This is a genomic window from Streptomyces sp. BHT-5-2 (genome assembly GCF_019774615.1).
Classification (GTDB): domain Bacteria; phylum Actinomycetota; class Actinomycetes; order Streptomycetales; family Streptomycetaceae; genus Streptomyces.
On sequence record NZ_CP081497.1, the window covers coordinates 2,575,483 to 2,690,336 of the forward strand.

93 protein-coding genes and 4 pseudogenes (2 of these 97 only partly in view) are annotated in these 114,854 nt (G+C 69.9%); 47 read left to right on the forward strand and 50 right to left on the reverse strand.

Annotation, left to right across the window (positions count from 1 at the left end; genetic code table 11):
* The 3 genes in view from K2224_RS39105 to K2224_RS39115 are tightly spaced (at most 54 nt apart) and all read right to left on the reverse strand, a layout consistent with a single transcriptional unit that may run on beyond the window.
* Positions 1-185: the beginning of a thioesterase II family protein gene (locus K2224_RS39105; protein ID WP_221911828.1), read on the reverse strand. The gene continues 523 nt to the left of window position 1, outside the view; the window shows 185 of its 708 coding nt (coding positions 1-185); it begins with the start codon at positions 183-185; the stop codon falls past the left edge of the window.
* 54 nt (positions 186-239) lie between these two features.
* Positions 240-3,365 carry an amino acid adenylation domain-containing protein gene (locus tag K2224_RS39110; protein ID WP_221911829.1) on the reverse strand — a complete coding sequence of 1,042 codons (3,126 nt, stop codon included), beginning with the start codon at positions 3,363-3,365 and terminating at the stop codon, positions 240-242.
* Positions 3,362-5,251, reverse strand: a complete 1,890-nt coding sequence (locus K2224_RS39115; protein ID WP_260693832.1) for an amino acid adenylation domain-containing protein — start codon at positions 5,249-5,251, stop codon at positions 3,362-3,364. Before K2224_RS39115 ends, K2224_RS39110 begins: the two co-directional genes overlap by 4 nt.
* Positions 5,252-5,653: 402 nt before the next feature.
* Here K2224_RS39115 and K2224_RS39120 point away from each other — a divergent pair, with 402 nt between their 5' ends.
* From K2224_RS39120 to K2224_RS39190, 15 genes are all read left to right on the forward strand, one after another.
* Entirely contained in the window at positions 5,654-5,899 is a 246-nt protein-coding gene (locus K2224_RS39120) for a phosphopantetheine-binding protein (protein WP_221911831.1), read from the forward strand.
* Between the two features lie 7 nt (positions 5,900-5,906).
* Positions 5,907-9,086, forward strand: a complete 3,180-nt coding sequence (locus K2224_RS39125; protein ID WP_260693833.1) for an amino acid adenylation domain-containing protein — start codon at positions 5,907-5,909, stop codon at positions 9,084-9,086.
* Positions 9,083-12,118 (forward strand): type I polyketide synthase, encoded by a 3,036-nt coding sequence (locus tag K2224_RS39130; RefSeq protein ID WP_221911833.1) that lies wholly within the window; start codon positions 9,083-9,085, stop codon positions 12,116-12,118. Before K2224_RS39125 ends, K2224_RS39130 begins: the two co-directional genes overlap by 4 nt.
* A complete protein-coding gene (locus K2224_RS39135; RefSeq protein WP_221911834.1) occupies positions 12,115-13,281 on the forward strand; it encodes a MupA/Atu3671 family FMN-dependent luciferase-like monooxygenase in 1,167 nt (388 codons plus the stop codon). Before K2224_RS39130 ends, K2224_RS39135 begins: the two co-directional genes overlap by 4 nt.
* On the forward strand, positions 13,278-16,346 hold the full coding sequence (locus K2224_RS39140) for a condensation domain-containing protein (protein ID WP_221911835.1): 3,069 nt from the start codon (positions 13,278-13,280) through the stop codon (positions 16,344-16,346). The genes K2224_RS39135 and K2224_RS39140 overlap by 4 nt, the downstream gene beginning before the upstream one ends.
* Entirely contained in the window at positions 16,343-17,620 is a 1,278-nt protein-coding gene (locus K2224_RS39145; protein ID WP_221911836.1) for an MFS transporter, read from the forward strand. Before K2224_RS39140 ends, K2224_RS39145 begins: the two co-directional genes overlap by 4 nt.
* Positions 17,613-18,464, forward strand: coding sequence for an SDR family oxidoreductase (locus K2224_RS39150; RefSeq protein ID WP_221911837.1), 852 nt, complete (start codon positions 17,613-17,615; stop codon positions 18,462-18,464). Before K2224_RS39145 ends, K2224_RS39150 begins: the two co-directional genes overlap by 8 nt.
* A complete protein-coding gene (locus tag K2224_RS39155; RefSeq protein WP_221911838.1) occupies positions 18,464-19,717 on the forward strand; it encodes a condensation domain-containing protein in 1,254 nt (417 codons plus the stop codon). The genes K2224_RS39150 and K2224_RS39155 overlap by 1 nt, the downstream gene beginning before the upstream one ends.
* Before the next feature lie 37 nt (positions 19,718-19,754).
* Positions 19,755-20,444 carry a thioesterase II family protein gene (locus K2224_RS39160; protein ID WP_221911839.1) on the forward strand — a complete coding sequence of 230 codons (690 nt, stop codon included), beginning with the start codon at positions 19,755-19,757 and terminating at the stop codon, positions 20,442-20,444.
* A 32-nt stretch (positions 20,445-20,476) separates the two neighbouring features.
* Complete coding sequence (glyA, locus tag K2224_RS39165; RefSeq protein WP_221911840.1) at positions 20,477-21,868, forward strand: serine hydroxymethyltransferase; 1,392 nt, start codon at positions 20,477-20,479, stop codon at positions 21,866-21,868.
* Positions 21,865-24,258, forward strand: coding sequence for an amino acid adenylation domain-containing protein (locus K2224_RS39170; RefSeq protein ID WP_221911841.1), 2,394 nt, complete (start codon positions 21,865-21,867; stop codon positions 24,256-24,258). Before glyA ends, K2224_RS39170 begins: the two co-directional genes overlap by 4 nt.
* A gap of 49 nt (positions 24,259-24,307) precedes the next feature.
* Entirely contained in the window at positions 24,308-25,345 is a 1,038-nt protein-coding gene (locus K2224_RS39175) for a ketoacyl-ACP synthase III family protein (RefSeq protein WP_221911842.1), read from the forward strand.
* Between the two features lie 45 nt (positions 25,346-25,390).
* Positions 25,391-26,917, forward strand: coding sequence for an amino acid adenylation domain-containing protein (locus K2224_RS39180; RefSeq protein WP_221911843.1), 1,527 nt, complete (start codon positions 25,391-25,393; stop codon positions 26,915-26,917).
* A gap of 74 nt (positions 26,918-26,991) precedes the next feature.
* Positions 26,992-28,749, forward strand: a complete 1,758-nt coding sequence (locus K2224_RS39185; protein ID WP_399021195.1) for a 2-isopropylmalate synthase — start codon at positions 26,992-26,994, stop codon at positions 28,747-28,749.
* A complete protein-coding gene (locus tag K2224_RS39190; RefSeq protein WP_260693937.1) occupies positions 28,671-29,348 on the forward strand; it encodes a hypothetical protein in 678 nt (225 codons plus the stop codon). The genes K2224_RS39185 and K2224_RS39190 overlap by 79 nt, the downstream gene beginning before the upstream one ends.
* Here the strand turns inward: K2224_RS39190 and K2224_RS39195 are convergent.
* The 5 genes and pseudogenes from K2224_RS39195 to thrC form a co-directional block, all read right to left on the reverse strand.
* Positions 29,278-30,044, reverse strand: a pseudogene (locus K2224_RS39195) (transposase). The gene K2224_RS39190 and the pseudogene K2224_RS39195 overlap by 71 nt on opposite strands.
* 41 nt (positions 30,045-30,085) lie before the next feature.
* The gene (locus K2224_RS39200) at positions 30,086-30,340 is read right to left on the reverse strand and encodes a MafI family immunity protein (RefSeq protein ID WP_221911845.1); all 255 of its coding nucleotides are present in this window, start codon (positions 30,338-30,340) and stop codon (positions 30,086-30,088) included.
* A gap of 100 nt (positions 30,341-30,440) precedes the next feature.
* Entirely contained in the window at positions 30,441-31,616 is a 1,176-nt protein-coding gene (locus K2224_RS39205; protein ID WP_399021198.1) for an agmatine/peptidylarginine deiminase, read from the reverse strand.
* Positions 31,617-31,757: 141 nt separating this feature from the next.
* Positions 31,758-32,339 carry a TetR/AcrR family transcriptional regulator gene (locus K2224_RS39210; protein ID WP_221911847.1) on the reverse strand — a complete coding sequence of 194 codons (582 nt, stop codon included), beginning with the start codon at positions 32,337-32,339 and terminating at the stop codon, positions 31,758-31,760.
* A gap of 212 nt (positions 32,340-32,551) precedes the next feature.
* Positions 32,552-33,634, reverse strand: a complete 1,083-nt coding sequence (gene thrC, locus K2224_RS39215) for a threonine synthase (protein WP_260693837.1) — start codon at positions 33,632-33,634, stop codon at positions 32,552-32,554.
* 64 nt (positions 33,635-33,698) lie between these two features.
* Between thrC and K2224_RS39220 the strand changes: the two genes are divergently transcribed.
* The 3 genes and pseudogenes from K2224_RS39220 to K2224_RS39230 all read left to right on the forward strand — a co-directional run bounded on the left by K2224_RS39220 (position 33,699) and on the right by K2224_RS39230 (position 35,582).
* Positions 33,699-34,520 (forward strand): MurR/RpiR family transcriptional regulator, encoded by an 822-nt coding sequence (locus K2224_RS39220; protein ID WP_221911849.1) that lies wholly within the window; start codon positions 33,699-33,701, stop codon positions 34,518-34,520.
* Between the two features lie 135 nt (positions 34,521-34,655).
* Positions 34,656-34,905: pseudogene (locus K2224_RS39225) on the forward strand (protein kinase); the annotation flags it as partial.
* Between the two features lie 251 nt (positions 34,906-35,156).
* Positions 35,157-35,582: a PPOX class F420-dependent oxidoreductase gene (locus K2224_RS39230; protein ID WP_221911850.1), complete on the forward strand. Its 426-nt coding sequence runs from the start codon at positions 35,157-35,159 to the stop codon at positions 35,580-35,582.
* A gap of 146 nt (positions 35,583-35,728) precedes the next feature.
* On the opposite strand, the gene K2224_RS41550 is transcribed toward K2224_RS39230, so the two are convergent.
* Entirely contained in the window at positions 35,729-36,766 is a 1,038-nt protein-coding gene (locus K2224_RS41550; protein WP_221911851.1) for a polysaccharide deacetylase family protein, read from the reverse strand.
* Between the two features lie 191 nt (positions 36,767-36,957).
* Between K2224_RS41550 and K2224_RS39240 the strand changes: the two genes are divergently transcribed.
* From K2224_RS39240 to K2224_RS39250, 3 genes and pseudogenes are all read left to right on the forward strand, one after another.
* Positions 36,958-38,565, forward strand: coding sequence for a putative glycoside hydrolase (locus tag K2224_RS39240; protein WP_260693840.1), 1,608 nt, complete (start codon positions 36,958-36,960; stop codon positions 38,563-38,565).
* Positions 38,566-38,725: 160 nt separating this feature from the next.
* A pseudogene (locus K2224_RS39245) lies at positions 38,726-38,884 on the forward strand (NmrA family transcriptional regulator); the annotation flags it as partial.
* Between the two features lie 619 nt (positions 38,885-39,503).
* Positions 39,504-40,490 (forward strand): AraC family transcriptional regulator, encoded by a 987-nt coding sequence (locus tag K2224_RS39250; RefSeq protein ID WP_221911852.1) that lies wholly within the window; start codon positions 39,504-39,506, stop codon positions 40,488-40,490.
* Positions 40,491-40,709: 219 nt separating this feature from the next.
* On the opposite strand, the gene K2224_RS39255 is transcribed toward K2224_RS39250, so the two are convergent.
* The 7 genes from K2224_RS39255 to K2224_RS39285 form a co-directional block, all read right to left on the reverse strand.
* Positions 40,710-41,057, reverse strand: coding sequence for a peptidase inhibitor family I36 protein (locus tag K2224_RS39255; protein WP_221911853.1), 348 nt, complete (start codon positions 41,055-41,057; stop codon positions 40,710-40,712).
* Between the two features lie 231 nt (positions 41,058-41,288).
* A complete protein-coding gene (locus tag K2224_RS39260; protein ID WP_221911854.1) occupies positions 41,289-41,480 on the reverse strand; it encodes a hypothetical protein in 192 nt (63 codons plus the stop codon).
* Between the two features lie 400 nt (positions 41,481-41,880).
* Positions 41,881-42,747 carry a GNAT family N-acetyltransferase gene (locus tag K2224_RS39265; protein WP_221911855.1) on the reverse strand — a complete coding sequence of 289 codons (867 nt, stop codon included), beginning with the start codon at positions 42,745-42,747 and terminating at the stop codon, positions 41,881-41,883.
* A 249-nt stretch (positions 42,748-42,996) separates the two neighbouring features.
* Positions 42,997-43,551 carry a hypothetical protein gene (locus tag K2224_RS39270; RefSeq protein WP_221911856.1) on the reverse strand — a complete coding sequence of 185 codons (555 nt, stop codon included), beginning with the start codon at positions 43,549-43,551 and terminating at the stop codon, positions 42,997-42,999.
* A gap of 610 nt (positions 43,552-44,161) precedes the next feature.
* Positions 44,162-44,734, reverse strand: coding sequence for a hypothetical protein (locus K2224_RS39275; RefSeq protein WP_221912271.1), 573 nt, complete (start codon positions 44,732-44,734; stop codon positions 44,162-44,164).
* Between the two features lie 144 nt (positions 44,735-44,878).
* Complete coding sequence (locus tag K2224_RS39280; RefSeq protein WP_221911857.1) at positions 44,879-46,444, reverse strand: AMP-binding protein; 1,566 nt, start codon at positions 46,442-46,444, stop codon at positions 44,879-44,881.
* A gap of 238 nt (positions 46,445-46,682) precedes the next feature.
* Entirely contained in the window at positions 46,683-47,372 is a 690-nt protein-coding gene (locus tag K2224_RS39285) for a DUF6333 family protein (protein WP_221911858.1), read from the reverse strand.
* Between the two features lie 178 nt (positions 47,373-47,550).
* On the opposite strand from K2224_RS39285, the gene K2224_RS39290 reads away from it, so the two are divergent.
* Positions 47,551-49,863: a hypothetical protein gene (locus tag K2224_RS39290; RefSeq protein ID WP_260693841.1), complete on the forward strand. Its 2,313-nt coding sequence runs from the start codon at positions 47,551-47,553 to the stop codon at positions 49,861-49,863.
* 189 nt (positions 49,864-50,052) lie between these two features.
* On the opposite strand, the gene K2224_RS39295 is transcribed toward K2224_RS39290, so the two are convergent.
* Positions 50,053-51,780, reverse strand: coding sequence for an AAA family ATPase (locus K2224_RS39295; RefSeq protein WP_221911859.1), 1,728 nt, complete (start codon positions 51,778-51,780; stop codon positions 50,053-50,055).
* 242 nt (positions 51,781-52,022) lie between these two features.
* Here K2224_RS39295 and K2224_RS39300 point away from each other — a divergent pair, with 242 nt between their 5' ends.
* Together K2224_RS39300 and K2224_RS39305 are read left to right on the forward strand one after the other, a co-directional pair.
* Positions 52,023-53,324: a hypothetical protein gene (locus K2224_RS39300; RefSeq protein WP_260693843.1), complete on the forward strand. Its 1,302-nt coding sequence runs from the start codon at positions 52,023-52,025 to the stop codon at positions 53,322-53,324.
* On the forward strand, positions 53,305-53,763 hold the full coding sequence (locus tag K2224_RS39305; protein ID WP_221911860.1) for a hypothetical protein: 459 nt from the start codon (positions 53,305-53,307) through the stop codon (positions 53,761-53,763). The genes K2224_RS39300 and K2224_RS39305 overlap by 20 nt, the downstream gene beginning before the upstream one ends.
* On the opposite strand, the gene K2224_RS39310 is transcribed toward K2224_RS39305, so the two are convergent.
* Positions 53,734-56,187, reverse strand: coding sequence for a tetratricopeptide repeat protein (locus tag K2224_RS39310; protein WP_260693844.1), 2,454 nt, complete (start codon positions 56,185-56,187; stop codon positions 53,734-53,736). The genes K2224_RS39305 and K2224_RS39310 overlap by 30 nt on opposite strands.
* Positions 56,188-56,411: 224 nt before the next feature.
* Here K2224_RS39310 and K2224_RS39315 point away from each other — a divergent pair, with 224 nt between their 5' ends.
* Positions 56,412-59,471, forward strand: a complete 3,060-nt coding sequence (locus K2224_RS39315) for a BTAD domain-containing putative transcriptional regulator (RefSeq protein WP_221911861.1) — start codon at positions 56,412-56,414, stop codon at positions 59,469-59,471.
* A gap of 527 nt (positions 59,472-59,998) precedes the next feature.
* Here the strand turns inward: K2224_RS39315 and K2224_RS39320 are convergent.
* From K2224_RS39320 to K2224_RS39340, 5 genes are all read right to left on the reverse strand, one after another.
* Positions 59,999-60,889, reverse strand: coding sequence for a tetratricopeptide repeat protein (locus K2224_RS39320; RefSeq protein ID WP_260693846.1), 891 nt, complete (start codon positions 60,887-60,889; stop codon positions 59,999-60,001).
* A gap of 583 nt (positions 60,890-61,472) precedes the next feature.
* The gene (locus K2224_RS39325; protein WP_221911862.1) at positions 61,473-62,900 is read right to left on the reverse strand and encodes an amino acid permease; all 1,428 of its coding nucleotides are present in this window, start codon (positions 62,898-62,900) and stop codon (positions 61,473-61,475) included.
* Positions 62,901-62,951: 51 nt separating this feature from the next.
* Positions 62,952-64,469 (reverse strand): MFS transporter, encoded by a 1,518-nt coding sequence (locus tag K2224_RS39330; RefSeq protein WP_221911863.1) that lies wholly within the window; start codon positions 64,467-64,469, stop codon positions 62,952-62,954.
* A 57-nt stretch (positions 64,470-64,526) separates the two neighbouring features.
* Positions 64,527-65,087 carry a flavin reductase family protein gene (locus K2224_RS39335; RefSeq protein WP_260693847.1) on the reverse strand — a complete coding sequence of 187 codons (561 nt, stop codon included), beginning with the start codon at positions 65,085-65,087 and terminating at the stop codon, positions 64,527-64,529.
* A 130-nt stretch (positions 65,088-65,217) separates the two neighbouring features.
* A complete protein-coding gene (locus K2224_RS39340) occupies positions 65,218-66,438 on the reverse strand; it encodes an acyl-CoA dehydrogenase family protein (RefSeq protein ID WP_260693849.1) in 1,221 nt (406 codons plus the stop codon).
* Positions 66,439-66,795: 357 nt separating this feature from the next.
* Here K2224_RS39340 and K2224_RS39345 point away from each other — a divergent pair, with 357 nt between their 5' ends.
* Positions 66,796-68,244: an aminotransferase class V-fold PLP-dependent enzyme gene (locus K2224_RS39345; RefSeq protein WP_221911864.1), complete on the forward strand. Its 1,449-nt coding sequence runs from the start codon at positions 66,796-66,798 to the stop codon at positions 68,242-68,244.
* Between the two features lie 24 nt (positions 68,245-68,268).
* Here K2224_RS39345 and K2224_RS39350 read toward each other — a convergent pair whose 3' ends face one another.
* Both K2224_RS39350 and K2224_RS39355 read right to left on the reverse strand, forming a co-directional pair.
* A complete protein-coding gene (locus K2224_RS39350; protein WP_221912283.1) occupies positions 68,269-68,946 on the reverse strand; it encodes a response regulator transcription factor in 678 nt (225 codons plus the stop codon).
* Between the two features lie 236 nt (positions 68,947-69,182).
* Positions 69,183-69,761 carry a TetR/AcrR family transcriptional regulator gene (locus tag K2224_RS39355; protein ID WP_221911865.1) on the reverse strand — a complete coding sequence of 193 codons (579 nt, stop codon included), beginning with the start codon at positions 69,759-69,761 and terminating at the stop codon, positions 69,183-69,185.
* A 220-nt stretch (positions 69,762-69,981) separates the two neighbouring features.
* On the opposite strand from K2224_RS39355, the gene K2224_RS39360 reads away from it, so the two are divergent.
* Positions 69,982-71,265, forward strand: a complete 1,284-nt coding sequence (locus tag K2224_RS39360) for an MFS transporter (protein WP_221911866.1) — start codon at positions 69,982-69,984, stop codon at positions 71,263-71,265.
* A 126-nt stretch (positions 71,266-71,391) separates the two neighbouring features.
* Here K2224_RS39360 and K2224_RS39365 read toward each other — a convergent pair whose 3' ends face one another.
* Positions 71,392-72,618 carry a cytochrome P450 gene (locus tag K2224_RS39365; RefSeq protein WP_221911867.1) on the reverse strand — a complete coding sequence of 409 codons (1,227 nt, stop codon included), beginning with the start codon at positions 72,616-72,618 and terminating at the stop codon, positions 71,392-71,394.
* Between the two features lie 129 nt (positions 72,619-72,747).
* Positions 72,748-73,359, reverse strand: coding sequence for a GNAT family N-acetyltransferase (locus K2224_RS39370; RefSeq protein WP_260693850.1), 612 nt, complete (start codon positions 73,357-73,359; stop codon positions 72,748-72,750).
* A 113-nt stretch (positions 73,360-73,472) separates the two neighbouring features.
* On the opposite strand from K2224_RS39370, the gene K2224_RS39375 reads away from it, so the two are divergent.
* Entirely contained in the window at positions 73,473-74,420 is a 948-nt protein-coding gene (locus K2224_RS39375) for an ornithine cyclodeaminase family protein (protein ID WP_221911869.1), read from the forward strand.
* Between the two features lie 27 nt (positions 74,421-74,447).
* Here K2224_RS39375 and K2224_RS39380 read toward each other — a convergent pair whose 3' ends face one another.
* The gene (locus K2224_RS39380; protein ID WP_221911870.1) at positions 74,448-75,323 is read right to left on the reverse strand and encodes a LysR family transcriptional regulator; all 876 of its coding nucleotides are present in this window, start codon (positions 75,321-75,323) and stop codon (positions 74,448-74,450) included.
* Positions 75,324-75,394: 71 nt separating this feature from the next.
* Between K2224_RS39380 and K2224_RS39385 the strand changes: the two genes are divergently transcribed.
* From K2224_RS39385 to K2224_RS39395, 3 genes and pseudogenes are all read left to right on the forward strand, one after another.
* Positions 75,395-76,279, forward strand: a complete 885-nt coding sequence (locus K2224_RS39385; protein ID WP_260693851.1) for a 4-hydroxy-tetrahydrodipicolinate synthase — start codon at positions 75,395-75,397, stop codon at positions 76,277-76,279.
* Between the two features lie 109 nt (positions 76,280-76,388).
* Positions 76,389-76,991 carry a DJ-1/PfpI family protein gene (locus K2224_RS39390; protein WP_221912285.1) on the forward strand — a complete coding sequence of 201 codons (603 nt, stop codon included), beginning with the start codon at positions 76,389-76,391 and terminating at the stop codon, positions 76,989-76,991.
* Between the two features lie 181 nt (positions 76,992-77,172).
* Positions 77,173-77,523, forward strand: a pseudogene (locus tag K2224_RS39395) (IS5/IS1182 family transposase); the annotation flags it as partial.
* Here K2224_RS39395 and K2224_RS39400 read toward each other — a convergent pair.
* Both K2224_RS39400 and K2224_RS39405 read right to left on the reverse strand, forming a co-directional pair.
* Positions 77,462-78,250: an alpha/beta fold hydrolase gene (locus K2224_RS39400; protein WP_221911872.1), complete on the reverse strand. Its 789-nt coding sequence runs from the start codon at positions 78,248-78,250 to the stop codon at positions 77,462-77,464. The pseudogene K2224_RS39395 and the gene K2224_RS39400 overlap by 62 nt on opposite strands.
* Positions 78,251-78,293: 43 nt before the next feature.
* Entirely contained in the window at positions 78,294-78,767 is a 474-nt protein-coding gene (locus tag K2224_RS39405) for a GbsR/MarR family transcriptional regulator (protein WP_221911873.1), read from the reverse strand.
* Positions 78,768-78,977: 210 nt separating this feature from the next.
* Here K2224_RS39405 and K2224_RS39410 point away from each other — a divergent pair, with 210 nt between their 5' ends.
* Positions 78,978-80,258, forward strand: a complete 1,281-nt coding sequence (locus K2224_RS39410) for a YncE family protein (protein WP_221911874.1) — start codon at positions 78,978-78,980, stop codon at positions 80,256-80,258.
* Positions 80,259-80,355: 97 nt separating this feature from the next.
* Here K2224_RS39410 and K2224_RS39415 read toward each other — a convergent pair whose 3' ends face one another.
* On the reverse strand, positions 80,356-82,122 hold the full coding sequence (locus K2224_RS39415; RefSeq protein ID WP_221911875.1) for a serine/threonine-protein kinase: 1,767 nt from the start codon (positions 82,120-82,122) through the stop codon (positions 80,356-80,358).
* A 263-nt stretch (positions 82,123-82,385) separates the two neighbouring features.
* Positions 82,386-82,751 (reverse strand): hypothetical protein, encoded by a 366-nt coding sequence (locus K2224_RS39420; RefSeq protein WP_221911876.1) that lies wholly within the window; start codon positions 82,749-82,751, stop codon positions 82,386-82,388.
* Positions 82,752-83,374: 623 nt separating this feature from the next.
* Here K2224_RS39420 and K2224_RS39425 point away from each other — a divergent pair.
* Positions 83,375-83,878, forward strand: coding sequence for a hypothetical protein (locus K2224_RS39425; RefSeq protein ID WP_221911877.1), 504 nt, complete (start codon positions 83,375-83,377; stop codon positions 83,876-83,878).
* Positions 83,879-83,963: 85 nt separating this feature from the next.
* Here K2224_RS39425 and K2224_RS39430 read toward each other — a convergent pair whose 3' ends face one another.
* The 8 genes from K2224_RS39430 to K2224_RS39465 form a co-directional block, all read right to left on the reverse strand.
* A complete protein-coding gene (locus K2224_RS39430; protein WP_399021211.1) occupies positions 83,964-84,164 on the reverse strand; it encodes a hypothetical protein in 201 nt (66 codons plus the stop codon).
* 133 nt (positions 84,165-84,297) lie between these two features.
* A complete protein-coding gene (locus tag K2224_RS39435) occupies positions 84,298-84,675 on the reverse strand; it encodes a nuclear transport factor 2 family protein (protein ID WP_221911878.1) in 378 nt (125 codons plus the stop codon).
* A gap of 512 nt (positions 84,676-85,187) precedes the next feature.
* Positions 85,188-85,697 (reverse strand): RICIN domain-containing protein, encoded by a 510-nt coding sequence (locus tag K2224_RS39440; protein WP_221911879.1) that lies wholly within the window; start codon positions 85,695-85,697, stop codon positions 85,188-85,190.
* A 373-nt stretch (positions 85,698-86,070) separates the two neighbouring features.
* Entirely contained in the window at positions 86,071-87,231 is a 1,161-nt protein-coding gene (locus K2224_RS39445) for an MFS transporter (protein WP_260693853.1), read from the reverse strand.
* A gap of 26 nt (positions 87,232-87,257) precedes the next feature.
* On the reverse strand, positions 87,258-88,775 hold the full coding sequence (locus K2224_RS39450; RefSeq protein WP_221911880.1) for an FAD-dependent monooxygenase: 1,518 nt from the start codon (positions 88,773-88,775) through the stop codon (positions 87,258-87,260).
* Between the two features lie 290 nt (positions 88,776-89,065).
* A complete protein-coding gene (locus tag K2224_RS39455; RefSeq protein WP_221909414.1) occupies positions 89,066-90,268 on the reverse strand; it encodes an IS110 family transposase in 1,203 nt (400 codons plus the stop codon).
* A gap of 292 nt (positions 90,269-90,560) precedes the next feature.
* Positions 90,561-91,514 carry a LysR family transcriptional regulator gene (locus K2224_RS39460; RefSeq protein WP_221911881.1) on the reverse strand — a complete coding sequence of 318 codons (954 nt, stop codon included), beginning with the start codon at positions 91,512-91,514 and terminating at the stop codon, positions 90,561-90,563.
* 92 nt (positions 91,515-91,606) lie between these two features.
* Complete coding sequence (locus K2224_RS39465) at positions 91,607-92,107, reverse strand: cupin domain-containing protein (protein WP_221911882.1); 501 nt, start codon at positions 92,105-92,107, stop codon at positions 91,607-91,609.
* 200 nt (positions 92,108-92,307) lie between these two features.
* Between K2224_RS39465 and K2224_RS39470 the strand changes: the two genes are divergently transcribed.
* The gene (locus K2224_RS39470) at positions 92,308-92,856 is read left to right on the forward strand and encodes a hypothetical protein (RefSeq protein ID WP_260693854.1); all 549 of its coding nucleotides are present in this window, start codon (positions 92,308-92,310) and stop codon (positions 92,854-92,856) included.
* A 138-nt stretch (positions 92,857-92,994) separates the two neighbouring features.
* On the opposite strand, the gene K2224_RS39475 is transcribed toward K2224_RS39470, so the two are convergent.
* Positions 92,995-93,306, reverse strand: coding sequence for a YciI family protein (locus K2224_RS39475; RefSeq protein WP_221911884.1), 312 nt, complete (start codon positions 93,304-93,306; stop codon positions 92,995-92,997).
* A gap of 168 nt (positions 93,307-93,474) precedes the next feature.
* Positions 93,475-93,936, reverse strand: a complete 462-nt coding sequence (locus tag K2224_RS39480) for a hypothetical protein (protein WP_221911885.1) — start codon at positions 93,934-93,936, stop codon at positions 93,475-93,477.
* Positions 93,937-94,114: 178 nt separating this feature from the next.
* Here K2224_RS39480 and K2224_RS39485 point away from each other — a divergent pair, with 178 nt between their 5' ends.
* The 6 genes from K2224_RS39485 to K2224_RS39510 all read left to right on the forward strand — a co-directional run bounded on the left by K2224_RS39485 (position 94,115) and on the right by K2224_RS39510 (position 100,096).
* Complete coding sequence (locus K2224_RS39485) at positions 94,115-95,362, forward strand: sensor histidine kinase (RefSeq protein ID WP_221911886.1); 1,248 nt, start codon at positions 94,115-94,117, stop codon at positions 95,360-95,362.
* Complete coding sequence (locus tag K2224_RS39490; protein ID WP_221912288.1) at positions 95,359-96,003, forward strand: response regulator transcription factor; 645 nt, start codon at positions 95,359-95,361, stop codon at positions 96,001-96,003. Before K2224_RS39485 ends, K2224_RS39490 begins: the two co-directional genes overlap by 4 nt.
* 217 nt (positions 96,004-96,220) lie before the next feature.
* The gene (locus K2224_RS39495) at positions 96,221-96,943 is read left to right on the forward strand and encodes a restriction endonuclease (RefSeq protein WP_221911887.1); all 723 of its coding nucleotides are present in this window, start codon (positions 96,221-96,223) and stop codon (positions 96,941-96,943) included.
* A 44-nt stretch (positions 96,944-96,987) separates the two neighbouring features.
* A complete protein-coding gene (locus K2224_RS39500; RefSeq protein WP_260693856.1) occupies positions 96,988-97,587 on the forward strand; it encodes a cupin domain-containing protein in 600 nt (199 codons plus the stop codon).
* A 221-nt stretch (positions 97,588-97,808) separates the two neighbouring features.
* Positions 97,809-98,750, forward strand: a complete 942-nt coding sequence (locus K2224_RS39505) for a DMT family transporter (protein ID WP_221911889.1) — start codon at positions 97,809-97,811, stop codon at positions 98,748-98,750.
* Complete coding sequence (locus tag K2224_RS39510) at positions 98,747-100,096, forward strand: MFS transporter (protein ID WP_221911890.1); 1,350 nt, start codon at positions 98,747-98,749, stop codon at positions 100,094-100,096. Before K2224_RS39505 ends, K2224_RS39510 begins: the two co-directional genes overlap by 4 nt.
* Here K2224_RS39510 and K2224_RS39515 read toward each other — a convergent pair.
* From K2224_RS39515 to K2224_RS39525, 3 genes are all read right to left on the reverse strand, one after another.
* Positions 100,053-100,907, reverse strand: coding sequence for a trans-aconitate 2-methyltransferase (locus tag K2224_RS39515; protein ID WP_221911891.1), 855 nt, complete (start codon positions 100,905-100,907; stop codon positions 100,053-100,055). The genes K2224_RS39510 and K2224_RS39515 overlap by 44 nt on opposite strands.
* Positions 100,908-101,043: 136 nt before the next feature.
* Complete coding sequence (locus K2224_RS39520; protein ID WP_221911892.1) at positions 101,044-101,715, reverse strand: SDR family NAD(P)-dependent oxidoreductase; 672 nt, start codon at positions 101,713-101,715, stop codon at positions 101,044-101,046.
* A 224-nt stretch (positions 101,716-101,939) separates the two neighbouring features.
* Positions 101,940-103,343, reverse strand: coding sequence for an MFS transporter (locus tag K2224_RS39525; protein ID WP_221911893.1), 1,404 nt, complete (start codon positions 103,341-103,343; stop codon positions 101,940-101,942).
* 189 nt (positions 103,344-103,532) lie between these two features.
* On the opposite strand from K2224_RS39525, the gene K2224_RS39530 reads away from it, so the two are divergent.
* Positions 103,533-104,957 (forward strand): amino acid permease, encoded by a 1,425-nt coding sequence (locus K2224_RS39530; protein WP_221911894.1) that lies wholly within the window; start codon positions 103,533-103,535, stop codon positions 104,955-104,957.
* A 118-nt stretch (positions 104,958-105,075) separates the two neighbouring features.
* Here the strand turns inward: K2224_RS39530 and argG are convergent, their stop codons facing one another.
* The 3 genes from argG to K2224_RS39545 form a co-directional block, all read right to left on the reverse strand.
* Positions 105,076-106,521: an argininosuccinate synthase gene (gene argG, locus K2224_RS39535; protein ID WP_221911895.1), complete on the reverse strand. Its 1,446-nt coding sequence runs from the start codon at positions 106,519-106,521 to the stop codon at positions 105,076-105,078.
* Between the two features lie 92 nt (positions 106,522-106,613).
* Entirely contained in the window at positions 106,614-107,162 is a 549-nt protein-coding gene (locus K2224_RS39540) for an HAD domain-containing protein (RefSeq protein WP_221911896.1), read from the reverse strand.
* A gap of 201 nt (positions 107,163-107,363) precedes the next feature.
* Positions 107,364-107,597, reverse strand: coding sequence for a hypothetical protein (locus tag K2224_RS39545; RefSeq protein ID WP_221911897.1), 234 nt, complete (start codon positions 107,595-107,597; stop codon positions 107,364-107,366).
* Positions 107,598-108,294: 697 nt separating this feature from the next.
* Here K2224_RS39545 and K2224_RS39550 point away from each other — a divergent pair.
* From K2224_RS39550 to K2224_RS39570, 5 genes are all read left to right on the forward strand, one after another.
* Complete coding sequence (locus K2224_RS39550) at positions 108,295-108,567, forward strand: hypothetical protein (RefSeq protein ID WP_221911898.1); 273 nt, start codon at positions 108,295-108,297, stop codon at positions 108,565-108,567.
* Between the two features lie 299 nt (positions 108,568-108,866).
* On the forward strand, positions 108,867-109,373 hold the full coding sequence (locus tag K2224_RS39555) for a hypothetical protein (RefSeq protein WP_221911899.1): 507 nt from the start codon (positions 108,867-108,869) through the stop codon (positions 109,371-109,373).
* Positions 109,374-109,669: 296 nt separating this feature from the next.
* A complete protein-coding gene (locus K2224_RS39560; RefSeq protein WP_018537858.1) occupies positions 109,670-109,948 on the forward strand; it encodes a hypothetical protein in 279 nt (92 codons plus the stop codon).
* Positions 109,949-110,616: 668 nt separating this feature from the next.
* Complete coding sequence (locus tag K2224_RS39565) at positions 110,617-111,438, forward strand: hypothetical protein (protein ID WP_221911900.1); 822 nt, start codon at positions 110,617-110,619, stop codon at positions 111,436-111,438.
* Positions 111,439-111,908: 470 nt separating this feature from the next.
* Positions 111,909-112,187, forward strand: coding sequence for a hypothetical protein (locus tag K2224_RS39570; RefSeq protein ID WP_221911901.1), 279 nt, complete (start codon positions 111,909-111,911; stop codon positions 112,185-112,187).
* Positions 112,188-113,049: 862 nt separating this feature from the next.
* Here K2224_RS39570 and K2224_RS39575 read toward each other — a convergent pair.
* Positions 113,050-113,319, reverse strand: coding sequence for a hypothetical protein (locus tag K2224_RS39575; RefSeq protein WP_221912290.1), 270 nt, complete (start codon positions 113,317-113,319; stop codon positions 113,050-113,052).
* Between the two features lie 320 nt (positions 113,320-113,639).
* Positions 113,640-113,876, reverse strand: coding sequence for a hypothetical protein (locus K2224_RS39580; protein ID WP_221911902.1), 237 nt, complete (start codon positions 113,874-113,876; stop codon positions 113,640-113,642).
* 678 nt (positions 113,877-114,554) lie between these two features.
* Between K2224_RS39580 and K2224_RS41840 the strand changes: the two genes are divergently transcribed.
* A protein-coding gene (locus K2224_RS41840; RefSeq protein ID WP_398197352.1) for a hypothetical protein crosses the window boundary here: on the forward strand, positions 114,555-114,854 show its 5' portion. The gene runs 297 nt beyond the window's last position; only the first 300 of its 597 coding nucleotides appear in the window; the start codon lies at positions 114,555-114,557; the stop codon falls past the right edge of the window.

A 114,854-nucleotide genomic window follows, 5' to 3' on the forward strand; every position in this document is an offset into this window, starting at 1 on the left:
ATGCGCTCGGCTGTGCCTGCCGCGGCCTCGGCGAGTGACGTGTAGGGGTCCTCGATGAACAGCTCCTCGCGGCCCGGCAGCTGGACGGGCACGATCTCGAACGACTCGGCCTCATGGTCGCGCCAGGGGCGGAACACGCTGGCTCCCGCACCGGCGAACGGCAAGCACAACAGCGGGAGTTTCATGGGATTCCTTCTTGGGGTGAGGTGGGCGGTGCGGGAGCGGCGTCGGGGGTGCTGCTAGCGGGTGGGGCGCTTCCAGCGGGCGAGGGCCTGTGCTCGGGCGGCGCCGCGTCCGGGCTGCGGTTCGTCGCTGGGGGAGCGCGGTTGTGTGTCGCCGCTCAGGGATGCCAGATGCGCCGCGAGGCTCCGCACCGTCGTGTGCTGGAACAAGTCGACCACCTGTAGCGTGGGGTGCTGGGTACGCAGGGCGGCCAGGACGCGGAGCAGGCCCAGGGAGTTGCCACCCAGTTCGAAGAACGTCGCGTCCAGGTCGGTGACCGGCTTGGCAAGGACCTCGCTCCAGGCGTTCAGGATCGGGTCCGCCGGGCCGCCGACCGGGGTCGCGGCCGGAGCCCGGCCCGGCCGTGCGGCGGCTTGTGCGGTGGTCCAGGAGGTGACCGTCGCTCGGTCCAGCTTGCCGTTGGGGAGTTGGGGGAGCGCCGGTACCAGGAGCCAGGAGCTGGGGACCATGGCCTCGGTGAGCCACGTCGCGGCGTGAGCACGCAGGTTGGCCGAGAGGCGGGGGGCTACTGGTTCCGGAAGGGTGCCCGCGAGAGGTATGCCTTCCGTCGGGGCGATGAATGCCGCGACCGCCGTGCCGTCGGGGACCACCGCCACCGCCGCGTCGCGCACCTCGGGGTGGCTGCGCAGTGCCGACTCGATCTCCTCCAGCTCAATGCGCTGGCCTCGGACCTTGACCTGGGTGTCGCCCCGGCTGACGAAGCGGAGGCCGTGGTCTGCCTCGAATACCGCCATATCCCCGGTGTCGTAGGCGAGTTCCTCGCCGGCGTCGGGCAGCGGACAGAAGCGGTCAGCGGTGAGAGTCGGCTGTTGCCAGTAGCCCTGGCCCACGCCCGCCCCGGAGACCATCAGGCGTCCGGGGACGCCCACCGGGAGCCGGCGGCCGTGCGCGTCCACGACGTGGCAGCGCTCGCCGAGGAGCGGGCGGCCGATGTGCACGGGGACGTCGGTGCCCTCCGGTATCCGCCAGACCGTCGACCAGACCGTGGTCTCTGTCGGGCCGTAGCAGTTGATGACCGGGCCCGGGACCAGGGCCGTCAACTCTCGTGCCAGGTCCGCGGGGAGTGGTTCGCCGCCGACCAGCAGGGCTCCCAGGCGGGTCAGAAGGCGGCGGCCGTCTGGGTCGGTGGCCAGGATGCGGGCGACCGTCGGGGTGCACTGGTAGAGGGCGCCGTCCGGGACCGGTGCGTCCGTGACCGCGCGGTGGCTCGTCAGCAGGACGGAGCGGCCCCGTGCCAGCGGCCAGTGCAGCTCCAGGGCGCTGATGTCGAAGGACAGGCTGGTGCCCGCGACCGTGAACGGGGGCGGGCCGCCGCCGAGTTCACGGTCGAAGGCGGCGAAGAGCGCGGACAGGTTCTCGTGGCGGATGACGACGCCCTTGGGGCGGCCCGTGGAGCCTGAGGTGTAGATGAGGTACGCGGGGTCCGCCGGGCGGACGTCCGGCCAGGCCGCGGGCGGTGTCGTCTCGGTCGTCGCGTCCGGGTGGAGGTTCGGCACCCCGGGGACCAGGGGTTCCGGGGCGACCGAGGCCGCCAGTGCCGCGTCCTCGGCCATGTAGCGCAGGCGGTCCGGGGGGTATTCGGGGTCGAGCGGGACGTACGCCGCGCCCGTCTTCCACACCGCGAGCAGCGTCACCACCAGGTCCGGGGTCCTGGGGAGGCACACGCCCACGCGGTCGCCGGGAGAGACCCCGGCCTCGATCAGGGCGGTCGCCAGCGCCGTTGCCCGTTCGCTCAGTTCGGCGTACGTGATGCTCTCGGTGCCCGTGGTGACGGCGACCGCTGACGGCGTACGTCGTACGTGCTCCTCGATGGGTGCATGCACCGGCGCCGTGGCGAGGGGCGCGGGGCCGCCGTCCAGCGCGCTGAGACCGGCCACTTCCTCGGGGGAGAGGAGCGACAGCTCCGACAGCGGGAGAACGGAGCCGTCGGCCAGCGCTTCGAGGGCGGCGAGCAGGTGCTGTGCGAGGCGCTGGGCCGCCTGCGGGGTCAGTGCAGCGTGACGGTGTCCGATCTCCAGACGCATGGCGCCGTCGAGCGAGTGATGGAGCGTCAGGGCCACGTCGTACTCGGCCTCGACCGGCGCGGACTGGGTGAGCTGCCAGCTCAGCCCGTCCAGGGCCAAGGGCGCGGACTCGGTGGTCTGGGCGCAGAGGATCTGCGTGAGCGGCTTGCGGCCAGGGCAGCGCCGTACCCCGACCGTGTCGAGGATGTCCTCGATCGGAAGCGCCGCGTGGTCCACGGCGTCGAACAGCGCGTCCATGGTGCGGTCGAGCACCTCGTCGCTGTCCGCCCCGTCGAGCCTGAGGCGCACCGGCACGGTGTTCTGCAGGCAGCCGATCACATCCTGGTCCGTGGCGCTCCGGCCGCTCGCCACCGTGGCGATCACCAGATCGTCGCGGCTGGTGTACCAGCAGGTCACCATCGCTGCCGCCGCGAGGAGTTGGGCGAAGGGGGTAGCGCCGCGCTCACGGGTGAGCGCGGCCATCCGGGTGGCGAGTTCCGGACTGATCTCGGTGGTCACTACGCCGGATGCCGTGCTGTCAGGGGTGCTTGAGAGAGGTAGAGCGGTGTCCTGAGGGCAGTCCGCCAACGCGCGCGACCAGAATTCGCGCAGTTGGGCGGTGTGTTCGGGGTCGGGTGCGACCGTGGGCGGCGCGAGGGCCAGGGACGGTGCCCCCTTCTCGTACGCGAGAGAGAGCTGGTTGAGCAGGACCGCGGTCGAGTCGTCGTCGAAGATCGCGTGATGCGTGCCGATCAGGCAGTGCGTACGCTCGGGGCCGACCAGCAGGCGGACACGGCAGAGCGGTCCCGCATCGTGGGCGAAGGGTGCGCCGGTGTCCGTGATCAGCGCGGGCAGTTGGGTCTCGGCGCCGTCCGACTCCAGGACTTGGACGTCCACGGCCGATGCCGGGTGGGTGCGTTGCGTCAGGCCGTCCGGTGCCATGTGCAGGGACGTACGTAGCGCCGGTTGCGCCTCAAGGAGAGCGTGCACCGCCTCGGTCAGGCGAAGGGCGGAGACCCGGCCCTCGATGACGAGGTGGTTGCGGACCGTGGCTCTGCCATCCCGCTGGTCGAGCACGAAGAACCGCAGCTGTCCTGGGCTTGCCGGTCGGTCTGTCACGAGGGCTCCTTGACGCCTCTCCGGCCCGCCCGAACGAGTTCGGCGAGGGCGGGGAGCGAAGAGTTGCGGTAGATGTCACGCAGCTGTACCGAGGTGAACCCGGCCTCGTGCAGCGCGTTGCGCAGCCGGGACGCGAGCAGGGAATTGCCGCCGATTTCGAAGAAGTTGTCGTGGGGGCGCACGGGGACGTGCAGGAGGGCTTCCCAGATCGAGATCAGGTGGGCCTCGATGGGGTCCGTGTCGGTGGGGCTGTTTGCGGGTGTGTGCTCGTGCGTCGGGTCCGGGAGGCCGGTCGGGTCGAGCTTGCCGTTCGGGGTGAGGGGCAGCTCGGGTATGGCGGTGACGGTGCCGGGGACGAGGTGGGCGGGGAGCCTGTCCGCCGCGCGTCGTTTGATCCGGCCGGGGTCGCCGTCGGGGGTGGTGACGACATAGGCGTCCAGGCGGGCCGATGCCGTGCCCGCGCCACGGACCAGGACGACGGCGGCCAGTACGTCCGCGTCTTCGAGGAGGGTGGTGCGGATTTCGCCGGGTTCGATGCGGTGGCCGCGGATTTTGACCTGGTCGTCCAGGCGGCCGAGGTGTTCGAGGTGGCCGTCGGGGGTGTAGCGGCCGAGGTCGCCGCTGCGGTACAGGCGTGCGCCGGGGGTGTGGGTGAGGTGGTCGGGGAGGAAGCGTTGGGCGGTCAGTTCGGGGCGGTTGCCGTAGCCTTGGGCCACTCCGGCGCCGCCGATGTAGATTTCGCCGGCCACGCCGGGTGGGACGGGTTGGGCGTGCTCGTCGAGGATGTGGAGCTGCCAGCCCGGCAGGGGGCGTCCCACGGAACGCGTACCGGTCAGCGCGTCGGCGCGGGTGAGGGTGTGCCAGGTGCAGTGCACCGTGGTCTCGGTGATTCCGTACATGTTCACCGCACGGCAGCTGGTCTCGGGGTAGTGGTCGAGCCAGGGCAGCAGCATCTTCGAGTCCAGCGGCTCTCCGCCGAAGATCAGCAGTCGCACCGCCAGGTTGGCCTGCTGGAAGTTCTCCGCGCGGATCAGCTGGGAGAACGCCGAGGGGGTCTGGCTCAGCACGGTCACTTTTTCGCGGGCCAGAGTTGCGTGTAACTCCTCCGGGTCCCGTGCCGCCCAGTGGTCGACGACTACCAGACGCCCGCCGGTGAGCAGGCAGCCCCAGATCTCCCACACCGAGAAGTCGAACGCGAACGAATGGAAGAACGACCACACATCGCTGGTACCGAGCTGGAACTCGGCCTTGGTCGCAGCCAGCAACGCCATCACATTTCGGTGCGCCACCAGCACACCCTTGGGACGTCCCGTCGAACCCGAGGTGTGAATCACATACGCCAACGCATCCGCATCCACCGCCGGCAGCACCCGGCCCGCGTCCTGAGGTTGAGCGGACACCTCCACAGTCCGTACCCGCTCTTGGACCGCCGGTGGGAGAGCATCCCCCACCACGACCCGCACGCCGGTGTCCTCGACCACGAACGCCAGCCGCTCAGCGGGATAGCCCGCATCCAACGGCACATACACCGCCCCGGCCTTCAACACCCCCAGCAAGCCGACGATCAACGCGGCACCCCGCGGCAGACACACACCCACCCGGTCACCGACCTCAACCCCGGCCTCGACCAACACACACGCCAACGCCGACGACTCAGCATCCAGCTCGGCATACGTGAGAGACCTTCGACCATCCGTGACAGCGGTTTCCGTCGGGGCCCGCCGCGCCTGCGCGGTGAAGGCCCCCGGAATGCTCGTCCGGGGCGCGGTCAGTGGTCCTCCGTGCCCCAGAGAAGGGCCTTTCCCGTACGTCGCCTTTTGTTCCGGGGCGGTGGTGGGATCGCCGTCAGCGGCCTGAAATGGCCCAGCTAAGGCTTCACTAGTCATGAGTCAACAGCCCCCGGGTTGAAATTTTCTATCGGCCCACTTCGGCGTTCGCCCGATGGGGAACCTATATCGAAGCGTGACGCAAAAGGAAGAGCCGCCGTGCGCCTTGTGTGCGGGCGTTACGTATGCCCGAATATGGCCGTTTGGCAACGTTGGTGCAAGTGTCGCGAGTTGAGCTTAACTTCTTGCGAGGGGGATCGCGGCGGTCATCCTTTGGCTTGGGAAAATATTGCTTGACACCTCGGCTTCCGCCGTATCAGGATCATGAAAACGTCTGGCTCGGGCAAATGTTCTGGCTCGGCTTCTTGCTTGCCTTTCGGCTTGATCGAAGACTCCATGACGCCATGTATTGCGCATTCCATAGACGGATTCTGGTATTCCCCGTGACGGAGGAGCAAGCGGATGAGGCCCGTTGTGCCGGATGAGTTAGTCCAGGACGTGAAGGCCCTTTGGCTCGAAGTTCTCGGTGAGGGAGCGGACCTCGACTGCGGCTTTCTGGAGAACGGCGGGGACTCGTTCCGCGCCGTTCTGTTCACCGCCCGGGTCTTCGAGGTGACCGGCCAGGAGATCGACTATCTGGACGTGCTCGAGACGACCGGAGTCGAGGCGCTCTGCGCACTCGTTGTCGCCTCCACGCCCGGGCGTTGAGGCGACGATGTCCTCCGATGTGACCGCAACTCCGCGCCGTGGCACTTCAGTTCAGACAGTCCAGACGGTTTCGCTGCCTCGTCAGGCACTCAGGGGCAGCGAGGACCTCGGCCCGCTGACTCCGAGCCAGTCCGATCTCTATGTGGCGGACCGGGCCGCGGACGACCCCACGACCTATCACGTGGCCCTCGTCTACCGAGTCGAGGGCGCCCTCGACGACACGGAGCTGCGGGCGCGGTTCGAGCGGCTGCTTGCCGCGCACCCGATGCTGGCGGCGTGCGTGGTCGAGGGCAGCGAGGGGTGGTTCTTCGCTCCGGCGGAACGAGCTCCCGCCCTGCACGTCTCGTCCGTTCCGATCGACCCCGAAAGCCCGCTGGCCGCCCGGCGCGTGCGTCAGGAGTGCCGACGCCCCATGGACCCGGCGCGTGGACCGCTGCTGCGCGTCGTGCTGCTGCGCTACCCGGGCCACCGCGCCGATCTCGTCGTCGTGGCCCACCATTTGGTCGTCGACGAACCGTCGGCCGAGCTGATGGCCCGCTGGCTGCTCGCGGGTGACGAGGCGGAGCCCGCGCAGACGTTCGCCGCCTGGGGAACCGCCACAGCGGTCACGCCGGACCGGACCGAGCGCGCGGCCGCCCTGCGGGACGAGCTCGCGGCTGCCGATCTCACTCCCGCGCTCGACTGGGCCGCACCCACCGAGGAGGAAGTGGGCGGCGCCATATGCGGGTTGAGGCTGCACGAGGCGCTGTGGGAGCAGGTGCGGAAGCTGTCCGCCGAGCTCCGGATCACGCCGTACTCCTTCGTCGTCGCCGCCGCAGGGCTGGTCTTCGGCCGCAATGCCCGAGCCGCTCGCCCGGTCCTCGGCGCGACGGTCTCGCGCAGGACGCCACGGCATGCGGCGACGGTCGGGTACTTCAACTCCACCGTGCCGGTCCCACTCGGCCTCGACGCACAGCCCACCGTCGCCGACTTCCTGCGCCAGGCCCACGCCCGGTCCATGCGGGCCTACCGTGACGCGGATCTGCCGCTGTCCACGGTTCTGCCGAAGGGCGCCGGCGAAGGGCCCCGGCTCGTCGTGGTGCCCACCGCACCACTTCCCGAGATCACGGCCGGGGGTGCGCGATGCACGCCGCACACCGACCTCGACCTCGGGACGGCGCAGTTCCCGCTCGCCCTCTATCTGCGCCAGGAGGCCGAGGGGCTGCACGGTCTGCTGCGGTACCAGCGTGGCAGGATCTCCGCGAGCGCGGCCGAGCAGTTCTGCCGCCAAGTGGAGACCGTGGTCGCCGCGTTCGTGGCAGACCCGGACGCGGCACCGTGGGAGGTCGTCACGGTGCCGCGGCCTTCGGGAGCCGGTCAGGGGCTGACGACCGCACCTGTCGTGCAGGACCTCTCCATTCCGGAACTCTTCGCGCGGCAGGTCGCCCGCGATGCCGGACGGGTTGCCGTCACGGGTGGTCGAAGGTCTCTCACGTATGCCGAGCTGGATGCTGAGTCGTCGGCGTTGGCGTGTGTGTTGGTCGAGGCCGGGGTTGAGGTCGGTGACCGGGTGGGTGTGTGTCTGCCGCGGGGTGCCGCGTTGATCGTCGGCTTGCTGGGGGTGTTGAAGGCCGGGGCGGTGTATGTGCCGTTGGATGCGGGCTATCCCGCTGAGCGGCTGGCGTTCGTGGTCGAGGACACCGGCGTGCGGGTCGTGGTGGGGGATGCTCTCCCACCGGCGGTCCAGGAGCGGGTACGGACTGTGGAGGTGTCCGCTCAACCTCAGGACGCGGGCCGGGTGCTGCCGGCGGTGGATGCGGATGCGTTGGCGTATGTGATTCACACCTCGGGTTCGACGGGACGTCCCAAGGGTGTGCTGGTGGCGCACCGAAATGTGATGGCGTTGCTGGCTGCGACCAAGGCCGAGTTCCAGCTCGGTACCAGCGATGTGTGGTCGTTCTTCCATTCGTTCGCGTTCGACTTCTCGGTGTGGGAGATCTGGGGCTGCCTGCTCACCGGCGGGCGTCTGGTAGTCGTCGACCACTGGGCGGCACGGGACCCGGAGGAGTTACACGCAACTCTGGCCCGCGAAAAAGTGACCGTGCTGAGCCAGACCCCCTCGGCGTTCTCCCAGCTGATCCGCGCGGAGAACTTCCAGCAGGCCAACCTGGCGGTACGACTGCTGATCTTCGGCGGAGAGCCACTGGACTCGAAGATGCTGCTGCCCTGGCTCGACCACTACCCCGAGACCAGCTGCCGTGCGGTGAACATGTACGGAATCACCGAGACCACGGTGCACTGCACCTGGCACACCCTCACCCGCGCCGACGCGCTGACCGGTACGCGTTCCGTGGGACGCCCCCTGCCGGGCTGGCAGCTCCACATCCTCGACGAGCACGCCCAACCCGTCCCACCCGGCGTGGCCGGCGAAATCTACATCGGCGGCGCCGGAGTGGCCCAGGGCTACGGCAACCGCCCCGAACTGACCGCCCAACGCTTCCTCCCCGACCACCTCACCCACACCCCCGGCGCACGCCTGTACCGCAGCGGCGACCTCGGCCGCTACACCCCCGACGGCCACCTCGAACACCTCGGCCGCCTGGACGACCAGGTCAAAATCCGCGGCCACCGCATCGAACCCGGCGAAATCCGCACCACCCTCCTCGAAGACGCGCGCGTCAGCGCGGCGGCCGCGCTCGTCCGGACGCCGGACGGGCCCGCCACCGCGCGGGTCGATGCGTACGTAGTCGTCGCGGATCCCGAGGAACTCCCGGACATCCGGCGGGTGTTGGTCCAGCGACTGCCCGCGTATCTGGTCCCGGCGACCCTCACCGCCGTGCCCGAGCTGCCCCTCACCCCGAACGGCAAGCTCGATGCCGTCCGGCTTCCGGATCCCGTCATACCGTCCCCTGCCGATGCATCCCCCGCCCCGGAACCCGGAGGCGAAGACACCTGCCCGGTCGCCCTCACCGCCATCTGGCAGCAGGTCATCGGTGTCCCCGTCGGTCCCGACGACAACTTCTTCGACCTCGGCGGAAACTCCCTGCTGGCCGTCCAGCTCAACGCGGCGCTCCGCAAGAGCGGCTTCCCCGAAGTGCGGCTGCGGGACATCTTCCGTCACTCCACCCCGCGCCGCCTGGCGGTGGCCATCGAGTCCCGTGGCGGCGCGGTCGAGAACGCAAGCAAGCTTGGAGGAAAATCGGCATGACCGACGTGGACAACACGGTGGCGGTCGTGGGCCTTGCCCTGCGGGTGCCAGGTGCCGCGGACCCGGAGACCTTCTGGTCGGGCCTCGCCGACGGCCGGGTCAGCCTGCCCGCGGCGCGGTCCGCGGGGGAGACCGGCGGCCCCCTCCAGGCGGGGCAGATCGACCGGTTCGCCGAGTTCGACGCGGAGCTGTTCGGCATGTCCCGGGCCCAGGCCGCGGTGACGGACCCGCAGCACCGGGTCCTCACCGAGCTGGTGTGGCAGGCGCTCGAGGACGCCGGGATCGACCCCGGGGCCGGCACCGACCGGGTGGGTGTGTTCGCCGGGTGCGGCCCGGACGCGTATCTGCACGCGAACGTGCTCGGGGACGAGCAGCTGGTGCGGGTGCAGGGGCAGGAGCAGATCCAGCTCGGCAACTCCCGTGACTTCCTCGCCACCGCTGTCTCCTACCGGCTCGGCCTGACCGGGCCGAGCATGACCGTGCAGACCGCCTGCTCGACGTCGCTGGTCGCGGTGCACCAGGCCGTGCGGAGCCTGCTCACCTACGAGTGCGACATCGCGGTGGCGGGCGGCGTCACGATCCACCCGGTGGAGCAGCCGACATACGAGTTCACCGAGGGCGGCATCGTCTCCCCGGACGGCCGCTGCCGCGCCTTCACCGAGGGAAGCCTGGGCACCGTGCCGGCGAGCGGTGCCGGAGTCGTGGTGCTGCGCCGTGCGGCCGACCTCGATGAGCACGGTGCGAGCGGTGTCCGCGCGCACATCGTCGGCAGCGCGGTCAACAACGACGGCGCCGACCGCATGAGTCTGGTGTCACCAAGTCCCCGTGGCCAGGCGGACGTTATCCGCGAGGCCCTCGAATCGGCGGGACTCTCGGCCGCCGACGTGGGCTACATCGAGACTCACGGCACCGGCACCGTCCTCGGCGACCAGATCGAACTCGCCGCCCTCGCCGAGGTGTACGGCACCGAGTACGGACAAGCCCCGTGCGCGCTCGGCGCGGTGAAGCCGAACATCGGCCACTGCGACACGGCGGCCGGTGTGGTCGGCCTCATCAAGACGGTGCTCGCGGTGCGGGAGCGCACCGTGCCGCCGACCCCGGCGCAGCCGGGCGACGGCCCCGACGTGGCGCTCGGCTCGCCCCGCTTCTTCATCCCGCGCAAGGCCGAGCCCTGGGGCGACGAGCTTCCCCAGTACGCGGCGGTGAGCTCCTTCGGCCTTGGCGGTACGAACGCCCACGTCATCGTGGCACCCGCGCGCACACCGCAGCCGGAGGAGCCGTCTGTTGTACGGAACCCCGGCACCGCCGTCCTCTCCGCCGCGACCGACAACGCGCTGCGGGACAAGGCCCGTTCACTCGCCCACTGGCTCCAGGGCCCGGGCACGGACACCCCGCTCGCCGACATCCTCGGGACCCTGAAGCACAACCGGCGCCCCCTCGACCGGCGCTGGGCGGCCGCCCTGCCCGCCGACGAGACCGCGGCCCGCGAGCGACTGCGCGACGAACTGACCACGCTCGCTGAAGGGGGCGGCCGGACCCAGGGCGCCGTCGCCCAGCCGACCGTGGCCGCCCTGTTGCCGGGCCAAGGCGTGTCCCTGGCCGGAGTCGGAACCTCGTACGCGGCCGTGGACGACGCATTCCGCGCGGACGTCGGCACACTGACCGCGGAGGTGGCCGCCGCCGGTGGCCCCGATCTGAGCACCTTCGGGGAGTGGGCCGCCGACGACCCGCGCTTGACGGACACCGCCGTCGTCCAGCCCGCGCTGTTCGTTCTGGGCACGGCGGCGCTGCGGCTCCTGGAGCGCCGCGGCATCAGGCCCGGGCTCCTTCTCGGGCACAGCGTCGGCGAGTTGACGGCCGCGGCCCACGCCGGAGTCCTCACCGCCGGCGAGGCCGCCGCCGCCGTCGTCGAGCGCGGCAGGCTGATGGCGGGCGCCCCACAGGGCGCGATGACGGCCGTGCGCGCGGACGAGAGCACTGCTCTCGGACTCGCCGACGGCCTTCCGGTGGACGTGTGTGGACTCAACGCGCCCGACAACACCGTCCTCGGCGGCGCTCCCGACGCGGTGAGCGAGCTGGAGCACCGGTGCCGCGACCGGGGTATCGCCGTGACCCGCCTCGCCACCAGCCGGGCATTCCACTCCCGGACGATGACGGAGGCGGCGGATGAATTCGCCCGGTTCCTGGGACAGTTCACGCTGCGTACACCGTCGCAGGACCTGACCATCCTCTCCAACCTCACCGGCGCGCCCCTGACCGCCGAGCAGGCCACCGACCCCGGCTACTGGGCGCGGCAACTGCGCTCCACCGTGCGCCTCGACGACGCGCTGCGGAGCCTCCTGAACGCCAGACCCGATGTCGTGCTCGGCCTCCACCGAGGCAAGACCATGACCAACCTCGCCCGGCAGGAAGCGCGGCGCCAGGGCAACTCCCCGCTGATCACCGACCTCTTCGGGGTCAAGGAGGCCGAGGAGGGCGCGGAGCCGCTCGCCGTCCAGGACGCCCTCGCCCAACTGTGGACGGCCGGATGCCCGCTGGACCTCGGCATCCCGCACCCCGGCCGGACGGTCCGGCTGCCCCCCTACCCCTTCGCCGACACCAGGCACTGGGTGGACGCGGTCCGCACGCCCGAGCGCCGGACGTCCGCAGGCAACGTACAGACCGCGGGCAACGTACAAGAAGGGGTCATCGAGCCCCAGCCGCAGGCTGAGGGGGAGCCCGAGGCAGCCACGGAGGACGGCACCGTCGCCGTCATCGCCTCCCTCTGGCAGAGCGCCTTCGGTGGCGACCCGCTCCGTCCCGAGGACAACTTCTTCTCCCTGGGCGGCACTTCGCTCCAGGCGGCCCAGCTCATCACGGTCGTCAACAACGAACTGCTCCTGAACATGCGCCTCCAGGACCTGTACGAGAACTCGTCCCTCGGTGACTTCGCGGCGCGCGCCGACGCCCTGGTCGCCGAGCGCGACGACGACGAACTGCTGCGGCTGCTCGACGAGATCGAGAACGGCGGCGGCCTGGAGGGAGAGTCATGACCGAGCTGTCCCAGCGGCTGCAGGCGCTCACGCCCGAACAGCGCAAGCGCCTGAGCGAGAACCTGCGCCGCCGTGACGCGCGCGCGGTGGCCCCGGCGGCCGAGGCCACGGCCGGTCCTGCCCTGCTCCCGGACCGGCAGAGCCTCTACTTCTTCGCCAGCGCCGACGCCCACGAGGCCCGCGACTACTACCCGCTCGTGCTCGAGGCCGCCGCCCTCGCGGACCGGGCCGGACTGCACGCGATCTGGCTCCCGGAACGGCACTTCGTGGACTTCGGCGGCTTCTCGCCGAACCCCGCGGTCCTCGGCGCCGCCGTGGCCGCGACGACCACCCGCCTGGGCATCCGGGCGGGCAGCGTCGCCGCGCCGCTCCAGCACCCGGCCCGGATCAGCGAGGACTGGGCCCTGGTGGACAACCTGTCGGGCGGGCGGGTCGGCATCTCCTTCGCCAGCGGCTGGCACCCGGACGACTTCGTCCTCGCCCGCGAGGACTTCGCCGACCGGCGCGAGGTGACCGCGCGCACGATGGAGCAGGTCCGCGCCCACTGGCGCGGCGAGGCCGTGTGCTACCCCACCACGGCGGGCGGCGAGGCCGAGGTGCGCATCCAACCGCGGCCGGTACAGGTCGAGTTGCCGGTCTGGCTCACCGCCGCGGGCAACCCGGCGACCTTCGAATCCGCGGGCCGTGCGGGCTACGGCATCATGACTGCCCTCCTTGGCCAGACGCTCAAGGGGCTGCGCGAGAACATCGCCCGCTACCGCGCCGCCTGGCGCGAGGCGGGCCACGCGGGCGACGGCGACGTGGTCGTCATGGTCCACGCGCACGTCAGCGACCGCCCGGACCTCGAAGAGTTCCTGCGGCCCGCGATGCACTCCTACCTCCGGTCCTTCCGCAGCCAGACCACGGCCGCCGACCAGGACGAGGAGGTCCTCCTGGAGAGCGCCTACCTCGACTTCCTGCACGGGCCCTCGCTCCTTGGCACACCGGCCAAGGCCCGGGCCGTCCTCGCCGAACTGCGCGAGGCGGGCGCCGACGAGGTCGGCCATCTCATCGACTTCGGCCTGCCCGCCGCCGATGTCGTGGCAGCCCTGCCCCAGTTGCTCGCCCTCTCCGACTCCAAGGACCAGGACGGCGCCGAAGCCCCGCAAGGAGCGCGCATATGACCCGCGACCGCTCGGCCGCCGCCCGCTTGGCCGGCCTCGACCCCGCCCAGCGCGCCGCCCTCGCCGCCCGCCTCGCCGCCGCCCGGTCGGGCCCGCCGCTGCGCACCAGGCCAGGACCACGCGACCGCTTCCCGCTCGGCATGGATCAGGAGCGCCTCTGGATCCTCGACCAGTTGGACCCCGGCACCACCACCTACACCCTCGGCTTCGGCCTCCGCTTCCACGGCGCCTTCGACCTGGATGTCTTCACCCGGGCCGCACACGCCGTGGCCCGCCGCCACGAGCTGCTGCGCTCCGGCGTCGAGACCGAGGACGGAAAACCCTACCTCAAGGTCCACGAGGACCGGGGCGCCGACGTCACCTTCACCGACGTGTCCGAAGGACCCGCCGACCACGAGCACGTCGAGGAGCGCCGGGCCGCGTTCGTCGCCGAGCAGGTGAGCCGTCCCTTCGACCTGCGCGACGACCCCGTGCTCAGGCTCGCGGTCGGTCGGGTCGCGGACGGCGACCACCAAGTGGTCCAGACGATGCCCCACTCGTTCACCGACCAGTGGTCCTATGTCCGCCTCAACCACGAGCTGATCGAGCACTACCGCGCCTACCTCGAAGGCGCCGACCCTGAAGTCCCGGACCTCCCGGTCCAGTTCGGCGACTATGCCCAGTGGCAGCGCGACTACTTCGCCAGCCCGAAGGGTGCGGAGCACCGCGCCTTCTGGCGTACGTATCTCGACGGTGCCCCCACGCGGCTTCCGCTGCCCTACGACGCCACGCCCGACACCTCTGACCACGCGGGCGAGCAGTACAACTTCATCCTGAACGAGGACGTGGCCGCCGCCTTCACCGCCCGTGCCGGCGAGGCGCGCACCACCATGGCCACCGCGATGACCGCCGCGTACGTCGCGCTCCTGCACGAGGAGACCGGCGCCCGCGACATCGTCGTCGGTGTGCCGAGCGTCACCAGGGGCGAGGACGCCGTCCAGGACCTCATCGGCTTCCTGCTCACCAATGTGCCGATCCGCGTGCGCCTACCGGAGAACCCCACGCCCGCCCAGACACTCGCCGCCACGGTCGAGGGCTCTATGGCGGTCGCCGACCACCGCGAGGTGCCGTTCGGCGAGATCGTCGAGGCGGTCGCGCCGAACCGCGCGGTGACTCAGTACCCACTCCTGCAGACGATGCTGGTCCAGCTCAACCTCGGCGACTCGGTCCTGTTCAAGGTGCCCGGCGCCGACGTCTACGCCAACGCCGTGCCCGAGGGCATCTCCTCGATGGACATGACCGTGGCGTGGTGGCAGGTCAACGGCCTCATGTACGGGCGCATCGAGTACCGCACCGCTCTCTTCCTGCCGTCCACCATCGAGCGCATGGCGCGCCGCCTGCTCCAGCTCGTGGAGCTCTTCGCGACGTCGCCCGACACGCCGCTGCGCACCCGGTCTGTGCCTCCGGTCCCGCCCGTGGCGTCGGTCCTGTCCGCGCCCGCCGAGCACGGCAGCGCGCCCGTGGAGGGACTCGACCGCGTCGAGCGGGCCTGGTGCGAGGCCCTCGGTGTGTCCGAAGCCGGCCCCGGGGATGTGTTCTTCGAGGTGGGCGGGACCTCCCTGCTCGCCGTGCGCCTGACGCACCTGCTCAAGGCCGAGGGGTTCACGCTCACGCTCCGGGACGTCTTCAGCAACCCCACGCTCGGCGCGCTCGCCCAGGTGCTGCTCACCCGGGACCGCCGAGTTGCGGGAGAGGACGGCGCGTTGCCGCTCGGCCCGCTCGGTCCCGAGCAGCAGCTCTTGTACCAGGCCGGGCTCGACCGGGTCGAGTCCTTCGCGCACACCTTCGTCCTGAAGGCCGAGGAGCCTTTGGACGCCGCCCGGTTGGAAGCCGCCGTAAAGGCGGTGGTCGCCGCCCACCCCGGACTGTCCACGGAGTTCCGCACGAGCCCCGAGGGGCGCCGTGCCCGCGTCGGCAGCCGCTGGTCGTGGAGCACCGAGGCCCCGGGGAGCGAGCCCCGTCAGGTCGCGGCCGCCCAGCGCGCGGCGTTCGACGCGGAGAGCGGGGCGCTCTTCGCCGTCAGCCTGATCCCGGGCGCAAGCACCCTGGACCAGGGCGTCGAGAGCGCTCCGGACCAGGTCGTCATCAGCGCCAACCACCTGGTGATCGACGGCATGTCCTGGGGCATCGTCGTCGCCGACCTGGCCCGCGCCTACCGCGGCCGGGCCCTCATCGCCGAACCGGCCGGAGCGCTGGAGTACGCCGCCGCGCTGCACGCCGTCGACCCCGCCGCGCAGGCCGACTTCTGGATCGGACACCTCGCCGCCGTCCGCCCCATGGACTGGGGCACGCCCGAAGCAGCCGAAGGAGTACGGCAGTTCGAGGTCACCGTGCCGCTCGCCGGACGGCACGGATCGCTCCAGGCTGAGGCGTTCACCGCCGTCGCCCGGGCCCTGCGGCCGCACACCGAAGAGGTCGTGGTCTCCACGATCGGACTCGGCCGTGAGCCGCTGACCGCGCTGCGGACCTGGGACCCCACCCGCGCCGTCGGCTACTACTCCTGCCCCTACCCCCTGCACCTGCCGCTCACCGGCGGCACAGCCCAGGACGACCTCGCGGCTGTCGACACCGCTCTGCGCCACATCCCCGACGGCGGCAAGGTCTACGGCCTGCTGCGCACCTCCGCCGACACCGAACTCCGGGCCCGCTTCGAGGGGCTGCCCACGCCGCGCGTCGTCGTCAACTACCTCGGCGCCCTCGCCGATCCGGCCGACGGGAGCGAAGGACTGTTCACCGGCGGAGGCGAGTTCGCCGCCGACGCGTACGAGCAGGCGGGACGCGACGTGGACCTGGACGTGGCCTTCGGGATCCGGGGAGGCGAGGCGGTCTTCCGCTGGCTCTTCGACCCGGCCCGCGTCGCCGAGACCACCGTCCGCGAGGCCGCGGCCCGCGCCGCCGCCGACCTCACGACGCTCCTTGAGGCACACGGCGACCCCGACGACGTACCCGGCATCACCGGGGTGTCGGAGGAGCGGATGAATCAACTCTTCGCCGAACTCAGCGACGTACGCCTGGAGCAGCCGTGAACGACACGCCCACCGAGTCCCGGCGGCGCGGCCCGCTCTCCGTCCTGCTGATCGCGCAGTACCTGTCCGCCTTCGGCAACGCGGTCACCATCGTGACCGTCCCGCTCTACGTCCTCGGGGCCACCGGCAGCTCGATCGCCACCGGCCTCGCCGGATTCGCCAACGCCCTGCCGCTGATCTTCGCGGGCGCGATCGGCGGGGTCTTCATCGACCGGATCGGCGGACGGCGCATGAGCGTCCTGTCCGACCTGTTCGCCGGAGTCCTCATCGGCCTCGTGCCGCTGCTCGACCAGACCACCGGCCTTCCGCTGCCCCTCCTCATGGCGCTGCTCTTCGGACGGACCGTTGTCGCCACACCCGCGCAGGCGGCCCGTCTGAGCCTGATCAAACCGCTCGCCGAGACGGCCGGCGTCCGCCTGGAGAGTGCCAACTCCTGGTTCCAGGCGGCCCCGCGCCTCGGCCTGGTGGTCGGCGCGCCGCTCGCCGGGCTCCTCGTCGCGGTGTCGGGTTCGGTCGCCGGCATGTACGTCGACTCGGCGACGTTCCTGATCGCCTCGGCCCTCGTGGGCTTCGCCGTACCACGCGGCCGTCCGGCCGCCTCGTCGGGCGAGAAGCTCGGATTCGTACGCCAGCTGACCGAGGGCATGGCCGTCGTCAGGACGATCCCGGTGATCGGCGCGATGACCGCTTTCGTCTTCGTCACCAACTTCCTCGACGACGCCTTCACCCCGCTGATGCTGCCGGTGTACGCCAAGGAGATCCTCGGTAACGGCGAATACCTGGGCTGGCTCCTTGCCGCCTCCGGGGTCGGGGCCATCGCGGGCACCTTCCTCTACCCGCCGCTCAGCCGCCGCTTCCTGACCAGCCGCCGCTACACGCTGCTCGGCTGCTTCGCGGTCATCGCCGCGCTCCGGCTGCTGATGGTGGCGCACCCGGGTCTGTTCCTCATGGTCGCCCTCACCTTCGCCAGCGGCCTCGCGGCAGGCCCCCTCAATCCGGTCCTGAGCACCGTGATGCTGGAGCGCGTGCCCGAGGAGCTGCGGGGCCGGGTCTTCGGACTCTCCGGTGCCGTCGCGATGGCGGCAGCCCCCCTCGGCATCCTCTGCGCCGGATGGGCTGTCGACGGCGCGGGCCTGACCTGGGCGCTCGCCTGCTTCGGCACGGCGTACTTCGTACTGATCCTCGTGTCCCTGCGCAGTCGCGCCCTGCGCGACATGGACGCGGCACCCGCAGCAGAGGCCGGGGAGAAGGAGAAGGAGTCCGCCCATGGCTAGGACCGACGTGAACAGGGCGGGACGGCTCGAAGGCAAGGTCGCCGTCATCACCGGCGCGGGGCGTGGCGTCGGCCGCAGCTGTGCCACCGCCTTCGCCGCCGAGGGTGCCGACCTGGTCCTGGTGGACGTTCCCGCCGACATCCCCGAGGTGCCTTATCCGCTGGCCGGCGAGAGCCAGCTGCACCACACGGCCGAGGAGTGCCGCAAGCACGGCGTCGAGGTCCTCACCGTCCCCGCCGACGTGCGGGATCTGGACGCGCTGACGGTCGTGCGGGAGCGGGCCGTCGGCCGCTTCGGGCAGGTCGACGCGCTCGTCAACAACGCGGGCGTGGTGGCCCCTTCGGGCCGTCCCGTGCACGAGACCAGCGAGGAGGAGTGGCAGCTGCTCCTCGACATCGACCTCAGCGGGGCCTGGCGGATGACGAAGCTGTTCGCGCCGCTCCTGACCGAGCGCCGTGCGGGATCCATCGTGAACATCGCGTCCACCGCCGGGCTCGTCGGCTACCGGAACTTCGCGGGGTACGTCGCCGCCAAGCACGGCCTCATCGGCCTCACCAGGGCCTCCGCGCTGGACTACGCGCCCTTCAAGGTCCGTGTGAACGCCGTGTGCCCCGGCAACATCCGCGACGATCCGGCCGCTGAGGGGCGCATGCTCTCCGAGGTCGCCCGCGCCCTGGACGTCCCGCTCGTCGGGCACGAGGCGCTCTTCACCGAACAGCAGCCCATGAACACCCTGGTGGACCCCGCCGACGTGGCCGAGGCCGCGCTCTGGCTCTCCTGCGACGCCACGCGCCACGTCACGGGCTCCACCGTGACCGTTGACGCGGGATACACGGTGCGCTGATGGCCAACTCCCATGTTTCGCACGTCGCTTCGGCCTCCGAGAGGCAGTTCTGGTTCGGCGAGCAGGTCGCCCGCGGGGCGGCCGCGAACATCGCCCTGGGGCAGATCCGCATCGAGGGCACCCTCGATCTGCCGGCTCTCACGCGGGCGCTGGATGCCGTCGTGCGCGGACACGAGGCGCTGCACACGGCGTTCGTGCTCGAAGGGAAGCAGCTCGTACGCAAGGTCGTTGAGCCGGTGCCCGCGCGGACGCCCGTGCCGCTCGCGGAGGGCACCGGCTTCGACGCCGTCGCGGCGCGGCTGGACGAGACCGGCTTCGATCTCGCCGCCGGTGTCCTGCACTGGGCCGCCGTGGCGCCGGACGCGGACGGCGCGATGCTCTACATCGCGGTGCACCACATCGCCTTCGACGGCCTCTCCCACGAAATCCTCACCGCCGACCTTGCCCACGCCTATGGGCAGTCCCTGACGGGTGCCGCCCCCGAGCTGCCGCCAAGGCCCCGTGCGGCCGTCACCCCCCTGGGCGCCGCCCAGCGCGAGGAGCTCGCCGCGCACTGGCGTACCGCCCTCGCAGGTGTCGCCGATCTGCCTTGCGAGGGCGCCGGGTTGAGCCAGCGCGACCTGGCGCGGTCCCCTCTCGTCGAGCACCGCACCACGTGTGCGGCGGGGCGGGCGGGGGAGTTGCGGAAGCGGGCGCGTGAGGGCGCCAAGACGCCGTACGCGTTGTTGCTGACCGCCTACGGGCGTGCCCTCGCCGACCTCACCGGAGCCGCCGCCGACTTCTGCGTCGGCACCCCGATCGCCACCCGGGGCCCGAACCAGGAGCACGAGGTGGGCTGCCTGCTCAACACCGTGCCCATCCGCATGCGTGACCTCGGCGAACCCGAAGCGGCCGACCAGGTCTGGAACTCCGTCGTCGACGCGGTGCTCCACCTGGACCTGCCCTGCGACCAGATCGTGGCGGAGTGCCGGACCGGGCGGAGCCGCCGGATGCCGCTGTTCCAGGCGCTGTTCGCCCACCAGAGCTGGACGCGGACCGTCCACCAGGCCGGGAGTGCCCGGCTGTGGACGGTGCCGGTCCGGCCGGTGGGCGCGCAAGCGGAGGTGCAGATGCAGGTGTGCGAGGTCGACGGGGACGCCTTCGACATCCTCGTCCAGGCCCCCGTGGGCGGCCCGTGGGACGGCCGACTCCCCGATCTCATCGCCGCGTTCGACAGCCACCTCGAGCGGCTCGCCAGCGCGCCCACGCACTGAGCGCGCTCACGTACTGAAGGAACCAGGAACCACGCGAATGACCAAGCTGATCTGTCTGCCGTACGCGGGTGCGGGCGCCGGCGTCTACCGGCCCTGGCGCGCTATGTCCACACCCCGGCTGGAGGCCGTGCCGATCCAGCTTCCGGGCCGGGAGGAGGAGTACGGCGCACCGTTCTACGCGACGATCGCCGAGGCCGCCGAGGACATCGCCGGACGCATCCGCGCGGCCGTCGGCACCGAGCCGTACTCCCTCTTCGGGCACAGCTTCGGCTCGATCCTCGCCTACGAGACCACCCAGCAACTGATCGGGCACGGCGGCCCGCTGCCCGAACAGATCGTCGTCAGCGGCTCGGTCAGCCCACGCCACCGCGAGCGCCGACTCATCTCGGCGGACGACGACGAGCAGGCCGTCGCCGACCTGCGCGACATGGTGGGCCAGGACATCGAGTCGCTCAACCACCCTGATCTGCGCGCCCTGTTGCTGCCCGTGCTGCGCGCCGACGTCAAACTCCTGAGCGACTACGAGCCCGCCGCAGGCCGGGCCCCGCTGCCCATCCCGCTCACCGCGATCCGCGGCGACGCCGACGTGATGGTCCCGGTGCCGGAGTGGCGGGACTGGTCGGCGTTCACCTCGGCCGCCTTCCGGGAGCTGCAGATGCCCGGCGGCCACATGTACCTCGCCGACGACTGGGGGCTGGTGTGGAAGACCATCGAGGAGTTGCTGTGACGCCGACGGTTTCCGGGCGGGACCAAGAGGCCATGGATTCCGGACGTGCCCAGGAGCCCGGCCAGACACAGCTGTTGAGGCACGGCGCGGACCTCCTGAGCCGCACTGACCCCGCCCTCGCCGCCCTCCTGGACGCGGAGGTCGGCCACCAGGCGGGTACCCTCGCCATGGTCGCCTCGGCCAGCGCCGCCGACCCCTCTGTCCTCGCCGCGGGCGGCGCCGCCCTGTCGAACGTGACGGCGGAGGGATACCCGGGCGCCCGCTACCACCCCGGCGCGGTGCACTTCGACGGGGTCGAGCGGCTCGCGGTGGAGCGTGCCAAGGCGGCGTTCCTTGCGCAGTACGCCAACGTCCAGCCGCACTCGTGCTCCTCGGCCAACTTCAGCGTGCTCTCCAGTCTGATCCCCGTGGGCGGCGTGCTGCTCGGCCTCGACCTGGACGCGGGTGGACACCTCACGCACGGCTCGCCCGCCTCGGTGACGGGACGTCACTTTCGGTCCGTTCACTACGGCTTGGACGCGCACGGGCTCATCGACTACGCGTCCGTGGCGGAACTCGCCCGCGCACACCGCCCCGCCGTCATCGTCGCGGGCGCCAGTGCCTACCCGAGGACCATCGACTTCGTACGCTTTCGGGAGATCGCGGAGTCGGTCGGGGCGTATCTGCTCGCCGACATCTCCCACATCGCGGGCCTGGTCGTCACCGGCGAGCACCCGAGCCCCATCGACGTCGCCCACATCACCACCACCAGCACCTACAAGCAGCTCGGCGGCCCGCGCGGCGGCCTGATCCTCATCGGCCGCGAGCACCGCACGCTCGCCCCCGACGGCCGCACCACCCTGGCCCGGCTCATGCAGCAGGCGGTCTTCCCGCGCTCCCAGGGCACCCCGAACCCGGCCGCGATCGCCGCCAAGGCGCGCGCCCTCGACCTGGTCACCAAGCCGGAGTTCAAGGAGACCACCCGGCGGATCGTCGAGAACGCCCAGGTCCTCGCCGCCGCCTTCACTGCCGCGGGCCACCGCGTCCTGACCGGCGGCACCGACAACCACATGGTGCTCCTCGACGTCCTGCACCGGGGCCTGACCGGCGTGGTCGCCGAACGAGCCCTGGAGGAGTGCGGCATCCTCGCCAACCGCAACCGCATCCCCGGCGACACCAAGCCGCCCCTGGTCGCGGGCGGACTGCGCCTGGGCACCAACCTCCTCGCCCAGCGCGGCATGGGCCCGGCCGAGATGGCCGACTGCGCCCGCCTCCTCGACACCGTCCTCGGCGCCACGACGTCGCTCGACGACACCACGTACGCACTCGCCCCCCAGGTCCGCGAAGACGTACGCGGCGAAGTGGCCCGGCTGTGCGCCCGCTTCCCGCTGCCCTTCGGTACCGCTGCGCCCTTCCCCGCCGACGAGACAGGAGCAAGGCCTTGAACCGGACCACGAACGGGGACGCGAGCCAGGACGGCGTGCCCGGTCCCCTGCTCCTGCCAACCGACCGCCCGCGCCGCCGCACCGACCCTGTCCTCACGGCGGTTGAGCGACTGCCACTCTCGGACTCCGGCGCGCTCGATGCCTTCGCGGCCGCCTCGGGGGTTGCGGACGATGTCGTGCTCCTCGCCTGCTTCGCGGCGCTCGGCCACCGCTACACGGGACAGACGTCCTTCACGGTGTCCGTCGCGCCCGGGCGATCGGTGAGTGTCGCCGTCGAGGCGGTGGACTCCCTGTCCACTCTGACGAAGGCGAGTGGCGCTGCTGCTGAGGGAGCCTCACCAGTCGCCTTCGGTACCGAAGCCGGCGACAGCGGGTCTCATGAACTGCTGCTCCGTGTCCATCGTGACTCCGACCGCCTCGACGCGGAACTCCACTACGACGAAGGGCTCTTCGACGCGGAGACGGCCCGGCACCTCCTCGGCCACTACGCCACCCTTCTGGACGCCGCACTCGCCGACCCCTCCCGCGAAGTGAGCACGCTCCCGCTGCTCACCGACGCGGAGCAGACGAAGATCCTCGTCGACTGGAACGCCACCGGCGCCGACCTCTCGTACGACACCTGTCTGCACCACCGCTTCGAAGAGCGCGCCGCCCTGACCCCCGAGTCGACCGCGCTCCTCCACGGCACCGAACACTGGACCTTCGCCCGCGTCGACGCGCTGGCCAACAAACTCGCCCACCACCTCCGCGACGTAGGTGTCGGCCCGGACACTCGCGTCGGGCTCTGCCTCGACCGTTCCGCCGACCTGCTGGTCTCCCTGCTCGCCGTCCTCAAGGCCGGTGGCGCCTACGTCCCGCTCGACCCCGACTACCCCGCCCAGCGGCTCGCGACCATGGTGGACGGCGCCGGATGCGTGGCGATGGTCAGCCGCGGCGACCTGAGCGCCAACCTCGGCGCCGCGGGGGAGACGCCGCTGGTGCTCCTCGACCGGGACGAGCCGCTCATCGCCGACCGCCCCACCCGGCGCCCCGACGTCGCCGTGACCCCCGACGACCTCTGCTACGTCATCTTCACCTCCGGCTCCACCGGCCGCCCCAAGCCCATCGCGCTGCGCCACCGCGGGGTCCTCAACAACCTCGCCGATCTCAACACCCGCTTCGGTGTGGGCGCGGGCGACAAGATCCTCGCGCTGTCGTCACCCAGCTTCGACATGTCCGTGTACGAGATGGTGGGGATGACCCTCGCGGGCGGCACCGTCGTCCTTCCCGACCGGGGGCGGATCAAGGACCCGGCGCACTGGGCCGGACTCCTCACCGAGCACGGCGTCACGGTGTGGAACTCCGCTCCCGCGCTGCTCGACCTCCTGGTCTCCCAGGCGGAGCAGGCCGGTTCGGCCTTTCCGGCGCTGCGGCTCGCGATGCTCGGCGGCGACTGGATCCCGGTGACCCTGCCGGACCGTGTCCGCCGCATCGCCCCCGACCTCCGCTTCATCGCCCTCGGCGGGGCCACCGAGTCCTCGATCCACTCGACGATCTACGAGGTCACCCGCACCGACCCGGCCTGGGCGAGCATCCCCTACGGGCGCCCGATGGCCAATCAGCGCACCTACATCCTCGACCCCGCGGGCCAGCCCGTACCCGTCGGCGTACCCGGCGATCTGCACCTCGCCGGAATCGGCCTGGCCCAGGGCTACTTGAACCAGCCCGAGCGCACCGCCGAGCGCTTCCTCACCTGGTCCCACGGCCCGGTGACCGGCGAACGCCTCTACCGCACCGGTGACTTGGCCCGCTACCGCGCCGACGGGCAGATTGAGCTGCTCGGCCGCATGGACTTCCAGGTGAAGGTCAACGGACTGCGCATCGAGCTCGGCGAGGTCGAGTCGCTGCTGCGGGACCACCCCGAGGTCAAGGATGCGGTGGTCGCCGCGCACCCCGACGCCGTGGGGGACCGGCAGCTGGTCGGCTACGTCGTACTGCACGACCCCGCCGCACAGGACGCCTCGGCGCTCCGCGACCACCTGGCCGAGGCCCTGCCCGCGTACATGGTCCCCGCCACGATGATGGTCCTCGACGCCCTGCCGCTGAGCGCCAACGGAAAGCTGGACCGCAAGGCCCTGCCCGCACCGGGCCCCGGCGCGGAGGATGCCGACGGCGACGCCCCGCGCGGCCACTGGGAGCAGCGGATCGCCGACGTGTGGCAGGAGGCGCTCGGCATCGAACGCGTGGGCCGCGACGCCGACTTCTTCACCCTCGGCGGCGACTCGATGAAGGCGGTCCGCAGCATCGCGAAGATCGGTGCCCCGCTGAGGTGGGCCGACCTCTACCGCCATCCCGTACTCAAGGACCTCGCCGCCCACATGGAGCGGCTCACCGCAGAGACCGTGAAGTAGGCCCGGGCCTCGCGGCCGTACCAGGTATGTGAAAGGGGGCCGCAAGGCCATGCGCTGGAACGAGATGTACATCGCCGGAACCGGCTCCTGCTTCCCGCAGCGCGACTACTGCGCCCAGGCCGTGGCCGAAGGCCGGTACGACGCCGATGAACACGAGAAGAACGGCTACCGGTCCATCAGCATCGCGGGCGAGATGTCCGCCGCAGATCTGGCCGTGTCCGCTGCCCGCCCGGCCCTGGCCCGCTCCGGGCACGCCGGCGACGACATCGGCCTCGTCCTGCACGCGAGCCTGCACCACCAGGGGCAGGACCACTGGACCGCGGCCTCCTACATCCAGGAGCGGACCGCCGGCGGCCGGGCCCCCGCCCTGGAGATCAAGCAGGGCTCGAACGGCGGCCTGGCCGGGCTCGTCCTCGCCCTCTCCTACCTGTCCGCCCACCAAGGGCAGGGCGCCGCGCTCGTCACCACCGCCGACAAGTTCTGCCCGCCGGTCTACGACCGCTACAACAGCGACAAGTGGATGGTGCTCGGCGACGGCGGATCGGCCGCCGTCCTCTCCCGGCGCGGCGGCTTCGCCCGCGTGCTCGCCACTGCGATGGACTCCGATCCGGGCTTGGAGGAGATGTACCGGGGCGACGGCTTCAGCGACGCTCCCTTCGCGAGCGGCCTGCCGCTCGACCTGCGCGAGCGCAAGCGCGGGTACATGGACCGCGTCGGCCTGCCGGAGGTCGCCCTGCGCTGCACGGCGGGACTGCAGAACGTGGTCAAGGAAGCCCTTGGCGACGCGGGCACGGACATCGACGGCATCGCCCGGTTCGTCTTCCCCAACGTCGGCAAATCCTTGGTCCAGTGGGACTACCTGGACACCTTCGGCATCGACGAGGACCGCACCACCTGGGCGTGGGGGAGCGGCATCGGGCACGCGGGCGCGGGCGACCAGTTCGGCGGCCTGAACCACCTCGCCGAAAATGGCGCGCTCGCCCCCGGCGACCGGGTCGTCCTCGCGGGCAGCGGCATCGGCTTCAGCTGGGCCTGCGCCGTCCTGGAGATCGTCGAGGCGCCCGAGTGGGAGCCGAGCGACGCGTAACTACCGCTGCCCCAGCCCTACTTGAACCCTTTAAGGAAGCACGAGATGACCACTCTCTACGAGCTGTTCGCGGACAGTGCGGCCCACCACCCCGACCGCACGGCCCTTGAGGTCCAGGGTGACCGGCTCACCTACGCCGAGCTGGAAGGGGCCGCCGCCCGCCTCGCCGCCCGCATGACCGAGGAGCTCGGGAACGTCCCGGCCCGGGTCGGCATCCTGGCCGCCCGCAGCCTGCCCACGTACGTCGCCTATCTGGCCGCCCTGCGCCTCGGCGCGACCGCCGTCCCGATGAACCCGACCTTCCCGGCCGCCCGGAACCTGGAGATCGCCACCTCGGCCGACGTCGACCTGATCGTCCTGGATCGCGCGGGCACCAAGCAGCGCGACCAACTGGCGACGGAACACCGGGCGTTGCTGATGCCGCTCACCGCCGAAGCCCTGCTGGGAGCGGACGGGCCGGGCGCCGAGCCGATCGCCGCCCCGGCGGATTCCGTCGCGTACATCCTGCACACCTCCGGCTCCACCGGGCATCCGCGCGGCGTGCCCATCCGGCACCGTAATGTCGTCCCCCTCATCAACTGGATGATCAAGGGTTACGGCTTCGGCCCCGAGGACCGTACCTCGCAGAATGTCGAACTCACCTTTGACGTGGCGGTCTACGAGCTCTTCGTGACCTGGGGCTGCGGCGCCGCCCTTGTGGTGCCGCGCGTCGACGACGTCGTACGGGCCTCCGCCTTCGTCAACGACAAGCAGATCACGCACTGGTTCTGCGTGCCCTCGGTCGGCGACATCGCGGCCCGCGTGGGCGCGCTCGCCCCCGGCTCGATGCCCTCGCTGCGCCTGCTTGTGTTTGGCGGCGAGCGCCTCATCGCCGCGCAGGCCGAACAGTGGGCGGCGGCCGCGCCCCACGCCGAACTCCACAACCTCTACGGCCCCACTGAAGTGTCGATCATCTGCACCGGCCAGCGCCTCGGCGAGCGGGGCGAGCTGCGCGGCCCCGGCTCCAACGGCACGATGCCCATCGGCCAGGTCCTGCCGCACCTGGAGTACGTACTCCTCTCCGAGGACGGCCACCCCGCCGACCCCGGTGAACTGTGCGTGCGCGGCAACCAGCGCTTCGACGGCTATCTCGACCCCGCGGGCGACGCGGGCCGCTTCCTGACCTGGGAGCCGGGGACAACAGCCCGCGTCCACACGGGAGATGAGCCCGTCACCGCACGCCACTGGTACCGCACCGGCGACCGCGTCCGAACCGAGGACGGCTCCCTCGTCTTCCTCGGCCGCGTCGACGACCAGGTCAAGGTGCGCGGCCACCGCATCGAGGTCGGCGAGATCGAGGCCGCCCTCACCCGCCACCCGCACATCCGCGAGGCCGTGGCCGTGGCTCGTGAGAGCGACCTGGGCGGCACGCTCGTCGCCTTCTACACCGGAACCGAGATCCCGGCGGCGGAGCTGACCGCCTTCCTGCGGGAGCAGTTCCCCGTCTACATGATCCCCGGCCGTTTCGTCCACCAAGCGGCCTTCCCGCTCAACGCGAACGGAAAGGTCGACCGCAAGGCGCTCGCGGACTGAGCGGGTCCCTCACGGGGCGAGCGGAACCCTCGCCGGGTGAGCGCAAGAACAGCCGGAAGACCTTTGAGGAAGGAATGTCCATGTCGTCGCAGGAACAGCACTGGTGGAACCCGCAGCGCGCCTCCGCGATGCCCGTCGCCCGCTACCGTCGCACCGAACCGCGCCTCGCCGTGGACCCCGCCGACCGCCAGTGGCCGGCCCGCACCATCGACCGCGCGCCGCTGTGGTCGTCCGTGGACCTGCGCGACGGCAACCAGGCGCTCGCCCACCCCATGGGCATGCGACGCAAGAACGCCATGTTCGACCTCCTCGTCCGCATGGGCTTCAAGGACATCGAGGTCGGCTACCCTTCCGCCAGTCAGGCCGACTTCGACTTCGTACGCCACCTGGTCACCGCAGACCGCATCCCCGACGACGTCACGATCTCCGTCTTCACCCCGGCACGGCCTGAACTCATCGACCGCACCTTCGAGGCGATCCGGGGCGCAGAGCGGGCCATGGTGCACCTGTGCAACGCGACGGCGCCCGTCTGGCGCGACGTGGTCTTCCAGATGTCCCCGGCGGAGATACGGAGCCTGTCCACCACGGCGGCCGAACACGTCCTGCGAAGAGCCGACGAGGCGGCGGGCTCCCGTCTCCGCTTCGAGTACTCCCCGGAGGCTTTCAACCTCACCGAAGCAGACTTCGTCCTCGATGTCTGCAACGAGGTCACGGCGATCTGGGCCGCGAGCCCCGACCGCCCGGTGACGGTCAATCTACCGACGACGGTGGAGGCCGACTCACCCAACGTCTTCGCGGACCAGGTCGAGTGGATGCACCGCCACCTGGACAACCGCGAGAACCTGATCCTCTCCGTCCACCCGCACAACGACCGCGGCACGGGCGTCGCCTCTGCCGAACTCGCCCTCCTCGCAGGGGCGGACCGCATCGAGGGCACGCTCTTCGGCAACGGCGAGCGCACGGGAAACGTGTGCCTGGTGACCCTGGCGCTCAACCTCTTCAGCAGAGGGATCGACCCGCAACTGGACCTCGGCGACATCGACGCCATCCGCGAGACGGTCGAGGACTGTAACCAGCTCCCCGTACACCACCGCCACCCCTACGGAGGCGGCCTCGTCTACACGGCCTTCTCCGGCACCCACCAAGACGCCATCAAGAAGGGTCTCGCGGCACTCGACGAGCGCGCCCGGGAGTGCGGCACGGCGACGGCGGACATCCCCTGGAACGTCCCCTACCTCCCCATCGATCCCAAGGACGTGGGCCGCTCCTACGAGTCGGTCATCCGCGTCAACAGCCAGTCGGGCAAGGGCGGAGTCTCGTACGTCATCGAGGCCCACTACGGCCTGAGCCTCCCGCGCCCGCTCCAGGTCGAGCTGGCCAAACTGGTGCAGGGCGTCGCCGACCAGGGCGACGGCGAAGAGCACCTGGAGGAGACCGAGCTCGGCGCGGAGCAACTCTGGGAGATCTTCCGCGACGCGTATCTGTCCCGCCAAACCCCCTTGGCTCTCAAGGAGTTCACGCTGTCGGACGAAGGCGCGGACGCCGTCCGTGTCGAGGCGCTCCTGCTCCATGAGGACGGAACGGAACTCCGCTGCAAGGGAGGCGGCCCGGACGCAGGAGCCGCCTTCGCGGCCGCGCTCACCTCCGCAGGCCACGAGGTGCGGCTCCGGACGAGCCACGCCCATCCGGTGGCGGGCAACGCGGGCACAGGGGTGGCCTCGTACGCCGAAGTGACCACGTCCGGAGGGGAGGTCTGGGGGGTGGGCCTGGAGGAGTCCGCGACGGCGGCGACCTTGAAGGCCGTACTGTCGGCGGTCAACCGCTCGCTGTAGATCTCGGGCCGGGCGAGTCGTGGGCGTACGACGGCGAAGGCAACTGCACTTCCCATACCGACGCAATGGGTGAAGTAACGCACTACGAGTACACGCACTTCGACGAGATGTCGGCGTGGACCGGTCCTGATGGAGCGCGCTACGAGTTCAGTTACGACACCAGCCTCCAGCTGATCAAGGTCACCAATCCACGGGGCCTGGAGTGGACCTACGAGTACGACCCGGCTGGCCGCCTGATTTCCGAGACCGACTTCGACCACCGGACCCTCACCTACACCTACGACGCCGCGGGGCAACTCGTCAGCCGCATCAACGCGCTCGGCCGGACCGTCAGTTTCCCTCATGACGTCCTGGACCTGGTCGCTGAAAAGTTCGCCGGAGACGTACGGACCGCATTCACTTACGACCCAGTGGGCCGTCTTCTCCAGGCTGCCAATTCGGACGCGACCCTCACTCTCAAGCGGGACCAGCTCGGCCGCGTACTCTCCGAAACGCTTCGGGCACGGTCGGCCGTCGTGCGCCGCTCGTCTATCCGGCGAGGGCGGGGTCGTGCATCGGAGCGATGCCGAGCATGGCGTGGTGAACGCCATCGTCTTTGAGCCGGCAGTCTCGGAGGATCTTCCAAGTCTTCATCCGCGCGAAGACGTGCTCGACGCGGGCGCGGACCTGTTTGTGGGCTTGTTGTTTGCTTCCTTCCAGTCCGGAAGGTCTTCGCCCTTGCGTCGGCGGTGGGGCATGACGAGCCCGGTCCCGGGATAGCCGCCGTCGGCCATCGTCATGGTCTTACCGACGGCGGCTTTGGCACCGGATTCCTCCCATGCCTTGCAGTCGTTGCGATTCCCGGCGCCAGGCCGGCCCACCACGGCCACCAGGCGGGTGTCGGCATCGATGACGACCTGGTGGTTGGTCGAGTACCGGTAGTTCTTGGACTGCTCTGCCACCGTGTGGTCCCGGGTCGGAACGAGGGCGCCGTCCACAATGAGGACTGTGCCTTTTGCGAACCGCTTGCGGGGCTGGAACGCGAGCATAGGTCCGAGGTGGTCGATGATGCGGTCCGCCGCTGACTTGGACACTCCGAAGAGCGGGGCGAGCTGGCGCAGCGTCAAGTTCGTTCGCCAGTAGGCCGCGACCAGCAGGGCCCGGTCCTCCAGTGGAAGGCTCCACGGACGGCCCCTGCGGACCGTATCCGCACCCTCGCGCCGCAGCACGGTCACCAGCCGGCCGAACAGGCGAGGGCTCAGACCAGTGAACGGGGCTATCCAAGACGGCTCCGACCCCGTGATCACACCTGCCACGGAAAAGATCATCCCTCTACAACACCGCCGAGGGGTAAGTGTCAGTCGATCAGCAGCTCGTCAAGGCGTTGGACGGACCTCGGGGTGTCCATCTCGTCCGCCATTGCCACCAGTCGAGCGTGGTACTGCCGAGTGATGGGCAGGTCGTCCTCATAGATCCACGAGCACATGGTGTCGAAAGCCAAAGCCTCCTCACCGTGCGAGAGCAGGTGGCGAACGTCCGTGATGACAGCCTCCGTGGTGAGCGGCGACTCCTCCAGGAGTGCCACCACACGTGCTCGATGCGACAGGCTCACGAGCGGTCCTCCATGGCAGAACTCAACGGACCGATGACAACCGACATCCTCGCCTCCAGCCAGGGAGATGTCGACTCACCCACCCTTAACGGGACAACGCCTAGGGGATGGGCTGGTGCATGGTGGAGCAGTGAATTCCACCGCCGCCGGCCATGAGGCGGTCGACATCCAACTGGACGACCTCGCGGCCGGGAAATGCGTCGGCCAGCGTCCGGCGGGCCGCGGCGTCCGCCTTCGCGTCGCCGAACTGCGCGGTGATGACTGCGCCGTTGACGAGATGGAAGTTGAGGTACGAGTCCACGAACGCCGAACTGCGCGAGCGTACGGTGTCCGGTCCGTCCAGGCGGATCACCTGGAGGCGGCGCCCCTTCGCGTCGGTCGCGGCGGACAGGATGGCGTACTGCTGGCGTGCGTCCTTGGCCCAGACGTCGTTCCGGTCGCCCGGGGGGATCTGCACCATGACGACGCCGGGGCGGATGAAGCGCGAGGTGACGTCGATGTGGTTGTCGGTGATGTCCCGGCCACGTACTCCGGGAACCCAGATCATCTTCTCGGCGCCGTATGCCGCCAGGACGGCCCTTTCGACCTCGTCCCGGCTCATCCCGCGATTACGGTTGTCGTTCACCAGGCTGCTCTCGGTGGCCAGCACCGTGCCGTCGCCGTCGGTCTCGATGGCTCCGCCTTCTCCGACGAATTCGGCCTCGCCGAACACGATTCCGTTGAACTCGGCGACGGAGCAGGCCACTTCGGCATCGTCGCGATGTGTCTGCTTGCGGCCCCACCCGTTGAAGTTGAGGCCGATGGCATCGAGGTTGCCGCGGCCGTCGCGCCGGAAGACGGCGCAGGTGTCGCGCATCCAGAGGTCGTCCGTGGGGATCGAGTCGATGACGGTGACGCCAGGGCCGCAGGCGGCCGTCGCGGCCTCGGCGGCGGTTTCGTCCGGCGCGCACATGATCACGGGTTCGTAGGTTGCGACGGTGCGGGCCACGAGGGCGATGTCCTGCTGGACGCCTGCCAGGCGGCGGCCCCAGATGGATCTTCGCGACGGCCACGACATCCAGGTCCGGGTATGGGGAACGTCGTCGGCCGGCACGCGCCAGTCGACGCCTCCCGCGTCATCGGGCGGAGCGCCTTGCGCGGGACGCGGTCCGCGGAGGGCATCGAGCAGCCGCTGTCCTACGGGGCGGTCGTTCATGGGGGCTCCACATCGAATCCGTGATCGCGGGCGACCGTCGACCGCCGGGTCCCGGTCGGACCGTGGCGCGAGGCGGGGCATAGCGCGTCGGTGGTCCGGGCATGCCAGAGACCCGGCTTCACCATGCTTCCCACTCTGACACTGACTGAATTTTCAGTCAAACTCTTCGATGCAGGAAAGTTCCTCCCGGTCAGCCGACGCCCGGGAGTGGAGGGGCGGCGTCTACCTGCGCCCCAGCCGCTCCAGCTCCGCCTCGACGGCGTCCAGTACCAGCTCGCGGGCGTGCTCCAGCGGCAGGATGCCGCTGAGCCAGCGCATGCTGAGTCCCTCCACCAGGCCCGTCAGTCGCTCGGCGGCGATCGTCAGGCCGGAGGCGGTGGCCATGGGGCGTATCCGGCCGAGCAGTTCGGCGATCTCCTGGACCCAGATCAGCGTGGCCTTGGCCAGGTCCTCCCGCAGATGGGGTTCGAAGATGGCGCTGGCGCGTAGTTCCCCCCACGCCGTGCTGTTCTCCCGGACGGCCGCGTCGTCCTGGAGTTCCAGCAGCAGGGTCTGCTCCAGTTCCTGGCGGGGTTCCAGGGGGGCGGCGTCCGGGTCGCGATCGGTGGTGTAGCTCGCGGCGCGGTCGTTGATGAACTCCAAGGTCCGGCGCAGGATGCCGGCCCGGTCCTTGAAGTGGTAGTAGATGAGCGCGGTGGACACGCCGGCCTCCGTGGCCAGTTCGTCGACCCGCAGTCCACGGACCCCGCGGCGGGCGATGACCCGCGCGGCCGCCTCCAGGATCGCTGTTTTTCGGTCACTCACGGTTACCTACCTTAGCTCCCCTCCTCCGGACCCCCTTCCTGGGATCCCCTTCCCGGCTTTGTTCACGGGTTTGGGCAGCGAATGTTCAGCACTTGGGACAGCGCCGCCGCGGCCGACGGAAACGAACAGGAACGGAGGTGCGCCCGTTGGTTCAGCCCGGGGTCGATCATGCTGGGGAGGAGCTCGTGATGTAACGGCTGCCGGAGTCGGGGTCAGCTGCCACGGCGTGCCGGAGCCGCAAGTGCGAGCGCGCGGGCGACCTCGCGGGCGGATGAACTGGTCTCGAGCGGGGTGTAGCCGTCGCGCAGTGCGGCGTCCTGGTCCTTGAGGCCGTTGCCGGTGAGGGTGACGACGATTGTCTGGCCTGGGGCGAGCAGGCCGTGCTCGTACCGGTCGAGGAGCCCGGCGACGCCGGCCGCCGATGCCGGTTCCACGAACACGCCGTCATGGCGGGCCAGCAGCCGATACGCCTCGAAGATCTGCTCGTCGGTGACGGCCGCTATCAGGCCGTCGGACTCGTCGCGGGCGTCGACGGCTCCCTGCCAGGTGGCCGGGTTGCCGACGCGGATCGCGCTGGCCGCAGTCTGCGGCTCGGCGACGGGGGCCCCATGCACGAGCGGCGCCGCTCCGGCGGCCTGGAAGCCCCACATGCGCGGCAGTCGGCTGGTGCGTCCCTCGGCGTGGTAAGTGCGGTATCCACGCCAGGTCGCGGTGATGTTCCCGCCATTGCCGACCGGCAGGCAGTGGATGTCGGGAGCGGTTCCGAGCGCGTCGACAATCTCGTAGGCGACGGTCTGCTGGCCGGACAGGCGCAGTTCGTTGCCGACACTGTTGACGAGCGCGACCGGGTGGTGGTCGGCGAGGTCGCGGGCGATGCGCAGGCAGTCGTCGAAGGTGCCGGCCACCTCGACGATCCGTGCGCCGTACCGGACCGCCTGGCCGAGCTTGCCCAGCGCGACGCGTCCGGCGGGGACCAGGACGGCCGAGGCGATGGCCGCCCGCGCGGCGTAGGCGGCGGCCGAGGCGCTGGTGTTCCCGGTGGAGGCGCAGATGACGAGTTCGGCGCCCTCTTCCGCGGCCTTGCTGATCGCTACGGTCATCCCGCGGTCCTTGAAGGAACCCGTGGGGTTGGCGCCCTCGACCTTGAGCCGGACGTCGCAGCCGGTGAGGTTCGACAGGTGGCGGGAGCGCAACAGTGGGGTGTTGCCCTCGTTGAGGGAGACGGACGGGGTGCGATCGGTGACCGGCAGCCAGCGCCGGTACTCACTGTCGATCAGTCCTTGCCAGGTTTCCATGACCGAGAACGTAACACTTGTTTCATCGTCGGCGTCAAGGCGTCTCTCGTGTAACATCTGTGACATGGATTCCGTGCTGTCCCGCCTCGAAGCGGCCTACCCGAAACTCCCCCGGGGCGAGCGCGCGGTCGCCCGGGTCATCCTGGACGACTATCCGTTCGCCGCACTGGAATCACTGCGCACACTCGCAGACCGGGCCGGAGTGAGCCCACCGACCGCATCCCGGCTCGTCGACCGGCTCGGCTTCGATTCCTTCACCGAGTTCCAAACCAGCGTCCGCACCGGCGCGCAGGACCAGTCACGGCTGCGCGAATTCGCAGCCCAGGCTCCTGATCCGGGGAGCGCCGCACGCGAGTTGCAGGACGGCCTGTCGAGTGCACTGACAGCCTTGAACACACCCCTGCTGGACTCGGCAGCCGAAACCCTCGTAGCGGCCCGATCGGTATGGGCGCTGGGCGGGCCGTTGAGCGAACTGGCCGCCGACTACCTGGTCCGGCAGTTGGGCGCGCTGCGGCCAGGGGTCCGGCTCGTCCCGGGGCCTGCGCACGAACAAGCCAGATCGCTTCTCGATATGACATCCCAGGACCTCGTGGTCGCCTACGACTTCCGGCGGTACTCGGCCCGGACAGCCGCTTTCGCCCGGGCGGCACGCGGACGGGGCGCACGCCTGCTGCTCGTCACGGACGCCTGGAAGTCGCCACTGGCCGACGACGCCCAGACCCTGATCCCCCTGCCCCGCGAAGCCGCCGGACCGATCGCCCCCCTGACCCACCAGATCGCCGTGACCGAACTGCTCCTCGTCGCAACCGCATCCCGCCTCAACGCGGCACCACGCCTCGCCGAACTGGACTCTCTCACCGCTTCACTACAACCAGACGAGCCGTAACAGCGCCCTGGTCGATCGACTTTCCGGGCACCCCCCGTAGGCGCGCCGGGGCAGCCGTCACCTGCACGAGCCGCCTGCACGCCGCGCCGCCCTCGATCACCTCTGAGGGCACTGCACCGCCGGACTTGGGCAACCATCCACGGCGCGGGGGTGGTCCACCGCGACCTCAAGCCGGCCAATGTGCTGGTCGCCGCCGACGGCCCCCGAATGATCGACTTCGGCATCGCGCGCCGCCTACGCCGTCGCCCTCACCGGCACCGGCACCGGCCTGCGGATCGGCACGCCCGCCTTCATGGCCCCCGAGCAGGCCCTGGGACAGCTCGCCACACCCGTCACCGACGTCTTCGCGCTCGGCGCGCTGGCCGCGTACGCCGCGAGCGGCACGACCGGCACCCCTTCTGCGTCCGCAGTGCCGACGGCCGGGACTTCGCGATCGTGCGACTGGTCCAAACCGACCCCGGAGGCGGTTCGGTGACCGTTTCCCTCGGCCATTACCGCAACGAATCCTGAGGGGCCCGGCAACGCCCCCCCACTCCGAGCTGCGGCAACGCTCGACCGGGCGTGTCCCACCGGTCGCCGATAGGTTGGGGAGCCGGGGGATCCTGCCGATGAGCTCTCAGGAGAAGGGATCAACCCATGACCGATCTGCCGCCCGAACTGCGTGATCTGATCGCCTCCGGCCCCATGGCCCACCTGAGCACCATCAATGCCGACGGGAGCCCGCAGGTCACCGTCATCTGGATCGGTCTGGACGGCGGTGACCTCGTCAGCGGCCACATGTCGCGTCATGTGAAGCTGCGCAACATCGAGCGGGACCCGCGGGTGGTGCTCTCCTTCGACGCCCCGCGAAAGTCCGGCGTCTTCCTGAACCCCTACGCCGTGTTGCGGGCGAGGGCCACCGTCCAGCCGAGCGACGCCGCATGGGATCTGCTCAACCGCCTGGCGAAGACCTACCTCGCTCCCGACGCCGAGTTCCCGGGGGAGAAGAAGCCCGGCTACATCGTGCGCTACTCCGTCGAACGCATCGGTGGCGTCGGCCCGTGGGCACCGGCCGCACACTGAGTCGCGAGGACTGACAGAGCGGGCACCGGACCGCACGCGAGAGGCTGCCGACGCCGACGCCGATGTCGCCGGGTGGGGGCAGGCGGGGACGGACCAGACGGGGGCGGACGGGGCCGGAGGTACGGCTCCCGTCCGAGGCTCCCCGTTCAGTACGGCCGGGCTTCCTGCCGGTGGGCCGGGGAGAGGAGGCCCGCCTCGGCCCTGGGGAAGCTGATCTTCTTCGGGTCGCCGTCCGAGGTGTACCGCTTGACCGTCCCGTCGCGAAGCTTGTCCAGCCAGGCCGTCGAGGCGAACTGGGCCTCCGGTCCGGTCGCCGCCTGGGAGCGGATCCGTGGAATGGCCCCGGGGGCGAAGGCGGCCGAGAAGGGGGAGGGGGCGGGGTTGGCTCCCACCAGGTAGACGCCCTGGTGCTGGTAGCGCACACCGCCCGCGGCCCCCTTCAGCACCAGTTCCCGGGAGCGGGACATCGAACCGTTGGGAAGCGCCATCGACACCACCGACAAGCCGGGCACGGCTTGGGTGATCGCCCTCTGGTTGTCGGCGATGGCCTTCTGGGCGGCGGCGTCGTCCACCGTCCCCAGCGGGGTGTGCCGCAGGGTGTGGTTGCCGACCTCGAATCGGTGCTTGACGAGCCAGTCCAACGACTTGCGGCCGCCCTGCTCGCGGAACGGGTCGGCGTTGACGAAGAAGGTCGCCACGGGGCGGAACCCGGGGTGCTTCCGGGCGACGTCCAGCAGGATGCCCACCGCGGTGTCGGACGCGGGCCGGCCGTCCGCGCCCAGGCGGAACTGGCTGGCGGTCGAGTCGTCGAAGGTCAGCACCACGGGGTGGGTACCGGCGGGAATGTCGATCTTCCCGCTGCTGAACTCCCGTGCGGTGACCGGTACGTACCTCTCCCGTGCCAGCCGTTCCAACTCGGCGCGGAAGTCCTGCGGTGTGCGGTCGTACACACTCCGGGGCTCGGCCACCAGCTGGTGGTACATCAGCACCGGGACCGCACCCAGCTCATCGGCCCCCACGGTCGCCGGGTCGGCAACGGCTGCCTGTCCGCCGGCCCCGTGCGTCCTTCCCGACGGGCCGTTCCGGTCCCGGTCCGGCGGGGATTGGGCTGCCGAGCAGGCGGCGAGCAGCAGGACCGCCGACGCGACGATGACCGCGCCGCCGCTTCGATGGGATGGACGCATGGTGCCTCCGGAGGTGGACGAGGTGCCTCCCGTCACCTCCAAGCCTCGGGCAACGGCGTGACCCACACCCCGGCGCGATAGGCCGAATGCATGACTACCCGCTCGAAACCTCTTGGGCGGACGGCGTGGCGGCTATGTCATGACGCAAGGAATTCTCTTCCGAGAACGACAGCGAGAACGACGGAGTGGACATGAGCGGAAATCGGCCCCTGAGCGGAAAACAACCCCGAATACGATTCGCCGTCATCACCATTTCCCTGGTGGTCCCGGCCTGCACGGCACTCGGGGCCTTCGCGATACAGTCGTTCTCCCGTCAGCTGCGGGTCGAAGGACTCGGCAGCGGGGGAGTGTTGGGCCGGACCGACGTCGGCAAACCGCGCCTTGCCATCACAGCCAAGGAACGGGCCGACCTGGCCGAACTGGAGGTGCGGCTCGACGGGAAGCCGGTGCACACCCACCGGGCCGGCGACCGCCTCATAGTCGACGCCCCCACACTCGCCGAGGGCAGGCACGAACTGACGGCCACGTCCCACAGTGGCCTGCCCCTCCTGCACGACATCTCCCGGACGTTCACCGTGGACACCACCGCCCCGACGCTGCGGCTGTCCCCCATCCGTTCCGCCAGGCCCGGCGCACCGGTGACGGTACGCGGCCGGGTCGAGGACGCCGGGCAGGTGAAGGTCTCCATAGCCGGTGCGCCCGTGCCCGTCGGCGAGGACGGTACCTTCTCCCGGCGGCTCGAACGGCCCCCCGCCCGTATCGAGGTGGCAGCCACGGACGCCGGCGGCAACGTCACCCGCACGCACGTGAACGCGGGCGCACCGTATCCCCTCACCCGGGCCGCGCACCTGACCGCCATCGGCTGGGCCTCGTCCGCGGTCCGCGAGCCGGTCCTCCAACTCGTCAAAGACCGGAAGCTCAACGCCGTCGAGCTCGACATCAAGGACGAGAACGGCGAGGTCGGCTACGACTCCGCCGTGCCGCTGGCCCGCGAGATCGGCGCCGTGAAGAACCGCTACGACGCACGCAAGGTGATCGACACCCTGCACGGCATGGGAGCCCGCGTCGTCGGCCGCATCGTCGCCTTCCGCGACCCCATTCTGGCCCAGGCGTCCCACAGCCAGGGCAAGGACCACCGACTGGTCCAGGCACCCGACGGCAGCCCTTACAACGGCGGCCACTACGGCAAGCTCGCCTTCACCAACTTCGCCGACCCCGAGGTCCGCCAGTACAACATCGCCCTGGCCACCGAAGCGGCCAAGCTGGGCTTCGACGACATCCTGTACGACTACGTGCGCCGCCCCGACGGGAAGCTCTCCACAATGCGCTTCCCCGGCCTGGGCAATCAGACTCCGGAGAAGTCCATCGCCCAGTTCGTCGCCGACACCCGCCGCCGCGTCCGGCCCGAAGGCGCATACCTCGGGGCCTCGGTCTTCGGCATCGCCGCCACCCGGCCCACCGAAATCGCCCAGGACATCCCCGCCATAGCCCAACAAGCCGACTACATCGCCCCCATGGTCTACCCCTCACACTGGGCCGCCGGCGAGTACCGCGTCGCCAGCCCCAACTCCAGCCCGTACGACATCGTCAACCGGTCGCTGGCCGACTTCGCCAAGCAGGTCAAGGGCACCGGAGCCACCATCGTCCCCTGGCTCCAGGACTTCTCCCTGGGCGTCCACTACGGCCCCGACGAAGTCGCCGCCCAGATCAGAGCGGCGGCCGGGGACGGCATGAACTCCTTCCTGCTCTGGAACGCCGGAGCCTCGTACCAAGGGGCGGCTCTGGTCACCCTGCGGTGACAAGAACCCGGATGCCCAGCAGGGTCATGCCCAGGGCAGAGCCGAACCGAGCTCACCAGCGGGCGGACGGTCCCTGGCCGGCCACTTCGCCGGATTCGCCTTCGTGGCCGGCCACCACCGCACTGTTCCGGGCTGCGCGGCGGTAGCCGTTGGGTGATGCGACCGGCACACCGGCGGGGCGTACGAGCTCACCGGGCCGGAGGTGATCACGCCGCGTCAGCAGACGGAGACGATCGCCGCCGCGCTCGGCGGCCGCGCCCCGCGCCCCTTCGGCGACTGGGGCGCCCGCAACATCGCCGCATTCCGCCCGGCCCCGTGAATCCGTGTGGTTCCAGGAGGGAAACCGGTGGCGATGTCGCGTAACAGTCCCTCCTCGGATTCCCATGGGGCACCACCAAGCACCACGCACCACGGTGCGGGAGCTGCGGTGCGCTTGCGAGGGTTGAGCGGGCCCTGCGGCGTGCGGGGCCCGATAGTGACCAAATTCGGTCACTGGCCTGTCGGTTCGATGTCGTGTCGTGCTCGCCCTCTGAGGAGCCACAACCGGATCGACGCGAGGGCCGCCGTGCCGTGGGAGGCGTACGGTCCCTCGTTTCCCGAATGAGGCTCGGACAAGGTCCTGGCCAGCGTGGTGAAGGGGCGGAGGAACAGGCGCCCACCGGCCGGCGTCGAGCGCTTTGTGGAGACTCCTGCTCGGCCCCGGGGCCACCGGCTGGTCAGGCCCATCCGTCCTCACGGACTACCGCGTCTCCGGCCAACTCCTCATCGCCACACCGGAATTCATCCATCACGACGGCACCGTCCCGGCGACAACGGCACCCCTTCCGTGCCGATCGCTCTGCGACAAGCGCACATTCAGCAGCTGTCAATAGGCGTTCGGCAGTGTTGGCGGTGGCTTCACGGATCAGCAGCGGTGGTGTGCACGGGAGGAAGTTCGGATGGATACACCGGGGAAGGGACGGCGTGACTCCGACGGGGCGGAGGAAACCGTTGCCTTCTGGGTACCGAGCATCGCGGATACGGAGATGCGGGAGGCGTTCGTACGGGAGTCGCTCGTTGACGAGATCGTCCTCGCCCGGCCTCACCCCCTCTTGCGTTCCTGCGTTCTGGGGTACGCGGGAGGCCGTGGCAGCAACACCCCTCTCTCCGCCCTTCAGCGCGTTCCTCCCGAGACCGCGGTCATGGTGGCGATCTCGTTCAGGACCGCCGCGCGCCGGCTCGTCACCCCGGCCGGCACCCAGCTGGCTCTTCCGACAGTGGCCGTGGTGGGGCTCCACGACCGCCTGCAGATGATCCAGCAACCCGGTGGTCCACAGGAGGGGCTCATGATCGCGCTGACCCCACCCGGCGCCTACAGCTTGCTCGGTGTGCCGATGCACGAGCTCGCCAACACCTCCACACACCTGACCGACCTGGCCGGTCAGCGGATCCTTCACCTCGTTGAGCAACTCATCGACGCCCCCTCGTGGAGTACGCGCTTCAAACTGCTCGACCACCAGTTGCTGTCCTGGCTACAGGCCGGCCGCAGGGCCGATGCCGCAGTGGTCGAGAGCTGGCGGCGCCTGCACGGCTCGCACGGGACCCTTCCGGTCGGGGAACTCGCCGCTGGCCTGGGGTGCAGCAGGCGCTACCTGGAGAAGAAGTTCCGCGAACAGGTGGGTCTGTCGCCAAAGACGGCGGCAAGGGTCCTGCGCTTCCAGCGCGCCGCGTACCTGCTCACGCGGACGGAGCTGCCCTCATGCTGCGCGATCGCGCACAGGTGCGGGTATGCCGACCACTCCCACCTCGACCGCGACTTCCGTGATCTGGCGGGCTGCACCCCCACACAGCTGCGCCGGTCGCTGCCCATGACCCTTGAGCGGCAGGCGCCTCGGGGCGTGGCCGCGGCCGGGCCGTTGGACCTGCCCTGCGGTGAACGCGGGTGATGGCCTGAGCACCACGAGTCGGGCGGTGGCCGATGGGCGGGGCCGGGCCCGGATGGTGTGCGGATGCCGTTCCATGTCCCGGCCGATGTACGTCCACGTACGTCCACGGGTGGGCGCGCCTGGCAGCAGACGCGGACGCGGCGGCACTTGGGTCGTGTGCCGCCGCGCCCAGGGACCCTCCGCTTCGGGGTGCGGAGGGAGCCCCTGCTGTACGGGTTCTCAGCAGTGGTCGTCGATGGCGTCCATCGTGGCGCCGAAGCCGCGGTCGTAGTTGTCCGCGTAGTCGCCCGCGGCGACCGGGCGGCACTCCTTGGTCCCGTTGTTGTAGTTGATGAACGCGGCGTTGCGGTTGGCGCGGAACGAGTACACGTGGTCATGGAAGTTGGCCGGTAGGTCCTGATACCCACCGGTCCACGTGTGAATGTCGCCACCGCCGTTCGTTCCCGTCCACAGGCACACGGTGTTGTCCCCGCATCCGGGCACCGCCTGCGCCGGCGCCATGCCGGCCACCCCGGCAAAGGCAGCAACACCCGCCACGAGCAGAGCACGCGTCTTGTTCAACAACATGAAGCCGATTCCTCCCGTTCCCACCCTCCGGGCGACTCCTCTCCTTCACCGGAGGCGTCCCCAACAGGTGCTTTCACGTGCTTTCACGGTAGGAAGAACTGCGGGAGCCGGGATTGGAAAAATGCGAACGCCCCATCGGCATTGGAAGATGGCCAGGCCCGTGTGTGCGAGGTCGATTCGCGAGGTCGTGCACGCCACCCGGATTCCTTCGACGATCGTCGCGAGCGCACGTCAGGCACCATCGGCGATATCGACGCCTGATTCGCGAGCGGTAACTGCAACGACCAGGCGTTCGACAAGCCGGCCGACTTCGTAGACGGCCGGGACAAGAAGTTCGTCGGCCAACCGCTGGAAACCGCCGCCCCCGGCATCCTCAACGAAATCGTCCGGCCCGACATCACCCAGACCCTCTACCAGATCCATGCGCTCGCCCCGAACGCGAAGATCGCCTTCATGGGCCACCCACCCCTGATCTCCCACCCCGGATCCTGTCTCAGGCTCAGCGTCCTGGACCTTCCGATCGTCGGCCTGACCTCAGAGTCGACGAACGAGCGCCGCAACCGCCATACGCAATGCCGCCAGACGCCTCTTAGGGTTCCTCTCCGTCCTCCTCGTCCTCGGTCTGACTGCCTGCTGTTCCCAAAACCGCGCCACCAGCCCCAAGAGGTAGGCAGACTCGCGGGAAGCGCACCGGCCGAAGAGTCCCGGAAAAAAGCCGGCCAGGGGCGCACGGTGAACTTGCCGTCACCTCACTTGTGCAGCCGGCTTGGTCAACTTTCCGCGCAGCGGCTCCAGCTTGCCCTGCATCCCGGTGTCCCCGGCGTCAGGCCGTCCGGATCCGGTCCCGCACCTCCGGCCGCACCCCGAACCCGGCCGCCTTGTACGTGGCGACGCCGCCGACATTGGAACTCGGCGTGCACACACGTACGCTCGACGAGCCCATTTCCCGCAGCGCGGCCGCCCCGGCCACAGTGATCGCCCGGCCGTAGCCGCGACCACGATGGTCCTCGTGGACGCCCATCGGCTCGACTAGCCCCGGCTTCCCCGGGCCGGCCGACCACACTGTCACCACCGCCGCCGCGCTGCCCTGGTCGTCATAGGCGGCCAGGCAGCGGGCGTCGGTGTAGAACGGTCCCGCCGACAGCGCGTGCAAGTACTCGCGCGTAGGCCGCGAGGTGTTGAACGCCGACCGCAGGACGTCTGCGAAGTCCTGTGCCTGCTCCGGGCCGATCGACTTGATCCGCACTCCGGGGTCCTCCACCGGCTCGGTGAGGTCACGGAAGAGCGGCGTCCACGGCTCATCGACGCCCCAGCCCTCCTTGCTCAGCAGGTCGTGGAGCAGCAGGCCCAGCGGGGCCTCGATGGACACCGTTCCTTCCGGCAGGACGCCACGCTCAGGCAGCGAGAAGTCCTCGACGAGCCGCCGCGCCAAGTCCTCATCCTGGAAAGCGTCCGGAGCGACCGTCATCCGCACCAGCGTCGGCGAGTCGAGCATCCCGACCGCGAGAATCCGCCCGTCCCGACTCCAGACCCGGACCACCGCGGCCGTCTCGGCTGTTCCGAACCGGTAGTTCCAGCCGATGTCCCCGGAATGCAACTGCATCGGGGCTTCGTTGTACTGCCACTCCCGCAGCGCGGCCATGGCCTCGCGTACGCCGTCGACAGTCGGCGTACCCAGCACAATCGTCATAGCCGGGATCAGACACTCCATCCCGGAGGTCCGCAACCGATTAACCGGGCCGGCCGCTGCCCCCGCAGCGGCCCGACCAAGAGCTTCTGCTCCCGCAATAGCCCAGCCAGCTTCGGTGACCCCGTTCCGCGCGGCGCGCGGTGATCCGCTTTCGCCAGGCGTCATGGCCGCTGGCCGGACCTCTCTGTGAAGTCCGGCCAGCGGCCAGGTATTTCGACTGCGGATCGAGCGGGATTCCGCTGGCTTGTCCTACGAGGCCGTCAGGGACTCGGTTCGGACCGTGTAGTTGAGGTGGGGCTGCGGTGCCGTCTGCTGTTGCTGCTGCTGTTGTCCCCCGCCTTGGTTACCTTCCTTGTTCTCCGAGCATCCGCACTGCTGGGCGTCGCTGCTCTTTTCTTCGTTGACCGGTCTGGCCTCCGGGGCTCTGGTCTCCGGGGCTCTGGTCTCCGGGCCTCTGGCTTCTGACCCTCGGTGCTCCGAGCCTCCGCCCCTGTCTTCTTCGCCGCCGCCCTTGCTTTCCTTGGGGAAGTCGGCGGTGTTGTTGCAGCCCATGGACGAGCCCATGGTGGTGTTCTGCGCACCCGCGGAGCCCTCGCCGTTGAGCAGGTTTCCGCCCAGACCGTTCGCGATCCCGACTTCGCCGAGGACGTCGACGTTCATGTCGTGCGACCTGCACTGGCTGCCCTGCTTGATGTCGAGGCCGGTGCCGCCCTTCTCGCCGTGGGCGTAGGAGGTGCCGGCGCCGAGGAAGCCGAAGCTGCCGAGGACGACGGCCACGACGGCAGTCTTCTGAAGCTTGCGCATTTCCTTCTCCGGTGGTCGATGGATGCAATCCGGGATATAGCGACTTCTTACAGTCACAAGAGGCTAATACGAGATATGCCGTAGATGTTCGGCGGCGCGCCGAGCTCGAGTGCGACGCGAACGGGTGGCTGTATCAAGGCAGTCGTAGAGCCCCCGCCCTAACGGTCCAATATGGGGTTAAGTGTTGATCATTTGAAATGGCCTCTATGTGGTTGCGAGTTTGATCCTCGCCCACGAAGCCGTCGCGGCAACGGGAGTCCCGCGGCAGGCGATTCGCCGACGGGCTTCACGAGCGAAGATCCGCCGGTTCTCTGGTAAGAACCGGCTCACCAGAAACGGGCGCACGAGTGCACGACCACGTACGCGCAGGCCCGCTCCCCGAAATCCCGCTGCCCGAGGGGCTGCGGATCGTCCATGTCTGCCGCGCCCACGAGGTACACGGGCGTGTGGCCGATGCGGTCGGGCAGCACGCCGAAGAGCGGGGTGAGGGCCCCGGTCGCGAGCGGATTGTCGAGTGCTGTGCCACGCTGCGGCCAAGAGGACCAGGGGCCACGGCGCTTGGGGGCGCCGTGCTCGGTTGTACGGATGGCTGGTGTCAGGTCGTACGGGTTCAGGCGTCGGAGGGGACGGATTCGAGGCGAATGCTCTGGCCGATGCCGAAACGGTGGGCGAAGCCGTAGAAGAGGTCGAAGGCGGCATGGTCTTGGAGGGCGAAGCCTGTGGAGTCGAAGGCGGTCCGGGAGAAGCGGAGGGGTTCGGCGAATGGCAGGTCGGAGGCGAGGTCGAGGGTGCTCGGGTCGATGTCCTCCGGGGCGAGTTGCTGGCATTCCCCTTCCCGCATTGCCTGTTCCACGTGGTCGGGGCAGACGAACGCGTCCTTGAGCACGGCGGACGGGTTCTCCGCCTGGCCGGGGAGATCGGCGCCGATGGCGTGGATGTGCGCGTGCGCCTTCAGTCGCGCTCCGTTCAGGACCGGGCCCTTGCCGACGTCTACGGAGGTCGCGGTGCAGATGACGTCCGCCCGGGATTCGACGTCGTCCGGCGCGGCGACCCGGACGTCGAGCCCCCGGAACTCCAGGCACTTGGGGAGGGAGTGGCTGTGCTCTCGGTGACGTCCTCGCGAACGGTCGCGAAGTCGCCGTGGAATTCGCGGACTTCCTCGAACTGAACGAGGATCGGCAATCCGCCCGACGGGAGACCGACTTCCTCGCCCCGCTGATCTGAGTAGGACATGGCGTCATTGGCGTCGCCGACGACCGCCGTCTCTCATCCCCTCGTGAGGAGCGGGGCACGCCCGCTCCTCACGAGCGACCCACCGCAGCTACCGTCAGGCGCCGAGCATGGCCCGCAGGCGCTGCTTGTCGGGCTTGCCGACGGGGGTGAGCGGGATGTCCGGGACGATGTGCACGGCGGCCGGGGCGCTCAGCGCGCCCTTGCGCTCGGTGACGAAGTCCCTGAGTGCGCCGTGCTCGGGGCGGTGCCCGGCCGCCGGGACGACCGCGATGTGCACTTCCTCGGTGGCGTCCGCGCCCCGTGCGCCGAACACCGCGCAGTGGGCGATCGCCGGGTGGGTGAGCAGCAGGTCCTCCAACTCGTGGGTGTAGACGTGGCCACCCACGACGATGATCATGTCCTTGAGGCGGTCGACGATGTAGAGGTAGCCGTCCTCGTCGAGATAGCCCACGTCACCGGTGTGCACCCAGCCGTCGCGCACGACTTCCGCCGTGAGGTCGGGGCGTCGCCAGTATCCGCTCATGGTCTGTCCGGAGCGCACCCGTACCTCTCCGACCTGCCCGGTGGGCACGGGGCTGCCGTCCTGGGCGTCGTGGATGGCGATGTCGACACCGGGGATCGCCCGTCCGACCGAGGGCTGTCCGTTCTCGGGCAGGTCCTGGTGTTCCTCCGGCCCGAAGACGGTGACGGCGCCCGCTTCGGACTGCCCGTATCCGCCGTACAGGACCGCGCCGAAGACCTCGTGGGCCCGGCGCAGACGCGACGCGGAGGCGGCGCAGCCGCCGTAGCTGATGCGGCGGACGCTGCTCAGGTCGGTGGCGGCCAGGGCGGGGTGGTCCAGCAGCCGGTAGATCAGCGGTGGCAGCAGCCACAGGTGCGTGATCCGCTCCCGCTCCACGGCCGCGAGGACCTCGCCCGGCTCGAACTCCCGCTGCAGCACGATCGATCCGCCCGCCAGCAGGGTGGCGTCGACGATGTTGCCCGCGACGTGGGCCAGGGGAGTGCAGACCAGGAAGCGCGGCGGCGCGCCGGAGCCGAAGGAACCGAAGGCGAGCATGTCCTGGTAGGGACCGTGCGCCATCCGTACGCCCTTGGGCACGCCGGTGGTCCCCCCTGTATGCCGGATGCACCAGTCGTCCTCGGGGCGGGCGGCCCCTGGCACGGGGTCGGCCGGGTGCCGCGCGGCGCTCGCGAGCAGGTCCTCGCCCAGCGGGCTGGGCCCGAAGGCGTACACCCGTGGCGGGCGGGCCAGGCTCAGCAGCCGCTCGGCGGCCTCCGGCGAGTCAGGCTCGACGACCAGCAGGTCGGTGTCGACGCTGCGGGCGATCTTGGCCAGGACGTCGGGTGCCATGCCCTGGTAGAGGGAGACCACCCGGGCGCCCAGCAGGTTGGCGGCGTAGCGGGCGGCCAGCGCCTCGGGGCGGTTACCGGAGAAGAGCGAGACGGTGCTGCCGCGCCCGATGCCCTGGGCGGCCAGCTCCCGGGCGAAGCGGTACACGGTGTCGCGGAACTCGGCCGCGGTCACCTGCCGGCCGTCGGCGGCGGTGATCACCGGCTGGGAGGGATGGCCGGACAGAACGTCGGCTATGGCCTCGACGTAGCAGCGGAAGGCGGTACCAGAAGTCGAAAACACCGGAGATGCAGGGAAATTGGGGTGCATAGAGTCTCTCTCCCTACTTTGTAGGCGATTGCTACTGAACGGGAACGCTACCTTCCGGTAACCGCAGACAAGCGAAGCGCGGGTGAACAGCAGGTGAGCACCGGGGCCGGCGCGCAACCGCAGCTCCAGCTGGTTGCGGCCCGGCTCCTTGCCTGGTCCACCGGGAGCGGGACAAGGGCGCCGGCGCGGCCCGGCTTCGTTGAGTGGGGCCGTCGGGCATCTGCCGTACCCGGTCCGTTCAGTCCTGGTGCCAGACCTCTTCCATGCCGTCCTGGGTGTCCTCGGAGCGGGTGACCTTGAAGACGGACACCATCAGGGCCTCGCCTGCCAGGGGGATGTGGAGGCCGCACGAGATGAGGTCGAGGTAGTCGCCCCAGATGAAGCCGTCGGGGTTGTCGTAGTCGAGGGCTTCGGTTCCAGGGCCGTACGGGTCGATGTCGCAGGCCCGAAGGGCGTGGATGAGGTCGCCGGTGACGTCCATCGCGTCCCAGCCGTCCGCAGAGACGCGGGGGGCACCGGGGACGTGGATCAGGTACTTGGCGTAGGTCTGGGAGAAGTCCATCTCGCATGCGGCGGCGATGCGGGCGTCAGGGTGGGCCTGGAGCTGTGCTTCGAAGGCGTTGTCGAGGTTGTAGGTGGTGGTGCCGTTCTCGCCGAAGGCGGGGTCGGTGATCTGGACTGCGTTGCCCCAGCAGCCGATGGTGACGGTGTCGACGTCATCGAGGCTTCTGGGCGAGCCGACATCCCGGCGTGCGATGGGGTGGAGTTCTTCAACTACGTCGGCGACTGTGGGGAGTTCGCGGACGATGCGGCGCGCACGTTCGAGGTCGTGGGCGGGGGCGTTGCGGATGGAGTGCCGGTCGTAGCGGGGTGGGGCTGGGGGGTGGATTCGGGTGATCTGAGTGAGGCTGTGAGGCAGCGGGCGCATAGCGGTTGAGCTTACGGCTTGGGCGCCGTCCGGCTGGGCGATGAGGGCGACACACCGTCAAATTCCTTATATGGATGAAGAGTTGGCCAGCTAGTGTGAGCACGTTGGCGGTGTCATGTCAGGGGGGCACACACCGCTCGCTGTCTGTCCCAGCAGCCCCCATGGATGGGGACGAAGCTTGAAATCCATACATTTGCGCGTCAGGGCGCGTCTGGCTTCGGCCGCGGCAGTCGCCGCGGCGGGCCTCCTGCTGGCCGGCCTTCCCGGTCTGCACAGCGACGCCCACGCGGCCGGGAAACCGCTGGATCCGGGCATGCCGTGCAAGGACTATTACGGCCTTGCCGATGTGCAGGCCGTCACCCAGCTGCCGGAATTCGACGCCTCGCGGGCGAAGGCTCAGTGGGACACCTACGAGTACGAGAACCCGGGTAAGCAGTGGGACGGGCTCCAGGCCCCGTCCGAGGCGGACGTCGCGAGGCTGGAGGATCTGCCGACGCAGCCGCCGAAGAGCAAGCCGATCGACCGGATCTGGTGGACATGGCTGCGCGCAAAGGAGAAGAACCCGAACGCCTGGGGCGACTTCGACACCTGGCGTGACGTCCGGCTGATCCGGAACGCCGGCAACGACCCGCGCGGCAAAGCCTTCGAGAAGAAGGTGATCAAGGACCACGGTCTGACGGGGCCGGAGTGGATCTGCCAGAAGGAGGTGGAGTTCACCGACCCGGACACCGGAAAGACCTATCGCCGGCAACTCGACGCCTACAACACCAAGACCAAGCAGATCCTGGAGATCAAGTCCAACGGGAGTCCCGACCCGAAGCAGATCCCCAAGGACATCGCCTGGTCGAAGGACCCGAAGTGGTCCGACTCGAAGATGAAGTACATCTACGCCGAGCCGCAGGACAAGTCGGCGCGTGACCTGAAGGACGAACTGCGCAAGAACGCGGGCGCCGACCGGGTCACCGAATACAACTACCGCTCCGACAAGGTGGAGAAGGCGCCGAGCGGCGGCGTCAGGAGCAAGTCGACGCTGTTGCAGCCCCCGGGGCAGGAGGGTGTCTCCCGAGGCGGGGCCACGGACTCGATCCGCGAGTCCCGACCGAGCCCGAAGAGCATGGCGGACTTCCTGAACCGGAAGAACGCCGCCGACCCCAGCAGGCTGTCGCCGAGGGGGACGGGCGGGGTCGACTTCACCACCCTCGAACTGCGGTATGTGGGCAAGCCGGTCAAGGGCAAGGGTCTGGACTACGGGTTCTCCGCGAAGGAAGACCCCACCGAGCACTCCGGCTGGGGCGGCAAGGCGAAGTCGCAGCTCATCTCGGATGCGTTCTTCACCTGGCTCGCGCTGACGCCGGAGAAGTTCTGGGTGAACCTGAACCCGGACCAGCCGGACCGCGTCATGGATGACAAGTTCGCGTCCACCGACGCGGGCCGCGTGCTCCTCGAAGCCGACCTTCAGATGAAGCACGACTTCTTCAAGACGATGGACCCCGAGACCGATCTCGGTAAGCGGTTCTGGGCGGCGCTGCCCAGGGAGAACGGCCGACCGTGCTTCGGCGGGATCCGGAACTGGATCGAGCCCAAGCCCGCGGTGGTCCGCGAGCAGGACGGCGGGATCTACATCCTGGACGCCCCGCTGCGGCTGAAGTCCACCCCGCAGGACTTCGCCACCCAGCCCGGCGGCGAAGCGATATGCCACCCCAGCAAGGCCGAACGGCAGCAGGCCCAGGCGGTCATCGACCAGATGATCGTCCCCACGGTGGAGAAGACCATCAACACGGCCCCGCAGTACGCGGACCTGCGCCGCGTCTACACCGCCCGCGTGGCCGCGGAGTGGATCCGCCTCCAGGACGCCAAGACACCCACCGACTACCACAAGCTCATCAACAGCAACGACGTGAAGGCGTGGCCGCTGCGTGCGCCCAACCAGAACTGGAACAAGGACGAGCTGTTCCAGCGGTACCGGAAGATCTTCCTCGATGGCGAGTTCCGGTACAACGTGGACACGGCCCGGGGCGTGACGGTCTACATCGTCGGCGGCGTCGACTTCTCCAAGTCTCCCAAACACGACATGGCCAAGGGCCGGTTCCAGGCTGAACACCGCTACCTTCCCCGGCAGACGCAGACGTCGGTCAAGACGATGACGGACAACACCGACGCCGACGGCGCCCTCCTGCTCGGCGGCAACACCGACGCCACGGACACCAGCGGCGGCGACAAGCCGGGCCCGACGCCGACACCGACGCCAACCACACCGGGCAAACCGTCGCACGACCCGACCACCCCGGCACCGTCCACACCGCCGTCCACCCCGCCTACCACCACCGGCGGTAGCAGCGGCGGACAGAACCCGAAGGACCCCGGCGGAGACCTCGCCCACACCGGATTCGACACCCCCATCGGGCTGATCACAGGTATCGCCGCCGCGCTCACCGCTGCCGGTGGCGGCCTCGTCTGGTGGATGCGACGCCGCAAAACCGTCAAGAGCTGACCACCCCTGAACCACGGTGGCCCTGTCCGCCCAACGGCGGGTACAGGGCCGCCGTGCGCAGCGACACGGGCAGGACCAGGGGCGCCTATCGGAGCGCAGGAGCAGTCCACCGATTTTTCCCCTCCCCCCGAGCGTGCGTACACCCCTGCCAGGCATCGTCGCCCGGCAGGGCGTCGTCATGGGACGACGTCAGGTAGCGGTCACACCGTCGCAGAGCTCCTGGTACGCCTGGGAGACGTCGGCGACCCGTACGGTGGTGATCTCTTCGCGGGTGAGTGTGCCGGCGCCTCCGTGGAGTTCGTACAGGCGCAGGTCGCGATGTGCGGTGGCCTTGCGGCACAGTTCGCGGGCGAAGCGGCCGTTGCCGAGCTGGTCGACGAGCTCGTCGTCCACGGCGCGCCCGCAGCAGGCTTCGAGGACGGTGGCCGCGTCCTCGTCCAGGACGTCGCCCTGGGCTTCCAGGAGGTTCTGGGCGATCTGTACGAGCTCGTCGGCGGAGTAGGACGGGAAGTCCACGCGTGTGGTGAACCTGGACGCCAGACCGGGGTTGGTCGCGAGGAGTTCGGTGATCTCGTGCGGGTAGCCGGCCAGGACGACGACGAGGCGGTCGCGGTCGTCCTCGGCCCGCTTGAGCAGGACCTGGAGCGCTTCGTCGCCGAAAGCGTCGCCGCCGGAGTAGCCGCTGTTGGACAGCGCGTACGCCTCGTCGATGAACAGGACGCCGTCGAGTGCCGAGTCGATGACCTTGGTGGTCTTGATGGCCGTCTCGCCGAGATGCTGACCCACCAGGTCGACCCGTTGCGCTTCGACGACCTGGCCCTGTTCGAGCAGCCCGAGCCCGGCGAACACTTTGCCGATCACGCGGGCGACGGTCGTCTTTCCGGTCCCCGGTGGGCCGGCGAACACGAAGTGCTGCGGGGCGGAGTTCGCGGGGAGTCCCTGTTCCCTGCGTACGGCGGCCATGCGCAACTGTGCGACGAGGGTACGCAGTTGGCGCTTGATGGCTTCGAGGCCCACCATGCCGTCCAGCAGCTTCATCGCTTCGGTCAGGAGGAGCTCTCGACTCTGGGAGTCGTCGGAGTCGGCGTCGGATGACGCAACGTCGACGGCGGGGTCTGCCGGAGGCGGGGTCTGCTGCGCTGGTGTTGCATGGGCCTGGACGGTGACGGTGACGGCCTGGGCGCGGGTGGCGACGTCCGCGAGGTTGGGGAAGCAGCGGAAGGCGTACTGGAAGTGCCGCAGGGCCTCTTCCTGTTGCCCGAGCCCGTCGTGTGCAAGGCCCCGCACATAGGCGACCTCGCCGTCGAACCGGCTTTCCCGCTCCAGAGCCCGGGGGAGTGGCGCGAGGACGTTGAGCGCCTCGTGGAACACGTGCTGTTCGACGAGGGCGCGGGCCACGTACAGCTGGGACTCGTCACGGAAGAACGCGTCGGTGATGTTCCGTGAGAAGTGCAGGACAAGGGACCAGTCCTGCTTCAGGAAGGCGTAGCGGGTGCACGCGAATCGCGTCTCGTCGCAGTCCAGGTACGCCTCTCCCAGCGACTGCCAGGCCGCGTCCAACCGACCTTCGTCGAGGAGTTTCGACACGATGGCGAGCCAGAGGTCACGCGCGGTCTCAAGTCGGAAAGAGACATAAACCCCAAGGTCGAAACGCGACTTGAGCGGCATGCCGTACTTGCTGCGCAAGGCGCCGAACGAGCCGTGGTGGCGCGACATCTCGTCGACGGCCTCCGCCTGACGACGCCCCGTGGCGTGCAGACCCAGCCAGGCATCGGCGGCCGAGGGGTCGTACTGGATGGCCTGTTCGAAACGGCTGGCGGCCCAGTCCACCTGGCCCTGCCGCAGGAACCCGACCCCCTCCGCCCAGGCACGCTCACACCGTTTGGCGGAGTACCACGGCGTGGACGCTCCCGGCATCCCTTCCCCTCTCCCCTGGGCAGCAGCAGCCGACGGTTTTTTCCGGAGCGCGATTATTCCACGGCGGTTCACCACTCGTGGCGCCCCGGCGGGTGCCGGCCGCCACCCCCCCTTCGGCACGGGAAGCCCGAACGGGTAGTCCGACGTGCACTGCAAGGATTCGTCCAGCCCCCGGCAAGCCTTCCGTCGCGCATGGCGGGCATGTCCCCGGCGGACCACCCGAACGTGACGACTGGGGGAACATGTCTACCGTCATCGGGCCCACGGGGGCCGTACAGAGGGACCCCGGCCAGTGGCTGACGCTGCCCGGGTGCAAGAAGATCCTGTTCATCGTTCACACCGAGGTGTACGGACGGCGGTTGTGCGATCTGCTGCCGCTGCTGGAATCCGATCTGCGGGTCCAGGTGGTGTTCACCCTCGCCCCGCATGCGTTCAACAGCGGAGCGGACCGGCTGCTGAGGTCCCTGGGAGCCACCGTGCTGCCCTGGGAGCAGGCCGTACGCACCGAATTCGACCTCGCTCTGGCAGCCGGCTCCCAGGGGACCGAGCGGGTGTGCGCGCCGCTGATCCGCCTGCCGCACGGCGCCGGGCACGTGAAGCTGTCCCGCGTGGCGGACGACCTGCCGGGAACTCCGCGGAGCGTGGGCGGCCTGGGGCGCAAGTATCTGACGTGGGACGGCAAGGTCGTGCCCAAGGCACTCGGACTGGCGCACCATGACGAACTGGCGCAACTGGAGCGTTCGTGTCCCGAGGCCCTGCCGATCGCGGAGGTGGTGGGCGACGCGTGCTACGACCGGATCGCGGCGAGCCTGTCGCTCCGGGAGCGCTACCGGAACGCCCTGGGGCTCCGGCCCGGTCAGAAACTGGTGCTCGTCACATCGACCTGGGGTACGGGTTCGTCGTTCAACCGGCTCGATGCGCTGCTGCCCCGGCTCGTGGCCGAGCTCCCGCGGCACGTCTACCGCACCGCGATCCTGGTGCACCCGAACGTCTGGGCGGGGCACGGCAGTTGGCAGGTGGAGGCATGGCTTGCGACGTGCCGGCGCTTCGGCATCACGGTGCTTCCCCAGGAGGTGGACTGGCGTCCGCCACTGATCGCCGCGGACTGGGTGATCGGTGACCACGGGTCGGTCACGCTCTACGCCACGATGACCAAGGCGGCGATCCTGCTCGCCAGGTTCCCCGAGCGCGACGTCAACCCGAACTCCCCGGGGGCCGAGCTGGCGCTGGCGGCCCCCGCGCTGTCGCCGGCGCACCCCCTCACGGAGCAACTCGCCTACGCCGCTGCCGAATACCCCGAACAGGACTACGCGCGGATCGCCGAACGCATCTCCTCCCAACCGGGCCGCTTCAACCGGAACATGCGACGGCTCGTCTACCGGCTCCTCGGCATCGGCCAACCCGCGTACAACCCGGCGACGGAGGTGTTGCCGCCGCCGGAACCGCTCGTCGGGGCACGCGGCGGGCGGCCGCTGCGCCGCAGGGGCAACGGGCGTCACCGCCAAGGCCGTGGGGGGTGCGAACGTGCGCGCGACGACAACTGAGCACAGCCCGGCAAGCGGTGTGCTGATCGTGGGCGACCGCGCCACGGTGATCGTCCCGAACCACGACTGCTTCGGCGTCGACCTCGACTCCTGTGCCGACGAGACGGCGCGGCAGTGCGCCGACGTGCTGTACGGCGCCGGCGGCCTACGGCAGGCGCAGGGGCTGCTGGGCCGCTATCCGGGCTGTCTGTTCGTGCTCTTCCGTACCGGCAGCTCGCGCTGTCTCGCCGTCATGCGCACCGGCGCCCGCGCCATGACGACGGTCAGCTGTGACCGGGTCCCCCGCGGAGGGGACCAGGTGCTGTTCGCCGCGCTGCTCCATGCCTGGGTGGCGGCGCTGCTGCCACTGGACTGGCTGGCGTCCGCGGTGTTCGTGTGCGCCGGAAGGGCGTATCGATTCAGGACCTCGTCAATCGGACTCGGTGCCGGCAGCGGGTAATCGTGCCCGCAGACGACGGGCGTCGCTCTCACTGACGGGCTCGTACAGGGCCAGGGACCGCTCGTAGCAGTCCCTGGCCCGTAGTGCGTGTCCATGTTCCTCGGCCGTCTGCCCGAGGAATTCCCATACCCGGGCCTGCCAGTGGACCGAACCGGTCACGGTGAACTCGCCGAGCGCCTGATCGAGCAGCCGCGTGGCGAGAGCGAGGCCGCCGGGTACCCGGCCATGGGCACGGCCGAGCAGGGCGAGCGCCCGCGCGGCATCGTAGGGGTCGCACCGGGCGAGCAGCTCTTCCCGTGCGCGGGCCAGCAGCTCGATCGCGTCCGCCGGGCGGCCTGCGGCCAGGGCCAGTTCGCCGAGGGAGAGACGGGTGAGCGCGGCTCCCCGATGGTGACCGATCTCCTCGCGCAGGGCGAGCGCCGCGGTGAAGTAGGACCCCGCACGCTCCCCGCGACCGGCGAGCAGATGCGACTGCCCCAGACCGTGCAACGCCTGGGCCTCGGCCCGGCGATCACCGCTGCCCCGGGCCTCGTCCAGTGCCTGGGTGAACCACTCCACGGCGGTGTCGTGGTGCCCGGCATTACGGAGCCCCACACCGCCGGAGGTGAGCATCCGGCTCTCGCCCTCCCGATCGCCGTCCCGGCGCGCCGCGGCCAGCCCGATCTCGTGTGCCTCGATCCACAGGTCGTACGGTCGCAGTCGCAGGAACAGGGGGAACATCGCGTCGACCAACTGCCAGGCGGTCGAGTCCCAGCCGCTCTCCGCCGCGATGCGCACCATGGCCATGAGGTTCGAGCGTTCGGAGTCGAGCCAATCCAGTGCCGCGGCCTCGTCGTCGAACACGGGCGGCGGCTCGGGTTCGAAGTCATAGGTACGGCTGAGCCGGCGATGGCTCGGGGTCAGCAACGCCTCGGCGGCCGTCGCGGTGGCCAGATAGAGATCCGTGACACGGCGTACGACCGCTTGCCGCTGATTCGGAGAGTCCGCACCGGCGGCGGTCTCGTCGGCGTGAGCCCGGACCAGGTCGTGCATGCGAAAGCGCTCGGTACCGTCGATACGGTCCGACGGCAGATCCTCGACGAGGTTGTTCTCGACCAACTCGTCGAGGAGCGGCCCGATTTCCTCCGGCGTGACTCCGCAGGCACAGGCGGCGACCCGTCTGTCGAACATCACCACGGGAGCCAGCCCCAGGCACCGATAGGCACGCGCGGCATCGGGAGGCAGGGCCCGGTACGACTCGTCCAACACCGTGCGCACGGCGCGTTCCCCCTCGGCGCGCAGGGCAGTCAGCGCTCCTCCGCCGGCGCCCAGGGTTCCGACCATCGCCGCCAGGGGCTGCTGGGGACGCGCGGCCAGTCGCGCAGCGGCCAGGCACAGGGCGAGTGGCAACCCTGCGCACAGGGCCGCCACTTCCCGCGCCTCGGCCCGTTCCCGGTCGACCCTCTGGACACCGATCCTGCGGGCCAGCAGTTCCACGGCGGAGGCCCCCTCCAACAGGCCGAGTTGATGAAAGGCGGCGCCGTCGACACCGAGACTGGTGAGCCGGCGGCGGCTGGTGACCACCACCAGGCCACCGGCAGCACCGGTCAGCAGTGGACGCACCTGAGCGGCACTGAGCGCGTTGTCCAGCATGACGGCGACCCGCAGCCCCGCGGTGGCGGAGCGCCATAACGCCGCCTGTTCGGCCAGCTCGGCCGGGATCCGGTCGATGCCGTAGGCGCGCAGGAACTGGCCCAACACCTCACCGGGCCGCGCGGGCGCGTCGGGGGAGTGGCCGCGCAGGTCCACGTACAGCTGTCCGTCGGGGAACGCGCCGCCCTCGCTGAGGCGGCCCAGCCAGCGGGAGGCCAGCGCAGTCTTCCCGACCCCCGCGGAACCGCTCACCACCACGACGAACGGCGTGCCGGCCTGGCGCCCTTCCGCCAACAGCCCGTCCAGAGCGGCGAGGTCACCGTCACGCCCCGTGAAGTGTGGGGGACCGGCGAGAAGTTGACGCGGGACCGGTAACCGGTTTTCCGCGGGGGACATGGTGACCTGATGGAGGTGGACGTCGCCATGCACCTCACGCGATTGCAGGGTGGGTCCGGTGACCTGCGCAGATCCGCCGATGGTGTTCACGGCGTCGAAGGATACGGGCGGTTCGGTCCGTGCGAGCCAGCCTCGTAGGTCCCGGGCGAACGGCGGGCTGGATCGCGCTTCCTCGGTCAGGCGCGTGGCGAGGAGACGGAGGTGGCCGAGGTCATGCGGGGCTTGCCACGCCGCCGCCACCATGTGGGACAGCGTGTCGGGTCCGCCCGGTGGGGAATCTGGAGGCGCGGAGGACGGCCCCGAGGCGAGGACCAGATGCGCCAGCTCCTGCCAGGCCCGTTCCCCGGCAGCCTCGGTCAGAGCCGGAAGGAGCTCCTGAACGGTCACCGGATCCACGTCGGCCGCCTTCCTCCCGTCCGCACGACGGAGCACAGGACTGACCACTCGCTTGGTCAGCTGAGGAGTACCCGCATCGTGTTCGAAATAGACCGTTCCGTAGGCGAGATGGAACGCTGGAGCGATTACCAGCCAACGCACGAGGCGACCTGGCGGCTCAGCTGACACCATGTCATCCTTTGGTCTTCGGTGAGCGGGGAGCGACCGGCGATAGGGGGGCGCTGGTGGACTTCGACATCCTCATACTGGGCTCGGTGGAACTGCGGGCGCACGAGCACCGCGACCGGCTCGGCTCCGCGAAGGAACGCCTGGTCCTCGCCGCTTTGGCGATCGACGCAGGTCAACCGGTCAGCCTCGACGCTCTCGCCCACCACTTATGGGACGACGACCCACCATCCAAGCCACGCGTCAGCCTGCACGCCTACGCCGCGCGGATCCGCCGGCGACTGCGCGGCCCGGACGGCCTGGACCACCTCATACAACACACCCACACCTACACGCTCGACGTCGAACCGGAGCGCGTCGACTACCACCGCTTCCAACACCTCGCGGCGCAGGCCCGGGCACTGACGGACAGCGGCGACGACGAGCGGGCCCTCGCCCTGCTGAAGGAAGCGGACGCCACCTGGCGAGGCGAAGCACTCGCCGGACTGAGGGGATGGTGGGCGGACAGCACACGAGCGGCCCTCGGCGAGCAACGCCTCGCGGCCACTTTGAACCGCATCGACATCGAGATGCGCAGGGGCCACTTCGCCGAACTCGTAGCCGAACTGACCACCCTGGTCGAACACCACCCGACCGACGAGACCCTCGTCGGACATCTGATGGTGGCCAGTTACGGCTGCGGACGCCAGGCAGACGCCCTGCGCGCCTACGAGGCAGCCCGCCGCCGGCTGCGCAACGAGCTCGGCACCGACCCCGGAGAGAGCCTGACACGCCTCCACCAGCTCATCCTGCGACACGCACCCGTCGACGACCTCTTCACCGGCCGGCGTCCCACGGCCGCCCGACCCGTGCCCAACAACCTCCCCAGCCACGCCGAACTCGTCGGCCGCGAAGCCGAGATGGCACTGCTCCTCACACCCTCCTCGCAGGGGCGTGTCATCGCGTTGCAGGCAATCAGCGGAATGGGCGGCGTCGGAAAGTCCCTGCTGGCCCTGCACGCGGCACGCCAACTCGGCAAGGACTTCCCGGACGGACAACTGATGCTCGATCTACGGGCACACTCACCCGGTGCCGAACCCCTCACCCCGCAAGCCGCGCTCGTCGCACTCCTGCGCATCCTGGGCGTCCCGGCCTCCGGCATCCCACAGGGACTGGAGGAGCTCAGCTCACTGTGGCGGACCATGCTGAGCACCCGCCGCGCCCTGATCATTCTGGACGATGTCCACAGCCCCGAGCAGGTGCGCCCGCTGCTGCCCGGAAACTCACCCTCGCTGATCATCATCACCAGCCGCCGGCGGCTTTCCGGGCTGCCCGGCATCCGCTCCATCGTGCTCGACGTGCTACCCCTCGACGACGCCACCGCACTCTTCGTCCGGCTGGTCGGAGCGGAACGCGCCAACGACCCCCATGACGTCGCGACGATCGTGCGCCTGTGCGGGCAGCTGCCCCTCGCTCTCGAACTGGCCGCCGGCCGTCTGGCCTCCCGGCCTTCATGGACGACCGCTCACCTGATCCAACGACTGTCCCGCGGAGAGGGCCGACTCGCCGAATTCCACGACTCCTACGAGGAGATCGCCCGCACCTTCGAGATGTCCTACGTCGCGCTCACCGCGGCACAGCAGTCCGCCTTCCGCGCACTCAGCCTCCACCTCAGCCAGGAATTCGGCCTCCACGCCGCCACCGCCCTCACCGGCCTGCCACTGCACAAGACCGAACGTGTCCTGGAAGCACTGCTCGACTCGCACCTCCTCCAGGAGCCCGCACCGGACCGGTTCCGTTTCCACGACCTGCTCGGCGAATACGCCCTCACGCTCGCCCGCACGGAGGACACCCCCGACCAGCGCGCCCGCTCCGTCACCCGCCTCGTCGACTTCTACCTGCACGCGGTGGACCACGCCGATCGACTGATCTATCCGCGCCGGCACCGCCTCGGCATCCGGCACTCCGCGGAACCGTCACCGCTTCCCCGCTGGTCCAGCGTCCAAGAGGCCAAGAGCTGGCTGGCGGCCGAGCGCACGGCCCTGGTCGCCGCCGAACGCCATGCGCGGACCCATGGACACCCGCGAACGGCCGCCAGGCTCGCCCACGCCCTGGCGGGATTCCTGGACGGCGAGGGCTACTGGACAGAGGGGGAGCGGATGCACCAGTACGCGGTGGAGTACTGGCGCACTACGGAGGAACCCCAGCCGGAGGCCCGGGCGTTGATCGACCGGGGCTCCACGCTGTCGCACTCCGCACAGTACCCACAGGCCGTCGAATGCGCAGAACAGGCCGTGGTGTTGGCACGCAGCACCGGAGACACCGCGGCCGAAGTCGAGGCGATCCATCTCCTCGGAGTGATCCACTGGCACCGAGGGCAGCTCGAAGCGGCGCTCCGGATGCAGCACACGGTATTGGAACTGCGCAAGGACCTCGGTGACCGCTTCCAGATCGCGCGGTCGCAGAACAACCTCGGGATCACTCACCTGTTCCTCGGCCAGCACGAGTCGTCCAAGGAGAACTTCGAGGCCGCCCTCAAGGGATTCCGCGAAGTGGGCGACTCCCAGGAGGAGTCACGAGCACTGAACAACCTGTCGGACCTCCACCTCGCCCTCGGAGACCGCGACTCCGCCCTCCGCACCCTGCAACGCTCCCTCGACATCAGCATGGCCAGCGGAAGCCGGTCGGACCAGGCCGTCATCCAACTGACCCTCGCCTCCGCCCTGGAGCTCCCCGGCGACCTGGACAAGGCACTGGACCTCTACCGCCAGGCACTGTTCTCCTTCCGGCAACTGGGCGACCGAAGGAACGAGTGTCTGGCACTCCATGGGATCGGTGAGGCATTCCGGGCTGCCGGACGCAACAACGAGGCAGTCGTCCACCACCGCGGCGCACTCGATCTCGCCAACACCATCGGGGCGGCACACGAGCAAGCCCAGGCCATGCGATGCCTGGGCCTCGCCGAGACCGGCCTGGGCAACCTCCGTACCGGAACCGCCCATCTGGAGGCGGCAGTCACCCTCGCGACGCAACTCCACGACCCGGAGGAGAAGAGAAAGAGCCTCGATGCACTGGCGAGTATCCGGGGTTCGGAACAGCGTGTCGTATCGGAGAGCCCCACCGACTCGACACCTGAATGATCAATTAGGTTGATCCACAAGGGAGGTGTTCTCATGCTCACATGAAGAAAACGATCTACCTCGCCACCATGGTCCTCGTGGCCCTCGCCTGCATCCCCTCGGTCACCTACGGGGGTTCGGACACTACGACGACCAGCACACGGAGTGTCTCGGCGTAACTCCCCGCGCAGCACGACGCCCCGCGTCAGCCGCCCCGTCCGCCACCCTCTGCGAGGTGGCCCGCGGCTGGCGCAGTGGGGCCACGGCCGAGCCCACTGCACGCGCAACTGATCTTTCCCACAGTCTGGTTTGGTCAGCCCCAAGGACTCGCCTGCGCTCTCGCCGCAGCCTTCCATCGGCACCGGAGCGAATCGATGGTGGAGCCGGTCCCGAAGACCGTTCTTCGTCTGCTTCCCTGAAGCCTGGAAGTCCTGAAGCCAGGGCTTGGCAAGGTGCTTCGCCGACTGGCTCGACTGCCCGGCTGCAGCAGCGCTCCGCAGAGGGACAACATCAGCGCGGAGGTGGGACATCGCGGCCGCACGGAGCCGTCAGGCCCCGCCCCCGTGGTCGTCGCCGTCGTCGATGCGGGCGAGCAGTGCCCGGGCCTCCGCGACGCGAAAATGCTGAGTGCCGAAGGCTGCCAGGGCCTCGTCGTGAGCAGCCACGGCTCGGGCACGGGCGTCGCTCTTGCGGCCCAGCCCCAGAAGGGCTGTGGCCTCGATCAGCCCGCTCGCACCGTTCCCGGGGTGTCCCGGCCCGTCGGACAGGTCCCGGCGCAGTTCGTCGGCACGCCTCACCTCGGCGAGAGCCTCTTCGTGGCGTCCCTGGCCGTTCAGGCTGCTCGCCAGGCCGAGCCGCAGGACGGCGAGGAGCGGACCCGTGACGCGGGGGTCGGCCAGGGGCCCGTACGCGAGGGTGCGGGACGCAAGCGTTTCGGAGGCGAGAGCCTCGGCTTGCGCATATCGTTCCTGCCCGTTGAGAGCGTAGATCAGGCCGTGACGGGCGGTACCGGCCAGGAGCGTCATCGCCGTGCCTGAGCTACGGTCCGCGATGTGGGCGACGGCTGCGCACTCCGCCTCGGATTCGGTATACCGGGCGACCAAGGCCAGTGCATGGGCGCGCTGCACGCGCAGGTTCAAAGTGTCTGGGCCGTCGGCGCCGAAGGCTTCGACGAAGACTGGCAGCACTGCATCGAACTCAGTGAGAGCCTCGGCGTGGCGCCCTTGGGAGTTCATGGCTCTCGCAGCCAGGTTTAACGCCAGCGCCGCACCCACGTTGTCACGACGACGAGACCGGGCCGCGGCGACGGACCGAGCCTTGGCCTCAGCCTCGACATGACGCCCGTCCCGGTCCAGGGCTCGGCCCGGAGCCAGGGCCGAGAGAGAGCGTTGCATCTGCCGCTGCGGGTCGTCCCAGCGGAGCCATCGGCGGAGATTCATGCCCAAATCATAGGAAGGCCGCAAACGTCCATCTAATGCGCCCATCCCTGGATGACACCACGCTGACCGGCCGGCCAGCGCCGGGCATCTCCCGTAGTAGACCCACGTCATCGCCGGCATCGCCCGAGCGAATCCGAAGGGCAGCGCCACCTCCTCGGGGGCACTACGGGAAACCAGGAGCCCGTTGGGATGAACACAGTGATGGCCAGGGGGTTGTCATCAGCCGGCCGACAGGCCGGTATTCATCGCAGAGGCAGATCACGAACAGCGGTCCGCGTCGTGTCGGGTTCGCCGAAGGCCCCGCCGGGCAAGGCGGCGATGCCATGCGCATCGAGCAGGGTCGCGGCCAAGTCGGTGCCAGTGAGGACGCCATGGCTGCGGAGAACTTCGCGCCGGCAGGGCCCGGGATGCGGCCTCCAGGCTCGGGAAGTCCTGGCCAGATGCCTTCATCGGTCACCGCCAAGTGGTCCGCCAGGGTTCGCCCGGCAGCCACGACGCCGGCGGGGAAACCGCCCCGGACCCGCCGCCGAGCCCCGTGGCCGGGAAAGCCTGGGCGGTCGTGTGCCCCAACGTGTACGGCGCCTCAGGTGGTGTGTGCTGCGCGGAGGCGGCGCACCCAGCGGCGGGCCCCGTAGGCCGCCAGTACGGTTGCCAGGCTCGTCAGGCTCAGGAGGAGTTGGGGGCGGGTGGTGGGGAGGAGGGCCATGGAGAGCAGGATGGCCAGGAGGGCGGCGATGGTCAGCCAGGTGAGGTAGGGGTAGGCCCACATGCGGAAGGTCAGGCGGTGGGGTTCGGTGCGTTCGGCGCGGGCGCGGAGGCGTAGTTGGGAGACGGCGATCGTGATGTAGAGGAAGATCAGCACGGCTCCGGTGGAGTCGAGGAGGAAGCCGAACGTCCGCTCCGGTTGGAGGACTTGGGCGCCGATGGACGCGTAGCCCATGACCGTGCCGAGGAGGATGGCCCGGGTGGGGGTGCCGCGGCGGTTGGTGTGCGCGAGGCTGCGCGGCGCTTCCCCGTGTCGGCACAGGGTGGTGAGCATGCGCGACGAGGCGTAGAGGGTGGAGTTGAGCACCGAGAGCAGGGCCGCGAGGATGACCGCGGTCATGACGGTTCCGGCGAACGGGATGCCCATCCGCGTCATGGCGACGGCGTAGGGGCTCTCCGGGCCCACCAGGGTGTCCCACGGCACGATCGCCACCACGAGGAAGATCGAGCCCAGGAAGAAGAGGAGCACTCGCCAGAACACCTGACGGGTGGCTTTGGTGACGGCCGTGCCCGGGTCGGGGCTCTCGGCCGCGGCGATGGTGACGATCTCGGTGCCGCCGAACGCGAAGATGACGACCACCGTCGCGGCCAGGGCGGCACCGGGACCGTTGGGGAGCAGGCCCCCGTGATCCACGAAGTGACTGAGGTGCGGGCTGCCGTCGCCGGGCCAGAAGCCGCAGACATACGCGGCGCCCAGGGCCAGGAACCCCAGGATCGCGGCGATCTTGACGATCGCCAGCCAGAACTCGACGCTGCCGAACGAGCCGGCGGAGACGAGGTTCACCACGGCCATCGCGGTGAGCAGCAGCACGCTGACCGCCCAGTCCGGCACCGCGGGCAGCCAGTCGTGCACGATCCGGCCGCCCGCGATGGCCTCGATGGCGACGATGGCGACGAACGCGTACCAGTAGAGCCAGCCGATGGTGAACCCCGCCCAGTCACCGAGGGCCAGGCGCGCGTAGTCGGCGAAGGAGCCGGACATCGGGCGGGTGACGACCATCTCGCCCAGCATCCGCATGACCAGGATCACCAGCAGACCCGCGAGCGCGTAGGAGAAGACCGCGGCCGGGCCGGCGCTGTGGATGGTCTGCGCACAGCCGAGGAAGAGGCCGGTGCCCACCGCGCCGCCCAAAGCCATGAGGGTGAGGTGCCGTTGTTTCAGGGCGCCTCCCTCGGGCACCGGGCTGTCCGGCACATGGCTGCGGTCGGGTGCGTCCGCCGGTCGTCCGGATGCGGCCACGGTCATGCTGTCTCCCCCTGGGTGGATGCTCATGGGCGGGTGCTCATGGGCGGATGCTCAACGAGCAGTCCGGACGGTTTCCGGTTGAGCTGCCCCGGCGGGTGTCGCCCCGGCGGGCCCTTCGGTGTCGGGCACGCGGCGGCTGTTCCGGAAGTTGGCGCAGATCAGGATCATCAGGACCATACCTGCGGCCGCCGCGAGCACCGCCGCGCGCACCCCGTCGCTGGTGGCGGTGCGCAGCTCCTCGCCGGTGAGTCCGCGGGTGCCGGCGTTGGCGAGGGCGACGAGGACGGCCAGGCCGACGGCGCTGCCGACCTGCTCACCGGTGCTGGCGATACCGGACGCGATGCCCTGGTCGCCCTCGTCCACGCCGGTCATCGCCGCCGCGTACATCGTCGTGTAGACGACGCCCTGGGCCAGGCTGAGCAGGCTCAGGCCCGGCAGGATCGCGGTGAAGGAGGCGTTGGGGGAGAGCGACAGGGCGAAGGCGACCGTTCCGCCGACACCCAGGACGAGGCTGCCGACGAGGGTGGCGCGCATCCCGAAGCGGGTGGCCAGCCGACCGCCGACGGCCGTACCGACGAGGACCCCCGCGCAGGGGACGACGAAGGCGATGCCGGTCTGCATGGCGCTGAAGCCGTGCACGTTCTGGAAGTAGAGGGTGAGGAAGTACGCCAGCACCCCGAAGGTGGCCATGAACGTGAAGGTGACGGCGGTGCCGGTGCTGAGGTTGCGGTTGCGGAACAGCCGCAGGGGCATCAGCGGGTTCCGGCCCCGCCGCTCGATCGCCAGGAAGGCCAGCAGGAGCACGATCGCCGCGGCACCGCTGATCAGGACGGTGGGGGAGGCCCAGCCGGACTCCGGCCCCTGGACGAGCGCCAGCACGAGGAGGGTGGCCCCCGCGGTGCCGGTCAGGGTGCCGTACAGGTCGAACTCGGCGAACACCCCGCCGCGTCGGAGGGCCCCGTCGGCCGGGATCAGCGGAACGGCCAGCGCGATGCCGAGGGCGGCGAGCGGGACGTTGACGAGGAAGACGGCCTCCCAGCCGAACGCCTCGGTGAGCACCCCGCCCAGCAGCGAGCCGAGCACCATCCCGCACCCGGCCGCCCCGCCCCAGACGGACAGCGCCCGGTTGCGTTCTGGGCCCTCGGCGAAGAGGGAGGTGACCAGGGAGAGGGTGGCCGGAGTGAGGAAGGCGCCGCCGACACCCTGCCCGGCCCGGGCGGCCACGAGCAGCCCGGGCGTGGTGGCGAGCGCGCCGGCGAGCGAGGAGACCGCGTACAGCACGAGGCCGAGGGTGAACATCCGGCGCCTGCCGAAGAGATCGCAGGCCCTCCCGCCGAGCAGCAGGAAGCCACCGAAGGCCACCGTGTAACCGCTGACCACCCACTGCAAGGTCTGGGCCGTGAAGTCGACGTCGGCGGCGATCCCGGGGAGCGCCACGAACACGATGTTGTAGTCGAGGCCGATGATCAGGTGGGCGAATGCCAGAAGGGCGAGGGTCAGACGGGTCCGACGGCCGCCCGGCGCCGCCGGCGGGGCGTCGGCGCGGGCGTCATGGAGTGCGGAGGACATCGTGGCGTTCCTTGCGGGAGGGCCGGGAGGGGTGGGAGACGACGGCGGCCGGGCGGGTCAGGCCGCGGCGGCGGGCCAGGAGGCGAAGGTGCGCATCCCGTAGAGCAGCGGGTCGGCGTCCTCGGGGCGGTCCTGTTGGACGCGGAAGATCTCGCCGAAGATCACCTCGTGGTCGCCGACGCGCAGGGTGCGGGAGACCCGGCAGTCCGCGACGGCGTGCGCGTCGCGCACCAGGTGCGGGCCGCCGAACTCCGCGGAGTTGGCCCACTCCACGGCGTCGAAGCGGTCCGGGTCACCGGAGGCGAACAGCGTGGCGGCCGAACGGGCCCCGGCGTGCAGCAGGTTGACCGCGAAGGCGCCCCGCTCCAGCACGCTCTCCAGCGTCCGGCTGCTGCGGTTCAGGCAGACCAGCAGGGTCGGCGGGTCGAGCGAGACGCTGCTGACCGAGGAGACGGTCAGACCGCGGGGCGTGCCCTCGGGGCCGCCGGTGGTGACGACGGCGACGCCGGTCGGGAACGTCGACATCAGGGCGCGGAACTGCGCCGGCGCGATGGTCGTGGCGGGGGCGGTGGTGGCTTCGTGGCTCATGGGGGCGGTGAGCGTGGTGGTGTCCGTCATGACGGGGTTCGCATCTCCTCATGGATGTCATGGATGTCATGGGTGCCGTGAATGTCGTTGATGTTGATGTCGTGGCGGCGGTGGTTCCGCCGGCCCGGGCCGGGCGTCGGTCGAGCCGCGCGCCCGCCGGTCACCACAGCAGGGTCTTCTGCGGGATCTGGCCGCCCAGCAGCAGCTCTCCGGCCGCCTTGAGGTTCTGCACCCCGGCGTCCACGTGCTGGCTCATGGTGCTGACGTCCCGCAGCCAGCGGTCCATCGGCGACCGCTTGCGGTAGATGGCCGATCCGCCCACGAGGGTGTAGAGCCGGTTGACGATCGACCGGGCGACCTCGAACGCCTTGTAGCGCGCCAGCGCGGTGGCCACCCGCTCGTCCGGCGTCGGCTGCTCGCCGCGCTCCAGCCGGGCCCACTGCTCCGCCAGGCTCGTGTACACCGCGTAGCGGGCCGCGGCGAGGTCCGCCTCCGCCTCGGCGATCGCGGTGGTGAAGCGGTAGTGCGCGGACCACGGGGTGCCGGTGGCCTTGTCGGTGCGCGTGGCCGCGAGATCGCGGACGTGGTCGAGGGCGGCCCGGGCGACGCCGAGCGGAACCCCCGGCATGGTGCGGAGGATGGCGTCCGGCCCCGCGTGCAGGGTCCCGGCGCGGCGCGGCTCCAGCAGGCTGAAGGCGTGCTCCTCCGGTACGAACAGGTCCTCGGTGGAGTAGTCGCAACTGCCGCTGCCGGCAAGGCCGGTGGTGTACCAGCTGTCGTGGACGGTGAAGTCCTCGCGGCGGGCGATCACGATCCGCCAGTGGACCCCGTCGCCGTCGGGGGCCGCCTCCGGCGCCCCGTCGCGGTGCACCACGCAGCCGGCGAGCAGCAGGTCGCTGTGGGTCATACCGCTGCCGAAGTGCCACTTGCCGCTGACCCGGAAGCCGCCGGGGACCCGCTCGGCCCGCCCGGTGGGGTTCACGAAGCCCGCCGTGATGGTGTCCAGGCGGGGGAAGAGGGCGCGGGCCACCGTGTCGTCGAGGTAGCCGGAGAAGATCCCGGAGTCGGAGCCGATCATCGCGCACCAGGCGGCCGAGGCGTCTCCGGTGGCGATGGCCTCGATGACCTCGGTCTGCTGAACGGACGTCATCTCCGGACCGCCCCAGGAAGCGGGCGCCGCTATCCGGAACACACCGGTGTCGCGCAGGATTTCCACCACGTCACGCGGCAACTGCCGATTCTGCTCGATCTCTTCGGCGCGTTCCCGCAGCACGGGTGCGGCCTTGCGGGCGCGCTCCAGAATCTCCTGCGCATCGAGCCGGTCCTCGTCGGAGATGGCCCGGGACAGGACGGCGGCGGGCATGCCGGTGGCAGTGCTCATGAATTCACTCCGGTATCGGTGAAGAAGAAAGGAATCGGGCCGGGCGCACGGGAATTCACATGCGCTCACTGAAACGTCGGGAAAGTTGAAACGGCAGGAAAGCAGTCGCGGCCCGATCGACAACCAAAGGCTATTTCCGGGCGGCGGGGCGCCGCATCCCTCCCCGGCCAGCAATTCCGGATACTCCCCGGGGATACACTTTCGCCCCTCGTGTCACCCTGGGGAGACAGTTGCACGAGCGTTGCCGAGGTTCCTGTACACCCAAAGTTGACACTGCCGCTCGTGCCCTTCTGAGCTGCGTCTTTGTGGACTTTCTCCGGGGCGGCCGGACGCATTCGCGTCGCTACGATGCGGGGCATGCGTGAATACCCGTTGGAACCCAGTGGCTCCGAGATGCGCGCCATGAGCGAGGCGGCGATGCTCGTCGTCGAGCAGTTCGTCAACGACCTCCCCGAGGCGCCCGCGAAAGACCTTGAAGGCGCGTTGGAGTTGGCCGAAGAACTCCGCGAGGCGGCACCGGAAAACGGCACCTCCTTCGAGGGTCTGCTCAACACCGTCGCGGTCGGCTCGCAGAAGGCGGTCAACAACTCGGGCCCCGGTTTCATGGCCTACATTCCGGGCGGCGGACTCTATGTGTCGGCGCTCGCCGACTTCCTCGCGGCCGGCTTCAACCGATACGTCAGCCTGGCCGCGAAAGCCCCCGCGCTGGCCCAGATCGAGGCGACCGTGCTCCGCTGGCTCTGCGACCTGTTCGACTATCCGCCCGAGGCCCGGGGAGTACTCACCTCCGGCGGATCGATGGCGAACTTCTCCGCCGTCATAACCGCCCGAAAGGCGAAGCTGGGCGAGGACTTCGCCACCGGTGTGCTCTACACCTCCGAGCAGTCGCACGCCTCCTGCGCCAAGGCCGCCTACCTCGCCGGCTTCCCCCGGGAGCGCATCCGCCTGGTGCCGACGGACGAACGCCTGCGGATGGACGCGGACGCGCTGACCGCCATGATCGAGGCGGACCGGGCGGCGGGCCTGCGGCCCTTCATGGTCACCGCCTCGGCCGGCACCACCAACACCGGCTCCGTCGACCCCATGGCGCGCATCGGCGAGGTGGCCCGGGCCCACGACATGTGGTTCCACGTGGACGCGGCCTACGGAGGCCCGTTCCGCATGACCGAGTACGGCCGACGGCTGTTCCAGGGCATCGAGTCGGCCGACTCGATCACGCTCGACCCGCACAAGGCGTTCTTCATCCCGTACGGCACCGGTGCGCTGATCGTGCGCGAGGGATCCCGGCTGCGCGCGGCCCACCACGTGGAGGCCGACTACCTCCAGGACACCGACGGCCTGGACGAACAGATCCCCAGCGCATCGGAGTACGGCATGGAGCTGTCCCGCGACTTCCGCGGACTGCGCCTCTGGCTCCCGGTGAAACACCACGGACTGGCCGCGTTCCGAGAGGCACTGGAGGAGAAGCTGGAGCTGGCCCGCTACCTCTACGACGAGCTGCGCACGACCCCGGGCTTCGAGGTGCCCCTGGACCCGGACCTCACCGCCGTGCCCTTCCGCTACCTGCCCGAGCGCGGCGACCCGGACGCCTTCAACCGCCGGCTCCTGGAACGGATCAACGACTCCAAGCGCGTCTTCCTCTCCAGCACCCTGCTGGACGGCCACTTCATCATCCGGGCCTGCATCGTCTCGCACCGGACGCACCGGGACCGCGTCGAGGAGGCGGTGCACATCATCCGCTCCGCGGTGCAGGACCTGCTCGCCCTGGACGCCACCGCGCCGCAGGAACAACCGGTGGCGCCGTGAGCCCGGTGGCCCCCTGGCGGAGGTTCAGGGGGCCACCGGCACACAGGCATGTGCGGCGAGCCCGCTCTCGACCGCCACCAGCGCCAGCTGCACCCGGTCACGGGCACCGAGCTTGGCCATGATGCGGCTGACATAGGTCTTGGCGGTCAGCGGGCTGAGGCTCAGCCGCTGCGCGATCTCGGAGTTGGTGAGCCCCTCGCCGATGAGGGCGAGTACCTCGCGCTCCCGGTCGCTCAGCTCCGCGAGCGCCGGGCGATCGATGGTGGAGCCGTCGGACAGGCGGGGAACGTACCGCTCGATGACCTTCCGGGTGTGCCACGGATTGAGGAACGAGGCGCCCGCGGCGGTCGCGCGAATGCCCTCCAGCAGCTGCGCGGGCTGGGTGTCGACGGGCAGGAAGCCGGCCGCGCCCATCGCCAGCGACTTGAAGAGGTGGTCCTCGTCGTCGTGAATGGTCAGCATCAGCACCCGGACGTCCCGCAGCGCCGGATCGCCGGTGATCTGCCGGGTCGCCTCCAGACCGTCGGGCTCGCGCAGATGGGTGTCCATGAGCACGACATCAGGCGCGGTGCTGCGCGCCAGTGCCACGACGGACTCCCCGTCGGCGGCGTCGCCGACCACCTCCATGTCGGGAGCGGAGGAGACGAGCAGGCAGAATCCGGCGCGGGCGGCCGCGTGCGCATCGGCGACGAGGACGCGGATCTTTCCCGGCTCACGGACCGTTCCCGGCCCGTGGCCCGCTCTCGGTTCCCTCTGGCTGGACAAGGTCGACCCCCTGCGTACGACTGCATCCGTCTGACCCAGGGGTGTCCGTCCCGGGCTGTTCTACGATCAACCTTACCCTCGGGATTCCACGGATTACGAGCCTAATCGGTCAGAAATGTTGCAATTCATTGCCGATCACGCTTTGGAGCCTTGTGAACCAAGGGACTCCCTCGCTATTCGGTGGGGAGGAGTTCGCGCAGCATGGCCTCGAAGTCCGCGACCGCCGTGGGCCCGTCGCCGAGCAGTGCCTTCAGCAGCAGGCCGTCGTAGGCGTGGGTGAAGAGGGTGATCCGGAGCCGGTCGTCGGTGAAGAGCCGGGCGAAGTCGGCGAGCGTGGCCGTCCAACGGCCGGTGGCGTCACGGAGTTCCGGGCGCCGGGCCGCGCGCAGGCACAGCTCGAACTCGGCCAGGAGGTGCGCCCGGTCGGCGAGCTGGTCGGCCATGAACAGTGCCAGTCCCCGGATCTTGTCGGTGCCGTCGGCGGCCGGGGGCGCCTCGATCAGCTCCCGGATGCACGCGGAGTCGGCGTCCATGCAGCTGGTGAGAGCCGCGGTCAGCAGCGCGTCGATGCTCTCGAAGTAGTAGGTGGTCGCCGTGGTGGGCAGGCCGGCTTCCTGGGCGACCGTTCGATGGGTGGCGCCGGCGGCGCCGTCCCGGGCGACCACCCGCACCGCGGCCTCCAGCAGGGCCCGCCGTCGGCGAGCGCCCTTGGCCTTGCGTCCGTCGGTGATGGGCTCGTCGGGGATCGACATGTCGGCGACTCTCCTGACTGGGGATGGGCGCCAGCACCATAACCCGGCCCGTCGGCACGTCGTCGCCACCGGTCCGGCTTCCCCGTCCAAGAAACTGGGACTATAGTCCCAGTTGTTGTTCGCCGCCCGCTCGGTGCCCTCACGCACGGCACGCGGCGGCAGGAACGCCCCTGACTGTTGCCACCGCCCGCACGGGATCACCCCAACCACTGGACGAACCATGGCAAACCCCTACAGCGAAATCTTCTCCGCCCCCGGCGCGAAAGCGTTCAGCGCCGCCGGCCTCCTCGCCCGACTTCCCCTGCCCATGACCCACATGGGCATCCTGACGATGCTCTCCGAGACGACCGGCCAGTACGCCCTGGCCGGCCTGGTGGCGGGCACCTTCACCTTCTCCATGGCCTTCCTCGGACCACAGGTCTCCCGGATCGTCGACCGCCGCGGGCAGGGCCGCGTACTACCGGTCGCCACCGGAATCAGCGTGATCGCACTGGGCGCCCTACTCCTCTGCGCCACCACCGGCGCCCCCACCTGGACCCTCTTCGTCTTCGCCCTGCTGTCCGGCCTGATGCCCAGCATGGGCGCGATGGTGCGCGCACGATGGACGGAGATCTACCGCGGACGCCCACAGCTGAACACGGCCTACTCCATGGAGTCCGTGGTCGATGAACTGACCTACGTCATCAGCCCCGCACTGGCGGTGACACTGTCCACGGCACTGTTCCCCCAGGCCGCGCCCATCGCCGCGGCCGTCCTGCTGGCCGTCGGCGTCGCACTGTTCGTACCGCAGAAGCGCACCGAACCCCCCGTCAAGCCGCGCACCGAGACGACCAGCGGCGCACCCGTGGTCTTCTCCGCCCCCGTACTCATGCTCGCCCTCACCCTCCTCTTCGGAGGCGCCATCGCCGGCATGGTCGACACCATGGGCCTGGCCTTCGCCGAACAGCAGGGCAACAAGGCGCTCTCCGGCCTCGTCTTCGCCGTCTACGCCCTCGGCTCCGGCATCTCCGGCCTCGCCTTCGGAGCCCTGAAACCACGCATCCCGCTCCCGCGACTGCTGGTCGTGGGCGTGACCGGAACCGCCCTGACCACCCTGCCCTTCCTGCTCGTCGGCAACATCGCGGGCATGGCCGCCGTGGTCTTCGTCGCCGGAGTCTTCTTCGCCCCGACGATGGTGGTGATCATGGGCATCGTCGAGCGCACCACCCCCGAGCACCAGCTCACCGAGGCCATGACGTGGATGATCGCCGGCCTGCAGAGCGGCGTCGCACTCGGCGCCGCGGTCTCGGGAGTCGTCGTCGACGCCCACGGCACCCGCTGGGGCTTCGCCGTCGCCATCGCCGCCGGCGCCATCGCCCTCCTCCTCGCCGTCACCAGCGCCCCCATGCTCCACCGCCGACTCGCGCGGCGGGAGGGCCTCCCCGCCGGCGACCGGAGCCACCACGGCGATCAGGATCCCCACCCCGCCGAGCCGAACCGCCCCCAGGTGCCCTCGGGCAACTGACGACGCCAGGCACGCGTGCGGCGGGCCCGACCGAGGTCGGGCCGCCGCACGCCTCCCAACGGCCGCCCAGACAGCGCCGACGAGCGGAACACCCGCAGGCGCAAGGGCCGAGGCCGGTGGAGAAGGTCACACGTCCCAGGCGACCGGGAGGCTGTGCACCCCGAAGACGTCCGCGGACTCGGAGTGCAGGACGATCTCCTCGGGCGGTACGTCCAGACGCAGCGTGGGAAAGCGGTTCACCAGTGCGGGGAAAGCGACCCGCATCACCACGCGGGCCAGCTGCTGACCCGGGCACTGGTGTCTGCCGTGGCCGAAACCCAGATGTCCGACGGCCGGCCGCTCGATGTCGAGCGTGTCGGGTCGGGGGAAGCGCTCGGGGTCGCGGTTGGCGGTGTGGAGCGACGGGATGACCGTGGTACCGGCCGCGATGGTCTGGCCGCCCAGTTCGATGTCCTCCGACGCGATTCTCACGAAGGTCTTGGCAACGGAGAGATACCGCATCAGTTCCTCGACCGCCTTGTCGGCGATCGTGGGATCGGCGTGCAGCGCGGCCCACTGCCCGGGGTGGCTCAGCAGGGCAAAGGTGCCGAACGCCAGCATGTTCGAGGTGGTGTCGAGCCCGGCTGCCAGCAGAAGAAAGCTGGCTCCGGTCAACTCCTCGTCGGTCAGCTCGCTGTCGGCCAGATCGCCGAGCACGTCGTCGGTGCGGTGGGCGCGCTTGGCGGCCACCAGCTGCGCGAGGTACTCCCGGAGCGCGATGTAGCCGGCCAGCTGCTCCTCCGCACTCGCATCCCCGTTGAAGAGCGCTGCGGCCTGCTCCTTGAAGGAGCCCCGGTCCTCGTACGGCACCCCCAGCAGCTCGCAGAGCATGATCGCGGGTACGGGCTCGGCGAACGCCGTCACCAGGTCCGTCGGCGGCCCGGCCTTCTCCATGAAGTCCAAATGGTCGGCGGTGACCTGCTCGACGCGCTCGGTGAGCATACGCATCCGCCGCACCGTGAACTGACCTGCCAGCAGCTTCCGGTACCGGCTGTGCTCCGACTCGTCCATGAAAGTGAACTCGCCGGGTGCCGCCGGAGGAATCTCGACATCGCTGATGTCCACGTACGAACCGAGTGTGAGCTCCCGGCTGCACACGAACCGTGAATCGGCCAGCACCGACCGGACCAGGTCATAGCCGGTGACCAGCCAGCCCTGGCGTCCACCGGGAAAGAGGCACCGGCTGATGGGACCGTGCCGATGCGCACGGATCAGCTCCTCGGGCGGGTCGAAGGGACATCCGGGCCGGCGCTCCACCGACAGCACGCTGACGGTGTGTACGGGCTCTGCTTCGTCTACTTCGTTCGAATCCATCACGGGCGGCTCCCAACCAGCGGCTGCGTGAGCGCTACATGCTGGCATCGGCCGGCGCGCCGATCTCGGAGCCATGCCGCCGACACCGCCGCCAGTAGCCCACCAGGTCCTATGAGACGTTCCGGCGCGTCATGGACCTGAACGGTCGGACGTCAGCTGCCGGCCGGCGGTGCCAGGTTGCGCGACGAGGGCATGGAGATGCTCGTCGTGCAGCCGTCCGTCGCCGAACCGCTTGGCCATGCGCAAGGTGCCTTCGAGGTCGAACCCGGCCTTCTGCGCCACCCTGCACGAGGCGGTGTTCTCCACACCGTGCGTCAGGACGACGCGGCTGAGTCCCAGCTCGCTCAGGGCCCAGCCGACGACGCAGCGGACGGCGGCCGTGGCGACACCCTGACCACGGGTCCAGCGGGCTATGCGGTACCCCACTTTGGCCTGTGCGTTGACTTGGTCGATGCCGTGCAGGGAGATGTTCCCGGCGTAGCGCCCGCCGGGGCCGTGCCCGTGCACGGGCCTGTACACGATGGAGAACGTCGCATGGCTGCCGTCCGACCAGTCGGCGCCGGCCAGGCAGTCCTCGATCGCGGAGGCATCGTCGGTGATCTGACAGCGGGGGTTCCACATGCGCACGTCCGAGTCGAGGCCGAGTTCCAGGACTGCGGGACTCTCGGCCACGCTCGGGGGACGCAGGAGCAAGTGATCTGTCGTCAAGGTGATGAGCTGAAACGGGAGTTGTAGAGGCATCCCTGAAGCATGCCAGTCTCCCCGGCCGCTCGGTCGCTCGGCCGCAGGCAGTCCCGGCAGCGAAGCTCGACGTTCGGCGCCGACCGCCGGGCCATCTGTGAAACCCTCACGCCATGACCCGGATCCTGACCCGCACCGATCTCCTGGAGTTGCTCAACCCCCACGACTGCATCCAGGCACTCCGGCAGGGCTTCGCGACAGCCCCGCACGGCACGGTATCGGGCCGGCGGGTACGCACCGAGCTTCCCTTCCCCGGCACCGCCACGGCCCTGCTGCCCGGGCTGCTGCCCGGCACCGACGCCTACACAGTCAAGGTCAATGCGAAGTTCCCCGGCGCCGCCCCGGCGTTGCGGGGTGTGATCTGTCTGCACAGCGGCCGGGACGGCGCCCTGCTGGCGCTCCTCGACTCGGCCACCGTCACCGCCTGGCGCACCGGCCTCGCCGCAGCCCTGGCCACCGACCTGATCGCCGGACCGGTCGGCGACGGTGACCACACGATCGGCGTGATCGGCGCCGGAGCACAGGCCGAACTGACCCTCCAGGGACTGCGCACGCTGCGCTCGTGGAGCCGCCTGGTCGTCCACGACACCGATGAGCGGCGCGCGGCCGACTTCGCCGAGCGGCACGGCGGTACCGTGGCGGCCACACCCGGGCAGGTCGCCGCCGAGGCGGATGTCGTGCTGCTGGCCACCTGGTCGCGCCAACCCGTACTCCACGCCGGCGATCTGAGGCCAGGTCAGCATCTGACCACGCTCGGGGCCGACGAGCCCGGCAAGCAGGAACTCGCCCCCGAAGCCCTCACCCGTGCCCGGCTGATCGTCGACGACGTCGCCCTCGTCGCGGCGCACGGCGCCCTCGCCAACGCCGGCCTGCCCGGCACCACGGCCGCGGCCTGCCTGGGCGAGGTGATCCGCGGTGACGCCCCCGCCCGCTCCCACAGTCAGGAGATCACCGTCTACGCCCCGGTCGGTCTGCCCTGGCAAGACCTGGCTCTGAGCTGGCCGGCCTACCAGCGGGCCGAGGCCACCGGAACCGGAACGACCCTCGACCTCCTGTCCTGAACCCGCCGCCTTTACGGCCCGGCACCCTCACCCGAGTTCTGGCGGGAGGGTCATGCGGAGGGCAGCGGTGACGGTGGCGACGGCCGGATGGTTGTCCGCGCCCGCGCGGTGGACGGTGCGGGTGCGGCGGGACATCGCGAGCCGGGTGAGGCTGAGGCCCGCTGGTGGGGCGGTGGCGCCGAGGTGGGGAACGAGAGCGACGCCCTGGCCGAGGGCGACCAGAGCCAGGACGGTCTCGAAGTCGTCGACCTCGTGCCGTACATGAGGGGTGAAGCCGGCTGCCTGGCAGGCTCGCATCGTCATGGTGCGGCAGAGCCTGCCGGGCGGCGCCGTGATCCACGGGCTGGTGACGTGTTCGGCCAACGAGCCCGGTGCGCGGGCGGCCAGGTACATCGGTTCGGTGAACAACTCCTCTCCGGTCAGGCCGGGCTGCGGCTCGGCCGGGACGAAGTCGTACTCGTGCACCAGGGCCAGGTCGAGTTCCCCGGCTCGCAACGCGGCGGCCACACCGGCCGGATCGACGTCGATCACTCTCGCCTCCAGCGCGGGATGTTCGCGGGCGAGCGCGGCCAAGGCGGCCGGAATGATCGCGCGGGTCGCGGACGGGTAACTACCGATCCGTACCGGACCGGCCAACCCCGAGCGAACGGCGGCCAGTTCGGCATCCGCCCGTTCCAGGCGCTCAAGCAGGTCCTCGGTGTGCCGGACCAGGTTCTGCCCGGCCGGGGTCAGCGCGACCCGGCGGCCGGTGCGCTTCAGCAAGGACACTCCGGTCTCGCGCTCCAGCACGGACAGTTGCTGGGAAACCGCGGACGGGCTGAACGAGAGCGCCTCGGCAACGGCGGCGATGGTGCCCCGGTGCGCGAGTTCCCGGAGCAGACGCAGACGGCGGACATCGAGCATCAGCTCAGCTTACGAGCACCATCGAGAATGCGCGCTGGACCTGTCGAGTACCGCTCGCCATGCTCGAACACATGGAACTGCAAGGCATTTACGTACCGCTGGTGACACCGTTCGCCGCGGACGGGGCGGTCGCGCTGGACGCGTTGGAATCACTGGCCCACTCGGTGCTGGCGGACGGCGCGGCCGGACTGGTCGCACTCGGCACCACGGGGGAGCCGGCCACGCTCCTGCCCAACGAGAAGCGGCAGGTGGTCGAGGTCTGCGCCCGGGTGTGCCGGGAACACCGGGCGACACTGATCGTAGGCGCCGGGGGCAGCGACACCAGACAGAGCGCCGCGGCGCTCGACGAGCTGGCGGGCGTCGCGGACGCCGCGCTGGTCCCCGTACCGCCGTTCGTCCGGCCCTCGGAGGACGGTGTGCTCGCACACTTCGCCCACCTCGCGGAGCGGAGCCCGGTACCGCTGGTGATCTACCACATCCCGCACCGGACCGGCCAGGCACTCGGCGGAGGCACCCTGCGCCGACTGTGCCGGATGCCCGGGATCGTCGGGGCCAAGCTCGCGACGGGCTCGGTGCTGGACCAGGACACCGTCGAGCTGTTGGGCGACCTTCCCCCTGGCGTCGCCGTACTGGCCGGGGAGGACGCCTTCCTCGTCCCGCTGCTCGGCCTCGGGGCGGCCGGCGGGATTCTCGCCTCGGCCCACCTGGCCACCGCGTCCTTCGTCGAACTGCTCGATGACTGGGACAAGGGGAACCTGGCGCACGCCCGACCCCTCGGCCACCGGCTGACGGCACTGGCCCAGGCCGTCTTCTCCGAACCCAATCCGGCGGTGGTCAAGGCAGTACTGGCAGCTCAGGGGCGCATTCCGACACCGGCGGTCCGACTGCCGTTGCTACCCGCGAGCGACGCGGCAGCGACACGGGCACTGGCACGCCTCAGCGCACTCGCCGAATGAGACCGGTACCGGCACCGATGTCGGCACCAGTATCGGCGACGACAGGCAGGGGAGTGCCGCAAGGCACCGCGGGGGCGCCGGACGGGAGGGGGTCTGATTGGATCGCGGCATGATCAGCGAAGACGCACGGAAGATCGGGATCCTGCTGTTCCCCGACGTCGAGGAGCTCGATGCCGTCGGTCCATGGGAGGTCCTGTCGTACTGGACACGCAACTTCGCCGAGGACGGATGGCAGGTGTTCTGTTTCTCCGCCGACGGCAAGCCCGTGACCTGCGCGAAGGGGCTCACCATCCAGGCTCATCACGCGACCGCCGACATGCCGGCCCTGGATGTGCTGCTCCATCCCGGCGGCCGAGGCACTCGTCCTCAGCTCGCTGACGAAACCCACCTGGAATGGGTCCGGTCCCAGCGGCGATCGGTTCCGCTGATGACGAGTGTCTGCACCGGCTCACTGGTCTTCGCGGCGGCCGGGCTGCTGGCAGGGCGAGCGGCCACCACACACTGGGCGTCGTTGGACCGGCTCGCGGAGCTCGACCCGACCATCGACGTGCGGGCCGACGAGCGGTTCGTCGACGAGGGCGACGTGGTCACCTCCGCGGGGATCTCCGCCGGCATCGACATGGCACTGCACCTGGTTGCCCGACTGGCATCGCCGGAGCGCGCGCGTGAGGTGCGACGCGGCATCCAGTACGACCCGCAACCACCGGTGTGAGCCGACTGCACTGCACTCCTCACGCAACTCCGGTAGCCATTGCCTCAGGATGAGTTCGGCGGACACTTGGCGGTGAGCGAGCGCAATCCTCAACCCTGGCTGGTCGACGACGAGTTGTGGTCGAGAAGCGAACCGCTGCAGCCAACCCTGCCGCGCTGACATCGACCCGCATCCGGGCGTCCAAGGGCGGCCCAAAACCGGACGGAGCCCGGTCGACCGAGGACGTCCGGGCTCCACACACCACGTGATCCGCGAAGCCATCGGCATCCCGTTGACCGTGCCCCTCGCCGGCGGCAACCGCAACGACGTCACCCAGCTCGTGCCGCTGTCAGCGGCGATTCCGCCCATCCGCGGCTACGACCAGGACTGCTACCGCCGACAGGTCTGGGCGAAGGGCATCAAGCCGGTCATCGCCCGGCGGGGCAGTGCCCACGACTCCGGCCTGGGAACCGAGCGGTGGGTACCTGGCATCACGCGCAAAGGCGTCCTGTGCCCGCCGTCTGCTCGACGACGCTTGCGATGGCCGAGGCGATGAGGTCCGGCGACTGAGCGAGGATCCGGACGTGGTTGGCGGGCGCCGTCGTGAAGGTCGACACGTAGCGTCCGGCCTGCTCGGCCGTGGCCGCGGAGGCGCGCAGCGTGGCCATCTCCTGGGCCGAAGCGCCGGAGTGGCCGCCGGTGCCGAGAACGAACGCCGCGGGGCAGGTCAGCGTCGCGAAGTCCGCTTCGAGGGTGCCGTTGACCTCATCCAGCTCGATGACCACGTCGGCGGCCTGAGCCGGCGTCATGCGGGCGGAACGGCCCAGGAGTGCAGCGAGCCGCATCAGCGGGCCGAGTCGGCGGAACTGCGTGCGCACTCGCTGTTTGCCGGCGTCGTCGAACATCGAGATCGGGAAGCCGCCGTCGACGAGCACCAGACCGCTGATCTCGCCCGGGTGCTGTGCTGCGTAGCGGACCGCGGTGGTCGCGCCGTGCGACCAGCCGACCAGTACCGGGCGCTCGACGCCGGTCGCGGCCATCACCCGGCCGACGTCGTCCACGGTCGCCCGGAACGAGTAGTCGGCCGACCTGCCCGACTTGCCGCGGGCCCGGGCGTCGTACCGGACCGTACGGTGCGCGTCGGCCAGGCGCTGGATGACGCGGTCCCAACAACGCAGCGTGGCGAAGCCGCCGTTGACGAAGACCAGGGGAGGGGCGCCGCCGGAGGCGTCGACGGCGTGCAGGTGGGTATCGCCGGCCGGAATCGTAAGCGTAGACATCGATGTGGGACCTCTCGTCGTCCGTGGAGGTGCGGTTCAGGGGTTAATCGCGCTCGCGCGGTCGGACGCGCTGGGCGTGCCATTCGTCCAGGAGCTGGGGCATGCGCTCGGCCATGAAGTCGTAGAAGGCCGCGGCCTCCTCGATGATCGAGCGCCGTTGAGTGTCCCCCTCGTCCAGCAGTCGCAGCGCCTCGCGGGCCAGTTCCGCCTGCTGCCGATAGGTCGCGCCCTCGAAGCCGGACGGCTCCAGCGCACGCGGGTCGAGACCGATGTAGTCGGCGCGCTGCCCGGCCGAACGGGTGCGCCGCACCGCGTGATGGCCGGCCAGCAGGTCGACGGCCCCGACGATCGCACTACGGCTGGCCAGCAGTCCTCCGGCGAGCTGCGCGATCGTCTGTTGCGGCGGCTGACAGACCAACAGGTAGCCCAGCACGCGCCCGGCGACCGGCGGGAAGCCGTATTCGCGAGCGTAGAAGGCTGCCATGCGGTCGGTATAGGCCAGGGTGCGGTCATCCATGGCCTCACCATGACACAGGCAACTGAGATAACACAAATTTGTGTCACCTCAGTTGTCGGCTGCCCTGGCTGCGCTTCTCGGGGCAGCGCCGTAGCTTGCGGCGGGGTAAAGGTCCTTCGGAATGGGTGGTGACCTCTGCTTTCCACAGAGAATCCACAAAGTATTCCGTCAATATCGCCGTAGTTTCCAAGGCGAGAAAGGGGAAGCGTGATGGACTTCTCAGGAAAACGGCTGTGGTCGTTGGCACTGGCTCTGACCGTGGGACTGGGCCTGTCGGCATGTGCGGCAAAGGACAATGCCCCAAGTAGCCGTACCAGCTCGTCGGCGCTCTCCGCAGCAGCCCTCCCGCCGGCCGCGTCCGCATCCGAGCCCTCGTGCCAGTCCTCGGCCGCACCGGCGCAGTCACAGCTGGGCGGTGTCCACACCGCGAGTCTGACCGTCCCGGCCCGGCCCTTCGGACTGGTCTACGCCCGGACGGGCCACATCGCCTTCGCCGCGTTGAAGACGGAACTCGGGGTGCTGTCCACAGACAGCACCCGGCCCCGGCTCCTACGCAAGATTCCGCTTCCGGCCGCCAGTGTGGGGAAGGAAGGCGCCACCGGCGTCGCCCTCACCCATGACGGACGCGAACTGCTCATCGCCGCGGGAAGCGGAGCGATCGTGGTGGACGCGGCCAAGGCTGCGGCAGGAGCACCGGGGGCCGTGCTGGGAACGCTCACCGGCACGGCCGGGACCAGCGCGATCGAGGTGACCGTCTCACCCGATGACCACTATGCCTTCGTCAGCCAGGAATACGGAGACGCCGGCACCGGCCACCGCGGCGACATCGAGGTCTTCGACCTGCGCAAGGCACTTCGCGGTGGATTCGACCAAGGCTCCCTGATCGGCAGCCTGACCTTGGGCAAAGCCGTGGTCGGCACCGCCGTCTCCCCCAACGGACGCTGGCTGTACGCGACCAGCGAGGTCGCCCCGAGCCAGGAACCGACAGCAGGCGGCAAGCACGGCGAGCTCAGCATCATCGACCTCGCCACCTTGGAAGCGACTCCACAAAAGGCCCTCCGTGGCAGCGTCCTGGCCGGATGCAACCCGGTACGGGTAGCACCCTCACCGGACGGGAAGACGGTATGGGTCACAGCCCGCAAGAGCAACGCCCTGCTCGCCTTCGACGCCGCAAAACTCACCACCGCCCCCCAACACGCCCTGCTGACCTCCGTCCAGGTCGGCACCGCCCCCGTCGGACTGACCTTCGTACGAGGCGGCAGCCGCATCATCACCGCCGACACCAACCGATTCCACACCCCAGGCGCCACCACCGGGCTGACCGTGGTCGACACCCGAGCCGCCCTCACCGGCAAACCAGCCAACCTCGGCCGCATCCAAACCGGCGCCTTCCCCCGGGAGTTCGCGCTCAGCCCCGACGCAAAGACCCTGCTCGTCTCGGACCACGACTCACACCAGATCCAAGCGATCGACACCACCACGCTGCCATAGGAGCGCCCGGCAGCAGGCGTGCTGGGTTTTGGGATTCCACCGGCAAGGTCGGCCGCAAGGGCGTCCCCGCCCCGGTCCAGGCCGGGGCCGGGCGCTTTTAACAGCGGACCGGCCAGCCGCTCTGCCGGATGATGTTGTCGGCGGACATCCAACCCGCGTTATCCGTCCCGGCGATGCGGACGTAGAGCCACTTGTGACCGTAGGAGTTCTCGACGGAGCAGTGGAACCACAGCTTCGTGCCGGACTTGGTCGCGGCCACGGAGGAGCAGACCTGATAGGGCCCCGTCAGGATGTGATGGTCGCCGGACAGGTAGCCGTACGTTCCCGGCTCCGGATCATGGTGGCTCCAGCCGCTGCAAGTCGCCGGCGCCGAACTGGGCTTGGTGGAGGGAGACGCGGACGCGCTCGGCGTAGCACTGGGCCTGGCCGACGGAGAGGCGGAAGAGGCCGTGGTGGAGGAGGGAGAGGAAGAGGCCGAAGTGGACGGGGTCCCCGCTCCCGTGGACGACGAGGCGCCGGGGGAGTTCTTGCCGCCGGGTATCGCGCCGCCGTTCGGCTGACCGCTGGCCGCCGGGACGCCGGCTCCGGGCGCCGCCTGCGGCGCGCCGTCGTCCGCGCCGTTCTCGCCGGTCAGGGCATATGTGACACCGCCTCCTGCGAGCATGACGAGGGCGGCCGCCGCCGCGATGAGGACACGACGCCGGCGTCGGCCACGGTCGACGTCGGCGATGGCACCGGGAGCGTAGCCGGCGGTCGGCACGCCGGACTGCGGGACGGCCTGTGGGACGGGTGAGGGGCCGGCCTGTGGGACGGGCGACGGGCCGGACGGTGCGTAGCCGGTGTGCGGAGGGGGCTGCGGGGGCGGCGGGGATGCCTGGTGGAACGGTGGCGCGGTACCGAATCCGGGCGGCGGCGCCGGGACGGCGGCCTGCGGAGGTGCCGGGGCGACGGCCGGGGCCGGTACAGCGGTCGGGGCCGTGGGGGCCGGCGGCACGAGGTTCGTCGCCTGGCCCGCGGCCGCCCGTTGCAGCATCTCGCGCGCCTGCTCGGCCGTGGGCCGGTTCGCCGGCTCCTTCGCCATCAGCGCCCACAGCACCGGCGCCAACGGCCCCGCGCGCCGGGGCTGCGGCAGCGGCTCGGTGACGATCGCCGACAACGTGGACCACACCGACGTGCGACGGAACGGCGAGGTGCCCTCCACCGCCGCGTACAGCGTCATGCCGAGCGACCAGATGTCCGACGCCGGGCCGGGCGCCGTGCCCTGCGCGCGCTCCGGGGGCAGGTAGTCGAGGGAGCCGACGAGATGACCGCTGTGGGTCAGCTTGGCCATGGCCTCGTCGCCGGAGGCATCCATGGTGGCGATCCCGAAATCGGTGAGCACGACCCGACCGCCGTGCTCCAGCAGCACGTTCCCCGGCTTGACGTCCCGGTGCAGTACGCCCACCCGGTGCGCGGCGTCGAGCGCGTCCATCAGCTTGGCGCCGATCGCCGCCGCCTCCTGCGGCTCCAGCGTGCCGCGCTCCGTCAGTACGTCGTCGAGCGAAGGTCCGTCGACGAGTTCCATGACGATGACCGGCAGGCCCTGTTCCTCGGTCACGTCGTGCACGGTGACCACGCCGCTGTGCCGGATTCGGGCGGCGGCCTGCGCCTCCCGCTGCATCCGGGCGCGCAGATCGAGCAGTTCGGGCGCGGAGGCATCGGTGAAGGCCCGCAGTACCTTGACGGCGACCTCGCGGTTCAGCACCTGGTCCACGGCTCGGGCGACCACGCCCATGCCGCCGCGCCCGATTGTCGCGGTCACCCGGTAACGGCCCCCGAGAACCTTGCCTATCAGCTCGTCGCCGCCCGCTTCCCCGGCCGTCACCGCACGCTCCGTTCCTTCACCGATCCCCGCTCATCGCGCGTCGCTGTTCGTCGTTCGCACCCGGGCTGTTTGTCGTTCGCACCTGGCGCCCCAGAGTAAAGGCAGGGGAGTAGGACGAGACACGGGGGTGGGAACGCGGGATCACACGGCGGTCGTGGCCGGAGCCCGAATCATCGGGTGCCCGCCGCCACCATGGTGACGTTACCGGCGCCGGGCAACGAGGCCCCGCCTTTGCGGGGGGCCAGGATTCCCCTGCCCTCGCCCTACCCCTCACACAGCGGCTGTCCGAGATGTCTGGCCGTTTCCGCGGCGTCTTTGTGGGTCAGGGCGATCACCACTGCCGTCAGGGGAAGCACCAGGCCGGCGATGACGACGAAGAACGTCGGGAGCCGGCTCTGCCAGCCGGAAACGGGCCGGAGCCCATCGCGTCGCGCGGCGCGGGAGAGCACCAGGTGAACGAGGAGCGCCGAGGCGGCCGCGAGCAGAGCTCCGTAGGCGAAGGCGAAGTGCGTCCACGGCACCGCCATATAACGGCAGGATGCCGACTGGTGGTGGATATGAGCGCTGGACAGCGCCACTGCGGTGATGAGACAGCCGATCGCGGCCAGCGAGAGCAGTGGTACCGCCACCGCTCGGACTCGCGAGCGCCGCGCGGGTGGATGCGGTCCCATGCCATTCGGTGTCACGGTTTCGGTCATCCTGCCTGTCAGTACCAATCCGGGTGCGGGCGGACGGTGCGGATGTGCTGCCGCCCCTCGGCCTTCTCCGTCGCCGGCAGTCGGCCCCGCAGGCTCACGTTCCGGTACGAGTCCTGGTGCTGGGGTACTTGATATCACCGTCCGGCATGACGGCCATGACCACGGCAGCATGATGCGGATTGCCGTGCTCGATATGGCCGTTGGGGCCCTGCTTCCGTCGAGGTGCGCGAGCCGCACCGGCTCGGCCCGCGTCAGGTCGTACTGCTGCTGCTCGCTCAGCCCGTCCCACCAGGCGCGTACGACTGCCGGGTTGGCGTTCCGCGGCGGAATGTCGGCGGCGAGCATGTCCGTCTCCATGTGCGACGCGGCGCGTTGGGGCGTTTCCGCTGGATGCTACGGCAGGAGGCACCCGGCGCCGCGCTCCGACCAGGCCGCTGACCACGCCTTATGATCCAGGATGACCGGACACGTCAGGTTTCCCGAACGGGTTGCAGCACGCCGCCGTGATCCAGTGATCCGGAACAGCGGTAACCGCGCGAGGGGTGGGAAAACAGGTGGACAGCGATCTGCGGCAGGCAGCTGTCGCGGCGCTCGGCGAACTCGGACGAAGTCACGACCACCGTGACCGGGCGGATGCCGGTCACGGCCTGGCAGGGTTCGCCGAGATGGCGGAGGCCGCCGGCCCGCTACTGGCGCTCGTGCTCGACTCCGATGACACCTTCGTCACCCGACGGACCGTGGAAGCCCTGCTTCGGCGACAGGACAGGGCCGGTCTGACGCTGATCGCCTCAGCACTGGCCGTCGCCAACTCGAATCACAGCGACTGGATCCACACCGCAGTCGTCGAGGTGTTCGGCATCTACTCCGACGACCGGGACGAGGCGATACGGCAGTGCGAGGAGATGCTGCGGGACACCGACGACCGCGTTGCCCTGGGGGCTCGCCAACTGCACCAAATCCTGGCAGAGATCGATCCCGTCCTTCACCCTGCCGACCCTGCTGCCTCTGCTGACCGTCCTGCCTCTGCTGACCGTCCTGCTCCTGCTCACCGTGCATAGCGTAGGGCGGACGCTTTCGTATACATGGCGTGCCACGGCCTACCGGCTCCGCCCCAGACCGGGCGCGAGCCGGGAGCCTTGGCGGTCAGCCGAACGGGCCGCCGTCCGCGAAGGCGCGTGCGGCGAAACGCTTGCCCATCCGGCGATACGCGGCGGCGGAGGGGTGCACACCATCGGGAAGGTCGGCCACCTCGTCCGGCCCGAGCAGCTCGTGTCCGTCGAGACAGTGCAGGTGGGGATCGTGTGCCTGCCGGGACGTCACAATACGGGCGAGTTCGGCGCGCACCACTGTCAGCTGTCAGCGTCAACGCGCCACGTCCGCCGGGTCACCCAGGGCCGCAGCCTGACCGACCGCGAACCGCAGCCCCGGAGTGCCGAAAGGGACAAGTTCACGAGAAGGACAGCGACAGAAGGACGACTCAGGAGGCGGACGGCTCGATCTCCCCAGCAAAGACGATGATCTGGTCGATGAGGCTCCGCCGCAGATGGACGACGTCCGTTCCCGCCAGGCGGGGGCCTCCATCCGGCGTGGTGAAGACCCACTGGTACCGGGCCCACTCGTCAGGCATGTCCACCGCTGAGCAGCGCACCATCGTGCCGGTCCCCGCCGGGTGGCGCCGGATGTCCAGCACGAACCGCTCGACCGCCGCGATTCCTTCGCTGCGACCCAACGGCCCCCAGAAGACCACGTCTGAGGTCAGGGCCTGGGAGAGCAGGGCAGTCACATAGCTGTCGTTCGAGGCGTTGAACGCGGAGATGAACGTGTCGATCGCGGAGCGTGCCGTCTCTTCCTGCATGCCCCAGTAATACCAGCCGTCGCGCGTGCGCTCGTCCCGCGAGCCGCCTTCCGATCACGGTGGACCATCCCGGTCACAGCACCAGCCCAACCCCACTCGCCGCAATGCGGTCTCGGGTCGGCCTGGACGTAGCGGGCCGGTGCGGCAGGCCGTTTCCGTCCCGATACGCGAAAGGGTCCCTTCCTCATTGAGGAAGGGACCCTTCGTCGGAGCGCCTGGCCGGCCTTGCACCTGCATCTCCCACCGGTTGGTGGACGTCTTTCCTTGGACCACAGACGCACGACTTCCACCCGCTGTCCGCGGGCCGAAGCTGCGTCATGATCATACCGGATCGGCATGGCCGCTGAGCCACGCCCCGAGCCACGCCGATCCAGAGTTGTCGACGTCGAGCCGGCTGCAACATGTGGCCGTGCCGGAGCAATTCGAGCCAACCCGGCAAGGGGAAGATTTACTTCCGAATGTGCCGATGTCTGGTCAATGGGCAGGTCGGGTCGTGACCCGTCGGGCCTTGGCTAGACCATGTCGAAGGCGAAGAAGCCCGCGCCCTGGGGGGTCGTCCCGTTGGTAGACGTTTGGAAACCGAGGACAGCCCCTTGGGTGTTGTGTCGGGAGGTGCGCAAAAACGTCTTGGTGATCGAGTCGCGGCCCTGGTGCCAGACACGGCCGTAGCGGCCCTGGTGCCATGCTTCGGCGACCGGCTGCCTGTGCTTGCAGATCGCTGAACTGATGGAGTTGTCTGCGAGGCACTCGCCGGTGGTCACGCTGACGATGCCCCGTCCATTGGAAGTGCGCTTCCAGTGCTGGTTGGCGTCATCCCTGTCGCAGTCGACAAGCGCGTAGTTACGGGCGTCCGTCTTATGAGAAGAGACGCACACGAGCTTGCCCTCAAACGCCGTCTTGATCTGGAACTCGGTGCCGACAGGCGGGATGTTGGCTTGAGCGGGCGAGGCCGCGACCATGGCAAGGGTGGCTGCGGACACAAGCGACAAGGCCAGACGGGTTCGGGCAGACTTCTCGGCCATGAATGTCCCTTTCGTTAGATCGCACAGGGATCGATGTCTGAGAGGGGCGTGACGCCGTCCACGCCCTGGGCACACTGAAGCTTCGGGCGCATCCGGCGAGACGTCATGCCATCCCACCCGGACGAGGGGCATGGTTCACACTCCCGAGCATGCATGACCGCATGCAGGGGCGACCCTTTTCGAAAAATGAGGGTCGGAACGACGTGAACGCCTTCCCGTCACATATCCCGTCGGACACTGGCTGGTCCGCCCACCTTCGGTCGTCATCACGAGGCCCATGGGCACGGAACGGGGCATCGGGGCAGGCCGGTTCCCGGGCATCCCCAGATCACCATCGAGCGCGTCTCCGGCCGGGAAATACCGGTCGTTCCGATTATGTGCGGCGGCGGGTGGCCGTGGTGACCATGACGGCCAGGGTGAGGCCGAGCAGGGCGAGGGCGGCGCCGAGCCAGACCGGGGCCGGGTAGCCGAGGCCCGCCGAGAGGGCGAGTCCGCCGAGGTAGGCGCCGAGGGAGTTGGCGATGTTGAATGCGGACTGGACGGAGGCGGAGATCAGCGAGGTGCTGCCCGGCGCCTTGCTCATGGCGTATGTCTGCATGATGGGGCCGAGGCTGAAGCCGGTGACACCGGTGGCGAACAGGCCGACGGTCGCGGCTGCCTTGACGGGTAGGGCCAGTGCGAACAGGACCAGTACGACGGCCAGTGCCGCCAGGCCCGCGTGCAGGCTGGGTATCAGGGCACGGTCGGCGGCGCGGCCCCCGAGGATGTTGCCGACGGTCATGCCCACCCCCAGCAGCACCAGCAGCGCGTTGACCGAGGTGGGGCTGAAGCCGGCGGCCTCGGTGAGCAGCGGGGCGACGTAGCTGTAGACGGTGAAGACACTGGCAAAACCGACCGTGACGGTGCCCAGCGCCAGCCATACGTCGCCCCGGCGGAAGACGGCGAGTTCCTCGCGGACGCCGACCGGGACCGCCGCCCTCTCGTGCGGCTCGTGCCTGGGAATCATCAGCGCGATGGCGATCAGGCTGAACGCACCGATCGCGGCCACGACCGCGAACGTCCAGCGCCAGCCCAGTGTGGTGCCGAGATATGTGCCGAGCGGGACGCCGGCGATGTTGGCCAGGGCGAGTCCGAGGAACATCGTCGACACGGCCTTGGCGGTGCGGTCGGCGGAGACCATGCCTGCGGCGACAACGGCGCCCACGCCGAAGAAGGCCCCGTGCGGCAGCCCGGCCACGAACCGCGTCACCAGCAGCACCGGCTCGTCGGGAGCGAGTGCGGTGGCGGCGTTGCCGAGGGTGAACAGGCCCATCAGCGACAGCAGCGTTGTCTTGGCGGGCAGCCGCCGAGCGGCCAGGGTGAGCAGCGGGGCGCCGACGACGACCCCGAGGGCGTACGCAGACACCAGCCGGCCGGCGTCGGGGACGGAGATGTGCAGGGCGTGCGCGAGGGACGGCAGCAGTCCCATCACGACGAATTCGGTGGTGCCGATTCCGAAGGCGGCCAGGGTGAGCGAGGAGAGCGCGGGGCGCACGGGTACTCCAGGATTGCCGAGGGTGGTCAGACGGCGATCGGGTCGCCGAACCAGCTGGTCAGGGCGGCGCGCAGGTCCTCGGCGTGGGCGGGGGTGCGGACGGGGGCGTCGGCCGCCCAGGCGAGATAGCCGTCGGGGCGGATGAGGAGGGCGGCGGCCTCGGCCTCGGCGTCGGTGTCGAGGACGGCGACGGTTCGTACGCGGTCGGTCCAGGGGTGGGCGATGCGCGCGATGGTGGAGGTGCCGGTCAGGTCCAGCAGCAAGGGGCGTCCCTCGCGCAGCAGTTCCGCCAGACGTGTCGGTCCGGAGTCGGTCTTGAGGGGGCGGTCGGCGACGAAGCGGCCCACGCGCGGGTCGTCGCTGCCGCCGTAGTGGACGTCGGTGCCGTAAATGGCCCCGGTCAGGTGGTCGTTGACCACGTCGAAGTCCATGAGCTCGGCGAACAGGGCACGCAGCGCGTCGACTTGGGGGCCCGGGCGCATCAGAGCGGCCTGGGCGCGGGTGTTGAGCAGGACGCGTTCGGCGACCGGGCGGCGCTCGGCTTCGTAGGTGTCCAGCAGGCCGGGGCGGCCCTGGCAGGCGGCGGCGAGTTTCCAGCCCAGGTTCACCGCGTCCTGGAAGCCGAGGTTCGCTCCCTGGCCGCCCGCGGGGAAGTGCACATGTGCCGCGTCTCCGGCCAGCAGGACGCGACCGGTCCGGTATTGCGACGCCAGGCGGGTGCTGTCGGTGAAACGGGAGACGAAGCGGACGTCGGCGAACTGGACGCGTTCGCCGGTGACGCGGTGAATGGAAGCGCACAACTCCTCGGCGGTAACCGGGGTTTGGGGCGCAAGGTGATCCCATTCGGCGGTGAAGATCCGGCCGTCGGGCATCCGCATGAACCAGCCGTGATCGTTCCGCTGCCAGCCCATGGGCAGGTGGTCCGGGCCGGCGAGCGACCCCAGCCCCATCCGGCTCACCAGTTGTGGTTCGGTGCCCGGGAAGTCGATACCGGCATGCCTGCGTACGGTGCTGCGTCCTCCGTCGCAGCCCACCACATAGCCGGCCCGGATGACTGTGCTGCTGCCCTGCGCGTCCTCCACCGTGACGGCCACGCCGTCGGCGTTCTGCACAAGCCCGACGACCTCGACGCCGTGACGGACGACGGCACCGGTCCCGGTCGCGCGCCGGGTGAGAACGGACTCGATGGTCTCGCGCGGCAGCAAAAGCTCTCGGTGTTGTTCGGTGGCGACGGTACCGCGGCCGAGTATGAACATTCCGGCGAAGTGTCCCCGGGCGGAGGTGTTTTCCAGACGTTCGCGGTACTCGTCCAGGCCGGCCGTGAGCTTTTCGGCCGCGACGAAATCCGTGAGCAGATCACGGCGGTCCATGATTTCCAGGGTGCGGGCGTGGATCGTCAATGTCCTCGGCTCGTTGGCCCCGGGTGCGAGACGCTCCACGACCAGCGTGGACACCCCGTACATCCGCAGCTCACAGGCGAGCGTCAGGCCGACCGGCCCGCCACCGGCGATGAGGACGTCGTAATCGTTGTCGTTGCTGTGCATTCCGGCACCAGCTGCCCTTCTCGTTTTGAAGCCGCGCGGACCCACTCCGGGATGCATGGACGCAACACAACGCAACGGAACGGAGCGGAATGCAGTGGAGCGGAACAGGACGGAACGGGTTCCGTTCAGGCGGAATTCGCCCTGGTGCGCCGCACCACGCGCGGTAGCTCGCCAATAAAGCAGGATCGATTTCCACGGTATCCGTGAGTCCGGCGAGCACAAAGGGCAACTTTGATAAGGCGTCGTTGCCGCTTGCGGCAATCCACGGGGGGGTGCCCCTATGGGTTTCGTCAACCCGTGGGGGCTGGTTGGGGTTGGTAGAAGGTGCCGTCGCGGAGCATGGCGAAGAGCACGTCGGCTCGTCGTCTGGCGAGGCAGAGGAGGGCTTGGGTGTGGTGTTTTCCCTGGGCGATCTTCTTGTCGTAGTAGGCCCTGGAGACGGGGTCGGCCAGGGCGGCGAACGCGGAGAGGAAGAAGGCGCGTTTGAGCTGTTTGTTTCCTCTGCGCGATGGCTGTTCGCCGCGGATGGAGGACCCGGAACTGCGGGTTGCCGGGGCGAGGCCGGCGTAGGCGGCGAGGTGGGCGGCGCTGGGGAAGCTGCTGGCGTCGCCGATGTCGATGAGGATGCGTGCTCCGGTCCTGACGCCGATCCCCGGCATGGACGTCAGGACCTTGGAAAGAGGGTGAGCCTCCAGCAGTTCCTCGATCCTTGTGGCGAGGAGTTTGCGCTGGTCAAGTACCGACTGGAGCGAGCTGGCGAGGCTGGGGACGATCAATGCGGCCGCGGCCGTGCCTGGCACGACCACTGTCTGCTCGTCCAGGGCGGTGAAGATGTCATCGACGAGCCGTTCCGCCATCCGTGGTGCCTTTGGGCGGATCAGGTTCACCAGCCGACGCCGTCCGGCCTTGCGGACCTGGGCCGGCGAACCGCACTGGTCGAGCAGCTTGAGCACGGCTGGGTGCTGCATTCGCGGTCCCAGTACCCGTTCCAGCGACGGGTGGATCTGTGTCAGCAGTCCCCGCAGTCTGTTGCTGATGCGGGTGGCTTCGCCGGCCAGGTCGTCGTCGAAACCCACGATCATTTCCAGCTCGGCTACTGCCTCGTCGGCAAGCTCGACGGCCCGCAGAGTGTGCGGCATCGACCGGGCCGCGTCCGCGATGATGAAGGCGTCGCGGGCGTCGGTTTTGGCTTCACCGGGGTAGAGGTCGGCGATCCGCCGCATCGTCAGGCCCGGCAGGTAAGCCACGGGGCAGTCCATGTCGCGGGCCACGGCCAGCGGCAGGGCGCCGATGGAGGCGGGCTGGTCGACGACCACGAGCACGGTGCCGTGCTTGGCTTTCAGCTTGGCGAACACGTCGCGGAGCTTGGGTTCGCTGTTGGGCAGCCGCTTGTCGAAGGCCTTCCTTCCGGCCGGAGTGACGGCGGTGGCGTGGTGTTCGCTCTTGCCGACGTCCAGGCCGAGGAAGGCGCCGATCTCACTGACGTCGATCACGTGCGTCCTCTGGTCGTTCCCGCCCGGCCGTCCCACGGCACCGATCGCCACATCCACATTACGAAGAGCCTCCCGACCTGCGGACAAGCCGGTGGTCATGCCCCTAATCAGCGGTCTGTCGATGCCTCCGGAGCCGGTGACACCACCCCCCAGGCCATACGTTCGACAGGGGGAGAAAGTCATGCCAACTCCGAAGGCCGGGCGCCCCATTGCGGGGCCACCAAGAAGGTAATGGGGAGGGCCGTGGCTGTGGGGGGGGCGTCAGCTGGTGTCGGTGTCCGTTGACGTCTGCTCAGGCAGGTTCGTCGGGGCCGGGTGTGCTGGTGGCAGCGGTTTGGCCGTCGGCGTCCCAGGTTTCGAAGACGCTGCGGACGCAGTGTCGGAACCAGGTGTGGGTGGGGTCGGCCTGGTTCCGCACGTGCCAGGACTGGGCGATGACGATCGGGGGGAGTTGCAGCGGAATGCGCACGGTGCGCAGGCCGAGAAGGGCGACGGCCTGGCGGCTCAGCTTCCCTGCGGCCAGTCCCACCAGATCGCTCTGCGCGACCATGTGCCAGGACGCGGCCCAACTCGGCACCACGGAGACCACCTGCCGCCGCAGCCCGTGCTCGGCGAGGTGGTCGTCGACGGGACCGGTGAGCCGGCCGCGCCGGGAGACGCTGAGGTGTTGGGCAGCGGCGAACCGCTCGCGGGTCACCTCGCCGCGCAACAGTGGATGGCCGGCGCGCACCACGGCCCGCACCCGGTCGACGATGAGTCGTTCGTTGTTGACCTCCGTGGAGGTGGAGTCGGGCGCGCCGATCACCAGGTCGAGGACGCCCTCGCGCAGCTTCGGAGCATTGTCGCCGGAGTGCTCCGGCACGAACCGCACCGTGACGTTGGGTGCCTGGCGGTGGACGGTGCTCAGCAGCGGCTGGGCGAGCGCCCCGATCACCATGTCGTTGGCCTGCACGGTGAAGGTCGTGGTCAGCGAGGCCAGGTCCGGCGCCCCGGTTTCCAGGAACATCCCGGTCGCCTGCTCCACCAGGGAACGCACCTGGTCACGGAGCGCCAGGGCGCGCGGCGTCGGCACCATCCGGCGACCCGCGCGGACCAGTAGCGGGTCGCCGAAGGCTCGTCGCAAACGGGCCAGGGTGCGGCTCATGGTCGGTGTAGAGGTGCGCATCCGCTCCGCGGCTCCGGTGACGCTGCCCTCCTCCAACAGGGCGTCGAGAGCGATGAGGAGGTTCAGATCGACGGATTTCATCGGGCGCAATCTCTGGTGAGGGGGTGATCCGGGCGATCCGGGCGCAGCACATGGTCCGTTGGCTGCCTGAACTGCCTGAACTGCCTGGCTGCCTAGGGCCTGTTCGACGGGGCTGGAGCCGGATGGGAACTGGTCCGGTAGCGGCTGCGGAACTCCGCGAGGAGTTCGTCGGTTGCCTCGGCACCGGCGCTCACCGCGGCGTGTACGTCCCGGAAGTAGTTCTCGTAGCCGGCGGGAGTGTAGAGACACAGGGCGCGTGCGGGCACGGAACCCGCGTTGCGGAAGCCGTGCGGGGTGCCGCGCGTCGCGGCGAGCAGATGACCGGGGCCGGCCGTCACCTCGCCGTCCCCGTTGTGGAGCGTCAACTCGCCCTCCAGGACGTAGAAGTACTCGTCATGCCCCTCATGCACGTGCGGCCTGGCGCCGATGGTGCCGGGGGCGAGGCTGAACTCCTCGAAGGCGAAGTGCCCGTCGGTGTGGTCGCCGGTCAACCGGAAGAAGTGCGCCACACCGGCTACGTCTATGAGCTCACCGTCCTCGGGGCGGCGCAGCAGTGGACGGGCGGGGGTTCGGGGCTGGTTTTCGTCGGTCATGGGGGCATTGTGGCCCGTGCGGCGTCGGAGGGGTGGGGGAGCGGCCGACGCGTGATCAACAGCACGAGCAGAGAAGCCGGTGGTGCCTGCTGACTGTCCTGCTGGCCCCCGACCGTCTCCTCACCCCCACCCCCACCTCTACCGGGCCAGGCATGTCCTGCTTGTCATGTCTGTTCCGCCAGGATGCAATGATGATGGGCATGACACGCGACCACGTAGCAGGGCTCATTGGCGGGGTCTTCGGAGCCGTCTTCATCGAGGCAAATGCGGGATCCCTGCCGCCCGGTATCGGCATCCCCTTGCGGGTGCTGGCGATAGCCGCCGTCCTCGGGCTTCTGGTCGTCCGGCGGCGTGGTACCGCGGATGACCCGGCTGAGGACGGCACCCCGAACAACGTCGGCTTCGGACGGGGGTACTGGTGGGTGGTGGCCGCCGAAGGCGCGGCGCTGCTGGCCGGACTGGTGGTCATCAACTCCGTACTGCACGCCCCGCGCGCGACGGTGGGTTGGATCGCGTTCGTGGTCGGAGTCCACTTCTTCGGACTCGCGGCTGTCTGGCACCGGTCGTCGCTGCGCCTGCTCGGCGGTGGGATGGCCGTCTGCGGGCTCGCCGGGTTGGCCCTGGCGGGTTGGGGTGCGCCTGTGGCAGCCATCGCCGCCACCAGCGGAATCGCCCCCGGCGTACTGCTGCTCGCCTCCGTCTGGTGGGGCGTTCGCTCCACAGCCAACCCGCCCCGCCTACGAGCCTGAGGGGCAGGCCGCCGAGCGCCGACGTCACTGAGCGCCGAGCTGCTCGATCATGAGGTCGCGGAGCCCGGCGGGCAGCTCGGCCTTCGGAACACGAAGCGTCATGGTCTTCTCCTTGTGACGCGTGTGCCTGCCTCGCCCTCACCCCCGCACCAGTGCCTCCAGGAACAACGGCCCTGCCTGGCACGGCTGGACCTGGACATCGCCCCACACCCCGTCCGTCACATACGGCTCCGTCTCCAGCCAGGCATCGAAGTCCGCGCGCGTGGGGAACTCCATCACCAGCATGGAGCCGATCATCCGCCCCTCGTCGTCCAGGATCGCGGTACCGAAGAGGGCCTTTCCCTCGGCGATCAGCGAGGGGCCCTGCGCCAGGTGGCGTTCACGGGCGGCCAGTCGCCGCTGCCGCGCCCGTTCGTCCTTGGCGTCGTACGCGATCAGCAGGAACTGCATGCCCTCTCTCCCTGTGGTCTGTGAGGCCGAAGCGATGGAAGCCGCCAGAGCCGATTGACGTGATCGACGCGGTCGACGTGATCGACGCGGCCACAGCAGACGAAGCGGCGCAGCGGCACAGCGGCGCAGCGGTCAAAAGATCCAGAGTAGTCCAGGCTCGTGGGGCCCTCACAGCGGCCGCACCACCCCCCGGCCCCGGCGTGCCGCGAGCCATCCGCACAGGGCCGCCAGCGGAAGTTCCGCGGCGAAGGCCATGGCGGTGGCGGCGGCCAGTTCGGGGCCCGGGGTTGCGGTGGCGAGGTCGATGCAGGCGTCCGCGACGAGGAGGGCGGCCGCGACGGCCGCGGGGGCGCGATGGCGGGGATCGGTGCGCAGCAGGCGGGTGCCGGCGATGATCAGCGCGGCGGCCTCCAACGTGTCGAGGGCGACCCAGACAGCCGCTTCGGAGGGCGGCAGGGTGCCGGTGAGATAGCCGAGCCAGGGGACGAGGGCCAGGCCGGCGGCCGTGAGGACGCGGCCCGTCCAACGGTGCGCGCGGCCGGAACGCCGTACCGGCTCGCGATGACGGCCGACGCCGGGGCGTGCACAACTTGCCTTTTCCACAAGCGGGTTGAAGGCGGCGAGGGCCATGATGGAGGAGATCCTTCCGGGGGCACGAGCCCGGCCGTCGGGCTCGTGATCAACTCTCCGGTCCGCACCGTTCCCAGTCAGTAACGCCGCTGTCCGACTTGGGGTGGCACTAGCTATACCCCGGTTCCGGAAGCAGGCGTGATAGCCCCGGCTGACCTGGGCGTTTACCGTCGTACCCATGACCCGATCCGACCGGTGGCCGCCAGGCTGCCTGGCCCGCGCCCGAGTACAGGCCACCTTCCTGTGCACCGGCGTCCTGCTGCACGGTGCCGCCTTCCTGCTGTGGGTGTGGTTCAGCCTCACCGTCGTCTACGCCCCCGCCGGCGCCGTCGTCCCGCTGATCTTCGCCATCGGGGGTGCCATGTCGGTGACCTGGCTCCAGCGCCGCCGGTTCGCGGCGTACGCGAACACCGGCATCCCGCGCACCCCGTCCGTACAGGAGGGCAACGACCTCCGGCGGGCCTGGGGCCGGCTGCACACCGGTGCGTACTGGCGGCAGCTCGCCTACCACCAGCTCGCCGGCCCGGTGCTGGGCGTCGTGGAGGCCGTGGCGCTCGCCCTGTGGGTGGGCAGCATCGGCGGCATCACGTACTACGGCTGGTACTGGTTGCTGCCGCGGCACTGGGCCTTCGTCCAGTGGTCCGACGTCGACGGCTGGAAGATGGCCGTGATCGGGCTGGTCGTGGTGCCGTTCCTGCCGCGGCTGACCCGCGCCCTGATACGGATGGAATCGGTGATCGCCCGGCGCCTGCTCGGGCCCAGCCGGGCCGAGGAGTTGGAGCGGCGGGTCGAGGACCTGGCCGAGCGCCGGGCCGAGACCCTGGCCGCCGCGGACGCCGAACGCCGCCGCATCGAACGCGATCTGCACGACGGCGCCCAGCAGCGGCTGGTGTCCCTGGCGGTCAACCTGGGCCTGGCCCGGGCCACCCTGCCCGATCTGTCGCCCGAGGTCCGCGCGGTCCTCGACGAGGCGCACCGCGAGGCGAAGGAGGCCCTGGAGGAACTCAACCAGCTGGTACGCGGCCTGCACCCGCACGTCCTGGACGACCGCGGACTGGACGCGGCGCTCTCCGGCATCGCCGCCCGCGCCCCGCTGCCCGTCCACGTCAGCGTCGACGTGCCCGAACGAGCCGCGCCCGCCGTGGAGGCGGTCGCCTACTTCGTGGTCTCCGAGGCGCTCGCCAACGTCACCAAGCACGCCCGCGCGAACCGCGCCGAGGTGGCGGTGGTCCGGGCCGGTGAAACGCTACGGGTACGGGTCACCGATGATGGCAGGGGAGGGGCCGACCCCTCCGGGGGAACCGGCCTGACCGGGCTCGCGCACCGCGTGGCCTCGGTGGACGGCACCCTCGCCATCGACAGCCCCCCAGGGGGCCCGACCGTCGTCACCGTGGAGTTGCCGTGCACGCTGCCAAGCGCGCTGTGATCGCCGAGGATTCCGTTCTGCTCCGGATCGGGTTGGTCAAGGTGCTGGAAACGGCCGGGTTCGAGGTGGTGGCCGAGTCCGACGACGCGGACGGACTGCTGCGCGCCGTCGAGGAGCACCGCCCGGACATCGCCGTCGTCGACGTCCGCATGCCGCCCGGCTTCACCGACGAGGGCGTGCGGGCCGCGCTCGTCATCCGGCAGCAGTGGCCGGACACCGCCGTCCTGATGCTCTCCCAGTACGTCGAGGAACGCTACGCCGCCGAACTCCTCGCGGCGAACACCAGCGGCGTCGGCTACCTCCTCAAGCAACGGGTCGCCGACGTCGAGGAGTTCATCGAGGCGCTGCGCCGGGTCGCGGCCGGCGGCACGGCCCTGGACCCGCAGGTGGTGGCGCAGCTGCTGGTACGGCGCCCCAGCGACCCGTTGGAGCGGCTGACCGAACGTGAGCGCGAGGTGCTGGCGCTGATGGCCGAGGGCCGTTCCAACGCCGGGATCGCCGCCCAACTGGTCGTCAGCGAGAGCGCGGTGGCCAAACACATCAACAACATCCTGGCCAAGCTCGACCTGCCCAAGGCGGACGGCGACCACCGGCGCGTACTGGCCGTACTGCGCTTCCTGGGCGTGGGCCTGGGCGGGTAGCGGACACGGGAGCGGGGCGTCCCTCCCCGCTCCCGTGCGGTACGCGTGGTACATGCGTTTCACGCCAACTCTCCGTAACTGCCCTACGCGTCAAACCAGTTGGGGCTAAACAGGAGGTTGGGACGGGCCCGGGCCTGCGCGCGGCGGCCGGCGGCCGGGTAACGCTGACCGCGGTCCGCAGACCGCAGACCGGGCACTGAACGGAGGGACGCCCCACATGACCACGCGACCCCGGCGACGACACCCCACCGGCCGAGGCGCCATCCGACGCGCCCCCCGACCTCCCGCCCGCCGCCCCGCGCGACGTCCCACCCACCGGCCGCGCGGCCGGATCGCCCGCCGACGCGCACGTGAGCGCGCCCTCACCCGTCTCGTCCTCGCCGCCCTGGCCCTCGGCGCGGTCGTCGCGGCCGCCCGCGCGTACCCCGTCACCACCCTCGTCCTCGGCATCCTCGCCACCGCCGCCGCAACGCTGTTCTTCCTCGCCCGAACCGGCCGCCTGCGCCTCCCCGGTCCCACCCGTCCCCACCAGGACATCACCCACACCCTCGCCGCGTACCACCACATGACCGGCCCGCAGTTCGAGCACGCCGTCGCCGACCTCGCCCGCCGCGACCCCGCCGTCCGCACCGCCACCGTCTCCGGCGGCGCCAACGACCGCGGGCTGGACGTCCTCGTCGTGCTGCACGACGGCCGCCGCATCGCCGTCCAGTGCAAGCGCTACGCCGAGGGGAACCGGGTCGGAGCCCCCGCGATCTACACCGCCAACGGGACCTACCGCGCCTACCACCGCTGCGACCACGCCGTCATCGTCACCACCTCCCGCTTCACCCGCGACGCCGAACTCGCCAACGCCTCGCTCCCCGAACCACTCCGCCTGATCGACGGCCGCGGCCTGGCCCGCTGGGTCGGCGGCGGCCACCCGCCCTGGGGCACCTGAGTCCGAACCGCCCGGACGGCGCCCGGCGAACTAGAATGCCGTCCATGACCGACGCGGCCTCCTCGACACCCTCCGCGGCGGCTCGCCGGGACCCGGAGCTGGGTTTTCCCTCCCCAGGCGAGGTGCTGCGCAGACTCCGTACCCAACGGGGCATGTCGCTGCGTCAGGTGGCGGCCGAGTGCGGACTCTCGGTCTCGTTCCTGGCGGCGTTGGAACGGGGCGAGACGGACATCGCGCTGGAGCGACTGGCGAGACTGGCCAGGGTCTTCGGCCATGACGTCGGTTCCTTCCTGGGGTTCACCCAGGGCCGAGCCGAGCCGTCGATCTTCCCGTTCGCCGATCAGGAGGTCATCGAGCGGGCGCCGGGCGTCGACTACCGCGTGCTGCGGGCGCCCGAACTCGGCTACCAGGTGGTCCAGGGCGACTTCGCACCGCACTCCGCGCTGGGCGAGGACCTCCAGCACGAGGGCATCGACCTCATCATCGTGACCCAGGGGACGCTGGTGGCCCGCTACAACGGCGTCGACCACACCCTTCGGAAGGGCGACTGCGTCCGCTGGTCCGCGGGCCATCCCCACACCTTCCGCAACGACACCGACGAGCCCGCGCGCATGGTCGCGATGCTCTTCAACAGCCTGTACTGAACTGCGCTAGCGGCCTGCACTGAGCTGCGGTAGCAGCTCGTGCCGAACTGCGGCTTCTGCCGATCCTTGCTTCAACTCTCGCTTCAACTACCCCTCTTGAGCGTGCCCGCAGTCTGCCTGCGGCCTGCCCGCATCCTGTCCAAGACGGTCGCGCCGAGCGTTATTTTGCACTAGCGTACTTTTTAACGCACACGATTCGTGAGAGAAACGGGGGAAGCGTCATGCGGCCGAACGCAATCGTGCAGACCACCGGGGGCGATCACGGAGTCGGCAAGGTCCAAGCCCACCGCCGCAGGACGGGCGACCTTCTGGCTCGCGCCCTCCTGGTCGTCGTGTGGAGCTCCGGCTTCATCTCCGGCAAGCTCGGCCTGCGCCACTCCGCTCCGTACACCTTCGCGACCCTGCGGTTCGTCATCGCCGGCGGCGTGCTACTCGCCATCGCCCTGTTGCGGCGCGATGCCTGGCCGGGATGGCGCCTGTTGGGGCACCTCGCCGTGGCCGGTGTCCTGGTCCAGGCCGTGCAGTTCTCCAGCATCTACATGGGCATGGAACTCGGCGTGCCGTCCGGGTTGGCGGCCCTGATCATCGCGCTCTATCCGCTCACCGCCTCCTTGCTGGCCGTTCCGGTCCTGTGCGAACGGGTCACCCGCGGCCAGTGCCTGGGGCTGGTGTTGGGACTGGGCGGGGTGGCACTCGCGGTGAGCGAGAACCTCCACCTCGACGGCGGCTATCTGGCCGGCCTCGGCTTTCTGCTGCTCGCCCTGCTGGGCATCTCCGCCGGCACCGTCTACCAGAAGCGGTTCTGCCGGGGCATGGAACCGGTGACCGGCAATGCCGTGCAACTGCTCGCCGCCGCGGTCGCAACGGTGCTTCCCGCACTCTTCGCCGAGGGGTTCGACGTCACCTTCACCGCCGACTACTGGCCGGCGCTCCTCTGGGCATCGGTCATCAACTCCATAGTCGGCGTGGGGCTGTTGTACGCGCTGCTGAAGCGACACGGCACCAGTCAGGTCAGCAGCCTCTTCTATCTGGTGCCCATGGTCACCGCGGCCCTGGCGGCTGTACTGCTCGGCCAGCGACTGGGCCCGCTCATGCTCGCAGGTCTGGCCATGGCCACAACCGGCACGCTGCTCACCCAGAGACGAGAGAGCCGGAATACATGAACGAGAGGAACGACATGAACCAGGCGAACGAGGTGAAAGGGGTGAAAGAAGTGCGCCTGCGCTGGGCCCTCAGCCTCTTCTTCGCGCTCGACGGTTTCGTGTTCGCCGGTTGGGTCGTCCGCATCCCCGCCATCAAGGAGCAGACAGGCGCCTCGGCCGGCGCACTCGGACTGGCCCTGCTGGGCGTCTCGGTCGGTTCGGTCACCACGATGCTGCTGGCCGGGCGCCTGTGCCGCCGCTACGGCAACCATCGGGTGACGGTGGCGACCGCGGCCATGCTGTCGTTGTCCGTCGCCCTGCCACCGCTGACGCGTACTCCACTCCAACTCGGCCTGGTGCTCCTGGTGTTCGGGGTCGCCTACGGGGGCCTGAACGTCGCCTTCAACGCCGCGGCCGTGGACCTGGCCGAGGCGATCCGGCGCCCGATCCTCCCGTCGTTCCATGCCGCCTTCAGCGCGGGCGGACTGACGGGTGCCGGGCTCGGCGGCATCCTCGCCCCGCATCTGAGCCCGCTGCACCACCTCCTGCTCCTCACCGGGGCCGGACTCCTGGTCACCGCCTTCGCGGGACGGGTCCTGCTGCGGGCCCCTGCTCCCCACCCCGTGGGGAGCGTGGGAACAGCCCCCGACAACGGTCGTCCGCCAGGCACCCCCACCCGCATCCCCACCCGCACCCGCCTCCTCATCACCACCTTCGGACTGATCACCCTCTGCACCGCCTACGGGGAAGGCGCGTTGGCCGACTGGGGCTCCCTGCACCTCGCACAGGACCTCGGCGCCGGACCGGGCCTGGCGGCATCCGGCTACGCCGCGTTCGCGCTGACGATGACGCTCTCCAGGGCAGCCGGCACCCGGCTCCTGGAACGCCTGGGCGCCACCCCCGTCCTGGTCACCGGTGCCGCCCTCGCGGCCATGGGGATGCTGTTGGGCGCCCTCTCACCGCAGACCTGGCTGGTGTTCACGGGCTACGCCCTGACCGGGCTCGGCCTGGCCAACGTGTTCCCCATCGCGGTCGGCGGCGCCGGCGTGCTCGGGGGCGCCGGCGGGGTGGCCGCCGCATCGGCCCTGGGCTACTCCGGAATCCTGCTCGGCCCGCCGTCGATCGGCTTCCTCTCCGAGGTGTTCGGACTGCCGACGGCACTGACCACCATCGCCGCCCTGGCCGCCGTCGCGGCACTCCTCGGCTACGCGGTCCGCACCAGGCCCCCGAAGCCCCAGACGCCCCCAACTCCCCCTACGACTTCAGACGCAGGTCTGGCAGAGACAGTCCCAGCAGAGACAGCCCCGGCGGACGCGGGTCCGCTCAACCGGATTCGGCCCCCATCCGCCCCAGGAAGAGACTTGTGACCACCTTCACCTGCGCCTGCCCCTTCACATGCCCCTGCCCGCCGGGTTCTTCGTCCACGATGCGCGCCAGCTCGTCGAAGAGCCGTTCCCGCGGCCGGGGCGGAATCGCCCGGTAGCCGCCGTAGGAGGCGAACAGACCGAGCAGAGCCGAGGTGGACCGTTGCTGCACGGAGGAGTAGAGGCGGTGGACCGGGTCGACGAAGCCGGCCGCCGTCATATCGCGCCACTGCCGGGCCTCCGGGCCCCGGCGCGCGGGACGGGGGCGAGGGTCGAGAAGGGTGTCCGCCGGTATCTCGATGCCGAGCCGGGTGTGGGCGTCGGTCAGTCGTTCGGCCAACTCACCGCTGTCCAGGGTCCAGTGGTTCCAGAAGAGGGCGATTGCCCCGCCGGGCGAGAGCGCGGCCCGTGCCCGCGCCCAGCGCACGTCCGGGTCGACCCAGTGCCAGGCCTGCGCGCAGTACAGCAGGCCGTAGCGGCGCGCGGGAACCCAGGCTTCGAAGTCGGCGACCTCGATGGTGACCCGGGGCAGCACCGCGCACCGCCGGCGCAGCACCCGGGCCATCCTGACGTCCGGTTCGACGCAGGTCACCGGTACGCCGGACCGTGCGAAGGGCAGCGTCGCCTTGCCCGTTCCTGCGCCCACCTCCAACGCGGCCTCGTCCGCGCCCATGGCGGCGAAGTCCAGGACTTCCTGGACGAGTTGGTGTGGGTAGCCGGGCCGGGCCGTGTCGTACTGCTCGGCGTCGTCGCCGAAGATATGGCGGCGCGACCGCGTCGAGGCCGGTTCACCACCGGCAGTCCCGTACGGCATGGCTGCCACGTTAGGCGACATCCCCTGCGAACGGGAGAGCACCCGTCACAAGCCGGCCAAGCAGCCAAGCCGACCAATAGACCCAAGCCGGCTGAGCGTAGGGCCCGCCGCCCCACACCACAGCCCACCCCGCTCGCTACCCCACGACCTCCACCGCACCATCGCGCAGCACGACGTCCTGCTCCCACTCATCAGCCGACTGCCCGGCGACCCGTACGTAATGCTCGGCGATCCGCTCGGGGGCGAGCGCGGAGCCAGGGACGACCGGCCCGCCGACGGTGATGGTGGCGATGTGCACGCCCTGCGGCCCGAACTCGTCCGCCAGCACCGAACGGGCCGCGCGCAGCCCGGCCTTGCCTATGGAAAGGCTGGTCGCCGCGGCGCGTGCGCTCGGCATCCCGGACGTGAGCAGCACGCTGCCACCACCGGCCGCCGCCATCCGCGGCGCCAGGTGTGTCACCGCGCTCACCGCACCGACCACGTTGACCTGTAGCGTCGCGGTCAGTTCCGCGGCGGACAGCTCGCCGGGACGGTCGTAGCGGACCCAGGCGGCGTTGTAGACCAGTACGTCCGGAACGCCGAGCCGCTCGACGGCGGCGTCCAGCCCGGAGCGCAGCGATGCCTCGTCGGCTGCGTCGGCCAGCAGGCCGAAAGCCTTGCCGCCGATCTGCTCGACCGCGCCGACGGCCTCGTCGACGGTGGACCGGGAGCGGGCCAGCACTGCCACCGGCGAGCCCTCCCGGGCGAAGCGACGAGCCACCGCCTGACCGATACCGGGCCCCGCGCCGATCACGAACGTTCCACCCATGGTGCGTCAACTTCCTTTCGGTGGCACCGGGGCACTCGACTGCCACCGATCAGATCCGCCGCAAGGGGAACACCGGCCGGTCACCTCCCTATTCCTCCCTCCGCCACACCGGCCTGGGCGCGGCCTACGTGCCGGCAGCCCGACTCGCCACCTCGACTCGCCGCCCGAACTCACCGCGCCCCAAAGCCAGTCAGCGCCGCCGACCGACAGTTGCTCCCGCAGGGCTACTCCCGTAGGGCCCGCCGGTGGTCGTCGCCCCTCAGGGTGGCCAGGGCGACGGCTCCGAGCGCACAGGTGACGACCACGTAGTAGGCGGGAATGTCGGGGTCACCGGTGCGCTGGACGAGTTCGGTGATGAGCAGGCCCGCGCAGCCGGAGAAGACCGCGTTCGCCAGTGCGTAGGCCACGCCCAGGCCGGTGTGCCGGGCCCGGGTGGGGAACATCTCGGCCAGCATCGCCGGGCCCGGACCGGCCAGCAGGCCCACCAGGACACCCGCGAGCGCCACCGCTCCGCCCATCAGCCACACGGGGGAGCGGCGGTCCTGCACCACATGGAGCAGCGGTAGCGCGGCGAGCGCGGCGAGGACGGCACCGGTGACCATGACCGGTCTCCGGCCCATCCGGTCGCTCAGCCGGCCCGCCGGCAGGATCGCGGCGGCGAAACCGAGGTTGGCGACCACCGCGGCCAACAGCGCCTGGCGCGGGCTGCGCCCCACCGTCTGCTGAAGGTAGGTCGGCAGCACCACGAGGAACGTGTATCCGGCCGCCGACCACGCCATGAGCCGTCCGCACCCCAGCACGACCGTGGACACCACGACCACCCCGCGCCCGGCCCGCCGCCCAGCGGACCCACCCTCCGCTACCTGCGCCCGCCACCCCTCGGGCGCAACCTCAGCACCCCCACCACCCTCAGGACCTCCAGCACCCTCGGCAACAGGCTCCTGCCGCGCCCGCAGAAACGCCGGGGACTCCGCCAACCGCAGCCGCAGCCACAGCGCGACCGCCCCCATCGGCAGCGCCGCCAGGAACGGCAGCCGCCAGCCCCACGCCGTGATCTGTTCCGTCGTCAGCAGGGCCGTCACCAGCGTCGCGGCCGCGGCCCCCACCAGCAGCCCGAGCGCGACGGTGAGCGACTGCCACGCGCCGTACGTCCCCCGTTTCCCCGCCGGCGCGCACTCCGTCATCAGGGCCACCGCGCCGCCGAACTCCCCGCCCGCCGACAGGCCCTGCACGATCCGTAACGCCGTCAGCAACCAGGGCGCGGCGGCACCGACGGTGGCATACGTGGGCAGCAGACCGATCGCCGCCGTCGCCGAGGTCATGGCCAGGACCGCGACGACCAGCGCCGGCCGCCGCCCGAAGCGGTCGCCGAACCGGCCGAGGAGGAACGCCCCCACCGGCCGGAAGAAGAACGCCAGCGCGAACGACGCATACGTCCTGACCAGCGCCTCCGCGGCGCCGCCGCCCCGCGGGGTGAAGAAGCCGGCCGCGATGACGGTGGCGAAGTACGCGTAGACGCCGAACTCGTACCACTCGATGAGGTTGCCGACCGCACCCGCGACCACGCTCCGGCGCGTGAGCGCCGCCCTGGCCGTCCCGCTCCGCGGCCCCTCCGTGTAGGTCGTCATGGCAGGAAGCCTTCCCCGCACCCGCCTCCCCGACCGACCGGTGCGCCACCGGACGAACACGCCGCGTACGTGATCGCGCCCTCACCGCCGGTGATCACGGTGTCCGAATAGCGGGCGTTCACTCCGGACACGGACCATGCCGCCCAGACTCGTCAGGCTCATCGAACGTCCCAATGAACAGGCACGACCATGACTCGGACTTTCACCCGGTCGCCCCAGGGTTCCCCGCAGGCCGTGCAGGATGACGCGCCTGTCCTGTCGCACGGGCTCAAACAGCGCCATCTGTCGATGATCGCGCTCGGCGGAGTCATCGGCGCCGGGCTCTTCGTCGGCTCCGGAGTCGGCATCGCCGCCGCCGGCCCGGCCATCGTCCTTCTCTTCGCCGCCACCGGCGCACTGGTCATGCTGATCATGCGGATGCTCGGCGAGATGTCGGCGGCCCGGCCCTCCACCGGCTCGTTCTCCGTGCACGCCGAGGAGGAACTCGGCTCCTGGGCGGGCACCACCTCGGGCTGGATGTACTGGCTGATGCTCTGCGCCGGCGTGGCCGCCGAGGCCACCGCCGCGGGCGCGATCATGCACACCTGGGTGTCGTTCATCCCCGCCTACGGCTGGGTGGCGATCTTCATGGCGTTCTTCTGCGCCAGCAACCTGACGGCGGTCAAGAACTTCGGCGAGTTCGAGTTCTGGTTCGCGGCCATCAAGGTGACCGTGATCGTCGCGTTCCTGGTGCTCGGCGTACTCGGCATCCTCGGGGTGTTCGGCACGGCACCGGGCACCACCCACCTCACCGGCCACGGCGGCTTCTTCCCGACCGGCGCCGCCGGCCTCGCCGCCGGCCTGCTGACCACCATTTCCGGCTTCGCCGGCCTGGAGACCGTCACCATCGCGGCGGCGGAGTCCGACAAGCCCAGCCACAACGTCGCCCGCGCCGTGCGCACCGCCGTCTGGCGCATCGCCGTCTTCTACATCGGCTCCATGGCCGTGGTCGTCACCCTGGTGCCGTGGAACGACCCGAAGGTCGCCACGGCCGGCCCCTACGTCACCGTGCTCGACCGGCTCGGCATCCCCGCCGCCGGCACGATCATGCAGATCGTGGTGCTGATCGCGCTGCTCTCGGCGATGAACGCCAACATCTACGGCTCGTCGCGGATGGCGTACTCCCTGGTCAGCCGCGGCCAGGGCCCGCGCTTCCTGGGCAAGGTCACCCGGGGCATCCCGGCCGCCGCCGTACTGGCCTCCTGCGTCTTCGGCTTCGTCGCGGTGATCGCCGGGATCGTCTGGCCCCACACGGTCTTCGCCTGGCTGCTGAACATCGCCGGCTGCTCGGTACTGGTCGTCTGGTCGATCGTCTGCCTCACCCAGGTGAAGATGCGCCGCCGCCTGGAGCGCGAGGCGCCCGAGAAGCTCATGGTGCGGATGTGGGGCTTCCCGTATCTGACCTGGCTGGCGTTCGCCGCCATCCTCGGCGTCTTTGCCGTCATGGCCGGCAGCACGGACGGCCGCCACCAGCTGATCGGCACGGCCGTCGTGGTGGCCGCGCTGGTGATCGCCGACCGCCTCAAGGGCCGCCGCGCCGGCCGGAGCGTCGACACCGACACCACCCGGGCGTAACCCCGACGAGGACTCGCCCCTCTGCCACCACTCCTGGCCAACGAGAAGGCCGGCCCGACGCTCCACGTCGGGCCGGCCTTCTGCCTTTCGGCCGAGTCCCCCTGCTAGCCGCTCCGGGTCAGTCCGTACCGAACTCCATCGCCGCGCGGTCCAGCATCTCCTCGTCGTCGGAGACCTCGCCGCGGGAGGCGATGGCCTCGGCGCCGCCCTCCGGCAGGGTGCCGATCAGCCCGGTCGCGGCCGCCTGCGCGGCCCCGATGGCGGGGTTGGCGGTGCCGATCAGGCCGAGTCCGGCGTACTGCTCCAGCTTGGCGCGCGAGTCGGCGATGTCGAGGTTGCGCATGGTCAGCTGGCCGATCCGGTCCACCGGACCGAAGGCCGAGTCCTCGGTGCGCTCCATGGACAGCTTGTCCGGGTGGTAGCTGAACGCCGGGCCCGTGGTGTCCAGGATCGAGTAGTCCTCACCGCGCCGCAGCCGCAGCGTGACCTCACCGGTGACCGCGGCGCCGACCCAGCGCTGCAGCGACTCCCGGATCATCAGCGCCTGCGGGTCCAGCCACCGGCCCTCGTACATCAGCCGGCCCAGGCGCCGGCCCTCGACGTGGTACTGGGCGAGGGTGTCCTCGTTGTGGATCGCGTTGACCAGCCGCTCGTACGCGGCGTGCAGCAGGGCCATGCCCGGCGCCTCGTAGATGCCGCGGCTCTTGGCCTCGATGATCCGGTTCTCGATCTGGTCGGACATGCCCAGCCCGTGCCGGCCGCCGATGGCGTTGGCCTCCATCACCAGATCGACGGCGGAGGCGAACTCCTTGCCGTTGATCGTCACCGGCCGGCCCTGGTCGAAGCCGATCGTGACGTCCTCGGGGAGGATCTCCACCTCCGGGTCCCAGAACCGCACGCCCATGATCGGCTCGACGGTCTCGACGCCGGTGTCCAGGTGCTCCAGCGTCTTGGCCTCGTGGGTGGCGCCCCAGATGTTGGCATCGGTGGAGTACGCCTTCTCCGTGCTGTCCCGGTAGGGGAGGCCGTGGGCGAGCAGCCACTCCGACATCTCCTTGCGGCCGCCCAGCTCGGTCACGAAGTCCGCGTCCAGCCACGGCTTGTAGATCCGCAGGTTCGGGTTGGCGAGCAGACCGTAGCGGTAGAACCGCTCGATGTCGTTGCCCTTGAACGTCGAGCCGTCACCCCAGATCTGCACGTTGTCCTCGAGCATCGCCCGGACCAGGAGCGTGCCGGTGACCGCGCGGCCGAGCGGCGTGGTGTTGAAGTAGGCGCGCCCGCCCGAGCGGATGTGGAACGCCCCGCAGGTCAGCGCGGCCAGGCCCTCCTCGACCAGGGCCGCACGGCAGTCGACCAGGCGCGCGATCTCGGCACCATAGGTCTTGGCACGGCCGGGCACCGAGGCGATGTCGGGCTCGTCGTACTGGCCGATGTCGGCGGTGTACGTGCACGGGATGGCGCCCTTGTCACGCATCCACGCGACCGCGACGGACGTGTCGAGGCCGCCCGAGAAGGCGATGCCGACGCGCTCGCCGGCGGGGAGGGAGGTGAGGACCTTAGACATGGGAAGATTATGCATAACAACGCATGGCCATGCAACCCCATGCGAGGCAAGACCTAACCCGCCCCGATGACGGGCGCCCGCCGAAGCCGCAATCAGTCCAAACCCGACGCCCAGGCGGCCAGCACTCCGAAGTCGTCCTCGGTCAGCCCGACCCGGGGATCTGTCCGATGCAGAAGTGCAGGGCCTCGATGCCGGTTCCGCACCCAGGCACGGTCCGTATCGGTGATCTCGTCGTCCACCCAGGCGAACGCCCGCCCCGCCACCCAGGCGACGATCTCCGGCGTCTTCCAGAACACCCCGCCCCCGGGTTCCGGCCGCGGCACGGTCCACGAGATGACAGGCAGCGCGGGCAGCCCCAGAATCGGCGCAACGAACTCATTGGCCTCGTCCTCCCAAGTCGTCGCCCAGACCAGGTCGAAGGGAAGCGCATCAAGCGCCGGACCGTGCGCAGGGTTCAGCCATACCCGAAGCGGCTTGACCCGCCCGTCCGGTATACCCCACGCAGCCAGCCGCCGCCGCTCGGCTGCCTCCCAACGGGGCGTCAACAGCCGGTGAGTCCGGTAGCCATTGGGGCGTCGTTGCGGTTGCGCGGCATACGGATTCAACGGACCATCCACGTCCACCAACAGCAATGGGCGCATCCACCCACCCCCTCCCGCCCGCAACGTATCGCCCGACCACCAACCCAACCAGCGCAATTCCACCAGGCAACACGACTGCGTCGGCCCGCTACGAGACCCCGCGCGGCCTGCGAGGACGGGCAAACGGCCCCGGCGCCCGAGCTCGTTGCCCTGACGCCGAGGCCGTTACAGGTAATTTACGCGGCTGGTGACACGAGCTGCCTAGCGGCAGTTGCCCATGCTGGTGCCCTGTCCACCGGGGCTGCCTTCACCGTTGATCAGGTTGGCCAGCAGGCCGTTGAGGATTCCCACCTCGCCGAGGATGTCGAGGTTCAGCTCGTGGTTGTGGCAGCTCCCGTGCTCCCCCATGCCCTGGGCCTGGGCGGTACCGGAGCCGAGCAGGCTGACGCTACCGATCACGGCAACAACCGCAGCAGCCTTGCGAAGCTTGTGCATTTCTCCTCCAGAGAATCGATGTCGAGCAGGCATCAAAGATCGACTTTGCGCTGATATCGGAGGCTAATGCGATATGCGCCACCGCGCTCTTCGGCGATGGCATCCGGGGGGTGGGGTCGCCACGACCGGTCCGCGCGGCGCAGCGCGATCGGCCCATCACGCACCCGAAGTGACAACCCCTCAACCTCTCGAACCGTCAGCGCCTGTGCCCTGCAACGGTTTCGGGCGAAAGCCGTCGGACGTCGATGACTGCGACGCACCCCGGTGAGCCCCGGGAGGGCGGCTCGGCGGTGGCACGAGCGGAGGCCCGGAAGACGCCGAGGCGAGCGACTGCTGGAGGGGAAGTCCTTTGCCGCGGACTTCATCGATGATCAGGCGATCCCCGGTGCTGACGCGTACGACGGCGTAGACGAAGACCAGGCCGCCCACCACACTCAACGCACCGGTCTACACAGCGAGGTTCTGCGAAAAAATCCCGCCATGAACGGCAGCGAAGGCGAGTTCGCCGCGACCGCCACCTCACCACCCGTCAGGAATTCGACCCGGACCCACGAAGGCCCCGCCGAGCACGGCTCGCCTCCGGTCACTGACGCAGACGCGTCGGCCAAGACAAGAAAATGGCCCACGCCTGCATTCCGACCCGGCCCACCCATACCAGCTTCACCACAACAACGGTCGCCCGCCCGCAAGTTCACCGATGACCGACATCGCCGCCGCCGTAACGATCAGCCAGCCCCCATCCGTTGAGGAGCGTCGCCGCACACCGAAGGACGCCGAAGTGGTCGAAGTAACAGTCAACTTCGCTCAGCAGCGTCACCGAAACCCGCCCACAGTGATGCCGCACCCTTCCACGAAGGCAAAGAATCCGGCACTCCAAATGATTCATACCGGTGGGCAAATGGGTGACCCTGCATTGATTCCCGTGACCCGCCCAGACGATGAACCGTTCCCCGCTGGGAGAGAACAGTGAACGGGCCTACGGGCCGCCGGCCGGGGCCCTCTCTCGTCCCAGGCGTCGGAGCGGCCCACGGCAACGATTTCGACATGCCGTCCGAAGCGGATCAGAGGAGGGGCGATGGACCGCGCCATCGAATCCGAGACGCCGTGGACGGCTTCACGACGTGCGTTGCCGCGGCCCTGCGGGAGACTTCGCCCGTCGTTCGAGACGAAGTGCGCAAGATGCGAAGCCCGGGGTCATCTCTGTTTGCGCACTCAAGACATCGATAAGTAATCGGATTTCCATACAGGTCATGAAGGGCCGAGGGTTTCATGCGCAAGCTTCATCAGGTCGCGCTCGCCGTCGCAGCGGCTGGCGGTCTGTCCACCATCGGCGCCAGCGCCAGCCAGGCCGACGCTCCTGCGGGGTACAACGGCGCCGCCCCGTCCACCGCTACGCAACCGGACACTCCTCAGGCCGAAGCCTGGACTGCCTCAGGGGCCACTTCGCACACTTACGGATCGCACGGCGGCCCGCAGCAGGGCGCCGCGCCGCAGCAGGCCGCGGCCCCGCAGACCCTCGCTCCGCAGGCCGGTCCGGAGGTGTCGCCGCAGCTCAGCCCGCAGTTCAACCCGCAGCTCTCGCCGCAGGTCTCGCAGGTCGCGCCGCAGTCCGGTCCGCAGGACCAGAACAACCTCTTCCGCCCGTACCAGGAGTGCAGCCCGCAGTCGCTGCTCGACGCCAACGTCCCGATCGGGCTGCTGGCCACGCCTGAGACCCGCGGTTTCAGCTGCGCGCAGACCAACTCCCAGGCCAACGCCCACGCCACATCGAAGTAGCGGGTCCGCTACGGTCGCCGGCCCTTCGAGGGGTATCCCTCGAAGGGCCTTTGTGCGCGCCCTCGATGAGCAAGTCCCCGCCCCACGGTGGCCGCAGCGCACGGGTCGCGAAGAAGCCGAAATCCGTTCCGTTCTCAACGAAACCTGAACTGTTCAGGTTCCGGGCTCACTTCCAAAATCTTCAGTCGCATAATCCGGCGCGTCGCTCAAGAGCGGTGGATATTTCGTATTAGCCTCCACAACTGTACGAAGTCGGTACACCGCAGATCACATCGGCTCAAACTTCCGGAGAAGAAATGCGCAAGCTTTACAAGGCGGCCGTTCTGGCTGCCGCCATCGGTAGCGTTGGCTTCCTCGGCGCCGGCACTGCCAATGCCCTTGGCGGGCAGGGCGGCGGCCAGTTCGACATCAAGCAGGGCAGCCAGTGCCGCTCCCATGACCTGAACGTGGACGTCCTCGGTGAGGTCGGCATCCTCAATGGCCTGCTGGGCAGCGCGCTCAACGGCGAGGGCTCGCCGGGTGCGCAGGCCACCCACATGGGCTCGACCATGGGCTGCAACAACAGCGCATTCTGAGCCGCGAGCAGCCGAGTAGTTCACCCATAGGGTTCTCGACGCCGGGCCGCGAGGCCGGCGTCGAGAACCCTTTTGGCATTTCGGAAAGTCGTTTTATCTTTCGGTCGGTTCGGCCCCCGCGATGCTGACGCTGTGTTCGCGTACTGCCCAGTGCGCGAACGGCAACGACCACATCGCTCAACTGAGTTCGGTAAATGACCGGTGAGCGGCCGAAGTTAGCGAGTGCGCAAGCGAGACGGAACCGTTCGGACTTCCCGCGGCCAGCACCGACACCCCAAATGATTCATGCCGCTGCGCAAACGGGTGACCCTGTATTGGTTCCCGTGACCAGGCCCGGCGATCTGACGTTCCTCGGTGGGAGAGAACAGCGAAGGGGCTTATGGGCCGCTGACCGGGAGGGCTTCTCCTTCCTGGTGCGGACGGCCTGCGGCGACGGTGTCGACATGGTGCCCGACGTGAATCGGAGGAGGGGCGTTGCGCTGCGCCATTGAATCCGACGGCCGTTGGGGAGTGCTACGACTGGTGTTGTCGCGGCCCTGCGGGTGGCTCCCGCCGTGCTTTTGCACGGGGTGCGCAGGGTGTGCAGCCCGCGATTACCTCCGTTTGCGCACTCAAGACATCGATTAGTAATCAGATTTCCATACAGGCAATGAAGGGCCGAGGGTTTCATGCGCAAGCTTCATCAGATCGCGCTCGTCGTCGCAGCGGCTGGCGGTCTGTCCACCATCGGCGCCGGCGTGAGCCATGCAGATGCTCCTGCCGGGTACAACGGCGCCGCCCCGCCCACTGCTCCTCAGGCCCCGGCTCCGCAGCAGTACGCTCCTGCTCCGCAGTACGCGCAGCAGCCGGCCCCCGCTCCGGCTCCGGCCCCTGCTCCGCAGCAGTACGCACCGGCTCCGGCCCCTGCCCCGCAGCCGGCCCCGCAGTACGCCCCGCAGCCGGCACCTGCTCCAGCCCCTGCTCCGCAGTACGCGCAGCAGCCGGCCCCCGCTCCGGCTCCGGCCCCTGCTCCGCAGCAGTACGCACCGGCTCCGGCTCCGGCCCCTGCCCCGCAGCCGGCCCCGCAACCTGCGCCGCAGTACGCTCAACCCCAGTCGGCCCCGCAGGCTCCTGCTCAGCAGCACTGGGACGGTCCGCGCGCCAGCGCAGCGGTCGCCTCGCAGGGCGCAGCGCAGGCTTCCAGCTCTGCTCCGAGTTCGCAGCAGTCCTCCACTCCGCAGTCCTCGGCCCCGTCCTCGGCTCCGGAGGTCGCCCCCCAGGCGTCCCCGCAGGTCCAGCCCCAGGTCGCACCGCAGGTGGCCGTTCCGCAGGTCTTCTCCCCGCAGCCATCCCCGCGGGTGGCGCCCCAGGTGAACCCCCAGTTCAACCCGGCGGTCAATCCGCTGGTCAACCCGCTGATCTCGCCGGACGTTCCGCACGTGAACCCGCTCGGCATGGGTCGACTGGCGGCGCCGCCGCTGGGACAGGTCGACCTGCCCCGCATGGCCTGAGCGTTCGAGGGCACTCCTGAGCGCCGATCAGGGAGCTCGGTGGCAGCGGATGCCCCACCGCGTCGACTGTCAGCGGGTGCCTGGTAGCAGTCGATGCCGGTAGCAGCACGGCCTAACAGGCCGATTCTGCCAGCGAGTTGGAGTTCGTTCGTACCCAGGGGCAAGGACCGGATCCGGCCCGTCTGATCTCGCAACAGGCACGGCGCCGGACGCAGTTGTTCGGCGCCCGCCGCCCTACCCGCCCGCGCTCCTGGCCGTCCGGGCCCGCCCAGCGACTCGCCGCCCCGCCACAGCACCGATCGGCCCGGCGCCACGGCACTTCCAAGGCACGACACCCTCCGCGCCGAGCGCGCAGGTGTCCTGCCCGTTCCGGCCCACCGATGCCGCACCATGAGGCACACCCTCGCGTGCCTCCGGGGCGGCACACCCAGTCCACTGCACATCACAACCGCTCAATCACCGGAGAAGACATGCGCAAGTTCCACAAGGTCGCCGTTGTGGCCGCCGCACTCGGCAGCGTTGGCGCTTTCGGCGCAGGCACCGCCTACGCCCACGGCGAGCCGGGCGCCCACGACACCGACCTCACACAGGGAACCGAGTGCCGTTCGCACGACATGAACATCAGTGTCCTCGGGACGGTCGGAGCGCTCAACGGCACACTGGGCAACGCGCTCAACGGCGAGGGCTCGCCGGGCTCGCAGCCCACTCACCTGGGCTCGAACTTCCACTGCAACAACGGCGTCTCCTGAACGACCGCCGCTGGTACGGAGCTGTCCTCGTCCCGGTGCCGAGTCACGAGCTCGGCACCGGGACTCGCCTTGTGTCCGGGCCCGGCCCACCTGCCGTGCGCTCCGGACCGCGTGGTGCGGAACCTGCCGGTATGCGGACCACCAACTCGTCCGTATGACCGGCGGCCCAACCGGGACATGGTGAATGGCCGGACCGACGGCAACGCGGTCCGGCCATTCACCGTTTGGCGGGGCGTTCTCAGCGAACGATCACCCCATGATCAGGCGGAGTGGGGAAGCGGCCGGCGATGCGGCTCATCCCTCTGCGCCGTCGCCTGTTTGAGGAGAGGCGCTACCCGAGCCGTCGCTTGACTGGGGAGAGGCACTACCCGACTGGGGAGATGTACTACCCGACTGGGGCGAGCCGCCACTCGTTTGGGAAGACGTTTCGCCAGGCACTCGGGCCGAGTTGTTGCAGGCGATGGAGGGACCGACCTGCATGCTTCCCGGGTTGAGGAGCCCGTGCGCGGGGATGGAGAGAGGCGACGTCGGCTCGCAGCTCTGCACCTGGTTGACGGCGTATCTGCCGTCCTCGTTGGCGCCGGCAGTTCGCTGGAGGCAGGTGACATTGCCCTGGACGTCACGGGTGCAGAGTCCTCTGGAGTCTGCGGCGTGTGCCTGGGGGGCGATGACACAGGCGGTGGTGAGGCCGCCCAGCAGTGCCATGGTGGCTGCGATCTTCTTCCGACTGAACATGTACGACGTTCCTTTGTGATCGATGCTCGGATGCGGTGTTCTGCGAACGGACCGCACCCGAGCTCTGAGAGTGCCGAAGGGGCTCTGGTGTCCGGGCCCGAAGGCCGGACACCAGAGCCCCGGCCGGTTACTTGCCGATGCTGTTGTTGCAGCCGATGCTCGAGCCGATCGGGCTGGACTGCGCTCCGGGAGAGCCCTCGCCGTTGAGCGCGCTACCCAGCAGGCCGTTGAGGATGCCGACCTCGCCGAGCACGTCGACGTTCAGGTCGTGCGTGCGGCACTGGGAGCCTTGGCCGAAGTGGCTCCCGCCGCCCCCGGCGTACGCGGTGCCCGCGCCGAAGAATCCAACGCTACCGAGGGCGACGGCCACGACAGCAACCTTCTGAAGCTTACGCATTTCTTTCTCCATGATTGTCCGGAAGTGATCGGAGATCGACTGCTTCATGCAGTTGCGGATAGTTAATACGAAAGATCTGCGGTTGCTGAGCGACGCGCCGGATGTTAGAGCCGTCTTGGTCGAGCTTGGCGCCTGCAACGATCCCAAGTTCCTGGTTGGTTGGGGAAACAACGGGCCGAGAGCGCCGCGAACGCTGCCTGGCGAACCACTCGTTCGGCCGAGTGGCCTGCGCCCCACTTGCAGGACACAAGAAAGCGGGCCTTTCGGGAAGAGTCCCGAAAGGCCCGCGATCGATGTCGGGGTGCGGCTGTCCCGTCGCCTTACTTGGTGAAGGAGTGGTTGAACTGGCCGCAGGTGGTGCCCCAGGTCTCGGGAACGGCGAGTACGCCGAGCGGGAGGTTGGCCTCGGCCACGGTCTGCGGGCTGCACTCCTGGTACGGGCGGAAGAGCTCGTTGTGGGCCTTGCCGCCGTGGGCGTAGGCAGTGCCGACCCCGGCGCCGACAGCGGACAGACCGCCGGCAGCGGCGACGAGCATGACCTGTTGAAGCTTGCGCATGGAACCCTCGACCTTCGTACCTGTACTTAAGCCCAACTTGCTGGCTGTGACTGCGCGAACACTAGCAGTAGCCAATCTGGGCGTTCCACTCCGTTGCGTGCCTTGTGTCGGGTGGCTGACGGCCAGTCAATCCGCCTGTGGTGGCTGCCTGCTGCTTTGCTGCCGCGAGCGGCGAAATGGCCAGGTGGGGAGTAGGGGGAGTCCCGGGTTCGGCGAAGTGTTCTCTCCTGTTCTTTCGATGGCGGTCTGGCGACGCCGATGGCAAATGGGTGACGATTGACCGGCCCCCGTACCCCTGTTGGGGGCCTGCGTCGTTTCTCTGTCGGAGAGGGCAGAAGGAGTGCGCGACGGATGCCGCTCCGGATGTCCCGAGGGGTCTCATGTGCGCCTTCGGCTCGCCGTGCAGGCGTCAAACGGGCTTCCTTGTGGGCCTGTTGGGCGTCTTTCGGCGTGGAGGCGGGGAGATGGGTGCGAGTTCCCCTTTCGTGGTGCGCAATATGGGAGTGCGCCGGGATTGATCGGTGGCAGCCGTGAGGGGCGGGACTTCGCCTTGCGGGAACGACACGAAGTGTGTAGTGGGGCGAAATCCACGGTTGACTACTCTGGGTGTGCATATACTCACACTAGGTAATCGCGGCATGTTCATCTCCATCCACGCAATCAAGGATCAAGGGTTCCATGCGCAAACTTCAGAGAGTCGCCATCGTCGTCGCAGCCGTGGGCTGCCTCACCACCGTCAGTGCCGGGGTCAGCATGGCCGACGGGTACGGCTCCGGCCCGGAGGTCACCGCCTGGGCCGTCTCTGCCTCGGGCGCCTCCGCCAATGGCGGTGGACATGGTGGTCCGCAGGCCGCTCCGCAGGCAGCCCCCGAGGCGCCCGCTCCGGCGCCGGCCCCGCAGGCAGCCCCTGCTCCCGCTCCTGCTCCGGCCCCCGCTCCGGCCCCGCAGGCGGCCCCGCCGGCTCCGGCGCCCGCTCCG

What these genes read in the sequence shown, in the direction of transcription:
- K2224_RS39115 (WP_260693832.1), bottom strand. Translation starts at nt 5,251, where the DNA reads ATGACTAGTGAAGCCTTAGCTGGGCCATTTCAGGCCGCTGACGGCGAT.
- K2224_RS39120 (WP_221911831.1), top strand. Translation starts at nt 5,654, where the DNA reads ATGAGGCCCGTTGTGCCGGATGAGTTAGTCCAGGACGTGAAGGCCCTT.
- K2224_RS39125 (WP_260693833.1), top strand. Translation starts at nt 5,907, where the DNA reads ATGTCCTCCGATGTGACCGCAACTCCGCGCCGTGGCACTTCAGTTCAG.
- K2224_RS39130 (WP_221911833.1), top strand. Translation starts at nt 9,083, where the DNA reads ATGACCGACGTGGACAACACGGTGGCGGTCGTGGGCCTTGCCCTGCGG.
- K2224_RS39135 (WP_221911834.1), top strand. Translation starts at nt 12,115, where the DNA reads ATGACCGAGCTGTCCCAGCGGCTGCAGGCGCTCACGCCCGAACAGCGC.
- K2224_RS39140 (WP_221911835.1), top strand. Translation starts at nt 13,278, where the DNA reads ATGACCCGCGACCGCTCGGCCGCCGCCCGCTTGGCCGGCCTCGACCCC.
- K2224_RS39150 (WP_221911837.1), top strand. Translation starts at nt 17,613, where the DNA reads ATGGCTAGGACCGACGTGAACAGGGCGGGACGGCTCGAAGGCAAGGTC.
- K2224_RS39155 (WP_221911838.1), top strand. Translation starts at nt 18,464, where the DNA reads ATGGCCAACTCCCATGTTTCGCACGTCGCTTCGGCCTCCGAGAGGCAG.
- K2224_RS39160 (WP_221911839.1), top strand. Translation starts at nt 19,755, where the DNA reads ATGACCAAGCTGATCTGTCTGCCGTACGCGGGTGCGGGCGCCGGCGTC.
- glyA (WP_221911840.1), top strand. Translation starts at nt 20,477, where the DNA reads ATGGATTCCGGACGTGCCCAGGAGCCCGGCCAGACACAGCTGTTGAGG.
- K2224_RS39175 (WP_221911842.1), top strand. Translation starts at nt 24,308, where the DNA reads ATGCGCTGGAACGAGATGTACATCGCCGGAACCGGCTCCTGCTTCCCG.
- K2224_RS39180 (WP_221911843.1), top strand. Translation starts at nt 25,391, where the DNA reads ATGACCACTCTCTACGAGCTGTTCGCGGACAGTGCGGCCCACCACCCC.
- K2224_RS39185 (WP_399021195.1), top strand. Translation starts at nt 26,992, where the DNA reads ATGTCCATGTCGTCGCAGGAACAGCACTGGTGGAACCCGCAGCGCGCC.
- K2224_RS39205 (WP_399021198.1), bottom strand. Translation starts at nt 31,616, where the DNA reads ATGCCCCGCCTCGCGCCACGGTCCGACCGGGACCCGGCGGTCGACGGT.
- thrC (WP_260693837.1), bottom strand. Translation starts at nt 33,634, where the DNA reads ATGGAAACCTGGCAAGGACTGATCGACAGTGAGTACCGGCGCTGGCTG.
- K2224_RS39220 (WP_221911849.1), top strand. Translation starts at nt 33,699, where the DNA reads ATGGATTCCGTGCTGTCCCGCCTCGAAGCGGCCTACCCGAAACTCCCC.
- K2224_RS39230 (WP_221911850.1), top strand. Translation starts at nt 35,157, where the DNA reads ATGACCGATCTGCCGCCCGAACTGCGTGATCTGATCGCCTCCGGCCCC.
- K2224_RS41550 (WP_221911851.1), bottom strand. Translation starts at nt 36,766, where the DNA reads ATGCGTCCATCCCATCGAAGCGGCGGCGCGGTCATCGTCGCGTCGGCG.
- K2224_RS39240 (WP_260693840.1), top strand. Translation starts at nt 36,958, where the DNA reads ATGAGCGGAAATCGGCCCCTGAGCGGAAAACAACCCCGAATACGATTC.
- K2224_RS39250 (WP_221911852.1), top strand. Translation starts at nt 39,504, where the DNA reads ATGGATACACCGGGGAAGGGACGGCGTGACTCCGACGGGGCGGAGGAA.
- K2224_RS39255 (WP_221911853.1), bottom strand. Translation starts at nt 41,057, where the DNA reads ATGTTGTTGAACAAGACGCGTGCTCTGCTCGTGGCGGGTGTTGCTGCC.
- K2224_RS39260 (WP_221911854.1), bottom strand. Translation starts at nt 41,480, where the DNA reads ATGGATCTGGTAGAGGGTCTGGGTGATGTCGGGCCGGACGATTTCGTT.
- K2224_RS39265 (WP_221911855.1), bottom strand. Translation starts at nt 42,747, where the DNA reads ATGACGATTGTGCTGGGTACGCCGACTGTCGACGGCGTACGCGAGGCC.
- K2224_RS39270 (WP_221911856.1), bottom strand. Translation starts at nt 43,551, where the DNA reads ATGCGCAAGCTTCAGAAGACTGCCGTCGTGGCCGTCGTCCTCGGCAGC.
- K2224_RS39280 (WP_221911857.1), bottom strand. Translation starts at nt 46,444, where the DNA reads ATGCACCCCAATTTCCCTGCATCTCCGGTGTTTTCGACTTCTGGTACC.
- K2224_RS39285 (WP_221911858.1), bottom strand. Translation starts at nt 47,372, where the DNA reads ATGCGCCCGCTGCCTCACAGCCTCACTCAGATCACCCGAATCCACCCC.
- K2224_RS39295 (WP_221911859.1), bottom strand. Translation starts at nt 51,780, where the DNA reads ATGCCGGGAGCGTCCACGCCGTGGTACTCCGCCAAACGGTGTGAGCGT.
- K2224_RS39300 (WP_260693843.1), top strand. Translation starts at nt 52,023, where the DNA reads ATGTCTACCGTCATCGGGCCCACGGGGGCCGTACAGAGGGACCCCGGC.
- K2224_RS39320 (WP_260693846.1), bottom strand. Translation starts at nt 60,889, where the DNA reads ATGAATCTCCGCCGATGGCTCCGCTGGGACGACCCGCAGCGGCAGATG.
- K2224_RS39325 (WP_221911862.1), bottom strand. Translation starts at nt 62,900, where the DNA reads ATGACCGTGGCCGCATCCGGACGACCGGCGGACGCACCCGACCGCAGC.
- K2224_RS39330 (WP_221911863.1), bottom strand. Translation starts at nt 64,469, where the DNA reads ATGTCCTCCGCACTCCATGACGCCCGCGCCGACGCCCCGCCGGCGGCG.
- K2224_RS39335 (WP_260693847.1), bottom strand. Translation starts at nt 65,087, where the DNA reads ATGACGGACACCACCACGCTCACCGCCCCCATGAGCCACGAAGCCACC.
- K2224_RS39340 (WP_260693849.1), bottom strand. Translation starts at nt 66,438, where the DNA reads ATGAGCACTGCCACCGGCATGCCCGCCGCCGTCCTGTCCCGGGCCATC.
- K2224_RS39345 (WP_221911864.1), top strand. Translation starts at nt 66,796, where the DNA reads ATGCGTGAATACCCGTTGGAACCCAGTGGCTCCGAGATGCGCGCCATG.
- K2224_RS39355 (WP_221911865.1), bottom strand. Translation starts at nt 69,761, where the DNA reads ATGTCGATCCCCGACGAGCCCATCACCGACGGACGCAAGGCCAAGGGC.
- K2224_RS39360 (WP_221911866.1), top strand. Translation starts at nt 69,982, where the DNA reads ATGGCAAACCCCTACAGCGAAATCTTCTCCGCCCCCGGCGCGAAAGCG.
- K2224_RS39365 (WP_221911867.1), bottom strand. Translation starts at nt 72,618, where the DNA reads ATGGATTCGAACGAAGTAGACGAAGCAGAGCCCGTACACACCGTCAGC.
- K2224_RS39370 (WP_260693850.1), bottom strand. Translation starts at nt 73,359, where the DNA reads ATGCCTCTACAACTCCCGTTTCAGCTCATCACCTTGACGACAGATCAC.
- K2224_RS39375 (WP_221911869.1), top strand. Translation starts at nt 73,473, where the DNA reads ATGACCCGGATCCTGACCCGCACCGATCTCCTGGAGTTGCTCAACCCC.
- K2224_RS39380 (WP_221911870.1), bottom strand. Translation starts at nt 75,323, where the DNA reads ATGCTCGATGTCCGCCGTCTGCGTCTGCTCCGGGAACTCGCGCACCGG.
- K2224_RS39385 (WP_260693851.1), top strand. Translation starts at nt 75,395, where the DNA reads ATGGAACTGCAAGGCATTTACGTACCGCTGGTGACACCGTTCGCCGCG.
- K2224_RS39390 (WP_221912285.1), top strand. Translation starts at nt 76,389, where the DNA reads ATGATCAGCGAAGACGCACGGAAGATCGGGATCCTGCTGTTCCCCGAC.
- K2224_RS39400 (WP_221911872.1), bottom strand. Translation starts at nt 78,250, where the DNA reads ATGTCTACGCTTACGATTCCGGCCGGCGATACCCACCTGCACGCCGTC.
- K2224_RS39405 (WP_221911873.1), bottom strand. Translation starts at nt 78,767, where the DNA reads ATGGATGACCGCACCCTGGCCTATACCGACCGCATGGCAGCCTTCTAC.
- K2224_RS39410 (WP_221911874.1), top strand. Translation starts at nt 78,978, where the DNA reads ATGGACTTCTCAGGAAAACGGCTGTGGTCGTTGGCACTGGCTCTGACC.
- K2224_RS39435 (WP_221911878.1), bottom strand. Translation starts at nt 84,675, where the DNA reads ATGCAGGAAGAGACGGCACGCTCCGCGATCGACACGTTCATCTCCGCG.
- K2224_RS39440 (WP_221911879.1), bottom strand. Translation starts at nt 85,697, where the DNA reads ATGGCCGAGAAGTCTGCCCGAACCCGTCTGGCCTTGTCGCTTGTGTCC.
- K2224_RS39450 (WP_221911880.1), bottom strand. Translation starts at nt 88,775, where the DNA reads ATGCACAGCAACGACAACGATTACGACGTCCTCATCGCCGGTGGCGGG.
- K2224_RS39460 (WP_221911881.1), bottom strand. Translation starts at nt 91,514, where the DNA reads ATGAAATCCGTCGATCTGAACCTCCTCATCGCTCTCGACGCCCTGTTG.
- K2224_RS39465 (WP_221911882.1), bottom strand. Translation starts at nt 92,107, where the DNA reads ATGACCGACGAAAACCAGCCCCGAACCCCCGCCCGTCCACTGCTGCGC.
- K2224_RS39470 (WP_260693854.1), top strand. Translation starts at nt 92,308, where the DNA reads ATGACACGCGACCACGTAGCAGGGCTCATTGGCGGGGTCTTCGGAGCC.
- K2224_RS39475 (WP_221911884.1), bottom strand. Translation starts at nt 93,306, where the DNA reads ATGCAGTTCCTGCTGATCGCGTACGACGCCAAGGACGAACGGGCGCGG.
- K2224_RS39480 (WP_221911885.1), bottom strand. Translation starts at nt 93,936, where the DNA reads ATGGCCCTCGCCGCCTTCAACCCGCTTGTGGAAAAGGCAAGTTGTGCA.
- K2224_RS39485 (WP_221911886.1), top strand. Translation starts at nt 94,115, where the DNA reads ATGACCCGATCCGACCGGTGGCCGCCAGGCTGCCTGGCCCGCGCCCGA.
- K2224_RS39495 (WP_221911887.1), top strand. Translation starts at nt 96,221, where the DNA reads ATGACCACGCGACCCCGGCGACGACACCCCACCGGCCGAGGCGCCATC.
- K2224_RS39500 (WP_260693856.1), top strand. Translation starts at nt 96,988, where the DNA reads ATGACCGACGCGGCCTCCTCGACACCCTCCGCGGCGGCTCGCCGGGAC.
- K2224_RS39505 (WP_221911889.1), top strand. Translation starts at nt 97,809, where the DNA reads ATGCGGCCGAACGCAATCGTGCAGACCACCGGGGGCGATCACGGAGTC.
- K2224_RS39510 (WP_221911890.1), top strand. Translation starts at nt 98,747, where the DNA reads ATGAACGAGAGGAACGACATGAACCAGGCGAACGAGGTGAAAGGGGTG.
- K2224_RS39515 (WP_221911891.1), bottom strand. Translation starts at nt 100,907, where the DNA reads ATGCCGTACGGGACTGCCGGTGGTGAACCGGCCTCGACGCGGTCGCGC.
- K2224_RS39520 (WP_221911892.1), bottom strand. Translation starts at nt 101,715, where the DNA reads ATGGGTGGAACGTTCGTGATCGGCGCGGGGCCCGGTATCGGTCAGGCG.
- K2224_RS39525 (WP_221911893.1), bottom strand. Translation starts at nt 103,343, where the DNA reads ATGACGACCTACACGGAGGGGCCGCGGAGCGGGACGGCCAGGGCGGCG.
- K2224_RS39530 (WP_221911894.1), top strand. Translation starts at nt 103,533, where the DNA reads ATGACTCGGACTTTCACCCGGTCGCCCCAGGGTTCCCCGCAGGCCGTG.
- argG (WP_221911895.1), bottom strand. Translation starts at nt 106,521, where the DNA reads ATGTCTAAGGTCCTCACCTCCCTCCCCGCCGGCGAGCGCGTCGGCATC.
- K2224_RS39540 (WP_221911896.1), bottom strand. Translation starts at nt 107,162, where the DNA reads ATGCGCCCATTGCTGTTGGTGGACGTGGATGGTCCGTTGAATCCGTAT.
- K2224_RS39545 (WP_221911897.1), bottom strand. Translation starts at nt 107,597, where the DNA reads ATGCACAAGCTTCGCAAGGCTGCTGCGGTTGTTGCCGTGATCGGTAGC.
- K2224_RS39550 (WP_221911898.1), top strand. Translation starts at nt 108,295, where the DNA reads ATGACCGACATCGCCGCCGCCGTAACGATCAGCCAGCCCCCATCCGTT.
- K2224_RS39555 (WP_221911899.1), top strand. Translation starts at nt 108,867, where the DNA reads ATGCGCAAGCTTCATCAGGTCGCGCTCGCCGTCGCAGCGGCTGGCGGT.
- K2224_RS39560 (WP_018537858.1), top strand. Translation starts at nt 109,670, where the DNA reads ATGCGCAAGCTTTACAAGGCGGCCGTTCTGGCTGCCGCCATCGGTAGC.
- K2224_RS39565 (WP_221911900.1), top strand. Translation starts at nt 110,617, where the DNA reads ATGCGCAAGCTTCATCAGATCGCGCTCGTCGTCGCAGCGGCTGGCGGT.
- K2224_RS39570 (WP_221911901.1), top strand. Translation starts at nt 111,909, where the DNA reads ATGCGCAAGTTCCACAAGGTCGCCGTTGTGGCCGCCGCACTCGGCAGC.
- K2224_RS39575 (WP_221912290.1), bottom strand. Translation starts at nt 113,319, where the DNA reads ATGCGTAAGCTTCAGAAGGTTGCTGTCGTGGCCGTCGCCCTCGGTAGC.
- K2224_RS39580 (WP_221911902.1), bottom strand. Translation starts at nt 113,876, where the DNA reads ATGCGCAAGCTTCAACAGGTCATGCTCGTCGCCGCTGCCGGCGGTCTG.